We start from the raw sequence: 113,625 nt of genomic DNA, 5'->3' as shown, positions 1-113,625 counted from the left end.
GGTCCGATTGGGTGATTTCGGGTCAAAGTGAGACAATAGCGGGCTAACCCGTACAGAAATGACCCAATCTTTTTCAGAACTCTCCCTTTCTCCTTCGCTGGAGCGTGCCGTGGCCGAAATGGGCTACGAGAACATGACGCCCATCCAGGCGCAGGCCATTCCGGTGGTGCTGCAGGGCCGTGACGTGATGGGCGCCGCCCAGACCGGTACCGGCAAGACCGCCGCCTTCACGCTGCCGCTGCTGCAGCGCATGATGAAGCACGAAAACGCCTCCACCTCGCCCGCCCGACACCCGGTGCGCGCCCTGGTGCTGTTGCCCACCCGCGAACTGGCCGATCAGGTGGCTGAGCAGGTGAAGCTGTACGCCAAATACACCAACCTGCGCAGTGCGGTGGTGTTTGGCGGCATGGACATGAAGCCCCAGACCGCCGAGCTGAAAAAAGGCGTCGAAGTGCTGGTGGCCACGCCCGGGCGCTTGCTCGACCACATTGAAGCCAAAAACTGCGTGCTCAACCAGGTGGAGTATGTGGTGCTAGACGAAGCCGACCGCATGCTTGACATCGGCTTTCTGCCCGACCTGCAACGCATCTTGAGCTACCTGCCCAAACAGCGCACCACGCTGCTTTTTTCGGCCACTTTTTCGCCCGAGATCAAGCGCCTGGCCGGCAGCTATCTGCAAGACCCGGTCACCATTGAAGTGGCGCGCTCGAACGCCACGGCTTCCACGGTGGAGCAGCACTTTTACCGTGTGGACGACGACGACAAGCGCCACGTGCTTAAGAAGATTTTGAGCGAGCGCGGTCTCAAGCAGGCCTTTGTGTTTGTCAACAGCAAGCTGGGTTGTGCCCGGCTGGCGCGTTCGCTGGAACGCGAAGGCCTGAACACCACCGCCCTGCACGGCGACAAAAGCCAGGACGAACGCCTGAAAGCGCTGGAAGCTTTCAAGAGCGGCGCGGTGGACCTGCTGGTGTGCACCGATGTGGCCGCGCGCGGCCTGGACATCAAAGACGTGCCTGCGGTGTTCAACTTCGACATTCCGTTCAACGCCGAAGACTACGTGCACCGCATTGGCCGCACCGGCCGGGCCGGTGCGTCCGGTTTGGCGGTGTCGTTTGTCAGCGCACGCGACACGCGCTTGATGGGCGATCTGGAAAAACTGCTGGGCAAAAAGCTGGAACTCGAAGCGCTGGAGCTGGAGGCGGACAAGCGCCCGACCGGGCACTTCAACGATGGCCAGCGTGCCTGGAAGCAGCCTGAAAACAACGAAGACCGAGAGATTCGCGCAGCCCGTGAAAGCCGCGCTCCCCGCGAAGGCCGCGGTGAGCCCCGCCCGGGCAGCCGCGAGCCCGATACCCGCTTTGCACCCGGCAGCCGTGCCCCGCGTGCGCCCCGCCCACCGGCCGATCCGTTGTTTGACAAGCCCTACGAGCCCAGCACCAGCGCCGACACCAAGCCGTCGTGGGAAGCTTCGCAGCCTGCTGCAACGCGGGGCCTGTCGCCCAACATCAAGACCCGCAAGAAAGTGCCCGCGCTGTTCAAGAGCGCGCCGGCACCGGTGCAGGCGCCTGTCGTTGAAGCCGGTGCGTTGACCACGTCCACAGAGGGCAGCTGAGCCAATCAGGCTCGCTTGCGGTGTCGCCTCAGCCTTTGCCTGGTTTGCGTGCTTGCGCACACCGCACCGAGAGCAGCTCGAAGCTGCCCGGCGCCGTGCCCATGCGTGCCGCCGTGAGGCAGCCACCCCACACGCAGCCAGTGTCCAGTGGCAACACGCCCTCGCGCTGCACATCGCCCAGGGTAGACCAGTGGCCAAACGCCACCGGCACGCCGGCGGTGCGCCGCCCAGGCACGTCAAACCACGGCATGAAACCCGGCGGGGCGGTGTCGGCGTTGTCCTTGGCTTCAAATTCCATCACGCCCTGTGCCGAGCAGAACCGCAGCCGGGTGAGGCTGTTGACGATCACGCGCAGGCGCTCGGCGCCGCGCAGGCTGTCGCTCCAGAAGTCGGGCTGGTTGCCGTACATGTCGGTGAGAAAGTCGGTCCAGAGGGGGCTTCGCAGCACAGCTTCCAGCTCGCTCGCCAGCGCCAGCGTTTGGGTCAGGTCCCACTGTGGCAACACGCCGGCGTGCACCATGAGCCAACCGTGCGCATGCAGTGCCATGGGGCGGTGGCGCAGCCAGTCCAGCAGCTTGCTGCGGTCGGGTGCGTTCAAGATGTCGGCCACGGTGTCGCTGCGGTGCGGCTTGCGCACGCCTTGCGCCGTGGCCAGCAGGTGCAGGTCGTGGTTGCCCAGCAGGCAGTGGGCCGCGCCTTCCAGCGCCATCAGGCGGCGCAGCACCGCCAGCGACTGCGGGCCCCGGTTCACCAAGTCGCCCAGCAGGTACAGCGTGTCGCGGCTGGGTGAAAAATCGATTGTTTCGAGCAGGCGGCCCAGGGCTTCATCGCAGCCCTGCACATCGCCAATCATGTAATTTGCCATTGGTCAATTATGGACATCCTCCTCATTGTTTTTCTCACCTTGCTCAATGGCGCCTTTGCCATGTCGGAGCTGGCGCTGGCTTCCAGCCGCAAGGCGCGCCTGGCGGCCATGGCGGAGGCGGGTGACAAGGGTTCCATCACCGCCTTGAAGTTGCTGGAGAACCCGACCCAGTTTTTGTCTTCGGTGCAGGTGGGCATCACCTCCATCGGCATGCTCAACGGCATCGTGGGTGAAGCCGCTTTCAGCGGCAAGCTGGCGCTGTGGCTGCAAACCCTTGGCATGGCGGGCACCACGGCCAACGTGACGGCCACGGCGGTGGTGGTGGTGGTCATCACCTTCATCACCATTGTGTTTGGCGAGCTGGTGCCCAAACGCATTGGCCAGCTCTACCCCGAAACCGTGTCGCGCTGGGTGTCCCGCCCCATGGCGTTTGTGGCCAAAGCAGCCAAGCCGTTTGTGTGGCTGCTGACCCAGACCACGCAAGGCATGCTCAAGCTGCTGCGCGTGGACACCAACGCCGTGCAGCACGTGACCGAAGAAGAGATCAATGCCAGCCTGGAAGAGGGTGTGGACGCGGGCATTATTGAAGAGCACGAACACCAGATGGTGCGCAACGTGTTTTTGCTGGACGACCGCCAGCTCACCTCGATCATGGTGCCGCACGCCGAGATCGAGTGGCTGGACGCCCAGGACAAGATCGATGATGCGGTACAAAAGGCCTGGACCACGGGCCATTCGTGGTACCCGGTGTGCCGAGGCGGGCTGGAAGATGTGGTGGGCGTGATCCACCTGCCGCGCATGCTGGCACTGCAGTCTGAGGGCAACAACGAGCCGCTCATGCGCCATGTGCAGCCGGCCGTGTTTGTGCCCGAAACCTTGACCGGCATGGAACTGCTGGAACAGTTTCGCGCGCGCGCCACGCGCATTGTGTTTGTGGTGGACGAATACGGTGTGGTGCAGGGCCTGCTGACGCCGCTGGACATGCTGGAGGCGATCACCGGCGAGCTGTCGCCCGAGGCTGCGGTGGACGCCTGGGCCACCCAGCGCGAAGACGGCGCCTGGCTGGTGGATGGTGCCATGCCGGTGGCCGAACTCAAGGCTCGGCTGGACATTGACGAACTGCCCGACGAAGACAAGGGCCGCTACAACACCGTGGCCGGGCTCATGCAGACCGTGGCGGGCGAACTGCTGCAGCAGGGCGACGCGGTCGATACTGCGGGCTGGCGTTTCGAGGTCTTGGTGCTGGAGGGCCGGCGCATTGACCAGGTGCTGATTGCGCGCCTGCCCGAAGCCGAGGCTGGTGCCGAGTAAATGGTTCAGCCGCGTTGCTCGCGGTGCTCAAACAGCCAGGCCTTGAAGGCCAGCGCGGCGGCTGAGAGACGCTTGCCGCGCGGGTACACCACATGCCAGCGGCGAATGAGCGGGAAGCCCTGCACATCCAGCAGCACCAGCTCACCCAGCGCCAGCTCAGACACCACCGTGGTGGCCGAGAGCACCGCCAGGCCCAGGCCACCCGCCACGGTTTGCTTGATGGCCTCGTTGCTGCCCACTTCGAGCCGGTTTTTGAGCGTGACGCCCTGAGCGGCAAAAAACTTTTCGGCGGTGAGTCGGGTGCCCGATCCGGGTTCGCGCAAGATGAACGGCTCGTTCATCAGCCGCTGGGGTGACAGTTTTTTGTGGCCCACCAGCGGGTGGTTGGGCGGTGCCACCAGCACCAGCGGGTTGTCGGCAAAGTCTTCGCACACCACATCCATTTGCTCGGGCGGCTGGCCCATGATGTAGAGGTCGTCCTGGTTGGCAGCCAGGCGCTGCAACAGGTTTTCGCGGTTGCCCACCAGCATGGCCACGTCAATGCCGGGGTGGGCCGCACAAAAGCCGCCCAGCAGCTTGGGCACGGTGTATTTCACCGTGGTCAGGATGGCCAGCTTCAGGCTGCCGCGCTCGACGCCTTGCAGCGCCGCCAGGTCTTGCGACAGCCGCTCCATGCGACCCTCGATGTCTTGACACGCCTCGGCCAGGGTCTGGCCCGCAGCGGTCAGAAAGATCTTCTTTCCCAGTTGCTCAAACAGTGGCTGCCCCACCGTTTCCGACAGTTGCTTCACCTGCAGCGACAGCGTGGGCGGTGACAGGTGCAGTTCTTCGGCAGCGCGCGCAAAGCTGCAATGGCGGGCCACCGCCAAGAAGATGCGCAGCTGGTGCAGGGTCGCGTGGCGCAGTTGCATGGGCGGGCCTTCAATACATTTATAAAAATCTAACGTAATGGTCTAAACATTTTACTTTTATTTATCGTGTGACGGGCCAACAATTCTCTCCAGTTCAACGCCAAACGCCCGGTCACCAGCACCGTGCCATGGTGGTGTTGAGCACCGCAGTCCCGCATTCAGAACCACCCGAACAGGAGCAAGCATGGCCACGAAAACCTACAACGCCGGTGTCAAGGAATACCGCAGCACGTACTGGGAACCCCACTACGCCCCCAAAGACACCGACATCCTCGCGTGTTTCAAGATCACCCCGCAAGCCGGCGTGGATCGCGAAGAAGTGGCCGCCGCCGTGGCCGCCGAGTCGTCCACCGGGACCTGGACCACGGTTTGGACCGACCTGCTGACCGACCTGGACTACTACAAGGGCCGCGCCTACCGCATCGAAGACGTGCCCGGCGACGACACCTGCTTCTACGCCTTCGTGGCCTACCCGATCGACCTGTTCGAAGAAGGCTCGGTGGTCAACGTGCTGACCTCGCTGGTGGGCAACGTGTTCGGCTTCAAGGCCCTGCGTGCCCTGCGCCTGGAAGACATTCGCTTCCCGATCGCCTACGTCAAGACCTGCGGCGGCCCGCCCCACGGCATCCAGGTCGAGCGCGACATCATGAACAAGTACGGCCGCCCGCTGCTGGGCTGCACCATCAAGCCCAAGCTGGGCCTGTCGGGCAAGAACTACGGCCGCGCCGTGTACGAATGCCTGCGCGGTGGCCTGGACTTCACCAAGGACGACGAGAACGTCAACTCGCAACCCTTCATGCGCTGGCGCCAGCGTTTCGACTTCGTGCAGGAAGCCATTGAAAAAGCCGAACGCGAGACCGGTGAGCGCAAAGGCCACTACCTCAACGTGACCGCGCCCACACCCGAAGAGATGTACAAGCGCGCCGAGTACGCCAAGGAACTGGGCTCGCCGATCATCATGCACGACTACCTGACCGGCGGCCTGTGCGCCAACACCGGCCTGGCCAACTGGTGCCGCGACAACGGCATGCTGCTGCACATCCACCGTGCCATGCACGCCGTACTCGACCGCAACCCGCACCACGGCATCCACTTCCGCGTGCTGACCAAGGTGCTGCGCCTGTCCGGCGGTGACCACCTGCACTCCGGCACCGTGGTGGGCAAGCTCGAAGGCGATCGCGCCTCCACCCTGGGCTGGATCGACATCATGCGCGACAGCTTCATCCAGGAAGACCGCAGCCGCGGCATCTTCTTCGACCAGGATTTCGGCTCCATGCCCGGCGTGATGCCGGTTGCTTCGGGCGGCATCCACGTGTGGCACATGCCCGCGCTGGTCAATATTTTTGGTGACGACTCGGTGCTGCAGTTTGGTGGCGGCACCTTGGGCCACCCATGGGGCAACGCTGCTGGCGCTGCGGCCAACCGCGTGGCGCTGGAAGCCTGCGTGAAGGCGCGCAACGAAGGCGTGGCGGTGGAGAAAGAAGGCAAGACCGTGTTGATGGACGCGGCCCAGCACTCGCCCGAACTCAAGATCGCCATGGAAACGTGGAAAGAGATCAAGTTCGAGTTCGACACAGTGGACAAGCTCGACATCGCCCACAAGTAAACCGGCCGATTTCGATCCATGACTTTGTCGCAAAGCCTTGCCGTGCCTTCAGCACTGTCTGCGGCTTTGCTTCGCGTCCTGAATCGAACTTGACCGGTTTGGACGCAGTAACTTTGTTTAAAGGAACACACCATGAGCATGCAAGACTACAACTCCCGCCTCTCCGACCCCGCCAGCCGCAAGTTCGAGACCTTCTCGTACCTGCCGGCCATGACCACCGAGGAAATCCGCAAGCAGGTGCAGTACCTGGTGAAAAAGGGCCTGAACCCGGCCATCGAACACATCGAGCCGCAGTACCTGATGGACTCTTATTGGTACATGTGGAAGCTGCCCATGTTTGGTGAGACCGACGTGGACGCGGTGCTGGCCGAATGCGAAGCCTGCCGCAAGGCCAACCCGGACAACCACATTCGCCTGATTGGCTACGACAACTTCAAGCAGTCGCAGGGCGCGAGCATGGTGATCTTTAGAGGGAAGACGGTCTGATTGTTGATCCCCCCGCGCCGCCTGCGGCGTCACCCCCCAGGGGGCGATGCCCGTGGCCCGGCAAAGCCGGTTTCACGGCATCTCTGGGATGGGGCAGGCGCGCCGGAGGGGTCTTTGGTATGCACCACGAACACCAGAGAGCGTGACACGGTGCGCCTGGCGCAGTGAGGTTAAGGGGGAGACGGCCACAGGCCGTCGGAGGACACGAACGGAGTCAGGCGCGTCGTGTCACGCGGTGCAGGCCAAAGGGGAAAAGTGGCCACGCGGCACCTCCGCCACAGAACAAAAGCCCCGCATGAAGGACAAGGAGACGAACATGGACAACACCTTAGACGCCTACCGCGTCGCCCAGCAACCCTACTACCGCCCGGTGGCCGACGAGGTCGAGCTGTACGAGGCTGCGTATTCGGTGCGCATGCCCATGATGCTCAAGGGCCCCACTGGCTGCGGCAAGACCCGCTTCGTCGAGTACATGGCCTGGAAGCTGAACAAGCCGCTGATCACCGTGGCCTGCAACGAAGACATGACGGCGAGTGACCTCGTTGGCCGTTTCCTGCTCGACGCGCAAGGCACCCGCTGGCAAGACGGCCCGCTGGCCATGGCTGCGCGCCTGGGCGCCATCTGCTACCTCGACGAAGTCGTCGAAGCGCGGCAAGACACCACCGTGGTCATTCACCCGCTGACCGACAACCGCCGCGTGCTGCCGCTGGAAAAGAAGGGTGAGCTGATCAAGGCGCACCCGGACTTCCAGATCGTCATCTCCTACAACCCGGGCTACCAGAGCCTGATGAAGGACTTGAAGCAGTCCACCAAACAGCGCTTTGGCGCGCTGGACTTCAACTACCCCGAACACGCCGTCGAAGCCGAAATCGTCGCCCATGAGACCGGCGTCAGCCTGGACGTGGCGGGCAAGCTGGTCGGCATTGCCGAGCGCGCGCGCAACCTCAAGGGCCATGGTCTGGACGAAGGCATTTCCACCCGCATGCTGATTTACGCGGGCAGCCTGATCGCCAAAGGCGTGGCCGCACAAGCCGCGTGCCGCGTGGCCCTGGTGCGACCGATCACGGACGACCCGGACATGCGGGACGCACTTGACGCCGCTGTGGCCACGTTTTTCTAACAAGCCATGAGCGTTCACCTGCACGATCACGCCGAGTGGATCGATCAACTGGAACCCGCCTCGCGCGAGTTGCTGGAGCACAGCTGGCACGAGGCGACCAAGGTGTTCTCGGCGCGTGGACTGGACAACTACGTGAAAGGCGCGGCCGCGCTGCGTGGCTTGGGGCGTGGGCACGAACTGGTGAACGCCTGGATCGACGGGGCGCCGCAGGTGGCGAAAGAAGCGGGCGAAGACGTGGTGGGCGAACTTGCCACCACCGCGCTGCTGCTCGCTTCCAAGACCTCGGGCGCGGTGATCGAACTGGTGCTGGCCACCGCGCCCACGGCCGCACGCCGACTGGCCGATGGCGCGCTGTTCCTGCAGTACCTGCAGTTCCTCAATACGCTCGTCGCACAAGCCCCGCGCGGCCTGCGACCCATGCTGGGCCAGCTCGACGCGCTCTTCAGCCAGCTCACGCTGGGCGGTCTGCGGCGCTGGGCCACCTGGGGCGCGCAGGCGCACCGCACCCAGTACGAAGAGCAGATCGCCTACTTCGGCCTGCAGTCCAAAGCGTCGCTGGCCATGCTGCAGCAAGAGCGCAAGGGCACGCTGCTGGTGGACGTGCAGCGGCGCATCAACATGTATTTGCGTGCGCTGTGGGGCCGCGACTTTTTCATGCGGCCCACGGCGGGTGACTATGAAAGCCGCGAGGGCTACCGCCCCTTCATCGAGGACTATTTCATCCACCTGCCCGATGCCTACGACGCGGTGGAGGGCAGCGCCGGCACGGTGGACGCCACACAGCTGTACCGCGCTGCCGCCGCGCACGCCGCGGCCCATGTGGTGTTCACGCGCCAGCCGATCTCGGCCGAGTCGCTCAACCCGTGGCAGATGGCGTTGATCGGGCTGGTGGAAGACGCGCGTGTGGAGGCGCTGACACTGGCACGCTTTCCGGGCCTGCGCCCACTCTGGGCACAGCTGCACACCGCGCAGGCTTCACAAGGCAGCACGGCGGGTGACTGGCTGAACCGCCTGGCGCGCGCGCTGCTCGACCCCGCCTACGAAGACGCCCACCCCTGGATCGCCCAGGGCCGCAGCCTGTTGGCTGAAGCGCTGCCGCACATACAGACCGATCCGCACGACAACACCGTGTCGTGGGACATCGGCGTGCAGCTGGCGCACAGCTACCGCGAACTGACGCAGGGCCCCAGCTATCAGCCGCGCACCGACATGCAGACCGCGGCCTACCGCGACGACAACCGCTACTTCTGGGCCTTTGACGGCTTCGACTTCGAACGCAGCATCGCCGCCGGCTACGAGCCGCCGCAGCAGCTGCGCAAGCAGGTCAACCTGATGCAGTTCGTCAACGAGCTGGAGGTGGAGGGCGCGGGCGACGACGCGCAGGAAATCTGGGTGCTCGGCACCGAGCTGTTTCCCTACGAAGACCTGGGCGTGTCCTTCAATGAAAGCGAAGGGCGCGAGCCGGTGCTGCCGCCGGTGCACTACGGCGAGTGGGACCACATGATCCAGCTCGAACGCCCGGCCTGGGCCACGGTGCAGGAGCGCCGCGCCAAGGCCGGTGACGCGGCGGTGATCGACGGCATCCTCGCCGAACACCGGCGCTTGATCGGGCGCATGAAAGTCATCCTGGACGCCATGCAGCCGCAGGGCGTGCAACGCATCCGCAAGCTTGAAGACGGTGACGAGATTGATTTGAACGCCGCGCTGGCCTCGGTGATCGACATGCGCATGGGCCGCCAGCCCGACCCGCGCATCATGATGCGCAGCGTGCGCAAGACGCGCGACCTCTCGGTGCTGGTGCTGCTGGATCTTTCCCAATCAACCAATGACAAGGTGGCCGGACAGGAACACACGGTGCTCGACCTCACCCGCACGGCCTGCGCGCTGCTGGCCGACGCGATCCAGAAAGTGGGCGATCCGTTTGCCATCCACGGCTTCTGCTCCGACGGTCGGCACGACGTGAATTACTGGCGCTTCAAGGACTTTGACCAGCCCTATGACGACCTGGCCAAGGCGCGCCTGGCCGGCATGGAGGGCCAGCTTTCCACCCGCATGGGCGCGGCCATCCGGCACGCCACCACGGCGCTGAAGGCGCAGCGCAGCAGCAAGAAACTGTTGCTCGTCATCACCGACGGCGAGCCGGCGGATGTGGACGTGCGCGACCCGCAGTACCTGCGCCACGACACCAAAAAAGCCGTAGAAGAAGCCGGGCGCAGCGGCGTGACCACCTACTGCATGAGCCTGGACCCGCGCGCCGATCAGTACGTGCGCCGCATCTTTGGCGAGCGCCACTACATGGTGGTGGACAAAGTGGAACGCCTGCCCGAAAAACTGCCCCTGCTTTATGCTGGCCTCACCCGATAAATTGAAAGTACCCGTTCCCATGATTCACACCCGCACCCACAGCTACGCCGGCATGGACCAAGAAGAAAACCACGGCATGACCATGACCGGGCGCATCATCCGCGACGCCTGGGTGTTGGGCGTGCTGCCCGAGGGCGACACGTTTGCCGGCAAAAGCGCCGGCGACATGCAAAACCTGTTTGAGCAGGTGCACCAGGCCTGGGAGCCCTACGGCCAGTTGCCCAGCCGCCTGCCGCCCGAACTGGCGCAGCGCCACGCGCGCATCCACCACGAAGCGGTGCAGCGTGCCAAGGCCGCCGGCTGGAGCGCCGAACTGGGCGACGACGACTGATCGCTTGATCAGGTGTGTGCGGTCGCTGCGATCTGCGTCAGCTGATGGGTCACTGAAGCGGGCGCAGCCAACATCCCAAACAGGTTCTTCGGGTTGGCCAGCTGCGGTATCAGCGCCATGCGCTCGCCCATGCCCAGTGCAACCGCGCTGTCCATCATGAAGCGCAGGGCCGAAAAGTCTTCCAGCGCGAAGCCCACCGAGTCAAACACGGTGATCTGCTCGGCGTGGTCGCGTCCGGGCTTTTCGCCACGCAGCACCTGCCAGAGTTCGGTCACGGCAAAGTCGGCCGGCTGGTGCTGTATTTCGCCTTCCATGCGCGACTGCGGTTCGTATTCCACAAACACCTTGGCCGCATTCAAGATGTCGCCGTGCAGCTCGGTCTTGCCCGGGCAGTCGCCGCCCACCGCGTTCAGGTGCATGCCGGGTTGAATCATCTCGGGCGTGAGGATCAGCGCCATGGCCTTGTCGGCAGTCACCGTGGTCACAATGTCGGCGCCTTGCACCGCTTCGGCGGTGCTGGCGCACACGGTGATGTGCAGGCCGCTGCCTTGCAGGTTGGCCACCAGCTTGGCGCTGGCGGCGGGGTCCACGTCAAACACCCGCAGGGTGGTAATGCCCACCAGGTGCTGAAACGCCAGCACCTGAAACTCGCTCTGCGCGCCGTTGCCAATGAGCGCCATCACGCGGCTGTCCGGGCGGGCCAGCGTTTGGGCGGCCAGGGCCGACATGGCCGCCGTGCGCAGCGCGGTGGTGAGCGTGAGCTCGCTCAGAAACAGCGGGGCGCCGGTGTCCACGTCGGCCAGCACGCCAAACGCCATCACGGTGGAAAGCCCCAAACGCGTGTTGCCCGGGTGGCCATTCACATATTTGAAGCTGTAGCGGTGGTCGTCCGCCACCGGCATGAGCTCAATCACGCCGTCTTTGGAATGGGCCGCCACGCGGGCGGTTTTGTCGAAGTCGGCCCAGCGCAGAAAGTCGGCGCGGATGTGCTCGGCCATGTGCTGCAGGCAGTGCCGCAAGCCCAGGCGGCCCACCAGCTCGGCGGCTTCGGGCGCGCTCAGATACAGGGTGCCGGTGTCTTTGAATCGGGTCAGGTCGGTGTGGTTCATGCTTGTCTCTTGGGGGCTGGCGTCGGTTCGCCAAGCCGTGCACCCAGTTTCGCGGGTTGGCGCGTCAATGAAAATCGGCAATAAAGTAAAGAAATGGCAGAAAATTGCACATTTAGACAAGCTTGATTGGCGTTTTGACCATGGACCAGCTCGACCAGCAACTCATTGCCTTGCTGCGGCAAGACGCCCGCCTCTCTGTGGCCGACCTCGCGCACAAGCTCAAGGTGTCGCGCGGCACCGTCACCAACCGGCTGCGCAAACTGGAAGACACGCAGGTGATCGTGGGCTACACCGTGCGCCTGAAACCCGAGGCGCAGCCCGAACGCATCAAGGCCTGGATGAGCGTGCAGGTGGAAGGCAACCAGACCCGGCTGGTGATCGCCAGCCTGCTGGGCGAGCCCGGCGTGGCCGCCCTGCACGACACCAACGGCCGCTGGGACCTGTTGGCCGAGCTGGAAGTGGGGAGCATGAAAGAACTGTCAGACGTGCTGGAGCGCGTGCGCCTCATCAGCGGCATTCGCGGCACCGAAACCAGCATTCACCTGGCCAGCTACCGCTGAGCCGCTGGCCGCCTTGCGCGCCTGCCCGTGACACGCCCGGCGCAAGCCCAGGGGTAACATTTGCGCCCACAACGCAACAAGGAGACGCCCGTGGTCCGAACCCTCAAATGGCTGGTGGCGGCCGTGCTGGTGCTGGTTTTGCTGGCTGCGCTGGCCGCCTATGGTGTGTTGCGCGCTTCGGGCCGCGCCCAGGTGGACGGCGAGCTCAAGCTCAGCGGCCTCACCGCGCCGGTGAAGGTGCTGCGCGACGGCAACGGCGTGCCCTACCTGTTTGCTGCCAACACACCCGACCTGTTTCGTGCCCAGGGTTTCGTGACCGCGCAGCACCGGCTGATGCAAATGGAGCTGTTCCGCGCCACCTGGCGCGGCGAGCTGGCCGCCAGCTTTGGCGAAGCGGCCTTGACCGGCGACATCCGCATGCGCGTGCTCGGCATCAGCCGCAACGGCGAGCGCCATGCGCAAAACATATCCGCCGAAACCCGCGCGTTTCTACAGCCCTATGTGGACGGCGTGAACGCCTATGTGAGCGAGCACACCGCCGACCACCCCGTTGAGCTGCGCGTTGCCGGCCTGGCGCCCCGGCCCTGGAGCGTGGCCGACCTGGTGACGCTGGTGCATTTTGTGCACTACACCCACGCCACCAATTTCAAAACCGAAGTGGTGGCACAAAAGCTGATTGACCAGATAGGCCTGGAGCGCGCCCGCGAACTGTTTCCGCTGCTCAACAACCCCGACTGGCCCGACAGCAGCGTGCGCCGCCAGGCCGCACAGCCAGGCCCCACTGCGGAACACACCGCCGCGCTCGGCCTCAACTGGGACCACCTGCTGGTGCGCCCCGGCACCCTGAACCACCAAGGCCTGGGCTCCAACAACTGGGCCGTGGGCCCCTCGCGCAGCGCCTCGGGCCAGGCCATGCTGGCCAACGACCCCCACCTGGACAACCGCATCTTGCCCGGCATGTGGCACCCCGTGGGCCTGTTTGCCCCCGGCATACAGGCCGTGGGCGCGGCGCTGCCCGGCGTGCCCGGCATCTTGGTGGGCCGCACGCAGCATGTGGCTTTTGGCGTGACCAACGCCTACGGCGACGTGCAAGACCTCTACATCGAAACGCTGGACCCGGCCAACCCCCAGCACTACCTGGACGGCGGGCGCAGCGTGCCCTTTGGCACCGTGAACGAAACCATTCGCGTGAAAGACAGTGCAGCCCCCGGCGGTGTGCGTGAGCACGCACTCACCGTGCGCAGCACCCGCCGCGGCCCCGTCATCAGCGACCACCCCGGCCTCGGCCCCAAGGGCGACAAGTTGCTGGTGCTGCGCTCTACCGACGCCGAAGTGCTTGGCCCGGTCATTGGCCTGGAAGGTTTCTTGACCGCCCCCAACGCCACCGCCTTCGACGCCGAGGTGCAAAAGATCGACCTCATGATGTTCAACTTCGTGTTTGCCGACGCGCAAGGCGCCATCGGCCACCGCGCCAGCGGCGCCGTGCCTGTGCGCGCCGGGGCCGACGGCAGCGCGCCCCGCCTGCCCCCGGCCGACGGCAGCGACGACTGGACCGGCTTCATACCCAAAGATCGCATGCCCGGCCAGCTGAACCCCGCACGCGCCTGGGTGGGCACCGCCAACCACGACACGCGCCCCGACGGCTTCCCCTGGTACTACACCAACTACGTGGCGCCCGACTACCGCTACCAGCGCATGAGCCAGGTGCTGGGCAGCGCCACCCAGATGCGGGTAGACGACCACTGGGCCCTGATGCGCGACGACCGCAACCTGCAAAGCGACGTGCTGCGCCCCCTGATGGTGGCCGCCCTGCAAAACGACCCGGCCCAGGCCGACCTGGCCGCACTGCTCGCCGCCTGGGACGGCGTGGACCGCGCCGAAGCCGCTGCGCCCCTGGTGTACCAGGCGCTCTACCGCGAAGTGGCGCTGGGCACCTTTGTGGACGAGCTGGGCACGGATACCGCGGGCGACATGCTTTCAAGCTGGTACTTTTGGCAACAGCGCTTTGGCGCCCTGGTGGCCACACCCAACGCCCCGTGGTTTGACGACGTGCGCACCCCCGACCGCCAGGAAACCCTGACGGACGTGATCCGCAGCGCCGCCCCACGCGCCCGCGCCACCATCGAAGCCCAGCAAGGCAAAGACGTGTCGACATGGCAATGGGGCAAAGCCCACCGCCTCGCCTTTGTGAGCCCGCTGCGCCGCAAAGGCGCCGGGCAAGAAATGGTGGGCGGTTTTTCGCTAGACAAGTCCGGCAGCGGCGAAACCCTGAACCGCGGTGTGTACGACTTCATGGCCCCGTTCGACACCAAGTTTTTTGCCTCCATGCAGCTGGTGGTGGACTTTGGCGACCCCGACAAAATAGAAGCCGTGCTGGCCGGCGGCGTGAGCGAACGCCACTTTCAACCCCACCAAAACGACCAGGCCCGCCTGTGGGCAGCAGGCCAGCGCACGGCGTGGTGGTTCAACCCGGTGCAGGTGGAAGCGAATGCGGTGGCGCGGGCGACGTTCGTGCCGTGAGGTTTTGGGCGCTAAGGTTTGAGTGGTTTTGCTTTGGGCGGATGGGAGGGTGGCTTTCGCCTGGGAGAGCTACTTTCGGTCAGGAGCTGTCGCAGCCCTAAGGGAAAGCAGGCGCACGACGTGTGATGCGCGCGCAGCGCGGAGCGGGAAACGAACAAGGAGCGCATCGCGGCTTGCCCTTGCGGATCCGCTCGCTGGAAGGGTTCGACCTCGCAGCGCTTATTTCCTGACCGGCACGCGCGTTATGCAATCAGCCTGGACTTGATAACCGGCGGATTGGCCTTGAGGGTTGACCAGGATTAGTGCAAGGCGATCTCTAGCGATGTACCGAATCGTTGTTCTTGGTCCGTCGCTCGGGAGCTGCATTTGGGAGTTAAGAAAAAAGTTGGCCACGAAGCTTCCGTCTTCGAAGTACTCCGAAATTCGGCCCAACCCCGCTCCGTCCTTCCCGCCGTGCACTCCCATTGAGAGGACTACCAATTCACCTGTTCTCCATGCGATTGGATTAAGGATAGCTTCAAATTTTCCTTTGGTACAGACTAGCATCACCGGAATTTCAGTCGGCTGGGAAGTGGCAGCCGCATTTAGTGCAAGGGCTGAGATCGCGATTGCAATGAGGCTTGCTTTTACTTGCATGGTTTTGAATTATGACGTGTACCGTTGGGGTGGGCCGACACTGGCCGCGTTCGACCTTCTGGTTCCCGTGCTGCTCCTTGTGCATCCATTTTCGATCCATCTGAGCTACGAGGGACTACTTCTTGGCAAACGGACGGCTGGAGTGGGTCGACTTGTGCCGGGTTGGGTCTGAAAAAGCGGCCGGATGATCCGGCACTGCTGTGAGTGTCGGCTTCCTGGGACGGGCAAGGACCGGTGGTCTCGGCCAGATACGGTCGCTTGCACGGATGTCAGTAAGCAACATCATTTTGGCTCGAATTTGCCTTGGGTGATTGAACTCGAACAGGACTCACTCGATCAATAAAGATGAGATCAACACCTCATCTATGCTGACTCTTTTATTCCCAACGCTGGTCGAAACGCTGGATTCATTACATATACATCGCCATCAGGAATTCGAGCTGCTCGAATTCGAAGAAGCTTTAAATCATAATTAACGTTGAAGATATAATGAACATGGTCCTCTGCTGTTTTTACTCCGAGAATGCCATAGTAAAGGAAAAAATCAATCACCTTCTCAGTCTCACTGGAGTCTATTCCTCCGGACTCAATCAATTCGCTCAAGTGATGGCGAGACATCTGAGGCGGCGCATCGATAAATTGATATAAAAGATCCCTTCCAGCAGGGAAAACATCAGACAGCTCGTGATCTAGCTCAATTAATAGATCTTGGGAGTAGGCTTTGATACCCTTCTCTAGATCAGCATCCTCAATTTTTGAATGGGCCAAATTGGCCGCAAAGCCTCGTGAATGAGCAAATATCTTGATTACATTTCGAGGGCGCATTAGGGATCTATCAATAATATAGGAGGAGGTTTCCTCGCCCGTCAGCGAGTAATGAGACACACAAAGCTGCCGCCAAATTTGGTCAAACGACAGATCTCCAGATTCTTCCGAAAGCGTCGAAACCAATCGCAGGCGCAACAATTCTCTCAGCATATCTGGATCGGTCCAGTCCAAGGTGACTCGCATCTCTTTTCCATAGTCTGCACTCTGTCGCATCAAGTGCTCATATACATCATTTCGTATAAATACAAGGCAATGAACACTATTTCCAGCTTTGCGCATGTCACGTTCAACTTTGCGTCCGGCATCAATTAAGCACCGCAAGACCATTGCATCTACGACATCAACACCCTGAGTACTCCATCCTTTGTCAAGGTTATCAAAAAGCACCCACACATCTTGTTTATGCTCAAGATAAGCATTAACTTGAGCACGCAGCGATTTTATGTCGTGAGAATATACAAGTTGCGTAACGTCGTCAGTCGTGAGTTTAGTCCCATCCGCATTACCATAACGCTGACCGTATTCGAGCGCAATTTTTTGAGAAAGAGCCAACAGGCGCTCTGAAAAATCTCCCTCAACTGAGTAACCTTCAGTACGGTACGTTCGCTCCAGATCTAGATATAAATCACGTATTTCGTGATTAAACTTGTGGGCACTTTGATCTTTTTCTAGAAGCTTGTAAGTTATCTCAAGGAGTATCAAGTACTCCCAAAATGCAGTTACTAGATGATGACTGGCGCCTTGTGTTAGGTGCGCAAGAATATCCTCTTTTAGCTTAAGAAGTTGATAGCCTTCAGGCTTCAAATCAAGTACGACATTACTCTTATCGCGTCGAATTCTATCTCTCATTTGAATAAAAAGCGCTGTCTTGCCAGCCCCTTTTCGTCCTACGACCAAATTAACTTCACCTCTGAGCGCTTTGCTAAATTGATCAGTTGCAAGAAAGTAGCTTCCGAGAGTGGTCATCTCGTTTTCTGCAGTTGGATCACCTATCTGTAGCGATTGAAGTTTCGTCAGATTCCGCCGCGGGCTTGGATCGCCCTGCTGCAGATATTCAGTGATCTCCAAAGAGAATGCGCCAATATGCTGAACGATATCCTCTTGGCGCACGTAAGTTCTTACTGAATCCCGAACATCAAGCGGGACTTTGGAACTCGAGTGGGACAAAATTAATGTAGGCTTCCCCATTCCATGTGCGAGTCCAGCGACAAATAGAGTGCGCACATCGTGAATTAAGTTTGCCTCCGCATCACCATCAAGAAGCGATAGAAGCACCCCTGATGAACATGCGACTTGACGAATTGCATCTGGAGCCGAAAGTCTAGTGTCTTCAGCAGGATTGAAACTTCTATATTTATAGCGTGCCTTTTTTAGCCGAGACGTCATCAATGTGCCGATTCCACTCTTGGTTTGCGGCTCAACAACATATACAGGTGCAAGTCGATCTAATGCAGTGGGAATCGACAGCGGAGTAGGATCGATATAGGCACTAAGGGAATTGGCCAGTGCATCGTCATTCGCATAGGAGTCATATCCTAAGGTATCAAAGATACCAGCCTCTCGAGCAACCTTTTGATCACCCTCAGTGCCCTCATGCCTTACCAAAAAACATCTCTTGGATCGACCAATAGCGAATCCCACCTCATATACAACATTCAAGTTCAGGTAGGTGATGTCTGCTACTATATATTCTGATGCTTCAATACCCTCCAAAATGGGGGAAATGAGCGGATTTCCAGCGATGTCATTGAAGACCCACGGTTCGTACTGAATTCGTTTGCCGACTTTGCGATTCGCTTTTGAAACGCCGACGTTTATCAGTTCAGCGAGGTGAGTATCACGTGACGAGTAGGCGACGAAGGCGCGAACCAGCTCTTTTTGTGACATAGCCATACCCTAAATAAAATATTATGTAAGGTATTTATGTTACCGCTAGTTTTCGCGACAGCTTTCACCGACCACAAGTTTCTTTCGAAGTGGTTGTCGTCTGTGATTCATCCGCCTCGTCGGCAGGCAGGTGTAGATGTGCTGTGCGACCCCCCAGGAGAAGCATGCTGGCGAAAGGTAGGTTGCCTTCTTGGGAGTGCAATACAACTTGTTTATCCACTGTATCGCGGCTGAAATCAGGCCAAACTACCGAACTTGAAGCGCATTTTTGTACACCTGAAAAGGATGCGGCTTTGACTGCGCGGGGTTTCTTCGCCGTGACTGGCAGAGAATAAGTCGTGTCCAGCAGTGCGAGAGCGTGATCACTCAGTTATGAACGCATTGAGCCTCGGGTTCGATGGGTTGGGTGACAGCAACGGGTCGGCAGGGGTCAACCAGCACACGCCAAGTGTCCGTTATGCGCATGCGGTCGGGGCAACTCACCCTTGAGTGTCGGTGCACTTTGCAGCAGTTTCAGCCTTTTGAGTCTTGCGCACGCTGGCCTTTTGGCCAAAGACACAGGGCTTCAGTTTGCGGCCCTGTGACATGGGTGAACGGCTATTAACCGCGCGCGTAACTCCGACAAACCAACACCAACCTCCCAGACATGGCCGGTGCAGGGTCCACTTTTTTTCCGCTATTGTTGCTGCTCTCCGGCTGCGTTATGCCTCTAGAACCCTGCGCTATATCCACCAGGCACCGCAGGTCTTGGCGAATCCATTACCTTCGGCGTGGCGCAAACAGATCTGTCATGCGACTGCCATGGCTTCCAACCAGCGGGGCCAGTCAAACCCAACAACTCAGGAGACAAGAAAACATGTTCAACCACATCATGGTCGGTTCCAACGACATCGAGCGCTCAAAACGGTTTTATGACGCGGCACTGGGCGTGCTCGGCGTGGGCGAGCCGGTGCGCAATGTGGCCAGCAGCGGCCACACCCGGCTTTTTTACCGCCATGACGGCGGTACGTTTTGCGTGACGGAGCCCATCAACGGCGAAGCCGCCACCGGCGCCAACGGCGGCACCATTGGTTTCAAGTGCACGTCGGCCGAGCAGGTGAAAACGTTTCACGATGTGGCTGTGGCGCATGGCGGCACGTCGGTTGAGGACGCGCCTGGGTTGCGCCAGGGCGCCATGGGTGCGCTGCATTTGTCTTACGTGCGCGACCCAGACGGCAACAAGCTGTGTGCGCTGTACCGGCCCTGAGCGTTGGCGTGCCGTGCAGCCCGGTGCGGCGGCAGCAGGTTGCAGCCAGCTCGCCATTAAGGGCCCAGGCGCTGCGCCACCATGCGGACCAAGGCGCGTGCGTTGGCGCCCGCTGTGTGCACGGGCAGGGTCAAGGCCTGCACGCAGTGGCCTTCGGCAATCGGTAATTCCCAGTCGGGCAGCAGGTTCAGCAAACGCCCGGCCGCCACGTCGTCGCGCACGCAGAAGTCGGGCGCCAGCACCACACCCTGTCCTCGGCGTGCCAGTTCGACCAGCACCTCCAGGTTGTCTGCGCTGATGTGTGACGACAGCTCCACCAGGGTTCGGTGGTCGTCTTGCAGACGCCGCCATTGCAGCGGCCAGGTTTGCGCGCCGCCTTCCAGCATCAGCATGGGCCGCGCCTGCAGGCCTTGCGGGTCGGGCAACACAGGGCCAACGGCCGCGTAAGCACCGACGCGAAACCGCAGCACGGGCTGAGCCACGCAGTCTTCATGCGGTTTTCGGGTGACGCGAAAGGCCACATCCACGCCTTCCCGGATCAGGTCCACACGCCGCTCGGTGAACAGCAGTTCCATGGCCACCCCAGGGTGTTCATGCCCGAAATCGGCCAGCAAAGGGACCAGCACGCTGTGCCCGAACGCGCGCATGGTGGTGATGCGCAGCCGGCCTTGCAGGGCATCCCCTTCTTTGCGCAGCACCATGCGTGCGGCGTCGGCCGCTTCGTGCACGGCACGCGCCCGGCTTCCGTCAGGCCCAGCGATCGGGTGGTGCGCGCCAGCAAGGGTTGGTGGCCCACCAGCTGTTCCATGCTGGCCACCCGGCGGCTGATGGCCACCCGTATCAGGCCCAGCTGCCGCGCAGCGCGCGAAAAACTGCCGGCTTCCAGCACGCGGGCAAACAGTTCCAGCGCGTTGGCGTCCAGTGCCTGCGCCTGTCGTTGCTGATGCAACCGGGTGGCAGACAGTTCGGGCGTTTTTTGTCAATTTTTTCTCACCAGTCTGGCAAGCAGAGACCCACTCTTCAGGCTTATGGCGCAAATCTAACATTCCAAACACCTCAACGCACCACCCCAAAAGCACATGACCTCTGAATGGCACACGGCTGCCCCCCAAGCCTCGCCCCACCTCGCGCACCTGCATGCCCAGCTGCCGCCGAAGGACTCGGCGCACGCGCCGCCCGACCCGCCGACCCCAAGCACGGTGGCCATGCAGCCCCTGGTGTTTGGTGCGAGCGACGGGCATCCGCTGCACGGCCACTGGTTCGATCCGCAGCACCGTGCGCCGCAGGCCATTGCGGTGATTGCACCGGCGACCGGGGTGCCGCAGCGTTATTACCATGCCTTTGCGCGGTGGCAGGCCCAGCGGGGATACCGCGTGCTGTGTTTTGACTACCGGGGCATGGGCGCCCACCGCGCGGCCACAGGACGCACGGGCATGCGCGAATGGGTGCGTCACGACCTGTCGGGTGCGTTGCAGGCGGCTTGCGCTGGCTGCACCGAGCATGGGCACGCGTTGCCGGTGCTGTGGGTGGGCCATTCGCTGGGGGTAATGGCTCGCCGATGGTGCAAGGCCTGGAGCGGATCGATGCCGCGATCACGGTGGGTTCGCAATTCGGGTACTGGACGCTGTGGCCGTTCGGTTGGCACCGCACGGTGACCCGTGTTTTTTTCGGGCGTTGGGTACCTTGGTGTGTGCGTTGGACGGGCCGGCGAAGCTTTGCCGGGCGCCGCCGCGCTGGACTGGTCTCGCTGCGGCCTGTCACCGGGCTACTTCCGGGACGACCCGGCCTGCGCAGGCTGGTACCAGCCGCAGGCGTTTCGCGGTCACATGCAGATGTGGAGCATCGACGACGACAAAACGTTTGGCCCGGTCGCGGCGGTCAATGGGCTGGCCGCTTGTTTTGCGGGGTCAGCGGGTCGGGTAGAGCGCTTGCATCTTCACCCGCACGCGGTGGGGCACCGCAAGGTAGGGCATTTCGGGGTGTTCAAAAAAACAGCGGCAGAGCGCATCTGGCCCGAGCTGTTAAAACACATTGAAACCCAGGTGCCCCGACTGCGGGGTGGCTGAACGGTGGCGGTGACTGGGGGTGCAGCCGTTTGCCGGTCTTCGGCCCATGGTGAACTCTGACCGCTTCCGGCGCCTGGGCATGGTGCTTTCGAATGTCAGCCATTTCTTTGCTTAACGCTGCCGGCAGCCGGGTGGTGACTTCTTTGAGGATGCGACGCGCGCTCACATCGGGAACGCTCAGCGCCAGCCTGGCTTCAAGCACCTTCTGGGCGGTGACGTTGCTGAAGAAGTGGGCTTGGCCCAAGGGAATGGCCATGCGTTTGGGCGCACCGGCGGTGAGCGTCAACCTGGGTGGGTTGGCAATGAAAGTGCTGAGTTGGCCTTTGGGCCGTTCGTGCAAAGCACTTATCTGCGAGCTTGGACTTTTATGGGGAGGGGCCAGAGGACGCAGTTTGGGGTGCTGCCAGTTCAAGGCGGCCAGCCTTGGGTGCGGGTTGTGTCCAGCAAGGCGGCTGTGGGCCTTGGGTTCAGACCCGTCCGGCCAGGCTGAGTGCAGCCCGCAAGGTGTCGTTGATGCGTGTCTGCCACCCCTCACCACTGGCACGCAGTGCGGCCAGCACATCGGCGTCTAGCCGCAGCTTGACGGGCTCCTTGGTTGTGGCTGCTTTGGGGCGCCCCCGAGGTTTCGGTTTGCTGCCCTCGTACAGGTCGGCGGCCTTGAAAAATGCATCTGTTAACTCTGGCGCATCGTCCGGATCATTCCAGGTAACTGGCATAGAGCGTTTTTTCCCGGTCATTGGCTTTCCTCATGCTGATGATGCGGCGTGCCGCGCCGCGCGGTGTCCAGACCAAAACCACCAAACGGGCGTCCAGCCATCCTACGGTGATGAATCGATCTTCTTCGTAGCTCACTCTCGTGTCTTGCGCTGTGAAATGCAGGCCTTCAAAAACGGCTTCTGCATGTGCAAAGTCCAAACCACGCTCCAGCAGCGTTTTGCCGCGCTTGGCCTCGTCGAACTCGATTTTCATATAATTATTGTACCCCCAATAAATAGATGGGTCACGGACTCAATCACCGATTCGAGTCTGGCGGCGCGTGTCTGTGTGTCTTGGGTCATGCCTTTTGACTCGGAGACTTAGGACAGCTCTCTCGCTCAGCAGATGGGTTTTGACGCTTTGGAAAGGGCCGCACCTGTGAGCCCCTGGTCTTGAGGTGAGCGCGCCCCACCCCGAACCCAACGGCTACAAATCCAGCACCAGCCGCCCACTCTTCGCCCGCGAGCAACAGGGCAAAAACTGGTCGTTGGCGGCTTGTTCTTCGGGGGTGAGGTAGTGGTCGCGGTGTTCGGGGGTGCCGGCTTTCACGCCGGTCAGGCAGGTGCCGCACACGCCTTGTTCGCACGACATGGGAATGTCAAAACCCGCAGCCAGCAGGGCTTGCAGGGCGGTCTGGGCGGGGGCCACGGCAATCACCTGGCCGGTGCTGGCCACTTCCAGTTCAAAGCTGCCGTCGCCTGCGGTGTCTACCGGGGCGGCGCTGAAGTATTCGTGGTGCAGGCGCTGTTCGGGCCAGCCTTGGGCGCGGGCGGCGCCGAGCACGGCGTCCATAAAGCCTTGCGGGCCGCACACATACAGGTGGGTGCCGGGGCTGGTTTTTTTCAGTGTGGCGGCGATGTCCAGCTTTTGGGTGTCGTGGCCGTCGTCAAAGTGGTGGTGCACATGGCGGGCAAAGCTGGCGGTGGCCAGGCGCTGGGTGAACGGGGTGCGCTCGCGCGAGCGGGTGCTGTGGTGCAGCTCGAAGCTTTCCCCCTGGCTGGCCAGGTGCTCGGCCATGGCCAGCAGCGGTGTGATGCCGATGCCGCCGCCCAGCAGCAGGTGGTGGTCGGCGTCGGGCGCCAGGGGAAAGTGGTTTTTGGGCGGGCTTATTTGAAGCACGGTGCCTTCGCTCACGGCGTCGTGCACCGCCACCGAGCCGCCGCGCGAATGGGCGTCGCGCAGCACGCCGATGACGTAGCGGCCGGTGTCGCTGGGCGGGTTGCACAGGGAATATGGGCGCACCAGGCCGCCGGGCAGGTGCACGTCGATGTGGGCGCCGGCGGTGAAGGCGGGCAGGGTGGTGCCGTCAGCGGCCACCAGTTCCAGGCTGCAAATGTCGAGCGCTTCGGTGCGCTTGCTGGCCACGCGCACGGCCAGGGTGGGGCTGGGCTGGCTCATGGGGCGGTGCCTTGTTCGGCGGCAATCCGGCGGTCAATCACCCGGCGCGACTGCACGCCGCCGGCGTCGATGTTGAGCATCAGCAGTTTGCGGTCGGGGAAGGCGCTCAGGTTTTTTTGCTGGCGTTCCAGCATCTCCAGGTCTTCCGAAAAAATCTTGCCCTGGCCTTCGCGGATCTGGTCGGTGAGCGACGGGTCTTGTGGCTTGAACTTGCGCGCCATGCCCCAGAAGTAGTGCATGGAGGTGTCGGTTTCGGGCGTGATGAAGTCCACCACCCAGCTGGCGGCTTTCACCTCGTCCGGGGCCGCGTGGCCGCCGTGGCCGGCCAGTGCCACGCCCACTTCGATCATCACGTGGCTGGGCGGCGTGAAGTGGCAGATCTGCCAGCGGTCTACCGGCTGGTCGTCGGGCAGGTCGTTCAGGCGCAGCGCCATTTTCCAGAATGGCGGCGCCTCAATGCCTTGCATGTAGCGCTCGGTGATGACGTGGTCACCGTCCACCCGGGTCTGGCACGGCACTTCGTCAATTTCTTTCTGGCCAATGCTGTTGCTGTGCACATAGGTTTCGTGCGTCAGGTCCATCAGGTTGTCCACCATGAGCCGGTAGTCGCAGGCAATGTGGTACAGCCCGCCGCCGTAGCCAAAGGCGGGGTTGCCCTGCCATTCAAACTGGGGCAGCAGGGCGGTGTCGGCCAGCGCCGCGTCACCCGGCCAGACCCACACGAAGCCGTGCGCCTCGTGGACGGGGAAGCTGCGAATGGCCGGAAAGCCGCGTACGCGCTGGCACGGCATGGAGACGGTTTTGCCGTCGCAGCCCATGGCCAGGCCGTGGTAGCCGCAGACCAGGGTGTCGCCTTCGACCTTACCCAGCGAGAGCGGCGCGCCCCGGTGGGGGCAGAAGTCGAGCACCGAAGCCACCACGCCCGCGCTGTTGCGGAAGAACGCCATGGGCTGGTTGCAGACGCGTCGACCGAGTGGACGGTCGGCGGGGATTTCTTCGCTGCGGGCAGCGACGTACCAGGTGTTGAGGGGGAACATGGCGTCTCCGGGTGTGTGGGAATCTGCTTCATTCAGTATGCTGAATGAAGCAGATTGTAGAGGCATGAAGTGGCAAACCCAAGTGTTTCAATATGCGGGTTTTCCCTCGGTTTCGGGGTCGGTGGGCGCGTTGCTGAGTTGCACAAACTTGCGCAGCAGGCGCAAAAATTCGGCTTGCTCAGCGGGCGAAAGGGGTTGCAGCAGCTGCTGGTACATGGGGGCCACGCGCGGCAGCATGTCGCTCAGCATGGCCTCGCCCTCGGGCGTGAGGCGCAGGCTGCGCTGGCGCCGTGCCAGCAGCTCGCGCACGATCCAGCCCTTGCCTTCAAGCCGGGTGGCAATGTCGGCGGTGGTGGACGTGTCCAGCGCCACCCGCTGCGCGAGCGTCACCTGGTCCAGTCCGGGCTCTTCTTGCAGCGCGCGCAGCAGCGCGTATTGCACCGGCGTGATCTGGCGTCCGTGGGTGTCGTGAAAGGTGGCCACCGCGAGCTGGTGGGCGCGGCGGATGAGGTGCCCGGGCTCGGCGTGCAGGCCGATGGCGCTTTCCGGCGTGGGGCTCTCGTGCGGGGCTGCAGGGGCGGGGTGGGTGTCGGGCATGGGGGTGGGCGCAAGGTGGTGGCGGCAGGCCACACGGTGGGCCGCACTATATGACAGTTGGCGCGCGCCGGGGCATGGGCACGGCCCACCACGCGGGCAGCAGCCGGCGCACCTCGGGCCGCGCAAAGCGGTCGTCCAGCAGCCACACGGTGCCGTGGTCTTGTTCGGTGCGGATCACGCGGCCGGCCGCTTGCACCACTTTTTGCAAACCCGGAAACAGGTAAGCGTAGTCGTAGCCGCGGCCAAACAGGGCTTGCAGCCGTGCGCGCATTTGCTCGTTCACCGGGTTCACCTGCGGCAGGCCCAGCGTGGCAATAAAGGCGCCAATCAGGCGGCGGCCCGGCAGGTCGATGCCTTCGCCAAACGCACCGCCCAGCACGGCAAAGCCAATGCCCTGGCTGTGTTCGGTGAAGCGCGCCACGAAGGCTTCGCGGTCTGGTTCGCTCATGCCGCGCGACTGCGCCCACACGGGGATGTCGCCATGCTGCATGCGCAGCCGGTCCAGCGCTTGTTGCAGGTAGTCGAAGCTGCTGAAAAAGGCCAGGTAGTTGCCCGGCTCGGCGCGGAACTGCGCGGCCAAGGTGTCGGCCAGTGGGGTGAGCGAGGCCAGGCGGTGGCTGTAGCGGGTGGAAATGTGCGGCGTGATGTGCACCGCAAGCTGCGCCGCCTTGAAGGGCGACGGCGCATCGAGCCGAAGCGTGTCGGCGGGGAGGCCGAGCATGTGGGCCACGTAGTCCATGGGCGCGAGCGTGGCTGAAAACAGCGTGGCGCTGTGCGCGGCGGCCCAGCGCGGCGCCAGCAGCGGGCCGGGCACCACGTTGCGAATGGCCAGCGCCGGGTGCTTCGCCCGCCCGGTGCCGGTGTCACGCGTGAGGTCGCACAGCGAATGTTCGCCAAACGGCTCGACCACGCGCAGAAAGTGCAGCGCTTCAAACCACCAGCGCTGCAGCGGGCCGTCCACCGCGTCCTGCGGGTGCTGGGCGAAATGGTCGCCGATGTCGCTGCACAGCTGTTGCAGCGTGGTGATGAAGTCGCCGGGCACGTCGGGCAGCACTTCGTGGTCTTGGGTTTGCGTTTTGGCCAGCGTGCCCCAGCGGCGTTGCAGTTTGTCCAGCGGCTTTTTCAGCGCGGCGGGCGCGCTCTGGCGCAGCGCCTGGAAGGCCGCGGGTTCCATCGTCGCGCTGTGCATCAGCCTTGCGCGCTCGATCAGGTTGTGCGCTTCGTCCACCAGCAGGCTCACGCGCCAGCCGTTGACTTCGGTCAGCGCGTGCCAGGCGGCGCCGTGGTCAAAGTAGTGGTTGAAGTCGCCCACCGCCACATCGGTCCAGCGCAGCATTTCTTGCCCCAGGTAATAAGGGCACACGGTGTGTTCCAGTGCCACGCTGCGCAGCGCGGCTTTGTCGAGCCAGCGGGCCTGGGCGGCGGCCTGGCGGGCATCGGGCAGGCGGTCGTAAAAGCCTTGCGCCAGCGGGCAGCTGTCGCCGTGGCAGGCTTTGTCCGGGTGTTCGCAGGCTTTGTCGCGCGCCACCCGTTCCAGCACCCGCAGTGGCATTGCCTGCGGCGTGTCGGCCTGGCTGAGCTTGCTCAGCGCGTCCAGCGCCAGCTGGCGACCGGGGGTTTTGGCGGTCAGGTAAAACAGCTTGTCGGTGCCCTGGCCTTGGCCGTTGCCGGGCGCGGCCTTGAGCGCGGCAAACAGCGTGGCCATGGTTTTACCAATACCGGTGGGCGCCTGCGCCATCAGCACCCGGCCGTTGCTGTGGCTGCGGTACACCGCTTCGGCCAGCGCGCGCTGCCCGGTGCGAAAAGCGTCAAACGGAAAAGCCAGCTCGCGCAGCGCCGCGTCGCGGGCTAGGCGGTGCGCGCGCTCGGCCCGCGCCCAGCCCGCGTAGCGGCTGCACAGGTCTTCAAAAAACCCGCGCAGTTCGGGTGCGCTGTGCCATTGGCTGAGCGGAGTTTCTTGCCCGGTGTCGATGTTGAAGTAAACGAGCGCCAGCTCCAGCCCGTCCAGCGCCAGTTGCTCGCACAGCATGTGGCCGTACACGCGGGCTTGCGCCCAGTGCAGTGCACGCTGGTTGGCGCCCATCAAAGCCGGGTCGCCGCGGTGGGTTTTGATTTCTTCCAGCCGCAGGGCCACGGAATCAAACCCATCGGCCCGGCCTTGCACGCGCAGGCCGCCCCACACCGCGCTCAGCGGCAGTTCGCGCTGGTAGCCGGCGCCCCGCCGCGACGTGACTTCGCTGTGCCCGGCCACGCCCTCGCTGCCGCTGGGCGAAGGGGTGAAGCGCAGGTCCAGGTCGCCCGCACGGGCGGCAAAGTCGCACAGTGCGCGCACCGCCACCACGCCAAGCGGGGCGTCTTCGGCGGCTTCGGCTTCCAGGCGGGGTGTAGCGGTGTTCAAAATGGGCGAGGGTATTGGGGTGGCATCGTACTGGATATATAGTCAGTTGATGAGTTCCTTTGTGCCCAACCTGACCCGCCGCCACCACCAGCGCCTGCGCGAGATCTACCGCTCGTCCGGCTGGCCCTGCCAAGACCTGCTGGAAGTGGAACTGCTCGCTGCCGGGCAGGTGGAGCGGGTGCTGTCAACACAGGGCCACGAGACGCTGCGCGTGACCGACGCCGGCATTCAGACGCTGGCACAGGTGTTTGCCAGCAACAAGGCGGCGCGCTCACCACACGAAGCGCTGGTGGAACAGGTGGCGGTGGCCATGGGCCGCGCCGGGCGCCTGGCCTGGCGCGGGCTGGCGCTGCGGGTGCCGCTGCCGCGCACCCTGTTGCAGGGCGGGCCGTTGGACGATGGCGTGTTGCCTGCGGTGGTGGCCGAGCCGGTGGCGCAGTTGTGCGCGTTTGACGACGATGAAACCGATGCGGTGCCGGACCAGCCCGAACACGCCTGGTGCATGGCTTGCCCTGATGTGTTTTCCATACGCCGCAGCTCGGTGGAAGCCTACCTGGAGCCGGTGGTGCACGAGATCAAGGTGAACCGCGCCGACCTGCTGGGCGATTTGAAGAAGCCCGCCAAACGCGCAGCTTATCTGGGGCTGGCCAGCGCTTGCTGGTATGTGCTGGGGCACGACGCCCGGGGCCGCCCGATTGGCGAACCTGACGAGATTCCACCCGAATGCGGTGTGATGCTGGCCACGCCAGACGCGCTGACGGTGGTCCGCGAAGCGCCGCGCCGGGGCATGGAGCGCCTGCCGTTTCATGTGTGGATGGCGCTGGCCAAAGCCAGCCCGGTGCCGCGCGAAGAGCGGATGCAGACCGGGTTCTAGCCTGGCTTTTTGGCCCGCACGGCGCGCGCAGGCTTGGGCTTTGGCTTGGCCGCAGCGGGCTTGAGCCGGGCGCTGGCCTGCTCGATCCAGAGCAAGGTGTCGGCGTGCGTCAGGAAGCGCCGCAGGTAGTCGGGCGACAGCTCGCGCATGAGCGCCAGCGAGCGCAGCACCAGCAGGTGCGAGTTGAGTGGCCCGGCATTTTCGGGGCCACGTTCCACCGCCAGATCCACCTGGTCTTCCGCGCTGATGCGGGACCAGGTTTCCCGAAACCGGCGCACGCTGTTCAGCTCGGGCTGGGTGTGCTGGTGGGGCTGGGCGCCATGCTCCAGCGGGTCGTCGGCCGGCAGTTGCCGCACGCGCTCGATGTAGCGGGTCAGCTCGGCCAGGGGCGATTCGGCCGCACTGGCGTTGGGACGCTGTTGCGCACCCAGCCGCTGGCGCCGCTCGCGGTTGCTTTCGGTCGCTTGGGCCGCCGGGTGGTTTTCTGGGTTGTGGCGCGTCTGCTGCGCGTGGGCGAAGCGGTGCTGGTAGTCGGCCAGGGCTGCGCCCAGCGTGGCAGCCAGCACGGCCTGCACCGCCGGCGCGGCCGTTTGCGCGCGGCTGGCCAGCGCGTCCAGGTAGTGGAAGCGCATGGGGTCCAGCTGGTGGGCGCCTGCGCTGCGCAGGTCGGCCAGCGCGGCCAGCGGCTCGTTCATGGCTTGGCTGAGGGAGGTTGGGCGGTTTTGGGCACCGGCGCCATTTCCACCCGGCGGTTCAGGGTGCGGCCCTGTTCTTCCGCGTTGGAGGCCACGGGCTGCTCGGCGCCAAACGCTGCGGCAAACACGCGCGAGGGCGGCATGCCTTCATCCATCAGTGCGCGGGTCACGGTGAGCGCGCGCTGTGCCGACAGCTCCAGGTTGTCCGCATAACGCCGGTTGCCTTCCTGGATCGGGCGGTCGTCGGTGAAGCCGCTCACCATCAGCATCTCGTCGCGTTCGCCCAGGTACACCTGCAGCGGCGGCACCAGGCTCTTGAGCAGCTGGCGTCCGTCGGGGCGCAGTTCGTCGGAATTGAGCGGAAACAACACGCTGCCGCTGATGCCAATGCGGCCGTTGTTGAGCGTGACGCGGCCGGTTTGCAGCGGAATGGCCAGGGCTTTTTCCAGCGCCATGCGGCGCTGCTCTTCGGCCTCGCGCTTGGCAATTTCTGACGCCAGGTTGCTCATCAGGTCCATCTGAACCACCAGCACGCCCACCAAAATGAGCACAAAGGCGCCCAGCAGGCCCGACATCAGGTCGCCAAAAACGGCCCAGACCGGCGCGGTCTGCTCCAGGCCGTCGTCGCGGTCGTCCAGGTCGGTCATCCCGCGGCTCCCACCGGCTGCGCTGCAGGCTGGCTGTGCAGCCGGCGCAGGTCTTCCACAATGCCTTGCTGGGCGCTGATGCTGAGGTCGATCACCTCGCGCGCCTGCGCCACGTAGTAGCCCAGCTGGTCGTCGCTGCGTGCCATCGACTGCTGGATCGCGCTTTCAATGCGCTGCAGGCTGTCCATCAGCTGCTGGTTGCTGGCGCTGAACAGCTGCACGCCGTGGCCGAACGACTCGCCCAGGCTGCTCAGCTCAACCGCGCTGGCGTTGACGTGGGCAGCCACCGCGTCCACACGGCCGGCCTGCGCGCCCAGCGTCTGGGCAAACTGGCCGCTGGCTTGCTCCATGACCGTGGCGGCTGAGGCCACCAGCGACTCGATGGCGGCGCGCTGTTCGCCCGTGGCCTGCTGCACGGTGTGCAGCAGTGCGGCGAGCTGGGCCACCAGGCTGGTGCGTTCTTGCAGGGCCAGGTTGTCGCGTTCGGTGATGTGACCCATTTCCTGGCGCATCTGGGCAATCACCTCGGCCGCAGCGCGGGGCGCTTCTGAGGCGGTTTCCAGCAGGCGGGTCATGGGGGTTTCCAGCGCGGTGCCCAGCGTGGCCAGGTGGCTGGCCAGGGCGGCCTGCAGCTCGCCCAGCCGGCTCACAGCGGCTTCGCCCCGGGCCGCTTCTTCGGCGCGCAGGGTCGTCAGGTGGTTGCTGAGCGCGGTTTGCAGGCTTTCCAGGCGGCCCACCGCCGCGTCGCCACGGGTGGATTCGTCGCTGCGCAGCGCGGCCAGCTGGCTGGCCAGCGTGGTGTGCAGGGCTTCCAGGCGCTCGGTGGCGGCCTGGGCGCGTGTGGCTTCGTCGCTGCGCAGGGCGCCCAGTTCGGTGCACCACAGCGCGGCCAGTGCGTCCATGCGCTGACCGTGGTCTTGGGCCCAGCGGGCTTCAGACTCGGTGCGGGCGCGCACCAGTTCTTCGGACTGGGCGAGCAAGCGCGCCATGTCGTCGAGGCTGCGGCCGGCCTGCTGGCTGACGCGTTCGCTGACGGTGGTGGCGGTGTGCTCCAGCGCCTGGCACACGGCCTGTTGCTGGGCCAGCGTTTGCGCGCCGGCCTGCTGCCATTCGCCCTGCAGTGTGGTGGCCAGCGCTTGCAGCGATTGCGCCCACGCGGCCTGCTTGTGCTGCTCGGCCTGAGCCAGCTCCGCCAGCGACTGGGCCGCAGTGGCTTGCACGCTGCCCAGCAAGGCAGCGGCGCGTGCTTCAAAGGTGTGGGTGAAGGCGTTCAGTGCACGGTCGAGCCCGCTCACCTGTTGTTCGCTGGTGCGTGCGTGCTGCGCCAAGGCGCTGGTCCAGGTGTCGGCCAGGGTGTTGGCGGTGGCGCCCAGCTGGGTGGCCATGCCGTTCAGTTGGGTTTGCACCGCGTCGCTCACGCGCCCGTGCTGACGTGCCGACTCTTGGGCGATGGCCGCCATGGCGGACTCAACCACCGGCTTCAGGCTCTCGCCGGCCACGCGGGCGCTGGCGCTCAGGCTGTCTTGCAGCGACGTGGCCACCGCGCTGGCCAGCCCGGTGTAGGCCACCGACACCTCGCTGTGAAACTGCGCCTGGCGGCTCAGCAATTGCGCGTCCAGTTGTTCGCTGCGCTGTTCGATGTGCGCCATCAGGGTCTGCAACTGGTGGACCACATCGGGCAGCGCCTGGGCTTGCGACTGCAGCGCCTTCAAGCTTTCCTGGCGCTGGTGGGCGAGCGAAAACGGCCGCAAACGGGTGGCGATCTGCGCGTCCAGCTGGCGCACCACGCCCAGGCGCTCGCGCCGGCTGATGGCCGACATGAGGCCCAGCATGGCCGATGCCGCCACACCGGCCACCGAGGTGCCGAAGGCCAGGCCCAGCCCCTTGATGGGGGCGGCCAGCGCCGAGCGAATGGCCTGCAGATCGGTGGAGCCGTCCAGCGCAAACACCGCGCCCTTGAACGTGACGACCATGCCCAGAAAGGTGCCCAGCATGCCCAGCATGACGAGCAAGCCCACCAGGTAGGGCGTCAGCGCCAGACCGGGCAGGGCCACGCGCTCGCCTTCCACGCGGGCGCGCACAGCGTTTTGCACCGAAGGGTGCAGGCCGGAGAGCCAGTCGTCCAGCTGCACCAGGGGCTGCGGAATGTGGGCCAGCGCCGTTTGTATCGAGGCGGTGACGCTGCGAAAACGCCGGATCTCCATGGCGCCGAGCACGTAGACAGCGCCAATCACCACGCTCATGGTCAGCGCCAGCACGCTGGAACCCACAAAACCCACCCCCACCCAGAGGACGGCCACCAGGCCCAGGACAAAGGCTACGGTCAAAACAATTCTGCTCATGGGGTCTGCTTCACGGGTTCACGGCGTTGCTGAGTGCTTCGATCATTCCCAGGACGGGCTGCAGCCGCAGGTCGAGTTCGGCCAGCAAGGTGGCCTGGAATGTCGGTTCAAAAGTGGCCAGCCAGGCGCTGGTGGGCGCCGGTGCTTCGGCTTCGGCCGGGTGCTGTTGGCGCAGTTGGTCAAAACGGCGCTCCAGAAAAGCGGGCACATTGGCCAGCATTTTCTGCTCGCGCCCGGCCAGCATCGGGTCGAGCACCGCGTCCAGCGCGGCCAGCTGGGCCAGGGCTGGCGTGGCGTTGGCCAACGTCTGGCGCACATGGCCGCGCAGGGCTTCCAGGCTCATGTCCATGCGCCGCTGGTGTTCCTGGTAACGCTGCTGGAAGGGGGCAAAGCTGACTTCTGGTGCGGCGGGTGTGGCTTCTGCGTCCACCGGCAGCACGCTGGCTGGCAGCGCGTGGCGGTGCCGCTTGGTGGCCGTGCCGGTGTCGGGTGGGGTCTGGATGGCTTTTGCCAGCGTGGCGCGCACGCGCTGAAATTCGGCGGTCAAGGCGGTAGCGCGGTCTGTGCCGTTGGCCCGGGCGCGTGTGGGCTGGGTCGACGCCATCGCCTGGATCGACTGGTGGGCCGCATGCAACGCAATGGCGTCCGCCACGTTCAGCCACTGGCCCAGCCGCTCGGCAAAGTCCTGCCGGGGCGACTCGGGCGGCGCGGGCGTGCCGTCACCAAGCAGGCGCACCAGCCTGGAACTGCTGAAGTTGCTGCGCAAAACCATTCCTTTGCCCCGAAACGGGGCCATCAAGCGGTTGAAAAAAGGGTGGCCTGGAGGCCGTTGGGCACCGGCCCAAAACTGACTGTCCATACAGTGCCTTGGCCTGAATGTCTCGCCAGCGTTGGGGGGTGCACACGGGTCGGTTGCGGCATGGGTGCCAGCAGCCGGCGTGGCCAGCATCGAATTCGCCGAGTGGGGCGAAACCGGTGGCAGGGGGTAATTAGAAACGATTCAGAAACCCGACTTGTAACCAGACGGGCTGGGGTGTGCATTCGGTCTCTTGCACCCCGGGCCAACGTGGGTTCAGTAGTGCGGCGGCAGTTCGTCGCGCGGGTCGCGCGGCGCGGCCATGTTTTCGCTGCCGCCCTGCTGGCGCAGGCGACTCACTTCGCGCAGCAGCAGGTTCAGCTGGTCTTGCTGCGTGGCCACCAGCTGGTTCAGGGTATCCAGCAGGTCTTCGGTGTAGCTGAGCTTGATCTCAAGCTGTGTCAGGCGCTCGTCGGTGCGGTCGGTTGTGGCGGTGCTGGGGCTTGTCATGGGGTGTGGGTTGGTAACAGGCTGTTACAGCGCTGGAGGGAGTTTGAGCAAGCTGCCGTATTTTTCGGCCAGATGGCTTTCCGCACGCTCCAGCATGAAATAGCGAAACGCCTCGGCGGCGGGAGACAGCAGTTTAGACAAGGTGTGCACCACGTTCCAGGCGCGCACGATGGGCGTGCCTTCCACGTCCAGGGTGGCAATCAAACCGTGTTCCAGCTCCAGGCCAATGGTGTGCAGCGACAAAAAGCTGATGCCCATGCCCGCCATTACCGCCTGCTTGATGGTTTCGTTGCTGGTCATTTCCATCACCACGCGGGGTTCCATGCGGCTGCGTTCCAGAAACTTTTCCATCGCCGCGCGCGTGCCCGAACCGCGCTCGCGCAAGATGAAGCCGTAGGGCTTTAGCGAGTCCACCGTGGGGTGGCCCACCTTAAGCAGCGGGTGGTCGGTGGCGGCCACAAACACATGCGGGTGGGCGGCAAACGGCTCGGCGCGGGTGGCCAGCTCGGTGGGCGGGCGGCCCATGATGGCAATGTCGAGCTCGTTGCCCTGCAGCATCTTCACCAGCTGTTCACGGTTGCCCACCGCGAGCCGGATTTCAATGCCCTCGTGCTCGTGCTGAAACTCGGCCATCAGCCGGGGCAGAAAGTACTTGGCGGTGCTCACCATGCCGATGGTGAGCGTGCCCACCTCCAGCCGCTGCAGCCGGGCGGCGGCGTCTTCGGCGTCTTTCAGCGTGGCCAGCACCTTGCGGGCGTACACCAGCATGTATTCGCCCGCGGTGGTCAGCGACACCTGGCGCCCGGTGCGCTCAAACAGCGGCAGGCCCACATGGCCTTCCAGCTCTTTCACTTGCATGGTGACCGCAGGCGGCGAGAGGTGCAGCACCTCGGCGGCGCGGGCAAAACTGAGGTGTTTGGCGACCTCGGTGAAAACCCTGAGTTGGCGGAAGGTGGCGTTTTTCATTCAGTAAAAGCTTAACTTAAAAGCAAGTAATCGTGAATTTACCTTATTTAAGTGAATGCCTATAGTTCGCCAACACCCCGGTTTTTCGGGGGCCTCAGGCGGTTTCAGTCCATGCTCCAAGCCCTTATTTTTGATGTTGACGGCACCCTGGCCGATACGGAAAGCGTGCACCTCGCGGCGTTCAACCACGCCTTCGAACAAGCCGGCATGGGCTGGCACTGGGACCTGGCGCAATACACGCAGTTGCTGGATGTTTCGGGTGGCAAGGAGCGCATGCTGCACCACTGGCGCAGCCTGCAGCCCGATCTGAAAGAGCTGGCCGGCGGTGCGGTCGAGGCCACCATCAACCGGCTGCACGAGATCAAGACCGCCTATTACGAAAACGCGGTCAACAGCGGCGCGGTGACGCTGCGCCCCGGCGTGCTGGCGCTCATGAACGAGGCGCGGGCCCAGGGCTTGCAGCTGGCCATTGCCACCACCACCTCGCCGGTCAACATTGCGGCCCTGCTGCGCAGTGCCATCGGGCTCGACTGGCGCAGCCACTTTCTGGCCGTGGGCGATGCGAGCAACGCCCCGGTCAAAAAGCCGAACCCGCAGGTCTACATGAAGGTGCTGGCTGACATGCGCTTGCGCGCGGCCGACTGTGTGGCCTTTGAAGACTCGGGCAATGGCCTGCGCGCCGCCATGGCCGCCGGCCTGGCCACGGTGATCACGCCCAACGGCTTCACCGCCCACCACGATTTCACCGGCGCCCTGCGCGTGGTGCCCGACCTGAGCCAGGTCAACGTGGCGCGCCTGCGCGAATGGCACAACCGCTGAGCGACTTTCCTGTTTTTACTTTCCCCTAACCAGCCTCGCTCATGACCCCCATCCGCCTTGCTCCCTCCATCTTGTCTGCCGACTTTTCCCGCCTGGGCGACGAGGTGCGCGCCATTGAAGCAGCCGGTGCCGACCTGGTGCACTTCGACGTGATGGACAACCACTACGTGCCCAACCTGACCATTGGGCCGCTGGTGTGCGAGGCCATTCGCCCGCACGTGAAGATTGGCATCGACGTGCACCTGATGGTGGAGCCGGTGGACGCGCTGATTCCGCTGTTTGCCAAGGCAGGCGCCAACATCATCACGTTCCACCCCGAAGCCAGCCGCCATGTGGACCGCACGCTGCAGCTCATTCGCGACCACGGCTGCAAAGCCGGCCTGGTGTTCAACCCGGCCACGCCGCTGGCGCTGATGGACCATGTGATGGACCGGCTGGATGTGGTGTTGCTGATGAGCGTGAACCCCGGCTTTGGCGGGCAAAAGTTCATTTACAGCACGCTGGCCAAGCTGGTGGACGCACGCCGGCGCATCGACACCCACACCGCCCAGGGCGGCCAGCCCATCTGGCTTGAAGTGGACGGCGGCGTGAAGCTGGACAACATTGCCGAGATCGTGCGCGCCGGCGCCGACACCCTGGTGGCCGGCAGTGCCGTGTTTGGCGCGCCCGACAACGACGGCGGCTACCACACCGTGATGAAGCAGCTGCGCTCGAATGCCCGCAACGCTTGAGCGGCTGAGCCTTTTTTTCAGAATTCAGAAACCACCGAGAGACTGCCATGCCTTTGTCCAAACGCTCCACGCTGACCCAGTTCCTGATTGAGGAGCGGCGTCGCTTTCCCAGCGCCAGCGGCGACTTCAACGCCCTGATTCTTGACGTGGCGCTGGCCTGCAAGGCCATTGCCCGCGCCGTGGCCTTTGGTGAGCTGGGCGGCATGCTCGGCAACCACGACGCCGCAGCGGGTGGTGCCAGCGTCAATGTGCAGGGTGAAACACAGAAGAAGCTGGACGTGATCAGCAACGACATGTTCATCAGCGCCAACAACTGGGGCGGCCACCTGGCCGGCATGGGTTCGGAAGAAATGGACGAGCCTTACCAAATACCCGGTCAGTACCCGCGCGGCAAATACCTGCTGGTGTTTGATCCGCTGGACGGCTCCAGCAACATCGATGTGAACGTGTCGGTGGGCAGCATTTTTTCGATCCTGCGCGCGCCGCAAGCGGTGATCGACAGTGGGCGCGACATCACCGCCGAAGACTTTTTTCAGCCCGGCGCCCAGCAGCTCGCGGCCGGCTACGCGCTCTACGGCCCCACCACCATGCTGGTGCTCACCGTGGGCAATGGTGTCAATGGCTTCACGCTTGACCCCAATCTGGGCGAATTCAAGCTGACGCACCACAACATCCAGATTCCCGCCGACACGCAGGAGTTCGCCATCAACGCGTCCAACAGCCGTTTTTGGGAAGCGCCAGTGAAGCGCTACGTGGACGAGTGCCTGGCCGGCAAAACCGGGCCACGCGGCAAAGACTTCAACATGCGCTGGATCGCCAGCATGGTGGCCGAGGCGCACCGCATCTTGATGCGCGGCGGCGTGTTCATGTACCCGCGCGACACCAAAGACACCAGCAAGCCCGGGCGCCTGCGCCTGCTGTACGAGGCCAACCCCATCGGCATGCTCATGGAGCAGGCCGGTGGCCGCGCCAGCACCGGCAGCGTGCCCATGCTGAGCGTGGTGCCCACCGCGCTGCACCAGCGCATTGGCCTGGTGTTTGGCAGCAAGAACGAGGTCGACCGCATTGAGCGCTACCACCGTGAGCCGGTGGCCATGAAGGACCACACGCCGCTGTTCGCGGAGCGAAGTCTGTTTAGGGATTAAGCACGCAAGCCCACTCCTCGACCACCCCTTTTCGTCCCTTCATCCACCACCACAGACCCCCGTAGCGCCCGAAGTGCCTGAGCCAGAACACCGCCGGGCCGGCTTTGCCGGACGGCTGGTGTTGCCCCCTTGGGGGGTGACGCCGCAGGCGGCGCGGGGGGATAGGAGTTTTCATGTCTGAACGCCACCCCATCATTGCTATCACCGGCTCGTCCGGCGCGGGTACCTCGACGGTGACCCGCACTTTCCAGAACATCTTTCGCCGCGAAAACGTGACCGCCGGCATCATTGAAGGCGACAGCTTTCACCGCTACGACCGCAAGGAAATGAAGCTAAAGGCGGCCGAAGCCGAGGCCGCGGGCAACCACAATTTCAGCCATTTCGGCGCCAATGCCAACCTGTTTGGCGAGATTGAAAACCTGTTTCGCACCTACAGCGCCACCGGCCAGGGCAAGAGCCGCAAGTACCTGCACAACGCCGAAGAAGCTGCGCCCTACCAGCAGGACCCGGGCACCTTCACCCCTTGGGAAGACCTGCCGGCCGACACCGACATGCTGTTTTACGAAGGCCTGCACGGTGCCGTGGTCACGCCCGAGCACAACGTGGCGCAGTACCCGGATCTGCTGGTCGGCGTGGTGCCGGTGATCAACCTGGAGTGGATCCAGAAGCTCTACCGCGACAAGAACATGCGCGGCTACAGCGCCGACGCGGTGACCGACACCATCTTGCGCCGCATGCCCGACTATGTGAACTACATCACCCCGCAGTTTCAGCACACGCATGTGAACTTTCAGCGCGTGCCCATTGTGGACACCAGCAACCCGTTTGTGGCGCGCGACGTGCCCACCGCCGACGAGAGCATGGTGGTGATCCGATTCGCCAAGCCCAAAGGCATCGATTTCCAGTACCTGCTGAGCATGATCAACGGTTCCATGATGAGCCGCGCCAACACCATCGTGGTGCCGGGCGGGAAGATGGAGCTGGCGATGCAGCTGATCTTCACGCCCTTCATCTGGCGCATGGTGGAGAGAAAAAAGAACGCCCCCCGCGCCGGCTGACGCCGTCACCCCCCGCTGGGGGGCAACGCCTGCGGCCCGGCGAAGCCGGTTCCGCGGCGTTCTGGATGAACTGCCCTTCGCTCGCTTTTGCTTTCTCTTTCAAGGACTCTGTATGCAGAACCCTTCGCCCGAACTAGCCCGTCAGATGGCGAATGCCATACGCATGCTCGCTGTCGATGCTGTGGAAAAAGCCAAGTCTGGCCACCCCGGCGCGCCCATGGGCATGGCCGACATTGCCGAGGTGCTGTGGAACCGGCACCTGAAGCACAACCCGGCCAACCCGCACTGGCCCGACCGCGACCGCTTCGTGCTGTCCAACGGCCATGGCTCGATGCTGATTTATGCGCTGCTGCACCTGACGGGTTACGACCTGCCGATGAGCGAGTTGAAGGCCTTTCGCCAACTGCACAGCAAGACCGCAGGCCACCCCGAGGTGGGCATCACCCCCGGTGTGGAAACCACCACCGGCCCGCTGGGCCAGGGCATCAGCAACGCGGTGGGCATGGCGCTGGCCGAGAAGCTGCTGGCCGCAGAGTTCAACCGCGAAGACGAAGATGGCACGCACCACATCGTGGACCACCACACCTTCGCGTTTTTGGGTGACGGCTGCATGATGGAAGGCATCAGCCACGAGGCCTGCGCGCTGGCCGGCACGCTGCGCCTCTCGAAGCTGGTGGCGTTTTACGACGACAACGGCATTTCCATCGACGGCCACGTTGAAGGCTGGTTCACCGACGACACCCCCAAGCGCTTTGACGCCTACGGCTGGCACGTGATTCCCAACGTGGACGGGCACAACCCGGCCGCCATCGAAGCCGCGCTGATCGAAGCCAAGCAGCAGGGCGCCTTGCCCCACGGCAAGCCGACGCTGATTTGTTGCAAGACCGTGATTGGCATGGGTTCACCCAACAAGGCCGGCACGCACGACGTGCACGGTGCCGCGCTGGGCGCGGCCGAGGTGCAGGCCACGCGCGACGCGCTGAGCTGGACGGCGCCGCCGTTTGAAATTCCTGCTGAGCTGGCCCTGACCTGGAATGCGGTGGACCGCGGCGCCGCGGCCGAGCAAGCCTGGCAGCAGCGCTTTGACGCCTACCGCGTGCAGTACCCGCTGGAAGCGGCCGAGTTTGAGCGCCGCATGGCTGGCGATCTGCTGCCCGACTTCGCCAAGAACCTGCCCGAGGTGCTGGAAGCCATCGCCGCCAAGGCCGATGCCTTCGCCACCCGCAAGTCGAGCCAGAACGCGCTGGACCTGTTGGCGCCGCTGGTGCCCGAGTTCTTTGGCGGCAGCGCCGACCTGACCGGCTCCAACCTCACCAACTTCAAAGGTTGCGTGAAGGCGGGGCGCGACGCCTGGGGCAACCACCTGAGCTACGGCGTGCGCGAATTCGGCATGGCCGCCATCATGAACGGCATCGCCCTGCACGGTGGCTACATCCCCTACGGCGGCACCTTCCTCACGTTCTCCGACTACAGCCGCAACGCCATCCGCATGGCCGCGCTGATGAAGCTGCGCGTGATCCATGTGTTCACGCACGACAGCATTGGTCTGGGCGAAGACGGCCCCACGCACCAGAGCGTGGAGCACGTACCCAGCCTGCGCATCATTCCCGGGCTGGACGTGTGGCGCCCGGCCGATGGCCTGGAAACCGCCGTGGCCTGGGCCAGCGCCATCGAGCGGTGCGACGGACCGAGCGCGCTGTGCCTTTCGCGCCAGAACCTGCCGCGCCTCAGCGACGCCAGCATGGTCGGGAAGATCCGCAAAGGCGGCTATGTGCTGGCCGAAGGTGCGAACCCCAAGGCCGTGATCTTGGCCACCGGTTCCGAGACCTCGCTGGCCATGGAAGCCCACGCCGCGCTGGCAGCGGAGGGCATCAGCACGCGCGTGGTGTCCATGCCCAGCAGCAACGTGTTCGACCGCCAGCCCGAGGCGTATCAAGACAAGGTGCTGCCGCTTTCACTGCCCACGGTGGCGGTGGAAGCCGCACACCCCGATTTCTGGCGCAAGTACGTAGGCCGCACCGGCGTGGTGGTGGGCATCGCCACCTTCGGCGAATCGGCCCCGGCCAAAGACCTGTACCAGCACTTCGGCATCACCGCTGCCCGCGTGTGTGACGCCGTGCGCACCCTGGTGCACCGGGCCGAGCACCGGCGCGAAGAGGTTCTGCCCGAGCACATCATCACAGGGGCCCACTGAATGACCGCCTACCCCTACGACTTGATCCTGTTCGATCTCGACGGCACGCTGATCGAGACGGCGCCCGAGATCGCCGACGCGGTCAACGACACCTTGACCCGGTTTGAACTGCCCCCAGTGACCCAGCAGCAGGTGAACGACTGGATCGGCCATGGCACGCGCACCTTGCTGATCCAGGCGCTGGCAGAAGTCGGCAAGACGACGCTGGAAGCCGTGCAGGCGGCCGACAACTTCAAGCAGATTGAGGCGGCCTTTGGCACCCACTACGAACAACGTTGCGGCACGCGCAGCCACCTTTACCCGTGCGTGCGAGAAACCCTGCAGGCCCTGCGTGCCCAGGGCGTGAAGCTGGTGGTGATGACCAACAAGGAAGGGCGCTACACCCAGGTGGTGCTCGATGCGCACGAACTGGCGCCGCTGTTTGACCACGTGATCAGCGGCGATACCTTGCCGGTGAAGAAGCCCAACCCAGCCGGGATTGACGATTGCCTGCAGCGTTTTGGTGTGGCGCGTGAGCGCGCCCTGTTTGTGGGGGACTCCAGCATCGACGTGGCCACAGCGCGCAACGGCGGCATAACGGTGTGGGCGCTGCCCTACGGCTACAACATGGGCGAACCCATTGAATCGTGCAACCCCGATCGCGTGATTCCCGATTTTTCGGCGTTGACCACCTTGCTGCCTACGCCAGCCTGAACGCCCATTTTTCTCTTTTCCCGGAGCACTTTTTCATGACCATCAAGATCGGCATCAACGGTTTCGGCCGCATCGGGCGCAACGTGCTGCGCAGCGCCATTCAGAACTTCGCGGACATCGAAGTCGTTGCCATCAACGACCTGCTGGAGCCCGACTACCTCGCCTACATGCTGCAATACGACAGCGTGCACGGCCGCTTCAAGGGCACCGTCAAGGTCGAAGGCGGCAACATCGTCGTAAATGGCAAAACCATTCGCCTCACGCAAGAGCGCGACCCCGCCAACCTGAAGTGGAACGAAGTCGGTGCCGACATCGTCATCGAGTCCACCGGCCTGTTCCTGGACAAGGTCACCGCCCAGAAGCACCTGGACGCCGGCGCCAAGAAGGTCATCCTGTCCGCGCCGTCCAAAGACGACACCCCCATGTTCGTTTACGGTGTGAACGACAAGACCTACGCCGGCCAGGCCATCATCTCCAACGCTTCGTGCACCACCAACTGCCTGGCCCCCGTGGCCAAGGTCCTGAACGACAAGTGGGGCATCAAGCGCGGCCTGATGACCACGGTGCACGCCGCCACCGCCACGCAGAAAACCGTGGACGGCCCGAGCAACAAAGACTGGCGCGGCGGCCGCGGCATTCTGGAAAACATCATCCCCAGCAGCACGGGCGCTGCCAAGGCCGTGGGCGTGGTCATTCCCGAGCTGAACAAAAAGCTCACCGGCATGAGCTTTCGCGTGCCCACGTCCGACGTGTCCGTGATCGATCTGACCGTGGAGCTGAACAGCGAAGCGACCTACGCCGAAATTTGCGCCGAGATGAAGGCCCAGAGCGAAGGCGCCCTGAAGGGTGTGCTGGCCTACACCACCGACAAAGTGGTGGCCACCGACTTCCGTGGCGAGACCTGCACCAGCGTGTTCGACGCCGACGCCGGCATTGCGCTGGACAGCACCTTTGTGAAGGTGGTGGCCTGGTACGACAACGAGTGGGGCTATTCGAACAAGTGCCTGGAGATGGTGCGCGTGGTTGGCGCCTGAGGAGCAGGACATGAAATTTTTGAGATTCCGCGACGTGTGTGCCAGTGGTTTTGCGCGCGACAAACGCGTGTTCATCCGCGCCGACCTCAACGTGCCGCAAGACGACGCAGGCCGCATCACCGAAGACACGCGCATCCGCGCCAGCATCCCCGCCATTCAGATGGCGCTGGACGCGGGAGCCGCCGTCATGGTCACCAGCCACCTGGGCCGCCCCACCGAGGGTGCGTTCAAACCCGAAGACTCCCTGACTCCAGTGGCCGGGCGCCTGGGCGAGCTCATGGGCCGCTCCGTGCGTGTGGTGGCCAACTGGGTGGACGGTGATTTTTCGGTGGCCCCCGGTGAAGTGGTGATGCTGGAAAACTGCCGCCTGAACAAAGGCGAGAAGAAGAACAGCCCCGAGCTGGCCAAAAAGCTCGGCAGCCTGTGCGACATCTTCGTGCACGACGCCTTTGGCACCGCGCACCGCGCCGAAGGCACCACCTACGGCATTGCCGAAACCGCCCCCATCGCTTGCGCTGGCCCGCTGCTCGCGGCTGAAATGGACGCCATCGGCAAAGCCCTGGCCGCTCCCAAACGCCCGCTCATCGCCATCGTCGCCGGCAGCAAGGTCAGCACCAAGCTCACTATTCTGCAAGCGCTGGCCAAGAATGTGGACGGCCTCATCGTCGGCGGCGGCATCGCCAACACCTTCATGCTCGCCGCCGGCTTGAAGATCGGCAAAAGCCTGGCCGAGCCCGACCTGGTGGGTGAAGCCAAAGCCGTGATCGACGCCATGCAAGCGCGTGGCGCGGCGGTACCGATTCCTACCGACGTGGTGACCGCCAAGACCTTCAGCCCCGACGCCGTGGCGACGGTGAAAGCCGCCACCGACGTGGCCGACGACGACCTGATTCTGGACATTGGCCCACAGACCGCAGCGCTGCTGGCCGAGCAGCTGAAGAAAGCCGGCACCATTGTGTGGAACGGCCCGGTGGGCGTGTTCGAGTTCGCGGCGTTCGAGAACGGCACCAAAGTCATCGCACAAGCCATTGCTGAGAGCAGCGCCTTCAGCATCGCTGGCGGTGGCGACACGCTGGCGGCGATCGCCAAGTACGGCATCGAGAAAGACTTGGGCTACATCTCCACCGGTGGTGGCGCTTTCCTCGAAGTGCTGGAGGGCAAGACGCTGCCGGCGTTCGAGATCCTGGCCAAGCGCGCCTCCTGATCCCTTTCATTGACCATTTGTAGGAGCCCACCATGGCACTCATTTCCCTTCGTCAGCTGCTCGACCACGCCGCCGAGCACCAGTACGGCCTGCCGGCCTTCAACGTCAACAACATGGAGCAGGTGCAGGCCATCATGCAGGCGGCTGATGCGGTGAACAGCCCGGTCATCCTGCAAGGTTCGGCCGGTGCGCGCTCCTACGCGGGCGAGCCGTTTCTGCGCCACCTGATTTCGGCCGCGATCGAGATGTACCCGCACATTCCCGTGTGCATGCACCAGGACCACGGCGCTGCGCCCGCCATCTGCGCTCGCTCCATCCAGTCGGGCTTCAGCTCGGTGATGATGGATGGCAGCCTGCTGGCCGACGGCAAGACGCCGTCGAGCTACGAGTACAACGTCAACACCACCAAACAGGTGGTGGACCTGGCCCACGCCTGCGGTGTGTCGGTCGAAGGTGAACTTGGTTGCCTGGGTTCGCTGGAAACTGGAAAGGCCGGCGAAGAAGACGGCCACGGCGCTGAAGGCGTACTCAATCATTCCGCGCTGCTTACCGACCCCGATGAAGCCGCCGATTTCGTGACCAAGACCCAGGTGGACGCCCTGGCCATCGCCATCGGCACCAGCCACGGCGCCTACAAGTTCAGCAGCAAGCCCAGCGGCAAGGTGCTGCGCATCGACCGTGTGAAAGAGATTCACCAGCGCATCCCCAATGTGCACCTGGTGATGCACGGCAGCAGCAGCGTGCCGGAAGACTGGCTCGCCATCATCAACCAGTACGGCGGCGACATGGGCGTGACCTATGGCGTGCCGGTGGAAGAGATCGTCGAAGGCATCAAAAACGGCGTGCGCAAGGTCAACATCGACACCGACCTGCGCATGGTCAGCACCGGCGCCATCCGCAAGCACCTGGCCGAAGACCGCAAAAACTTTGACCCGCGCAAGTTTTACAAAGAAGCCACCAAGGCCATGCAGGCCATTTGCGCCGCGCGCTACGAGGCCTTTGGCGCCGCCGGTATGGCCAGCAAGATCACCCAGGTGTACAGCCTGGAGACCATGCAAAAGCGCTACGACAAGGGCGAGCTGGTGGCCAGGGTGGCTTGAGCGGCTGCCCGGGGGTGCGGGGAGGACGCGCTCGCCAGCGCTCGCCTGTGTCGCAGCGGCATCATCTGCGCGCAAGTCGGAAGAAGCTGACCATGCGAACCAATTCGTCTGCCTGCTCCTTAAGACTGTCGGCCGCTGCCGCAGACTCTTCTACCAAAGCGGAGTTCTGGTGCGTGGCCGAATCGAGCTCACTGACCGCCGCGCTCACAACGCCGATGCCCAGCGTCTGTTTGCCCGTGGTGTTGGAGATTTCACCAATGAGGTCGGTGACCCGCTGAACCTGGTCCACGATGTCTTTCATCGTGGCCCCAGCGTCGGAAACCAACTGGGTGCCGGCCATGACGCCTGTCACGCTTTGGGTGATGAGGGTGTTGATTTCCTTGGCAGCGCCAGCCGAGCGTTGTGCCAGGTTGCGCACCTCTGCTGCCACCACAGCGAAGCCGCGCCCCTGTTCGCCAGCGCGTGCGGCTTCAACAGCGGCATTCAGCGCCAAGATATTGGTCTGAAATGCAATCCCGTCGATCACCGACGTGATTTCACCAATGCGCTTTGAGCTCAGCGATATCTCTTTCATCGTCGACACCACCTGCCCCACCACTTCTGCACCTCGCAGCGCCACCGCGCTGGCCGATGCGGCCACCTGCGTGGCGGCGCGCGCGTTTTGAGCACTGGTCAGCAAGGTGTCTGAAAACTGGCCCATCGCAGAAGCCGCTTGTTGCAGGCTGGTGGCTTGTTGTTCGGTTCGAACACTCAAATCGTGGCCCCCGCTGGAAATCTGATGTGAGCCTGTTGCAATGCTGTCGCTGCTGGCACTCACCTGGGACACCAGGTCGCGCAACTGCGTGCACATGCGGTTCATGGCGGCCATCACGCTGGTTGTGTCTCCGTGCGCAACGTTCACTTGTATCGTCAAGTCTCCTTCGGCTACCGCGTTGGCAATGCGAGCCACCTCAGCAGGCTCGCCACCCGTGGTTCGCAATACCGATCGCAGCACCCATGAACCCATCGCCACCAAACCCAATACGGCTGCGCCAAAAATCGAGCCGATCAGCCAAAGCATTTGTTCCGTGGTGTGGTGGTATGAATCGATGGCATCGGTGGCAAATGCACTGGCCACGGAAACGGTGGCGTCCACACCTGCGCGGTGTTCTAGGTAAATCTGGTGCGCCGCATTGAGCGCTGCAATACTGGCCTCCTTGTCGCTTCGGGCAACGGCATTAAAAACAGCGTCAGAAGCCGCAATCAGCCTCTTGCCTGCCTCATGTTGAGCGCCCAACAGTTGCGATTCCAATCCGTAGGGGGGGTGTTCTGTCCAGTAATTGACGCGCCCGTTGTATTCACTGGCCAACCGCTGGGACACTTTCTGTGCCTCGGCAACGGGCAGCGTGCCGTCCACCGCCATCCCGAGCACCAGGCGCAACTCAATCAGGTACATGGGCGGCGGAAGAATATCGGCCACAACGTCCTTCGCATCAAAGCCCCGGGTCACCGCGTCGGCCGCGCGGTAGCTCCCCACGAAGGCAGAGGCCGCCAACACGCACAACGCTGCGATACCTGCCGCAGCCAGTAGCAACAAACTGAAGCGCAAAGAAATTTTCATGATCTTCCCAGGTGCAAAATTTTTGATGGCGAAATAGCCAAATCCCCCTGTGCATGCGTCGGGCAAAACGGCAGTGGTCCAAGGATGCGTTTTACTTCGACACATGCAGATGATTCCTTGAATCATTTGGTGGTATTTATTCAATTTGCACTGCAAATAGATGCCATTTAAAGGATTCAGTGGCAGCGGCCTGTGCGGCAGAATTGCCTCGCCTGCAACAGATGGAGAAAAATCAGGTTTCGCCCTTGTTTTCCGCTGGCGGCAGCGGCCACAGGCCTCAAAAGTAGGGCCCAAGTGGGCCCATTCCCCACCTTTTTCGCTTCGACGCCCTCTGCCACGCCAGCTCTCCGTGGGGCCCAAGGTCATTCCTTTAGGCGGCGAGGCGTTGTCGCAAGTTGCCAAGGCCTGTTTGGGTGCACGGCCTGCAAGCTGTCCAAAAATGTTTTGAAAAGAGGGCGTCCACCGCGAAGGCGGTCGGGTCTGTGTGGTGCGGGGAGATCGACGTCTTCAGCTTGAGTCGACACCAGCCCTAGGAGCCTGGGCGGCGCAAGCGCATTGGCTGCAACGGATGGAGAAAAGGCTCACTTCGCCCCGGCTTTTCCGGGCCGCTGGAAAGTGCCGCGCTGCAAGCGCGGCGAGGGGGGTTACTTGCTGCTAACGTATTCCGCCACAGCCGCCATTTCCAGCTCGGTCATCTTTTCTGCCACCACATGCATCACCACGTTGTCGTTGGTGCGGTCGCGTTTGTTGAACGACTTGAGCTGCGTGTGGATGTAGCCCGAGAACTGGGTGGCCAGGCGGGGCAGGTTGGCTGCACCTTCTGCGTTGGTGCCGTGGCAGCTGACGCAGGCCGGCACACCGCTGAACTTGTTACCGTTGTGGTAAACGTAGCGACCCATGGCAGCCAGCTGGGGGTCTTTGGCCTCTTCTCGCGGCAGGCTCATTTTTTCGTAATATTTGCCCAGCGCCAGCATTTCGTCTGGCGTGAGTTTGGCCACCATCTCGTTCATGGCCGAACTTTTGCGCTGGCCGCTCTTGAACGCTTCAAGCTGCTTGGCCACGTACTGCGCGTGCTGACCCGCCAGGCGCGGAAAGGCTTCGCTGGTGGACTCGCCCTGTGCCCCGTGGCACAGGAAGCAGGAGCCACCGGCAATGCGCTTGGCGCGGGCTTCGTCGGCTTGCGCCCAAGCGCCGGTGTGTGCCAGCAGCGCTGTGACAGCGGCGAGGCCAGAGAGGATGAGGGGACGACAGGCTTTCATTGCATAACCTCAGACTGATATTTGAAAGCGAAAAAAAGCGCCCCGCGGTGACAACGGGGCGCTTTTGCAGTTCATCAGGCCAGTGTGTCGGCCCAGATGTTGCGCGCCCAGGCGTGGGCATAGCGGCCTTCCAGCTCGCTGGCCGCGCTCGACACGCCACCCGAACCCGGCACGGTCAGCATGGTTTTCTTTTCCGCGTCGTAGCGGTGCACGCTGGCCACGTGGACCACGTCTTCGTCGGTCACGAAGCTGTAGCAGGTGTTGGCATAGATCGGCATGCTCGGTGCTTCCTTGCCGGCCAGCAACGAGACCACTGCCGCAGCGCAGGTCTTGCCGTGCTGGTTGGCCATGTGGCCCGACTTTGGCATGCCCGGCGCGATCTGGATCGAGTCGCCAAGGACGTGGATGTTCTTGTGGGCCTTGGACTCAAACGTCAGAAAGTCCACTTCGCACCAGCGGTTGTTGGCTGTGGCCAGACCGGTTTTCACCGCAATGTCACCGGCGCGCATGTTGGGCACCACGTTGGCCACGGCGGCTTTGAAGTCGTCGTTGAACTCGAACTTCAAGGTGTTGGTGGCGGCGTCCACATCGGTTACCCGGTGCTTGGGGCGGTACTCGATCATGCCGTCGTAGTGGTCTTTCCAGGCCTTCATGAACAGACCTTTCTTTGACTGGATGTCGTCGTTGGCGTCGAAGATCACGACCTTGCTCTTGGGCTTGGCCTTCTTGAAGTAGTTGGCCACCAGGCTGGCGCGCTCGTAGGGGCCGGGCGGGCAGCGGTAAGGCGCCAGCGGGATGGAGAGCGCATAGACGCCGCCGTCGGGCATGGCTTCGAGCTGTTTGCGCAGGGCCACGGTTTGTGCGCCGGCTTTCCAGGCGTGCAGCACCTTGTCCTTGGCGCCGTCTTTGGCCATGCCGGGCAGGCTGTCCCACATGAAGTCGATGCCGGGCGACAGAATGAGCCGGTCGTAGGGCAGTTCGCCGCCGCTGGCCAGTTTGACCATGCGCTTTTCAGCGTCGATGCTGGCGACCATGTCGCGCACCACCTTCACGCCGTGGCGCTTGGTCAGGTTGTCGTAGGGCGTGGTGATCTCGGCAATGGTCTTGCTGCCTTGGATCACCAGGTTGGAGATGGGGCACGAAATGAAGGCTTCGTTGGGCTCAATCAGCGTGACCTGGATGCCGTAGTCGGAAAACATGCGCACGTATTTGGCTGCGGTGGCACCGCCATAGCCGCCACCCACCACCACCACTTTGGCGCTGCTGCCACCTATGCCGGCACAACCACCCAGCAAACCCAGACCAGCCACAGCCGAGCCAGCGCCCAGCGTTTGTACAAATTGACGACGTTTCATGGTGGAGCTCCTTATTTCTTCTGGGCAGCAAAGTAGGCTGCGATCTGGCCAAGCTGTTCGTCGGAGTAGCCCTTGGAGAGCTGGTGCATGATGGTCGCGGGCTTGCGGCCGGTCTTGAAGTCCAGCATCTTCTGCAGGAGTTCGTCTTTGTCCTTGCCAGCCAGCGATTCCATGCCCTGAAGTGCCCGACCCTCGGTGCCGTGGCAGTTGGCGCATGCCGCTGCCCAGACGCGCACCTGATTGACCTGGGCATGAGCCCCCACAGCAGCGAGGCACAAGGCACCCGCAGCCAGCCACTTCATTGATTTGACCATTGCCATCTCCAGAGGTTGGTTTGAATTGAACACGGCTTAAAACTGTAGCAGACCCCTGCCGCCGCTATAAGCATCAGTAATTCCGCATATTTAGATGTTTGATGCTAGCATCGGCGCCCCGCAGTTTCAGCCGGTGAAAACCCTAGCGAATTTGGGGTGTGCTGGGGTCAAAGCGTCAGTGTGCGGTCAGCTAAAAAAGATGAAGGTTTCGCCGGAGGTTTTACAGGCCTGGGCGTGCTGCTTGTGCGGGCCATGAGGGCCGAGGCGGTGGGCTGGTGGCCGCCGTTTGTCAGATTCCTGCGGGAATCCGGGTTTACACTAATCGTTATATCAGCATTCAATCATATAGTTTGATCGATCGATATCAAGCCTGAACGGAGAACCATTGGTGGATGAACTGCATGAGGTGTTTGAGTCCGTGGCGCGTTACTTCAGCGTGCTGGGCGAGCCGACGCGCTTGCGCATTTTGCATGCGCTGTGCCAGGAGGAGCGTTGTGTGAACGACATCCTCAAGGCCACCGGTCTGGCGCAGGCCAACGCCTCGCGCCACCTGGGTCTGATGTACCAGGCGGGCATGTTGTCGCGCCGCCGCGATGGCAACCAGATTTTTTACAAAGTGGCCGATCCTGTGTACGTCGAGCTGTGCCGCTCGGTATCGGCGCAGGTGGCTGGGCGCATCGAAAGTGCCGCCAGCGCCCGCGAGAGCTTCACCCATTTCGTTGATGACATGACACCCCGCCCAAGCCAGTCGGCGAGGGCTTCTCACACAAACCCCCTCAACCAGAAGGAAAAAGCAAGTGTCTAAAGACCTGAGCGAAGTCATTGGGCGCGTCCTCCCCGCGCCCGAAAATCACCTGAGTGCCGAAAAAATGGAAGAGGCACGCAAGGCGCGTCGCAGCTTCATGGGCAAGGCCTTGGCCATGGGCGCCGGTGTGGCGACCACCGGCGCAGCCGCCACCCGCGCCATGGCGGCTGAGGGTGAAGACGCCATTTTGAAGCTGCCCGAGCACACCGTGGGCCTGGGCCAGCCAGTGGCCATGGACGGCTACGGCAAGCCCAGCAAGTGGGAAGCCAACCTGCAGCGCCGCGAAAGCCCAGGCCTGACCCGTGTGTCGCAGGCTTCGGTCAGCTTCACGCCGCTGCAAGGCCTGTTCGGCATCATCACCCCGAGCGGGTTGCACTTTGAGCGCCACCACCAGGGTTGGTGGGACATCGACCCGTCCAAGCACCGCTTGATGGTCAACGGCCTGGTGAAGCGCGAGCGCGTGTTCACCATGGACGATCTGATGCGCCTGCCCAGCGTGTCGCGTATCCACTTCATTGAATGCGGCGCCAACTCGGCACCCGAGTGGGGCAACGTGGCGCTGCCTTCGGTGCAGTACACCCACGGCATGGTCAGCTGCTCGGAATTCACCGGTGTGCTGCTGTCCACGCTGCTGGAGATGTGTGGTTACGACAAAAAGAACGGCAAATATGTGCTGGCCGAAGGCGCCGATGGCTCGTCCATGACGCGCACGATCGCCATTGATCAGGCGATGGACGACTGCATCGTGGCCTGGGCCATGAACGGTGAAATGCTGCGCCCAGAAAACGGCTATCCGCTGCGTCTGGTGGTGCCGGGTGTCCAGGGTGTGAGCTGGGTCAAGTACCTGCGCCGCATTGAGGTGGGTGACCAAAAATACGCCACCAAAGACGAAGCCGTGCACTACATCGACCACATGCCCGATGGCACGCACCGCCAGTACACCGGCATTCAGGAATGCAAGTCGGTCATCACCACGCCGTCGGGCAGCCAGACGCTGCTGGACAAAGGTTTCTACAACATCACGGGCCTGGCTTGGTCGGGTCGCGGCGCCATCAAGCGCGTGGACGTGAGCGTGGACGGTGGGCGCAACTGGCGCACCGCCCGCATTGAGGGTCCGACATTGCCCAAGGCGCTGACCCGTTTCAACATCGACTGGGTGTGGGACGGCAAGCCCGCCATCTTGCAGAGCCGTGCCATCGACAGCACCGGCTATGTGCAGCCCAAGATCAACCAGCTGCGTGCCGTGCGTGGCACCAAGTCCGTGTACCACCAAAACGCCATTCAGTCCTGGAAAGTGTCTGAGAACGGCGAAGTCTCTAACGTGCAGGTGTTCTGATGAAATTCCCATTCAAAATCTCCACCCCCGCAGCCGTCGTGACCCTGGCGCTGGCCCTGTTGGGCTCCAGCGCCGCAGTGGCCCAGACCCAGCCTTGGCACCACATTGGCCGCGACGCTACGCCCGCCGAAGTGAAGGCCTGGGACATCGATGTGCGTCCCGACTTCAAGGGGCTGCCCGCAGGTGCAGGCAGTGTTGCCAAAGGTGAAGAAGTGTGGGAGGCCAAATGCGCCTCTTGCCATGGTAGCTTTGGCGAGTCCAACGAGGTGTTCACCCCCATCGTGGGCGGGACCACCAAGGCAGACATTGAGCGCGGCCGCGTGAAAAACCTGGAGGAGGGCGGCAGCTTTCCCCAAAAAACCACGCTCATGAAGGTGGCCACACTGTCCACCATCTGGGACTACATCAACCGCGCCATGCCCTGGAACGCGCCCAAAACGCTGACTACCGACGAGGTGTATGGCGTGACCGCTTACATCTTGAGCCTGGCTGAAATCGTGCCCGCCGACTTCACCCTGACCGACAAGAACATCGCTGAAGTGCAAAAACGCATGCCCAACCGCAACGGCATGGTGTTCTATGAACCCCTTTGGAAAGTCAGTGGCAAGGGCGATGTGAAAAACGTGGCTTGCATGAAAGACTGCCCGGTGGAAGTCGCGATCCGCTCGTTCCTGCCCGACTTTGCCCGCGACGCGCACGGCAACATAGCAGAGCAAAACCGCATCATTGGCCCCGTGCGCGGTGCGGACACAACCAAGCCCGCACCCAAAGGCCCAGTCGGCTCTTCCGCCCTGCCTGCGCCGGTGGTGGTGGCTGCCGCATCGGGCGCTGGCGGCAACGACCCCAAGGCCTTGCTCAACGCCAACAGCTGCACGGCTTGCCACGGCATGAAGAACAAAGTGGTCGGCCCAGGCTTCAATGAAATTGCCGCCAAGCACAAAGGCCGTGCCGACGTTGAGGCTTATTTGATCGACAAGATCAAAAACGGTGGCTCGGGCGTGTATGGTGCTGTCCCGATGCCGGCTCAACCCCAGTTGAAAGATGCCGAAGCCAAGGCCATCGCTCAGTGGATTGCGGCTGGCGCGAAATAATTTGGGGACAAGCCCAGCCGATCTGGAACCCGTGATCTGCTGGTGCTTCTAAATATCAGCATGTAATCGTTAACCCCAACCCTCTTCAACTCAAGGAGACTTTAAGCTATGAAATTGATGATGAAACAACTGGCTCTCGCTACTGCCACGCTGCTGGTTGCCTCTGGCGCTTACGCCATGGACGCTGCTGCAGCCAAGGCGCTGGCATCGAAAAACGCTTGTCTGGCCTGCCACGCAGTCGACAAGAAGCTGGTCGGTCCGTCTTACAAAGACGTGGCTGCCAAGCACAAGGGCCAGGCCGACGCCGAAGCCAAAGTGGCCGCGCGCATCAAGTCGGGCGGTTCCGGCATGTATGGCCCCATCCCCATGCCAGCACAGCCGAATCTGAAAGACGACGAGTTGAAATTGCTCGCCGCCTGGATTCTTGCCGGTGCCCCGGACAAGTAATTTTTCGACCTTTTTTTCTTTTACCAGGAGCTCAACATGAACAACTCACGCCGTGTCGCCCTCAAGACCACCGGGGCGTTCGCCACGCTGGTGTCGCTGGGCATCATCACCCAGAGCCAGGCCCAGGCCGCTGTGGATCGCGCCAGCTTCCAAGTCAAGACGCTGGAAGACGCACTCAAAGCCATCGGTGGCACCGCCGCCACCAGCGACCAGGTTACCGTGGTGTCCCCCGACATCGCTGAAAACGGCGCCGTGGTGCCCGTGGGCGCCACCAGCAAGCTGCCCAACACCACCGAGATGTACCTGATCGTCGAGAAGAACCCAACGCCCCTGTCCGCTGGTTTCATGATTCCCGCCGGTACCGTGGCCGACGTGCAAACCCGTCTGAAGATGGGCCAGAGCACCAACGTGATTGCTGTGGTCAAGGCCGACGGCAAGCTGTTCTCGGCCACCAAAGAGACCAAAGTGACCCTGGGTGGTTGCGGCGGCTGATCGCCCCCGTCAACTGGCTCAACGTACAACCCATTCATTGAAAATTTAGGAGTCCATCATGGCTGATCCGATGCGCATCCGTGCCGCCCTCGCTGGCGACGAAACCACCGTTCGCGTGCTCATGTCCCACCCCATGGAAGCCGGTACCCGCAAAGACGCGGCTGGCGCCACCATTCCCGCTCACTACATCCAGGATGTGGAAGCCACCAGCAACGGCAAGACCGTGCTCAAGGCCATGTTCAGCGGCGCCGTGTCGCAAAACCCCTTCTTGTCCTTCAAGTTCAAGGGTGCGGCCAAGGGCGACAAAGTCGTGGTGAAGTGGGTCGACAACAAGGGTGAGACCCGTACCGACGAAGTCGCCATCGCCTAACTGGTGCATGGTGCAAACGGCCAGCCTGCAAAGCCTGGCCGTTTTTGATTTTTCACTGCAAAAAGAAGGAGACTCCAGATGAAGAAATCCGTGGCCAAACGCCTGCTTTTGTGGTCTGCCGTCATGTCCGCAGGACTGACCGCTGCACACGCTCAAGGCACTGCCGCCGAAGGCATCGCCAAATACCGTGAAATGTTGGCCGACGGCAACCCCGCCGAGCTGTTTGAGATGAAGGGCGAAGAGCTTTGGAAGCAAAAACGCGGCCCGAAGAATGCTTCGCTGGAGCAATGTGATCTGGGCAAAGGCCCCGGCGTGATCGCCGGTGCTTTCACAGAATTACCGCGTTACTTTGCCGACACCGGTAAAGTCATGGATCTGGAGACGCGCCTCATTCATTGCATGGTGACGCTCCAGGGTTTGAATGAGGCCGACCTGTACAAGGCAGCGCCTACGATCGGCCGTGGAGACGGGGCCAATCTGGTCGCGATTACCACGTACGTTGCCACTGCCTCCAAGGGCATGCGTTTCAACCTGCCGCAGTCGCACCCGCAGGAGAAAGCCATGTATGAAGTTGGCAAACGGGTGTTCTTTCAACGCGCTGGTACACACGACTTCTCCTGTGCCTCTTGCCATGGCACGGAGGACGGTCGCATCCGCCTGCAAGACCTGCCCAACTTGACCAAAAATCCGGGTGACGGCGTGGGCTTTGCCGCTTGGCCCGCCTACCGCGTTTCCAATGCTCAGATGTGGACCATGCAAAAGCGCCTCAACGACTGTTATCGCCAACAGCGTTTTCCGGAGCCTAAATTCGGCAGTGACGCCACCATCGCTCTCGGCGTTTACATGGGCGTCAATGCCAAGACCGCCGAATCCATCGTGCCGGCTATCAAGCGCTGAGCAGGAGACACCGACATGAAAACCACCATGAAATTCGCACTTCTCCCCCTGGCTGCTCTGGTGCTGGCGGGTTGTACTTCTTCTCCATCGAGCGCCGACTACGACAAGATGACCGCTGATGTGGTGAAAGCGTCGTTCCAGGACCGGGGCATAGCCAAGGTGGACCGCCTGCAGCAAGACGATGCCAACCGTGAGTGCAGCGCGGCCGATGTGGCTGGCAAGCCGCTGGACGAAAAAATCGCCAAAGCCATCGAAGAAGCCAACCTCAAGACCGTGAAGTGGCCCAGCGACGGCAAGTTTCTGGGTGACTGGAAAGAGGGCGAGAAAATTGCCCAAAGTGGTCGCGGTCTGACCTGGAGTGACAAGGCAGATGCGGCCAACGGCGGCAACTGCTACAACTGCCACATGATCAGCAAGGAGGAGATCTCCTTCGGTAACCTCGGCCCCAGCCTGTACAACTACGGCAAGCTGCGTGGTGTGACCGACCCGAATGCCGCAGCCTCCAAAGCCATCGTCGAATACACCTGGGGCAAGCTGTGGAACGCACGCGCTTACAACGCTTGTTCGCAAATGCCGCGTGCAGGCCATATGGGTATCTTGAACGAGAAGCAGATTCAGCATGTGATGGCGCTTCTTCTGGACCCCGCTTCGCCGGTCAACAAGTGATGTGAGCGCGCAGGACGCCTGACCTGCGCGCGCGCCCCGACCAGCCTTGGCTGGTCGGGCATTTCGGCAAAAAAATTTGGCGCAAATATCAGTAATCAATTGTTAAGGAATGTTTATGAGCTTCAGTCGTCGTGAATTCATGCAGGTGCTCGCCGTAGCCAGCGCGACCGGCCTGGCCATCAGCCACAAAGATGTGCTGGCTGCCGCACCCGGCGCAGGTGAGCGCCTGTACGACGTGCCCAAGTTCGGCAACGTGAGCTTTCTGCACTTCACCGACTGCCACGCTCAATTGCAACCCATCTATTTCCGTGAACCCAACGTGAATCTGGGTGTGGCCGAGGCGCTGGGCCGCCCGCCACATATCGTGGGCGAGGGCTTGCTCAAGCATTACGGTTTCAAGCCCAATTCGGCGTCTGCGCATGCGTTTACGTACCTGAACTTTTCGCAAGCCGCCAAGACCTACGGCAAGGTCGGTGGTTTCGCGCACCTGGCCACGCTGGTCAAGCAGTTCAAGGCCAGCCGCCCACACGCGCTGCTGCTCGACGGTGGCGACACTTGGCAGGGCAGTGCCACGTCGCTGTGGACCAATGGCCAGGACATGGTCGACGCCTGCAAGCTGCTGGGCGTGAACATGATGACGCCCCACTGGGAATTCACCTTTGGTGCCAAGCGGGTGCAAGAGATTGTTGAGAAAGACTTCAAAGGCCACATCGATTTCCTGGCGCAGAACGTCCAGACGTCCGATTTTGGCGACCAGGTATTTGCGCCGTATTCCATGCGCGAAATGAACGGTGTGAAGCTGGCCGTCATTGGCCAGGCTTTCCCGTACACCCCGATTGCCAACCCGCGTCACATGGTGCCCGACTGGTCGTTCGGCATCCAGGACGAGCACATGCAGAAGATGGTGGACGAAGCCCGCAGCAAGGGCGCGCAGGTGGTGGTGGTGCTCTCGCACAACGGCATGGACGTGGATATCAAGATGGCCTCGCGCGTGCGCGGCATCGACGCCGTGCTGGGTGGCCACACCCACGACGGCATGCCGGCGCCGGTGATCGTGAAAAACAGCGGTGGCCAGACCCTGGTGACCAACGCCGGCTCCAACAGCAAGTTCCTGGGCGTGCTGGACTTTGACGTGCGCGGCGGCAAGGTGCAAGACTTTCGCTACAAGCTGCTGCCCGTGTTCTCGAACCTGCTCCCGGCAGACAAAGCCATGCAGGCCCATATTGACAAAGTGCGCGCGCCTTACAAGGACAAGCTGGAAGAAAAGCTTGCCGTCACGGAAGACCTGCTGTACCGCCGTGGCAACTTCAACGGTTCGTGGGACCAGGTGATTTGCGATGCACTGATGGACGTCAAGGGCGCCGACATGTCGTTCTCGCCCGGCGTGCGCTGGGGCACCTCGTTGCTGCCCGGCGACGTGATCACTTACGAGCGCATGATGGACCAGATGGCGTTGACCTACCCGGCCACCACGATCAACGAATTCACCGGGACGCAGATCAAGGAAATTCTGGAAGACGTGGCCGACAACCTGTTCAACCCCGACCCTTATTACCAGCAGGGCGGCGACATGGTGCGCATTGGTGGCATGCAGTACAGCTGCACACCCGGTGCAGCAGCGGGCAAGCGCATCAACAACATGACGCTCAAAGGCAAGCCCATTGACGCCGACAAAAAATACAAAGTGGCCGGCTGGGCCTCGGTCCAAGAGGGCGTGCAGGGCGAGCCCATCTGGGACCTCGTTTCGGGCTATCTGCGCGACAAGAAGGTGATCAAAGGCGTCAAGATCAACACACCCACCATCATTGGCATGGAAGGCAACCCGGGCATTGCTGCCTGAGCGTTCAGCCCAATATAGCCGCTCAGACGAAGCCCCCAGCCTCACAGGCCTGGGGGCTTTTTTTCGGCTGGTGCGGCAGGGCATCCAGTCACCGAGGCGGCCACTGCACCCGCGCTGCAGACCTTATGCTTGGAACCATGCTCAAACCCTTGCCCATTTTTGATCCCCGCCAGGTGCCCGTGGTGCAAGGTGCTGTGGCCGATGGTCTGCGTTCACCTTCGGCCGACCGCCTGACGCCGCAGGGCTTGCGCCAGCTGTTTGCCAGCCCGCCCGTGTGGACGCCTGAGCTGGTGCAGGAAAAAAAGTTTGCCGACCGTGCGCCGGCCCAGGCCGCGGTGCTGCTGCCTTTGGTGGTGCGCGAGCAGCTGATGCTGATCTTGACGCAGCGAACGCTTCACCTGTCTACCCACTCGGGTCAAATTGCGTTGCCGGGGGGCAAGATGGATGCCACCGATACCAGTGCCACGGCCGCAGCGCTGCGCGAAACACACGAAGAAATTGGCCTGCCACCCGAACGCGTGGAAGTGCTCGGCACCTTGCCGGTGTATGTCACGGGCACCGCCTTCACCGTGACGCCTGTGGTGGGACTGGTGCAACCCGGATTCGCCTTGCAGCCCAACCCGCACGAGGTGGACGATGTGTTCGAGGTGCCACTGGCTTACCTCATGAACCCGCAGCACCACCGCCGCCATGCCTGGACATTTGAGGGCGTGGTGCGCGAGTGGTATTCCATGCCATATCAGGACGGCGCCCAGGAGCGTTACATCTGGGGCGCCACCGCAGGCATGTTGCGCAACTTTTACCGCATGCTCAGCGCGTGAACGGCCACCGTGCAGCTGAGATGGGGTGGGCAGACGAGGCTGCTGGACAGGCACCTGGCACCTGCGCCGCTATGATGATGTCATGAGTTTTTTCGCCATCTTGATCGCGCTGTTGCTGGAGCAAGCCCGTCCGCTGGCGCACGACAACCCGGTACATGCGGGCTTGCGTGGCTGGGCCCGCATGGTGCGCCGCAACCTCGACGCTGGACAATCGGCCCACGGCTGGACGGCCTGGGTGCTGGCGGCGGGCGTGCCGGCGCTGGTGGCGGGGCTGGTTTACTGGGGGCTCTGGCAGTTCAGCACCGTGCTGGCGTTTGCCTGGATGGTCGGGGTGCTGTATGTGACCCTGGGGTTTCGGCAGTTCAGCCACCATTTCAGCGAAATTCGGCAAGCGCTGGATGTGGGGGACGACATGGCCGCACGCGAAAAGCTGGCCTTGTGGCTGCAAGTGGACGCCAGCAGCCTGCCGCGCACGGAGCTGTTGCGCCAGGTGATCGAGCATTCGGTGCTGTCTGCCCACCGCCATGTGTTTGGTGTGCTGGTAGCGTTTGTCGTGTTTTGGGTGCTGGGCCTGGGTCCTGCGGGGGCCGTGCTCTACCGAATGGCCGAGTACCTGTCGCGCAACTGGCGTGTTCGTCCTGATGGCACACCCAGCGAAGCCTTGCGCCGTGCGGCAGCGCTGGCGTGGCAATGGGTAGACCACCTGCCGGCCCGCGTGACGGCGCTGGGCTTTGCCATTGTGGGCAACTTTGAAGAAGCGGTGGCCAGCTGGCGGGGCGACGCCGAACGCTTTGCACCCGGCAGCGACGGTGTGGTGCTGGCTGCCACCTCGGGGGCGCTCAACGTGCGGCTGGCTTCGCAGCCTGAGGGCAGCGCACCCGCCGACGATGCTGACAGCAGCCAACGGCCCGAACCCCAGCTGGCCCACCTGGGCAGCGTGGTGGGCCTGGTGTGGCGCAGCGTGGTGCTGTGGATGCTGTTGCTGGCCCTGCTGACGTTGGCCCGGCTGGTGGGCTGAAAGTCAGCAGGCGAAGCGCTCAGTAGCGCCGCTTGTTCGACAGTTCGTCAAACAGTTCCCGGTAGATTTGGTAGCGGTAGGGGCTGATAGCCAACGCATCGCTGGTCGCAGGCTCATGACCGGTCTGCACATGCGACACCACAGCGCAGCCGGGTTCGCGCAAGTGTGTGCAGTTGTAAAAACGGCAGGTACCCAGGTTGGCGCGCAGGTCGGGCATCAGGTGTGCCAGCTGCATGGGTTCAATGTGGTTGAGCCCGAATTCCTGAAAACCCGGCGAGTCGATCAGCGCGGACTGGCGCTGTTCGTCCACCCAATACCAAGTGGTGCTCGTGGTGGTGTGTTTGCCCGAATTGAGCGCGCGGGAGATTTCGCCAGTGAGCGCGCGCGCATGGGGTACCAGGCGGTTCACCAGCGTGCTTTTGCCCACACCCGAGGGCCCGAGCACCAACGTGCGTTTGCCAGCCAGGCGGGCTTGCAGCTCGTCCAGACCGGCTTCGCTGGTGGCGGCGGTTTCGCCTTGGAGCCGCAGCGGCAGCACCGCGCAACCCATGCGTCGGTAGGGGGCGAGCCGCGCCCAGGCGCGGTCAAAGCCCGGTTGCACATCGCTCTTGTTGAGCACAATCAGCACATCAATGTGCTCGGCCTCTGCCGCAATGAGGGCGCGAGCGAGCTGACTTTCTGAAAACTCCGGGTCGGCTGCCACCAGCACCAGGATCTGGTCCAGATTGGCCGCAAACGACTTGGTGCGCATCTCGTCCTGCCGGTAAAACAGGTTGCGCCGTGTCTGCACGCGCTCAATGCTGCCTTCGTCGCCCGTGGCCTGCCACAGCACCTGATCACCCACGACGACCTGGCTCTTTTTGCCGCGTGGGTGGCAGATACGGCGTTCGCCGTCGGTACTTTCTACCAGGCAATGCCGCCCGTGGGCGGCCACCACCAGTCCTTCGGTGAGGGGTGATGCTGCAGCGTTTGCCCCAGAGGGCTGCGGGGTGTGGCTGCGCTTCAAACGGTGGGCCTGTTCAGGGTAGGGCGGTGCATTCAGGCTTTCAGCAGCGCGTCAACCGCAGCTGCGCAGAAGAAGTCGCTCGCCGAGATGCCGCCCACATCGTGCGTGTTGAAGCGCACGTTGCAGCGGCTGTAGCCCAGCGCCAGGTCGGGGTGGTGGTCTTCTCGGTGCGCCACCCAGGCCAAGGCGTTCACGAAGGCCATGGTTTCGTGGAAATTGGCAAAGTTGTAGGTCTTCTCCAGCGAGCCGTCAATCAGCTTCCAGCCCTGGGCGGCGTCGCCGTTGAGCTGGGTGAGCTGCGTCACGATTTCGGTGGCAGACAGCGCGCGGCGGTTGTGGTGAATCGGGTTCATGGTGGGGGTGTCGGTGCGCCTTCAGGCGGGGCGGGCGGTCGGGGCTGGGCCTGCCGCCTTCAGGCGTGCCAGGCGCTCGCTGGCGGGCGGGTGCGAGTAGTAGAACTGTGCATACACCGGATCGGGTGTGAGCGTGCTGGCATTGTCCTTGAAGAGTTTGAGCAGGGCACTGGCCAGATCGGCTCCATTGGTCTGGGCCATGGCGTAAGCATCGGCTTCAAATTCGTGGCTGCGCGACATGCGCGCCATCAGGGGCGAGAGGAAAAAGGTCAGAAGGGGCACCGCCATCATGAACAGCAGCAGCGCCAGTGCGTTGTTGGGCGCGTCCAGTGCCGGCATGACGCCCAGCCCGGTGTAAAAGCAGGCTTGGCCCGACAGCCAGCCCAGCAGCGCAAAGCCCAGCAGGCTCAAGCCAAACATGAGCGCAATGCGCTTGATGATGTGGCGGCGCTTGTAGTGGCCCAGCTCGTGCGCCAGCACCGCGTCAATTTCCGCCGGGTTGAGTTGTTGTAGCAGGGTGTCAAAAAACACCACGCGTTTGGCGGCTCCAAACCCGGTGAAGTAGGCGTTGGCGTGGGCGCTGCGCTTGCTGCCATCCATCACAAACAGGCCTTTGGCGGCAAAGCCGCAACGCTGCATCAGTGCGTTCACGCGGGTCTTCAGCGTTTCGTCTTGCAGGGGTTCAAATTTGTTGAATAAAGGGGCAATCACCGTGGGATAGAGCACCAGCGCCAGCAGGTTGAAGGCCATCCACACGCTCCAGGCCCAGAGCCACCAGGTGGCCCCTGCCGCACCCATGAGCCACAACACCAGTGCCGCAATAGGCAGGCCCACCAGGGCACCTACGAGCGTGCCTTTGAACAAGTCACCCAGCCAGAGAGAGAAGGTCATTTTGTTGAAGCCAAAGCGCTCTTCAATGCGGAACGTGGCCCACCAGCCCAGCGGCAAGGTGATGAGGCCGCCGATGAGTGCGAAGGCTGCCAGCAAAGCCAGTTGTTGCACCATGCCGCCGCCCAGAATGGCCAGCAGCGTCTGGTTCAGCCAGTCCAGGCCTCCCAGCAGCGTCCAGCCGAGCAACAGCGCGGCGTCAATGGCCAGCTCCAACAGGCCAAAGCGCGATTTGCTGATGGTGTAGTCGGCCGCTTTTTGGTGGGCGGGCAGTGAAATCGTGTCGCTGAACGCCGCAGGCACCGTGCCGCGGTGTCTGGCCACGTGGCGTATCTGGCGGCTGGCCAGCACGGTGCGCGTGATCAGGCTAAGCACCAGTAAGGCGCAGAAGACGGCGGTGAAGGTCAGTGATGCAGTGTCCATGGCAGCGAGTCTATCGAAGACGGTGCCGACCGAGGCGCAAGGGCCACCGGTTTCCCCTCGCGTTGGCGGGCGACTGTGCCGAATCGGCGAAAATCTCGACATGACATCGCCCAACCCCATCGAAATTCCCGCTGCCACGCCCTCTGCAACACCGCCCACATTGGCCAAAAGTGACCAGAATTTGGTCTGGATCGACTGCGAAATGAGCGGGCTCGACCCGGAAAAAGAACGGCTGCTGGAGATCGCGGTGGTGATCACGGGCCCGCAACTGACGCCGCGGGTGGAAGGCCCGGTGCTGGTGATTCACCAGAGCGATGCCGTGCTGGGCGCCATGGACAACTGGAACAAAGGCACCCATGGGCGCAGCGGCCTGATTGACAAGGTGCGCGCTAGCACCGTGACCGAAGAGCAGGCTCAAGTAGAACTGCTGGCCTTTATTGCCAAATACGTGCCCAAGAACAGCTCGCCCATGTGTGGCAACACCATCAGCCAAGACCGCCGCTTTCTGGTGAAGTTCATGCCCAAACTGGAGGCGTATTTTCACTACCGCTGTCTCGACGTGAGCACCCTCAAAGAGCTGGCCAAACGCTGGCGTCCGGCCGTTTACGATGCTTTTAAAAAGCACCAGAAACACACCGCCTTGGCCGATGTGCACGAGTCGATCGACGAGCTGGAGCACTACCGGACGCACTTTTTGCGCTGAAGAGAGCCCAGTCGGCCGGCGTTTCGCGGTGTTGGCGCGTGCGCCGTCGTCGCGGTTCGGGCGCCTTGCTGCATGTCAAAATCGCGACAATTTTGCGAAATTCATATGACAAAAAAATCCAAATCCCGTTTCGTCTCCAAGTACCAGGACGTGCTCCAACTTGGTGCTGCCGTGCTCTTCCTGATCATGGTCGGCGTGTACGCCTCGCTCACCGGTGCTTCTGCGGTGGGGCTCTCGTCTTCGGCCGTGTGGCTGTTGATCGTGGCGGCGGCGGTCGGCGCATACATGGCCATGAACATTGGCGCCAACGATGTGGCGAACAATCTGGGCCCCGCTGTAGGCTCAGGCGCCATCACCATGGGCTGGGCAATCCTGATAGCCGCCGTATTTGAAGCCTTGGGTGCCATCGTGGCGGGTGGCGAGGTGGTGGGCACCATCAAGGGCGGCATCATCGATGCCAAGCAAATCTCTGACCCCAATCTGTTTGCCTGGGTCATGTTTTCCGCGTTACTGGCCGGCGCACTCTGGCTGAACCTGGCCACTGCGGTGGGTGCGCCGGTATCCACCACGCACTCCATCATTGGCGCCGTGATGGGTGCCGGCATTGCGGCGGGCGGCTGGAGTCTGGTCAACTGGGGCACCATCGGCGCCATCGTGGCGAGCTGGGTGATCTCCCCCCTCATGGGCGGCGCCATTGCGGCGGGTTTTCTCTACCTCATCAAACGCAGCATCACCTACCGGGCTGAAAAGACCGAGGCAGCCACCCGCATGGTGCCCTGGCTCATCGCCGTCATGGTGTGGGCCTTCGGCACCTACATGATGCTCAAAGGCCTGGGACAGCTGGTCAAAGTGGGTTTCTTGACAGCGCTGCTGGTGGGTGGTTTGTTGGCGATTTTGGCTTGGGCGATGCTCCGAGCGCCTGTTGCGCGCATGGCATCGCGCCAAGACAACAGCAAAGACGGCGTAAACCGCTTGTTTACCTGGCCTCTGGTGTGCTCGGCGGCCTTGTTGAGCTTTGCCCATGGTGCCAACGACGTGGCCAACGCGATTGGACCACTCGCCGCCATCTATGAGGCCGTGAAATCAGGCGCGGTGGCCACCAAAGCCTCAACACCCCTGTGGATCATGGTGCTGGGTGCGCTCGGTCTGGCCATCGGCTTGGCCTTGTACGGTGCCAAGCTGATTCGCACCGTGGGCAAGGAAATCACCGAGCTCGACAACATGCGGGCCTACTCCATTGCCATGGCCGCCACGCTGACCGTGATCGTGGCGTCGCAGCTGGGTATGCCGGTGTCCACGACGCATGTGACCATTGGCGCGGTGTTTGGGGTGGGTTTCCTGCGCGAGTTGCTGAAGGTTAACTACGCCAAGATGGAGGCCGTGGTGTTTGCAGGGCACCAGGGGCAGGACCGGGCCGAGGTCGAGGCGTACCTGCAGCGCTTTGAGGCGGCTGAGGTGCTTGAGAAAAAACGCATGCTGGCCGACATGAAGCGCCGCACCAAGGCCCGCGAGGAGGCCGAAGGCGCTCTGTTTGCCAAGAGCGAGCGCAAGGCGCTTAAGAAAGCCTACAAGCAGGAAATCGTCAAACGATCGGCGGTCATGCGCATCGTGGCGGCCTGGATCGTCACGGTTCCCGCCACGGCGGTGCTGGCGGCCATCCTCTTCCACATCGTGGCAGCGGTACTCGGTTGATGCGCTTGCAAAAATAATTCTAGGGTTTTCCCTAAAATATGCGATAATCTACGGCTGCGCAGGAAACTGCGCTTAATTGTGCATCTGCCTCACACTCAGAGTCCTGATACCGTCGGGAAGCCAAAAGCAAAACCGCTCAAGCTTCCTCAATGACGGCCACGACCGTGACAGCCACCTACCTCCGGCGGGTCTTCACGGTTGATGTTTATCTCCAGGGCCCATGCGCCATCCTCTGCCAGATTTCTGATCTGACGAGCGGCGCTCTTCGTTTGATGGTTGATGTTTTTGCCAACCACGAATGAAGCAGCCTGACCCTGCGGCACTGGCTTTGCCCGTCTGCCTGGAACAGTTCCCGCTTTGCTCGATCACGTGCGCGCCATTTTTTTTGCGCACAGGATGATGGAACATGAACGACTCATTGGATTTCTCCGACAACACCCGCGACGAATTTTCGCCTGCGCAAGACGCTTTTATTGCTGAAGTGGCCGACGTGGCTGTGGAAGCCGCTGCTGAAGCCGCTGCTGAAACCGACGCTGTGGCCGACGCCGCGGCGGTGGTGACCGAGCCCAACGGTTTTGAACTGCTGGGCCTGGCGCCCGAGCTGGTTCAAGCCTGTATGGATCTGGGCTACACCAAGCCCACCCAGGTACAAAACAACGTGGTGCCCAAGGCCATGCTGGCCGAAGGCGAAGCGCGCTTTGCCGACCTGATGGTTTCCAGCCAGACCGGTAGTGGCAAGACCGCTGCTTTCTTGTTGCCCGTGCTGCACACCCTGCTGCAGCAGCAAGCCCAGGCAGAAGCCCAAGAGCGCGCTGACTTCGACCGCTCGGTTGCTGAGGCCCTGGCCCGTGGTGAAGCCGCCCCCAAGCGTCCCAAGCGCAAAGATCCCACCAGCGCACGCAATTTCAAGGCTGCCACCCCGGGCGCCCTGATTTTGTGCCCCACCCGCGAACTGGCCCAGCAGGTGGCGCAAGACGCCATCGACCTGGTGCGCCATTGCCGTGGCCTGCGCATCGCCAACGTGGTGGGCGGCATGCCTTACCAGGTTCAAATTGCCCGCCTGCAAAACGCCGATCTGGTGGTGGCCACGCCTGGCCGTCTGCTGGACCTGCAGCGCTCGCAGCAGATCAAGCTCGACAAAGTGCAATTCCTGGTGGTTGATGAAGCCGACCGCATGCTCGACCTCGGCTTCTCCGACGACCTGGCCGATGTCAACGACATGACCAGCCAACGCCGCCAGACCATGATGTTCTCGGCCACGTTTGCCCCTCGCATTCAGCAGCTCGCCATGCGCGTGATGCACGACAGCGGCAAGCATGTCCAGAAGATCCAGATCGACAGCCCGCAAGAGCAGCACGTCAACATCCAGCAAAAGCTGTTCTGGGCCGACAACGCCCAGCACAAGCGCACGTTGCTCGACCACTGGCTGCGCGACACCACCATCAACCAGGCCATCGTGTTTTGCAGCACGCAAATTGAATGCGACGGCCTCGCCACCGACCTGCAGCAGTCCGGCTTTGCTGCCGTGGCACTGCATGGCGCGCTGAGCCAGGGCATTCGCAACCGCCGCCTGATGGCGCTGCGCGACGGCCAGGTGCAGATTCTGGTGGCCACTGATGTGGCGGCCCGTGGTATTGACGTGCCCACCATCACCCACGTGTTCAACTTCGGCCTGCCGATGAAAGCCGAGGACTACACGCACCGCATTGGCCGCACCGGCCGTGCTGGCCGCGATGGCCAGGCCATCACGTTTGCTGAAATGCGTGACCGCCGCAAGATCTTTGACATCGAAGCGTTCACCCGCCAGCGCATTGCCGTGGAAACCATTCCGGGTATGGAGCCGCGCCAGCGAGCTCCCTCTGCCGAGCCGTTTGGCCGCGGTGGTGCCCCGGCTGGCCGCCCAGGTGGCCGTGGCAACAGCAACGACCGCTTTGCCGACCGCCGAGGTGCGCCAGCACCGCGTGGCCCGCGTTTCGAAGGCCGTGGTGATGCACCGCGCTTTGAAGGTCGCGGCGACGCGCCTCGCTTCGAAGGCCGTGGCGATGCGCCCCGCTTCGAAGGCAACCGTTTCGAGCGCGAAGCCCCACGCACCGAAAACCGCTTTGACAACCGTGGCGACAGCCGCCCCGCAAGCCGTGGTTTTGGCGACAAGCCGCCAGCCCGCGCTGGTTTTGGTGCCAAGCCAGCTGGCTTCTCCAGCTTTGGCCGCCCCGACACCCGAGGTGGTGACCGCTTCAGCGACCGTGGCAATTCCGAGCGCGCAGCCATGCGTGGCGGTGAATTTGCCCCCCGCCGTCCCGAAGGTGGTGCACCAGCCCGCCCTGTGGCACGCCGCAGCCCGCGCTAAGCACGTGAAGGGGCCTTCGGGCTCCCAAAAAAAGCCGGACCTTGTGTCCGGCTTTTTTTTGGCCTGCGCGGGCTTGGATCGGCGGTCGAACCGCGAGCGGTGGGTGCCGCTTGCCCTGCCGGCTGCTTGTCTGCGCCGGTGTCAGATCTGGGCGGCCTTGAGTTGTCTGCTCGCCACCAAGGCGGACAAGAAACCGTGCAACCAGCGCAAGTCCAGCGGCTTCTTCACCAATACCGTGTCCGCAGGCAAACCGCCACGCACCTTGACTTCGCTCTTGCTGAGACCGGTGATGGCGACCAGCAACATGGAGGCAAACGCCGGGTTGCTGCGCAGCGAATGCAGCAGTTCAAAACCGTCCACCCCGGGCATGCTCAGATCGGTCAGCAAAACATGCGGCCGCAGGGTACCGATTTGGAGCAAGGCATCCACTGCAGAGGGCATCAGGGTGCAGGCCAAGGGCAACTTCCATTGCTCGGTTGCGGCACGCACCACCTCCAGCGTCACCAAGTCGTCGTCCACCACCAACACCCGCAGCATCGGATCACTTTCGGCGCCGCTGATGGCCTGTTGCCCATGTCGGGCCTGGTAATCACGCAGTGACTGGGTCGCAATGCGGCGGTGGCCACCCTGGGTTTTCCAGGCTTCAAGCTCACCCCGCTCCACGAGCGACTGCACCGTGCCCACCGACAGGCCGAGCAAGCGAGCTGCTTCAAAAGTACCGCAATATTCAGTAGACATGCTTGCAGTGTAACTTTCAAAGTCTGGTGTTTTTGCCAGTTTCGTCGGCTTGGCGATTTTCGTCCCGGCATTCGGCGCTGTTCAACGTGTTGCCGGGGACGGCCTGGCTGATTGGGCGGGGTCTTCTTCCAGCACCAGGTCGACGCGCCGGTTGCCCGCGCGCTGCTGGGCGGAGCCGTTGGGCGCCAGTGGCCGGGTGTCGGCAAAGCCGGTGGCCCGCACGCGCGCCGGGTCAATGCCCTGGCTGATCAGATGCCGGGCCACGCTGGCAGCACGGCCGGTGGACAGTTCCCAGTTGGATGGGAAGCGCTCGGTCTGTATGGGCACGTCGTCGGTGTGTCCTTGCACCACCAATTGCATCGTGGGTTTGGCGTTCAGCACCGGGATCAGCGAAGTCAACACCGCAGCACCCGGGCTGGCCAATACGGCGGCGCCCGATTCAAACAGCAGCTCGCTGTTGATGCGAAAGCTCACACCCGCCACGCCGGCAATGACCTGAACGTCTTTGCCCAGTTGCTCCAGCGGCAGTCCGGCGAGCAGGTCTTGTGTGGCTGTCACGGCCACGGGCAGTGGCACGGGGGGAACGATGTCGGGCGTTACTTGGGTGGGCGCCGGTGCTGCGGTCACGGGGTCTGGTGTGTTTTCCGCGCTTGCACTGGCTTGGCCGTTGGGCGGGCCGGCCAGTGACAGCATGACGACCATCATCACCAGCAACAGGGTGATGACGTCCAGGTAGGTCATCAGCCAGCTTTCTTCCTGCGCTTCGAGGACGGGCTCAATGTGCCAGCGGTTGACCGCGTGGCGGTGCCGGGTGCTGGGTGGGTGGGGTTGTTTGGGCTCGGACTGGGGTGCGAGCTCGCTCGCCGTTGGAGCCGCGTTGGCCGGTGTGTCGAGTGCGGTGCCGGGCAGGTTGTCTTGCCTGGGCGAATCAGGGGTGTTCATGGGCCGCAGCGCCTGCTCAGGTGGGCCGGCGGCTGGCACCGTGTCCTGCGGCGCCGCGCTGACCGTCGAAAATTTCGTCGTCGAAGCGGGCCGCGAAGGTTTTGAGCGTCTCGCGCATCACGGCTGGGCTGCGGCGGTTGCACATCATTGAAATGCCTTCCATCACCATGTTCATCAAGATCAGGCGCTGCTCGGTGCGGCGCTCCAGCTTCACCGCCACTGGCTTGAACACCAGGTTGGCCAGCAGCACGCCGTAAAAAGTGGTCATGAGTGCAATGCCCAGCTGCTTGCCGATGGCGTTCATGTCGCCCGCGCCCAGCAGGTCCATGAGGTTGATGAGACCCAGCAGCGTGCCCAGCATGCCGAAAGCCGGCGCGTAGTTGGCCATCACGCGAAACAGCTGCGCCTCGGCGGTTTCCTTGGCCCGCATGCGGGTGATGCGCCATTGCAGCAGATCCAGAATGTCGGCCTCTGGCGTGCGGTCGATGATGAGCTGCACGCCGGTGCGCAGGAACGGGTTGGTCACCTGGGAAAGCGCCTGTTCAACGGCGCGCAGGTCGCCCTGGATCCACAGGCGCGACATGCGCACCAGTTCGTCGATGTCTTGTGTGGTGTTGAGCCGCTCGTGTCGAAACACCGTGCCTACCAGGTGAACAATGCGCAGCACCTCGCGCAGCGGGTAGCTCAGAAACGTGGCGGCCAGCGTGCCGCCCAGCACGATGGCCAGACCCGGCACGTCGACGAACAGCATCGGGTCGTCCACAGCGAACAGCAGCACCACCGCCAGAAATGCGGTACTGACCACGATGCCGATCAGGGTAGAGGGGTTCAAACGGGAGGCTCCGGGGACAATGACTTTGCCATTTTCCTCGGGCGCACTGTTGGCCAAAGGCCAGAACTGGCCGGTTTTTTCGGCGCTTTTCAGCGCATGCCGTTGCGCTGGGCCAGCTCGACAAACAGGGCCGAGTGGTCCAGGTCGCCGAGATCGTGTTCGGTGGCTTGCGCAAAGAGCTGTTCAAACAGGCCGGTAATGGGCGCTTCAAAGCCAATTTCACCGGCCGTGGCCAGCGCATTGCGCATGTCTTTGAGCTGTACCGTGATGGCGGCGCGTTTGGTGAAGTCGCGTTCCACCATGCGTTGTCCATGCACTTGCAAAATGCGGCTGTCGGCAAAGCCGCCGCTGATAGCTTGCTTCACCTTGGCCATGTCGGCGCCGCCTTTTTCGCACAGCAACAGCGCTTCGGCCACCGCGCCAATGGTGATGCCCACAATCATCTGGTTGGCCAGTTTGGCCAGCTGGCCGGCGCCGTGTGGGCCCACATGCGTGGGGCGTCCCAGCAGCTCCAGCAGCGGCTGTGCTCGCTCAAAGTCAGCGGCATCACCGCCCGCCATGATGGCCAGCGTGCCCTGCTCAGCGCCCACCGTGCCGCCCGACACCGGCGCGTCCAGGTGTTGCACGCCCTGGGCTTGCAGTCGGGTCGCGTGCTCGCGCGCCTGGCGCGGCTGTATGGACGACATGTCCACCACCAGCGTGCCGGGGCGCAGAGCTTGCGCAGCACCTTGGGCAAACAGCACGTCTTCCACCACCGCGCCGTTTTCCAGCAGGGTGATGACGATGTTGGCTTGTGCCACAGCTTCCGCAGGTGTTGCCGCCACCCGGGCGCCAAACGGCACCAGGCGCTCAGCTTTGGTTGTGGAGCGGTTCCACACGCTCACCGCGCAACCGGCTTCACACAGGCGACGCGCCATAGGAAAGCCCATCATGCCAATGCCGAGCACGGCCACCTGGGCCGGTTGTTGAGAGAGGTTCCGAGGTGCGGTAGAGGTGTTCACGGGGTTTGCGGTTGAAGGGTGTTTGAGGCTGAAAGGGTGTGCGAAAAATTGTAGGCGGTGCTGGCCGCTGGGCACCTTCGGCGGTGTGCGTGACACAATGCCACCGCATGAAAGCCCCCAAACGCCCCGACCCGGCCTGGCTGGACAGCCAGTACAACAACCGTGCCTTGGTGCCTGAGCACGCCGTCCATTTTGAACGCTGGGCGCGCGACTCGGCGGTGGCCCGCCAAGCCAGCGGGGCCTTGCTGGACGTGGCCTACGGACACGGCGGCGGCGAAACGCTGGACATTTTTCCTGCGGCGCGCAAGCCGGGCACAGCGCCTGCGCCGGTGCTGGTGTTCATTCATGGCGGCTACTGGCGCAGCCTGGACAAAGCCGACCACTCGTTTCTGGCGCCGGCTTTTGTGCATCACGGCGCCTGCGTGGTGGTGCCCAACTACGCGCTGTGTCCGGCGGTCACCATTCCTGACATCACGATGCAGATGGTGAAAGCGCTGGCCTGGGTGTACCGCCACATCGCCAAACACGGCGGTGACCCCAACCGCATCACGGTGGTGGGGCATTCAGCCGGCGGCCACCTGGCCGCCATGCTGCTGGCCTGCCAATGGCCCGTCTACCAGCCAGACTTGCCTGCGGCGCTGGTAAAAAATGCGCTATCCATTTCGGGCCTGTACGACCTGGAGCTGCTGCGCCACACGCCGTTTCTGGCCGATTCACTGCGGCTCACGCCCGCGCATGCGAAGCAAGCCAGTCCGGCGCTGCTGCCCGCGCCGGCGCTGCAAGCCGGGCGCGGTGTGCTCTACACCGTGGCCGGGGGCAGCGAGAGCAGCGAGTTTTTGCGCCACAACCAGCTGATTCAGCAGGCCTGGGGGCAGGACGTGGTGCCTGTGTGCGAAGCCCTGCCGGGCCTGAACCACTTCAGCGTGCTGGAAGCGCTGGTGCAGCCGCGGCACCGGCTGAACCAACTGGCCAAGCAACTGTTGAAGATGTAGGCTCAACCCTCTACGGCGCGCGTGCTCAAGCCCAGGATGCGGTGGAACCCTCTTTGCCGGGCCACTCGCATCGCCCCCTGGGGGTGACGCCGCAGGCGGCGCTGGGGGATCTCATTCACATGAACAGGTGTTCGCCCGCGTTTTCGCCGCCCAGCACCACGTAGTTCACCTTCTTCAGATCGGCCAGTTTGGTGCCGCCCGAATAGCTGATGGAGCTTTGCACGTCTTGCTCCATTTCAATCAGCGTGTTGGCCAGCTTGCCCTTGATGGGCTCCAGAATGCGCTTGCCTTCCACGTGTTTGTACTCGCCTTTGTTGAAGTCGCTGGCCGAGCCGTAGTATTCCTTGAACAAGGCGCCGTCCACCTCCACGGTTTTGCCGGGCGACTCTTCGTGGCCGGCGAACAGCGAACCGATCATGACCATGGAGGCGCCAAAACGGATGCTCTTGGCAATGTCGCCATGGCTGCGGATGCCGCCGTCGGCAATGATCGGTTTGGTGGCCACGCGGGCGCACCACTTCAGCGCGCTCAGCTGCCAGCCACCGGTGCCAAAACCCGTCTTGAGCTTGGTGATGCACACCTTGCCCGGACCCACGCCCACCTTGGTGGCGTCGGCGCCCCAGTTCTCCAGGTCAATCACCGCTTCGGGCGTGGCCACATTGCCCGCGATCACGAAGCTGCTGGGCAGCTTGCCTTTGATGTAGCCGATCATGTCGCGCACGCTGTCGGCATGGCCGTGGGCAATGTCGATGGTGATGTATTCGGGCACCAGGCCCTCGGCCGCCAGCGTGTCCACGGTGGCGCGGTCGGGCGCTTTCACACCCAGCGAAATGGAGGCGTACACGCCCTGGGCGTGCATGTCGCGCACAAACTGCACGTTGTCCAGATCGAACCGGTGCATCACATAAAAGTAGCCGTTCTGGGCCAGCCACAGGCTGATGGATTCGTCCACCACCGTCTTCATGTTGGCCGGCACCACCGGCAGGCGAAACTTGCGTCCGCCCAACTCTACGCCAGCGTCGCATTCGGAACGGCTCTCCACGCGGCATTTGCGTGGCAGCAGCAAGATGTTGTCGTAGTCAAAAATTTCCATAAAACCAGGCTCCAGAAAACTGTTGTGAGTGAACAGGGAGAGCGCTTGGCCTGCAGTCCGGTCTGCCATTTGGCCGGAACCTATCCGGCCAAAAAGAAACCGGGCGCAAGAATCTTGGGCCCGGTAGCTGATTCTAGGCGCATACAAAGGGCAGCAACAGCGCGTGCGACCCCCTTGGCTTGTATGGGATTTATATTGATCTGCGTATACCCAGCGCGGGAAGGCGGGCCTTCCTACAATCAAGCGCATGCTGTTTGAAGAATCCGTCTCTCCGTCCCCGCTGCTTGCGGGCCTGAACACCGAGCAGGGTGCCGCCGTGACGCTGCCCGCCGAGCACGCGCTCATTTTGGCGGGCGCTGGCTCCGGCAAAACCCGGGTGCTTACCACGCGCATTGCTTGGCTGCTGCAGACCGGGCAGGTCACGCCCGGCGGCATATTGGCGGTGACTTTCACCAACAAAGCCGCCAAGGAAATGATGACCCGCCTGGGCAGCATGCTGCCCATCAATGTGCGCGGCATGTGGATCGGCACCTTTCACGGCCTGTGCAACCGCTTCTTGCGCGCGCACTACAAACTGGCCAACCTGCCGCAGACGTTTCAGATTCTGGACACGCAAGACCAGCTCTCGGCCGTGAAGCGGCTGTGCAAGCAGTTCAACGTGGACGATGAACGCTTTCCGCCCAAGCAGATCCAGTATTTCATCAGCGGCTGCAAAGAAGATGGCCAGCGCCCCGCCGACGTGGTGGCGCGTGACGAAGAAACCCGCAAGAAAGTGGAGCTGTATGCGCTGTACGAAGAGCAGTGCCAGCGCGAAGGCGTGGTGGACTTTGGCGAGCTGATGCTGCGCAGCTACGAGGTGCTGCGCGACAACGACCCGGTGCGCGAGCATTACCAGCGCCGCTTTCGCCACATCCTGGTGGACGAGTTCCAGGACACCAACCGCCTGCAGTACGCCTGGCTCAAGATGTTCAGCGCGCCACCGGTGGAAGGCCTGAGCGGCCCCGGCAACGCCGTGTTTGCCGTGGGCGACGACGACCAGAGCATTTACGCCTTTCGCGGCGCGCGTGTGGGCAACATGACGGACTTCGTGCGCGAGTTCCGGGTGCGCCACCAGATCAAGCTGGAGCAAAACTACCGCAGCGCCAGCAACATTCTGGACTCGGCCAATGAGCTCATCAGCCACAACAGCCACCGCCTGGGCAAAAACCTGCGCACCGACGCCGGTGCGGGCGAGCCGGTGCGCGTGTTTGAAGCCACCAGCGACTTTGCCGAAGCGCAGTGGATGGTGGACGAGATGAAGCAGCTCGCACGCGAAGACATGCCCAAAACCGAAATGGCCGTGCTCTACCGCAGCAACGCGCAAAGCCGCGTGGTGGAAACCGCGCTGTTCAACGCCGGCATGCCGTACCGCGTGTACGGCGGCCTGCGCTTTTTTGAACGCGCCGAGATCAAGCACGCGCTGGCCTATTTGCGCCTGCTGGAAAACGCCAACGACGACACCAGCTTCATGCGCGTCGTCAACTTTCCGCCGCGTGGCATCGGGGCCCGCAGCATCGAGCAGCTGCAAGACGTGGCCCGCACCTCGGGCTGCTCCCTGCACGATGCCGTGAGCGCGGTTACCGGCCGGGCCGGCGTGGCCATTGGCGGCTTTGTGGCCAAGCTTGATGTGTTGCGCGAACAAAGCGTGGGCATGACGCTGAGCGAAATCATTGAACTGGTGCTGCAACACAGTGGCCTGGTGGAGCACTACCGTGCCGAGCGCGAAGGGCAGGACCGGGTGGAAAACCTGGAAGAACTGGTGAGCGCAGCGAAGAGTTTTGTGGGCATTGAAGGCTTTGGCCGCGACGCGGTGGCGCGCACGGTGGATGGCCAAGGCCAGCCGCTCACGCAAAGCCCCGCCAGCCAAGGGCTGGACGCTGCGCTTCCGATGCTGGACGAGCCCCTGGCGCCCGACGCCGACACCGGCGAAACCATGAGCCCGCTGGCCGCTTTTCTCACCCACGCCGCGCTGGAGTCGGGCGACAACCAGGCCCAGGCCGGGCAAGACGCGGTGCAGCTCATGACGGTGCACGCCGCCAAAGGGTTGGAATTTGACTGCGTGTTCATCACCGGCATGGAAGAGGGCCTGTTCCCGCACGAAAACGCCATGAACGACCGCGACGGCCTGGAAGAAGAGCGCCGCCTCATGTATGTGGCCATCACCCGTGCGCGCAAGCGCCTGTACCTCAGCCATTCGCAAACGCGCATGCTGCACGGCCAGACCCGGTACAACCTGAAAAGCCGCTTTTTTGACGAGCTGCCGGCCGCGTGCCTGAAGTGGCTCACGCCACAGCAACCGGCCTGGAGCGCGGGTGGCGGCGGCGGTGCAGCGGGCGGCACGGGCAGCTGGCAAAACGGTCGGCGAAACGTTGGCGCGGCACCCGTGTTGCAGCCGTCATGGTCGCCCGGGTTTGCCGAGCGCGGCGACCCCAAAGGCCTGGGCCAAAACGCCCCCGAGCCCGACCGTGGCACCCACCTGAAAGCAGGCAAAAAAGTGTTCCACAACAAGTTTGGCGAGGGCAAGGTGGTGGCCATTGAAGGCGCTGGCGCCGACGCCCGCGCACAGGTGAATTTTTCGCGCCATGGGGTGAAGTGGCTGGCGTTGAGCGTGGCCAAACTAACGCCGGTGGACGACTGAGGTTTTTGCCTTGCGCCGCCGCTGCGAACGCAAAAAAGCCGTGACCGGCGAGCCGGTCACGGCATAAAAAAGTCACGCGGTCCTTGATCGGCTTAAAACCTCCGCGCAACCTTGGAGAGCAGTGGGGCGCGCCGAGCACACCCTGTCAAGAAATCAGAAGTCGTGGCGCACGCCGGCGGCGTAAACGGTTTCGTCTTTCGTCTTCGTCCCCGTAGCGTTCTTCACATCAACCGAACGGTAGCCCGCGTAGACCTTGGTGCGTTTTGACAGGGTGTACGTGGCGCCCAGACCAAAGCCGGAAGCCTTGCCCGTGGTGCTGCTGCCCACCTCGGTCTTGCTGCTGGCGAAGCCGGCAGACAATGCGACGGCGCCAAACGGCACATTCACGCCTACGGTGTACTCGGTGTCTTCGGCGGTGTTCGTTTTGCTGTCGCGCATGTTGAAACCGGCAGAGACACTCGCCACGCCAAAGTTGTAGGAGCCGGACAAGGCGGTGTAGTCAGCAATCGTCTTCTCGTCCTGGTAGCCCAGAGCGATGTGCATCGGGCCTGCGCGATAACCTGCTTTCAACGCCATCTTGTCAGCCTTATTCGCCGCGTCTTCGTCCAGGGCGTAGTCGATACCGGCATAGAAACCACCCATGGTTGGGCTCAGGTAGGTGATCTTGTTGTCGAATCTGCTGTTGTAGTCACCGCCGGACGAAAACACACCGTTAGATGCCGGGGTGAAGCCAGAGTCGAACACGTTCGAGCTGTAGGACACCACGCGGACATCGTCGTACACGGTGGTGCTGCGACCGAGGCGAACTTCACCGAAGCCACCCGAGAGGCTGACAAAGGAGGCACCTTTGAACTGCACTCCATCAATAGCGCCCGTGTCGGGGAAGAAGCGGCTTTCCAGCAAGAAGCCTGCTTTGAGGCCGCCACCGAGGTCTTCGGAGCCGCGGAAACCCCAGCGGGAGGCCGTCAGGTTGGCCTTGCCGTCGGCAAACATGCTGGTCGTCGCCTTGTTTTTGGGTGCTGCAGCGGCGCTGTCTTTGAGGCTGCCCACGGATGTGTCAATGCGACCGTACAGCGTGACGGACGACTGTGCCAGTGCAGCACCGGAAGCTGCCAGAACGGACAAAGCGATGAGGGATTTTTTCATGAGGTTTTCCAAAAAATAGGTTTGTCGAAAGAGGGTTTTCTTGCGCCCGCTGCCCCGTGCAAGCAGGTGGTTGTATTTCATCGAATCTGCGTAAAACCTCTGTGACACAAGATGTATTTGCTATCAATGTTGCAGAGCAGCAACAAGGTTTTACCGATCCTGTGGGCGTACCTATGCCTTATCCATCACGCGATTGGGTTTCTGCCGGCGGGGCGTCCGTTGGGCTCATCTGGCGCTGTAACCAGGTGATCGCGGTGCAGGTACGAGAGCGCCCGATGTCACGCTGAGCAGGCCTGTGATGCGCCCTTTATGCATGGCTTCAACCCAGAAAAAAAGCGGCCCCAAGGCCGCTTGAAGCCAGCCGTTGAAGGCTGGTATTTCCGAGTTTTTGCTTCGGGTTGTGAGGTCAGGTGCCGATCACGCCACCATCGGTGCGGCGAACCACCACGGTGGCAGAGCGCGGACGCTGGCCACTGGTGGGCCACTGGGAGAAGCTTGTGGGGTTTCTTGCAAGCCAGTTGTCATCAATGTAGGCCGCAGGTTTGTTGGGGTGGCTGCCCACTTCGCCTGGATGCTGCACGTTGATGAACATGGTTTTACGGTCGGGCGTCCAAGTGATGCCGGTGATTTCGCAGCCTGACGGGCCCACCAAGAACCGGCGAATTTCTTTGGTTTCTGGATCGGCCACCAGCATCTGGTTGTTGCCGTTCCCCGCAAAATCGCCCGCATTGCTGAAGTTTCCGTCGGTCTGAATCCACATGCGACCAAAGCTGTCGAAGGCCAGTCCGTCGGGGCTGTTGAACAAGTTGTCCAGCGTGGCGTTGGCAGATGGCTTGCGTGCGTCGGTGATTGAAGGCTGTCCCGCCAACACAAAGATATCCCAATTGAAGCTCAGTGCGGTGCCGTCGCCGCCGGCTTCGTTCCAGCGCACGATGTGCCCCCACACGTTGTTGGCCCGTGGGTTGGCTTCGTCCACCGGTGGGCGTGCCGAGCCGGCCGTGGTGCTGCCGTCGGCGTTGTTCGAGGTCGTTCCACCCCGGCGGCTGTTGTTCGTCAGCGTGATGAACACCTCGCCCGCCTTCTTCGGATTGGCTGCAACCCATTCCGGGCGGTCCATCATGGTGGCGCCCACTCGGTCGGCCGCTTGGCGAGCACGGATCATCACGTCACCCTGGCTGGAGAAGCCGTTGGCGTCGGTCAGACCGTTTTGACCATAGACGAGTGGAATCCACACGCCGCTGCCCATGTTGTCGCCTGCGGTAGCACCTGCGTCAAAGCGCGCCACGTACAGCGTGCCGTCGGCCAGCAGATTGCGATTGGCTGCGCTGGTGGGGTTGGTTGCGTCAAAGGTGCCTGTGGAGACGAACTTGTAGATGTATTCGTTGCGCTCGTCGCAGCCCATGTACACCACAGCCTTGCCGTTCGGGGCAATCACCAGTTCTGCGTTTTCGTGTTTGAAGCGGCCCAAAGCGGTGCGTTTGACAGCTTGGCTGGCAGGGGCGAACGGATCGATTTCAACAATCCAGCCGTGGCGGTTGGGTTCGTTGGGTGTGACATTGACGTCAAAACGGGGGTCCACGGTGTGCCAGCGGTAGCCAAAACCCGACGCCGAGATGCCATAACGGTTTTCCAGGGCGTTCGGTGTGCGTTCTCCATTCCAGCCAAAGTAGCCGTTGAAGTTTTCTTCGCAAGTCAGGTAAGTGCCCCATGGCGTCCGGCCGTTGCCGCAGTTGTTCAGTGTTCCCAGCGCTACAGTGCCGCTGGGGTCAGCGGCCGTTTGCATGAGAGCGTGGCCGGCTGCCGGGCCTTGGATGGAAATGGGCGTATTGCCGTGAATACGGCGGTTGAACAGCGACGACTTGACGTGTTCCCAGCTGCCATCTGCGGCGCGCTTGGTGTGCACGATGGTGATGCCATGCCCAGCCAGGGCCTTGCGCGCTTTTTCGTAGGTGAAGGGCGCCAACCAGTCGGCGGTGTCGCTGTCAGGGGCGTAAAAGTACTCAGGGTTGATGTACTCGTGGTTGATCACCAGCAGCCCTTCGTCGCTGCGCTCGCCAAAGCCGTTGGCGCCCGAGTTGAAGCCAAAGAAGGCCATACCGTCGTGGTTGTCGCCCACTTGTTGTTCTTGATCGGCTGCACCGCCCGTGGCATCGACTTTCCAGTTCGGCGCTGCGTTGTTGATGGGGGTGCCCCATGGCACAAATGCCGTTGCTACGTAGCCTGCTGGAACGACGATGGCATCGCCCGATGATGTATCCACGCCTGCAAAGGACAGCATTTGTTCTGGGGGAACCACGGGGGCGACTGGGGCCGGCGTGACCACCTCATCTCCGCCACCGCACGCCGCCAGTCCGCCGAGGAACGGAATAGCGGCGAGGCCCAGACCAGACTTCAGCAGCAGGCGCCGCTTGGGGTTCTGCGCGATGGCCTGCTCGACCAGATCGGTCAGGCTGGGGTTGTGGGATGTATTGGATGCACCGTCGTCGTCTCGAATGCCTTGCGCCATGAAGCTCTCCTGCTTGGGTTGTGAACAAAACCCACAGTCTGGACAGCACGTGTGACGCGCGGATGAAGCTCCTGTGAAGAATGGATGACCGCGCGTCCTGGCGCGCTCAGCGCACCGGCAAAACCATCGCCGGGTGCATCTGCCCGGGCTTGTCGTCCATGTAGCCCTTGCCGTCTTTCACGCCGAGTTTGCCGGCAATTTGCCAGGCGGTGCGCTGACCGATCAGGCGGGCAAGAAATTCGAGTTCCTCGTCGGTGTGGTTGATGGCGCCAGCAGGCGTCAGAAAGCGGCCGTCTTTGGGTTCTACCTCGCCCCAGAACGACTGGTGGTAGCTGGAAACCGACAGCGCTCGGTCGGCTTGGGCTGCCATGTCCACGGTGCCGTAGCAGTTGCAGAAGTAACTGCGCTGGTTGGGCATAACTTCGGTGTACACCCCTGTGCCGCGTATGCCCGCAGTGAGCGTGGGCGTGACGATGGCGCGGTTGGCGCCGCGCCCGAACACGCTGACCACCGCACCCGTGAGCAGGCGCAGCAGGCTCACCGCGTTGAGCGTGGTGCCGCGCTCGACCGAGAGGCGCGAGTTTTGCCGCACATGAAAGGCCGCGTTGCCGATCACAAACACCAGGCGCGAGGCGGGCCCGGTCAAAATTTCGTCGCCGGTCTGTATGGTTTGCTGTGGCCGCAGGCGTTGGCCGTTCAGCAGCACGTCGCCCACCAACTCCACCACGTTGCTGCGCTGCTGTGCCATTGCCACGGGCATGCCTCCCATGGCCACCCAGGCTGCAGCGGCCTTGAGGGTGTCGCGGCGCTGAAACCACGTGACTTCTGCTTCGCTGCGGCCTTGAAGGGTGTGTGGTGTCATGCGCGGTCTCCTGGGAATGAAATCAAGCAGGTGCGGCGGATAGGCCTTCAGGCCATGGGTTCGACCGGCTCGGATGGCTCGCCGGTGTCGAAGCTGTCGCGAAAGGTGAAGTAGATGGAGGTGTGGAACATGGACGCCATGAACAAGACCATGGGGTACATGATGAGATTCAGCGCGCTCGCCCCACCCAGCATGGCGCCCAGCAGGCTCACGGCCAGCCCCATCAAGATGAAAACGCCCACCCAGCCAAAGGTGTAGACCAGCATGGCGCCTTTGTTGCGCCAGCAGGCCATGACGCTGAAAAACAGGCTTTTACCGGGGCTCACGCCGTGCCAGTGCACCAGCGCGGGCGCATGCCAGAAGGCCATGAGCACCGGCACATAGGCCAGCATGGCCACCCACATGCCCTGGCTTACAAAGGCGGTGCGCATGGCTTCGGGGGTCACCTCACCATCGGTTACCGGCACCGGTGTGCCGCCGGCGGGGCCCAGCAATGCCGCAATACCCAGCACCAGCAGCAGCGCACCGGCGTACAGGCCGCCCAGGATGAGCATGGGGCGGGCGCGGTCCATGCCCGAGCGAAAGGCGGTGAGCAGCAGCACCGGCATGGGGAAACGCCCCGCCACGGCTTCGCGGCTGGCGGCCATCAGGCCCACCGTGGCAGCGGGCACCAGCGCGAGTGAAATTGCCGTGCCAATGAACGGCACCACCGACAGCACCGACACCACCGCCATGAACATGAAGAACAGGCCAGACATGGCCAGCGGCTGGCGAAAAAAGGTTTTCACCCCCAGCTTGACCCAGGACAGGCCGGTGCTTGCGGGGACGACTTGAAGTTTCATGAGGGGAGACGCAGGTTGTAGCTGGTTCAATGCGCCAGGCAGGGCGCATCCAGCAGGTCAGAGGAGAGGGACTGGGCGTGGCGCACGCGGTGGCGCAGCACGCGTTCAAAATGCGCCGGATCGTGCGCTTGCAGCATGGCGGCTTCGCGGGGCAGGTGCAGGTCCCACAGGCGCGAGACCCAGAAGCGCAGCGCGCCGGCGCGCAGCATGGCGCCCAGCAGGCTGCGCTCGGCAGCGCTGAGCGGGCGCACCGCCTGGTAGGCGGCCAGGAAAGCCTGGGCACGCTCGGTGTCTTGGGCGCCGTCGTTGTCGTCGGTGCTGTGTGTCACGCACCAGTCGTTCAGGCACACGGCAATGTCGAACAAATAGCTGTCGCAGCCGGCAAAGTAAAAGTCAAAAAAGCCGGTGAGTTCGTCGCCGTCAAACATCACGTTGTCGCGAAACAGGTCGGCGTGAATGGGGCCGCGCGGCAGGGCAGCATAGGCCGGGCTGGCCGCCACATGGTTTTGAAAAGCCAGCTCCGAGCGGATCAGCTCGGCTTGGGCCGGGCTTAGAAAAGGCATCACCACCGGCACGGTTTCGTTCCACCAGGGCAAGCCGCGCAGATTGGGCTGGCTCATGGCGAAATCGCGCCCGGCCAGGTGCATGCGGGCCAGCATGGCGCCCACGGCGTGGCAATGGCTCGCGGCGGGCCGCAACTCGCTTTTGCCGCGCAGCTTGTTCACCACCGCGGCGGGCTTGCCCTGCACGCGGTGCAATATTTCGCCCTTCGCCGTGGCCGCCGGGTCGGGCACGGCAATGCCTTGGCCTGCTAGGTGTTTCATGAGGTGCAGGTAAAACGGCAGCTGCTCAAAGCCCAGGCGCTCAAACAGGGTGAGCACGTGTTCCAGCACCACGCCGTCGCGTTCGCTGGTGACGAAATAGTTGGTGTTTTCAATACCGCCCTTGATGCCCTGCAGCTGGGTGAGTTCGCCCAGGTTCAGGGTGCGCAGCAGGGCGGCGGCTTCGTCAAACGGGACTTCGGTGTAAACGGCCATGTGAAAGCAAAAAAGTTCAGAAACTCAGGATGCGCCAGCTGCTGCGCCCGGCGCTACCGGTGGGTTGTGTGGCGCTGTCCAGGCCGGCGGGCTGCCCCTGGCCGGGTTGTATCTGGTAGGCGGGTGCGCCGTTTTTGGGTTGCACGTCGATGCGCTGGGTTTGCCCGCCCACCCGCAGCTCGTCGATGCGCGACAGCGCGTCTTCGTGGGTGATGCGCTCCACGCGCGGCGTCAGGGGCAGCGGCGCAGGCGCATCGGGCGCTGGGGCAGGTGTCTGGGCCGCGGCGCTAACGGCCAGACATAGGGTGGGCAAGGTCAACAGACGCAAAGTGGAGTGCATGTCCGATTGTAGGCAACCAGGGTGAACGCGGGCGCGGCAGGGGCTGCCCCAAACTCCTCCACAATGGCGCCATGTCAGAAGCACCCACGACCCCAACCCCGCCCAACGCAGCGCCCGCCGCCGCACGCCCCCCCACTTTGCTGCTGGTGGACGGCTCCAGTTACCTCTACCGCGCGTTTTTTGCCGGCGGTGAGTCCATGAGCACCACCTTGCCTGACGGCACGGTCTACAAGACCGGCGCCATCCGCATCATGATCAACATGATGCAGAAGCTGCTGAAGGACTTTCCCTCGGCCTACGGTGCCTGCGTGTTTGATGCGAAAGGCCCCACTTTTCGCGACGCCATTTACCCCGAGTACAAGGCCCAGCGCAGCCCGATGCCGGACGACTTGCGCTCGCAAATCGCGCCCATTCACGAGGTGGTGCGGCTGATGGGCTGGCCGGTGCTGGACGTGCCGGGCGTGGAGGCCGACGACGTGATCGGCACGCTGGCCGTGGCCGCAGCGAGCCAGGGCATGGAGGTCATCATTTCCAGCGGCGACAAAGACCTTGCGCAGCTGGTGAACGAGCACATTTCCATCATCGACACCATGAGCGGCAAGAAACGCGATCTGGCCGGCGTGGAGGCCGAATTCGGCGTGCCCGCCAGGCTGATGCTGGACTACCAGATGCTCGTGGGCGACCAGGTGGACAACGTGCCCGGCGTGCACAAGGTCGGGCCCAAGACCGCCGTGAAACTGCTGCAGGAATACGGTTCGGTGGATGCCCTGATGGCCCAAGCCGACCAGATTAAGGGGGCAGTGGGCGAAAACCTGCGCAAGGCGCTGGACTGGCTGCCCACTGGGCGCCAGCTGCTCACCATCAAGACCGACTGCGACCTGAACGGCTGGGTGCCCGACCTGCCGTCGCTCGATGCCATCCGCATGGGCGAGCCGCAGACCACGCCCCTCAAGACCTTTTACGAAACCTATGGTTTCAAAGGGTTGGCGCAGGCCATTGGCGGTGCGGCGTCTTTCCCCTCGGGTTCCTCTGGGCGGCGGGCGGGTGCGGCGGCTGTGCCCAGCAACGATCTGTTCTCAGAGCCTGCCAACCCAGGCCATGAGGCGGTCATTGAACCGACCGCAAACCACCTCGCCTACGACACGATCCTTACCTGGGATGCGTTCAACACCTGGCTGGCCCGTGTAGAAGCTGCCGAGCTGGTGGCGGTGGACACCGAAACCACGTCCCTCGACGAAATGCGCGCCGAGATCGTCGGCATCAGCTTCAGCGTGAAGCCCGGCGAAGCCGCCTACATTCCGCTGCGCCACGCCGGGCCCGACGCGCCCGAACAATTGCCGTTCGACGAAGTGCTCACCAAACTGAAGCCTTGGCTTGAAAACCCCGCCAAACCCAAGCTCGGGCAGCACATCAAATACGACCGCCATGTGTTTGCCAACCACGGCATTGACGTGCAAGGCTATGCGCACGACACCATGCTGCAAAGCTACGTGCTCGAAGTGCACAAGCCCCACGGCCTGGCCAGTCTGGCCGAGCGGCACCTCGGCCGCAGCGGTATCAACTATGAGGACCTGTGCGGCAAGGGCGCGCACCAGATACCGTTTGCTCAGGTCGACGTGCCCAAGGCCGCCGAGTATTCGTGCGAAGACAGCGACCAGACCCTGGACGTGCACCGCGTGCTGTGGCCGCAGCTGCAGGCCGATGACAAGCTGCGCTTCATCTACGAACTGGAAATGGCCAGCAGCGAAGCGCTGTACCGGATCGAACGCAACGGTGTGCTGATCGACGCGCCCACGCTGGCCAAGCAGAGTCACGAGCTCGGCTCGCGCATCTACGCGCTGGAGCAAGAAGCCTTTGAGATCGCCGGCCAGCCATTCAACCTGGCCAGCCCCAAACAGCTGGGCGAAATTTTCTTTGACAAGCTCGGTCTGCCCGTTGTCAAGAAAACCGCCACTGGCGCGCGCAGCACCGACGAAGAGGTGCTGGAAAAACTGGCCGAAGACTACCCGCTGCCCGCCAAGATCCTGGAGCACCGAAGCCTTTCCAAGCTCAAGGGCACCTACACCGACAAGCTCGCCCAGCTGGCCCACCCGCGCACCGGGCGCGTGCACACCCATTACGCGCAGGCCGTGGCGGTCACCGGGCGCTTGTCCAGCAACGAACCCAACCTGCAAAACATTCCCATCCGCACGCCCGAAGGCCGCAAAGTGCGCGAAGCCTTTGTGGCACCTGCCGGCAGCCTGATTGCCAGCGCCGATTACTCACAGATCGAGCTGCGCATCATGGCCCATATCAGCGGCGACGCGGCCTTGCTCAAAGCCTTTCACGAAGGCATTGACGTGCACCGCGCCACCGCAGCCGAGGTGTTTGGCGTGGATGCCGCCCAGGTCAGCACCGAGCAGCGCCGCTACGCCAAGACCATCAACTTCGGTCTCATCTACGGTATGGGCACCTTTGGCCTGGCCAAGTCGCTGGGTATTGAAAACGCAGCCGCCAAAACCTACATCGACCGCTACTTCGCCCGCTTTGCCGGTGTGAAGCAATACATGGACGACACCCGCGCCCAAGCCAAAGCGCAGGGCTACGTGGAAACCGTGTTTGGCCGCCGGCTGGTGCTGCCCGGCATCCAGAACGAAAAGGGCGCCCGGCTCGCCGGGCTGGAACGCCAGGCCATCAACGCACCCATGCAGGGCACCGCGGCTGATCTCATCAAGCTCGCCATGGTGGCGGTGCAAAAGGCGCTGGACGCGCAGGGCCGCGGTACCAAAATGATCATGCAGGTGCACGACGAACTGGTGTTCGAGGTGCCCGAGGCCGAGGTGGACTGGCTCAAGACCGAAATCCCCCGCCTCATGGCCGGGGTGGCCCAGCTCAAGGTGCCCTTGCTGGCCGAGGTGGGCGTGGGGGCCAACTGGGACCAGGCACATTGAAGGTGACCCACGCCTGCGCCGCCTGCGGCTTTACCCCCATCCAGAGGGCCACACCAGCGGCACGGCAGAGCCGGTTGCGCGGTTTTTGGGGCTTGGAAACCTGCGCTTGGCAAGGGGCTTGGTGCACCGTTTTGCGAACTTTCCCAATCATGCGGAATCATTTGCACTGCCCTCACTTTCATGCATGCAGGTGCTTGGCCCCCGCAGCATGAAAGTTATTTCACGTCAACCACCAGGAGACCACCCATGCTCAATCCATCCCAGACCCAAGACCTTGGCGCGCTGCTGCCCGGTCGATCGACCGAAGCGGGCACCACCCGCCGCACCGCCCTGAAAGCTGCGCTGGGTGTGGGTTACGCCGCAGCGGCTCTGCCCATCATGGCGCAGACGGCCATCAACACGCCAGCCACGGGTCTCACGGCGGGCGAGGTGATGATCGACGTGAACGGCTACGCCATGCCGGCCTACCGGGCCGCGCCCGCAGGCAAAACCGGCCTGCCGGTGGTGTTGGTGTTGTCCGAAATTTTTGGTGTGCACGAATACATTGCCGACACCGCGCGGCGCTTTGCGCAGGCCGGCTACCTGGCTATTGCGCCCGAGCTGTTTGTGCGCCAGGGCGACGCGCAAAGCTATGGCGAAATGGCCAAGCTGATTGCCGAGGTGATTGCCAAGGTGCCCGACGCACAGGTGATGGCCGACCTGGACGCGACCGTCAAGTGGGCTGCGGCCAACGGCGGCGATGCCAGCAAAATCGGCGTGACGGGTTTTTGCTGGGGCGGGCGCCAGACCTGGCTGTACGCCGCGCACAACCCGGCGGTGAAAGCCGGTGTGGCATGGTACGGCCGGCTGGTGGGAGAGACGAGTGCGCTCAACCCCAAGCACCCGGTGAACGTGGCGGCTGGCCTGCATGGGCCGGTGCTGGGTTTGTACGGCGGTGCCGACACGGGCATTCCGCTCGACACAGTTGATAAGATGAAAAGCGCATTGTCGGCGGGCAACGCTGCGGCCAAGGCCTCCACGTTTGTGGTGTACCCCGAGGCGCCGCACGCCTTTCACGCCGACTACCGGCCGAGTTTCCGCAAGGAAGCGGCCGAAGACGGCTGGAAGCGCGCCATGGCGTGGTTCAAGCAGCACGGCGTGGCATAGTATTCTTGCTGTACTTGCAACAAGGGCCGCTGTTCAGCGGCCTTTTTTGTGGCGGCAGTTGCCCCGGGCGGGGCGATTTTCTGGTGAATTGAGCAGAACAACATGACTTTGTTAGCGATTCTGGTGGGCACCATCCTGGCGGGTGTGGGCAGTGTGTGGCTGGCCGCGTTGCTGGGCTTTGCCATGCTGGCACGCTACACGCAGCACATGCTGAGCCTGGCGGCGGGCGCGCTCATGGCCACCGCTTTCATGCACCTGTTGCCAGAAGCGTTTGAGAGCCAGGCCAGCGCGCACGAGCTGTTTTCCATGCTGCTGGCGGGCCTGGTGTTTTTCTTTTTGCTCGACAAAGCCGAGCTGTGGCACCACGGGCACGAGCACCACCACGAAGCGGTACCCGAGCCACAGCTTGCCCATGACCACGCGCACGGGAAGGGCCATGCCCACCACAGCCACACCAGCGCTGCAGCCCACGCAGGGGGTCACCACCACCATCACCACGGTCCGCGCTCGGGCGGCTGGGCGGTGCTGGCGGGCGACAGCGTGCATGCTTTCGGCGACGGCATCTTGATTGCCTCAGCCTTCATGGCCGACATGAAGCTGGGCGTGGTGGCCTCGCTGGCGGTGCTGGCGCACGAGGTGCCTCACCACATGGGGGACCTGGTGGTGCTGCGGCACACCTCTGGCACATCGCGTGCGGCACTGGTCAAGGTTTCGCTGGCCGGCACCGTCACCGCCATTGGTGGGTTGGTGGGCTATTTCCTGCTGTCGAGGCTGGATGCCTTCCTGCCCTTTTTCCTGGTGGCGGCGTCCAGCAGTTTTGTCTATGTGGCGCTGGCCGACCTGATTCCGCAACTGCAAAAGCGGCTGGGGCTGCGCGAGACAGCGGCCCAGGTGGCCTGGCTGCTGGCGGGCATTGGGCTGGTCACGGTGGTCAGCCGCTTCGCACACGCCCACTGAACGCGCCGCGCTGGCTTGCTGCGTTCAACCTGAACACGGCAGTTGACCGCGCGTTTTCCGCTGGAGATGCCTGTGGGTACGGAGCGAAGTTGCCCAAGAGCAAGTCCAACGGATGGGTGAGGGTGCTGCAGGTCTGAGTGCCGTTTCTCGGTTCAAGCCGTTTCCGGGCCAAAACTGAAGCAAAACATGGCACCCAAACCGGTGGCGCCTTTGCCCTGTATTTGTCCGCCGTGGCGTTCGATGATGCGCCGCACCGTCGCCAGCCCGATGCCTGTGCCCTCAAACTCGCTGGTGAGGTGCAGGCGCTGAAAGGGTTTGAAGAGTTTGTCGGCGTAGGCCATGTCAAAACCCACACCGTTGTCGCGAACGAACAGCTGTGCCGGCTTGCTGGGCATGGCGTCTGTCTGCCCCATCTCAATCACCGCCAAGGGCTGGTTGCGGCTGTATTTCAGCGCGTTGCCCAGCAAATTTTCCAGTGCAATACGGGCTAGCCGATCGTCGCAGTGGGCGCTGAGACCGGGGTTTATGCGGCGCTCCACCTGGCGTTCTGGCTGCTTCTCAAGCGCCTGGTCCAGTATCTCGTGGGCCATGGTGCTCAAGTCCACGTGCTGCAGCGCCAGTGCGCCCTGGCTGACGCGGGCCAGCGCCAGCAGGTCGGCGATCAGCACCGACATGCGGTGGGTGGAAGCCAGCACGCGGTGCATCATGCCCCGTTCTTCGATGCTCAGGCGCTCGCCCAGCTGCTCGTCCAGCAGGCGGGTAAAGCCGTCGATGGTGCGCAGGGGCGACTTCAGGTCGTGTGACACCGAATAGGCGAATGAATCGAGTTCGGCATTGAGCTTTTGCAGGTCGGCGGTGCGCTCGCGCACCCTTTGCTCCAGCGTTTCGTTCAGTCGCTGAATTTCGCGGTCGCGTTGCAGGCGCAGCAGTTCGGCGTTGGCCCGGCTGGCAAAGATGGACATCAGGGCGCGCAGCTCGGGTGTAAGCGCAATGGGGCGCTTCCAGAGGGCGTTTAAAACCCCTATGGGTTCACCTTTGTCGTCGCGCAGCGACTGCCCCACGTACGCCGTGAAGCCGCCTTGGGCCAGTGCTGGGCTTTGCGGGTACTGCTGGGCCACGTTGTCGGTGTGGACGCACAGCCCGGTTTGTTCCAGGGTTTTGCCGCAGGGTGCGCCGGCCAGCGAAAAGGTGAAATTGCGGCCATGGCTGCCACCAGACCAGACCGACAGGGTGCGCACCCGATCGTTGGGGATCTGCTCGCCCATGACCACCATGTCAGCGCCGAGCGACTGCGCCATGTGCTGGGTCAAGGCTGCAAAAAATGCCTCCCCAGTCTGGCCGGTCATGCCTTTGGCCATGTCCAGCAGCAGCGCCTCGCGCCGTTTCTCCTCGCGTATGTCAACGGTGCACGACAGGATGCAGGGCTCACCGTCGATCTCAATGAGTTCGGCCCACAGCCGGGCGTCGATCAGCGAGCCGTCTTTGTGGCGCATGCGGGTTTCCAGACCCAGAATGCGCTCGTCGCGCTGCAGTTGGGCCACGAAATGGGCGCGGTCTTGTGGCGTGAGCCACGAGCCGACTTCTGTGGAGGTTTTCCCTTTGAGCTCTTCGGGCTCCAGCCCCTGCACGCGGTCGCGTGCATGGTTCACTTCGATAAAGGCGCCGTCTTCCAGCCGGGTGATCGTCATGTTCAGCGGACTGAAATTGAAGGCTTTGGCAAAACGCGCTTCCGAGCGCTGCAGCTTCAACAGCGCGTCGTTTTCGACGCTGACATCGGTCACGGTGGTGATGATCAGTTTGTCTTCGCGGTCCTCGCTCAGTTCGCTGGAGATCACCGTTTGAAAGGTGCTGCCGTCGGCGCGTTGCGCGAGCGCCGGGTACTGGCTGACCCGGCGCTGCTCAAACAGGCGCCCTGCATAGGCTTCGCGCTCGGCCGGCACGGCCCACAGAAAGCTCTCCACGCGCCCCAGCAGCTGCTCTTTGGTGTAGCCGTAGCAGCGCTCAAACGCGGGGTTGACGTCGAGCACCACACCGCTGTGGGCCGACTGGGCCAGCATGGGGCTGGGTGAATTGTGGAAGATGCGGGCGAAACGCTCCAGGTTGCGGTCCCGCTCTTGCTCGGTGCGCTTGCGCCGCTTGTACTCCTCCAGCTGCTGGGTGGCGGCTTGCTGTGCCCGCATGCGGCTGTAATAGACCAGGATGGCCACCACGGTGAGCGTGGCAGAGTGGGTGAACCACACCTTGAAGCCGACGTCAAAGTTGGGCGTGTGCAGCCAGCCGCTGTGCTCTGCATAGGTCAATGCCGCCAGCGACGCCACGCTGAAAGCGACCGATGCTATGAAGGCGTTGCGGCCCAACAAGATGCCAGCGCCTGCCACCGCCGCTACAAACAAGAAGCCGCCCGCCGTGCGCACCGAGCCGTGCGCCAGCACGGCCAGAATGGACGCCGTGAGCACGCCGAATACCAGCAAGTGGGGAATGAAGCGAATGCGGCCCGAGCGCACCAGTGCGAACGAAAACCACCCCAGCAAAGCCACCAGGGCCGTTGCCCATGTTTCCAGCGGGTTGGTGGTGCTCCAATGCACCAGGGGCGTCAACAGGCTGGACGCGACACCGATCAGCAGCGAGACCGACTGCAACGTCGTCTTGAGCGAACTGGACCCGTGGTCAGCAGAAGATGTTGGCGGTGTAGGGGTCACGTGGGGAACGCATCGGAGGTGTGCAGAACCATGGCGCTCTAGGGGCGGACTGCGAAAAAAGCGCGTTGCTATGCGTGCATATCGGCGTGTGCTGTTTTGAACTTAAACCCGAGCACACGGTGCACCTTTGGTGTTGCACCATTCGCTCCAGCTGCCAGGGTACAGCGCGGTGCGCCCCAGGCCGGCCACTTCCATGGCCAGCAGGTTGGGGATGGCGCTCACGCCGCTGCCGCAGTGGTGCACCACGCTGGCGGGGTCGTGGCCCGCCAGCAGCTGTTCAAACTCGGTCCGCAGCGCAGCGGCGGGTTTGAAGCGGCCGTCTGGTCCGATGTTGTCGGTGAAGGGCCGGTTCAGCGCGCCCGGAATGTGGCCCGCTACCGGGTCCAGCGGCTCCACTTCGCCCCGAAACCGGGCTGCCGCCCGCGCATCGATCAAGGTCAGGCCAGGGCTTCCAAGCCGCTGGACGATGCCGTGGGTGCTGGCTGTGGATGCCCGTGCAGGGCTCAGTGGGTACGCAGGAGCGCCGTTCGTTGGCGCCGGGCCTGGGCCGCTTTCGGCTGGGCCGCCCGCCGCCAACCAGGCGGCCCAGCCGCCATCGAGGACGGCCACGGCCTCGTGGCCACACCACTTAAGCATCCACCACAGGCGGCCGCAGTAGTTGGCATTTTGCCGGTCGTACACCACCACTTGTGTGCTGGGTGAGAGCAGGCCGGTGCTGCCCAGCCAAGTCGCGAAGCGTTCGCGCGAGGGCAGGGGGTGGCGCCCGCCGCTGGCGCGGTCGGGGCTGGTTTTGTCGCTCAGGTGCTCGTCCAGACCGGTGAAAAGGGCGTCGGGTATGTGTTCGGCTTGGTATTGCGCCCGGCCTGCGGCGGGATTCATCAGGTCGGCGCTGCAGTCGTACACCTGCACGGGCAAGGCGCTGTCCAGCATCTGTTTCAGTTCGGGGGCGGAGATCAGGGTGGTGTGCATCCGCACATTGTGCGGCAGCCGCCTGCCCTTGGCGAGACTCCGAAAGCACCGCGTTCAGCGGGTGGGCGTGCGACGATTCAGGTGCATGCAGCTCGTTTCAGTGGTCTTCGGCAGGCGCATGTGGCACCGCTCTGGCACGCAGCGCGGTGGCAGCGACACCGCTCACAATGATCAGGCCCATACCGAGCCAGCCGATCAGGGGCAACTGGTCGCCAAAAAGGGTCAGGCTGTAAATGCCTGCAAACACAATGCCCGAATACTGCAGATTGGCCACCACCAGCGTGGCACCGCTGGCATAGGCGCGGGTCATGCACAGCTGGCCAAACACTGCCAGCAAACCAATGGGCAGCAGCCACAGCGCGCTGGGCCATCGCCATTCGCTCGCACCCACAAACACCATGCCCATCGCCCCGGCCAGCACCGCACCGATGGAGAAATAAAACACGGTGCGGCTTTCGGGCTCGCCCGCGCGCGACAGTGCCGCTACCTGCAGATAGGCAAAGGCCGAAAAAATGCCCGAGAGCAAGCCCACAAACGCGCCCACAAACTGGTCTTCGTTAAGCGTGGGCCTCAGCATCATGGCCACCCCGCCAAAACCGGCCAGCACCGCCAGGAACAAGGGGCCTTGCTGTTTGATGGGTGCGTTGCGGCCCTGCACCAGCAGCGCGCCGCCCAGCAAGAAGGCGGCAATCCAGACGCTGCTCATGTAGTTCAGCGTGACGGCCGTTGCCAGCGGCAGGGCTGCAATGGCGTAGAACCAGGACGTGAGTGCGGTCACGCCCACCACACTGCGCCAGAAATGCATCATGGGAACGGTGGTGCGCAACGAAACGCCCCGGATGCGGGTCATCCCGAGCAGAAAGACCACGCCCACCATACCCCGGTAGCAAACTATTTCGAAGCTGTTGAAATGCTCGGACGCGAATTTGATGCACACGCCCATGGTGGCGAAAAACAGCGATGCGAGCAGCATCCAAAGCGCTTGCATGGTTCAGGCGCCTGTGCGGTTGAGCGTCCTTTTGGGGATACCCGGGCCTCGCTCAGTCCAGAGCCGTACCGCTCATCTGGCGGCGGTACCACTCATGAAAGTGCTGCATGCCGTCTTCCATCGGGCTCTGGTAGGGTCCCACTTCATTGTCGCCACGGGCTTGCAGTGCCTTTCGGCCAGCGTCCATGCGTTCGGCAATTTCGTCGTCTTCTGTGCAGGTTTCCATGTAGGCCGCGCGCTGGGCTTCCACAAACTCTCGCTCGAAGCAGGCAATTTCTTCGGGGTAGTAGAACTCCACCATGTTCAACGTTTTGTCCACGCTGATGGGAAAGAGGGTCGACACCGTCAGCACATGCGGGTACCACTCCACCATGATGTGCGGGTAGTAGGTGAGCCAGATGGCACCGTGTGCGGGCATCTCTCCCTGGCGGTATTGCATCAGCTGCTGCTGCCAGCGCTGGTAAACCGAGCTTCCCGCCTTGCCCAGCAGGTTGGCTGCGCCCACGGTTTGTACCGAGTACTCGGGCTTGAATTCCCAACGCAGGTCTTCGCAGGTGACGAAGTTGCCCAAGCCCGGGTGGAACGGCCCCACGTGGTAGTCCTCCAGATAAACCTCAATGAAGGTTTTCCAGTTGTAGTGGCAGGTGTGCAGTTCCACATGGTCGAGCACCATACCTTCAAAGTTCAGGGCTGAGCGCGGGCCCATGTGGGCCAGGTCGGCGGCAATGTCACGGCCGTTGTCTTCGAACAGCAAGCCGTTCCATTCGCGCAATGGGTAGTTGTTCAGGTTTAGGCAGGGGTCTTCCGCAAAGTGCGGAGCGCCCAGCAGGCTACCGGCGGGCCCGTTGCCCTGGCCGCCGCTGTAGGTCCAGCGGTGCAAGGGGCACACGATGTTGCCACCTGCGCTGCCTGGCTGGGTGGTGTTCAGGTTGCCCCGGCCTTTGAGCATCACCGCCTGGCGGTGGCGGCACACGTTGGACACCAGTTCCACGCCCTTTTCGGTGCGCACCAGGGCGCGCCCTCCTGCTTCCTGTGGCAGTGCGTGGTAGTCGCCCACGTTGGGTACAGCGAGTTGGTGCCCTACATACCGGGGCCCGCGCTGGAAGAGGGTTTCCAGTTCGCGCTCAAAGAGCGTCTGGTTGAAATAGCTGGAAACCGGAAGTTGGCTTCTGGCCTGCTGTAATTGAAGACTTAAATCAGACATCGTGGTCTTGACCTAGAGACTCCCCCTATGAAGGGGCAGGGTAAGCGCTGGTCGAAAATCGAATTCGCGCGGGATGGGTGGAGTGGTGCGTCCCTCCGGACACGGCGTGTCCGTCAGTGATGAAAAAAAGAGCGCGGATTGTACCCCGGGGCGTCCGCTGGCCTGGTGCTTGGCCCCGCTGTGTTCGCAGCCGGTTTTCCCTGCGCGCGGCTGCACCGACGCGCAGGGCTAAAATCTTCGGTTCACGGTCGGGCTGGCCGGGCGCTGGCTGCGGCCCGTCCCGGCCACGAGACGGTTCGTTTTCTTGCTGCCCCATGACCACACCCACCCCATCCAAACCCACCAAAACGCCAGCCCGTGCCAGCGCAGCCAGCGTGGTCGCCACCAGCTACGAGGCCGCTCTGGAAGAGCTGGAGCAACTCGTGGCCCAGCTGGACGCAGGACAGTTGCCGCTGGACCAGTTGCTCTCCCGCTACCAGCGTGGCGCCGAGTTGCTGGCGTATTGCCGTGCACGGCTTGAGGCGGTGGAAAACCAGATCAAAGTGCTCGAAAGCGGCGAGCTCAAGCCCTGGGATGCGGCATGAGCAACGCACGAGCCAAGAACCCGACTTTTCTGGCCTGGCGCGATTCGCAGCAGGCCGACGTCGAGCGCGCCCTGTCTTTGTGGGTGCCGGCCGACGCGCCCGCTGGTCTGGGTGAGGCCATGCGCTACGCAGTGCTGGACGGGGGCAAGCGTCTGCGCCCTTTGTTGGCGCTGGCCAGCAGTGCCGCCGTGGGTGGCTCACGTGACGCTGCCATGCGCGCTGCCTGTGCGGTGGAGTTGATCCATGCCTACTCACTGGTTCACGACGACATGCCATGCATGGACAACGACGTCTTGCGTCGAGGAAAACCGACGGTACACGTTCGCTTTGGAGAAGCACAAGCCCTGCTCGCGGGCGACGCGCTGCAGGCGCTGGCGTTTGAACTGCTGACACCCGAAGACGGCAGCATGGCGCCTGACATGGCAGCCACGCTGTGCCGCTTGCTGGCGCGCTCTGCCGGTGCGACGGGCATGGCCGGCGGGCAGGCAGTGGACTTGGCCAGCGTGGGGCAAGCGCTGGACCAGGCAGCGCTGGAAGCCATGCACCGCCAAAAAACGGGGGCGTTGCTGCAGGCCAGCGTGCTCATGGGCGCTGCCACGGGCCGCGTCGGTGCTGCCGTGTTGGCGCAACTCACCCAATACGGGTCAAGTTTGGGGCTTGCGTTCCAGGTCGTTGACGACATTCTGGATGTGACCGCCGATTCCGCTACCCTGGGCAAGACCGCAGGCAAAGACGCCGCTTGCGACAAACCCACTTTTGTTTCCCTGCTGGGCCTTGAAGAGGCCAAGGCGTATGCCGACCGCTTGCTTGACCAGGCACACGGCGCTTTGCACCAGTCCGGACTGACCCAGCTGGACAACCTGCACGCTTTGACCGACTGGGTGGGGCGGCGTGCCCACTGAGCCCATCCCTCGCCCCTTGAGTCCTTTTTGAGCGAACGACGCGATCCATCTCATGAGTTCATTGCTGTCCCACATCCAGTCGCCTGCCGACCTGCGGCGTCTGTCGCGTACCCAACTGCATCCTCTGGCCGATGAATTGCGGGCCTTTTTGCTTGACAGCGTGGCCCGCACCGGAGGGCACCTGAGTTCCAACCTCGGTACCGTCGAGCTCACTGTGGCGCTGCACTATGTGTTCAACACGCCCGAAGACCGCCTGGTCTGGGACGTGGGCCACCAGACCTACCCGCACAAGATACTGACCGGTCGGCGCGACAGCATGCACAGCCTGCGCCAGCAAGGTGGCATCAGCGGCTTCCCGCGCCGCGAGGAAAGCGAATACGACACCTTCGGCACGGCGCACTCGTCCACCAGCATTTCCGCCGCGCTGGGCATGGCGCTGGCGGCCAAGATCAAGGGCGAAAACCGCAACGCCGTGGCCATCATCGGCGACGGTGCCATGACCGCCGGTATGGCTTTTGAAGCCCTGAACAACGCCGGCGTGGCTGAAGGCCGCCTGTTGGTGGTGCTCAACGACAACGATATGTCGATCTCGCCGCCGGTGGGCGCGCTCAACCGCTACCTGGCCCAGCTCATGAGCGGCCAGTTTTACGCCGCTGCCAAAAATGTGGGTAAGCAGGTGCTGAAAAACGCGCCGCCGCTGTTTGAATTGGCCAAGCGCCTGGAAGAGCACGCCAAGGGCATGGTGGTGCCGGCCACGCTGTTCGAGAAGTTTGGTTTTAACTACATCGGCCCCATCGACGGGCACGACCTCGACTCGCTCATTCCCACGCTGGAAAACATCCGCCAGCTGCTCGACACCGACAGCGGTCCGCAGTTTTTGCATGTGGTCACCAAAAAAGGCCAGGGTTACAAGCTGGCCGAAGCCGACCCGGTGGCCTACCACGGCCCGGGCAAGTTCGACCCGGCGGTCGGTCTCACCAAGCCCGCCACGCCGCCGAAAACCACCTTTACCCAGGTGTTTGGCCAGTGGTTGTGCGACATGGCCGCTGCCGACCCCCGGCTGGTCGGCATCACGCCGGCCATGCGCGAAGGCTCCGGCATGGTCGAATTCGAGCGCCGCTTCCCGGCGCGTTACTTCGACGTCGGCATTGCAGAGCAGCACGCCGTGACCTTTGCCGCCGGTCTGGCCTGCGAAGGCTTGAAGCCGGTGGTGGCCATCTACTCCACCTTCTTGCAGCGCGGCTACGACCAGCTGATTCACGACGTGGCACTGCAAAACCTGCCCGTGGTGTTTGCACTGGATCGCGCGGGGCTGGTGGGCGCCGACGGTGCCACCCATGCCGGTGCCTACGACATCGCCTATTTGCGCTGCATTCCCAACCTGGCGGTGGCTTGCCCCGCTGACGAGGCCGAATGTCGGCAGTTGCTCAGCACCGCGTTTGAACAAAACCACCCCGTGGCCGTTCGGTACCCGCGCGGTGCCGGTGCAGGCGCGGCGCAGCCTGCTGGCCTCGAAGGCCTGCCTTACGGCCGTGGCGAGTGGACGCGCAAGGGCCACGGCGTGGCCATCTTGGCGTTTGGCACGCTGTTGCACCCCGCGCTGGCCGCTGCCGACAAGCTCGGCGCCAGCGTGGCCAATATGCGCTGGGCCAAGCCGATTGACGTGGACCTGCTGCGCGAACTGGCCCAAAGCCACCAGGCCTTGGTGACCGTGGAAGAGGGGTGCATTCAGGGGGGAGCCGGCAGCGCCGTGCTGGAAGCCTTGCAGGCTGAATGCCTGAACCTGCCGGTGCTGCAGCTGGGTTTGCCGGATGAATTCATTGAGCATGGCGACCCAGCCAAGCTGCTGGCCATGGTTGGCCTGGACGCCGCCGGCATAGAGCGCTCGGTGCGTCAGCGTTTTGGTGATCTGCTGCACGCAGATGGTGGCTTGAAAGTGGTGGCGTGATGGAGTCACTCAACGTTGCTGCGGCTGTGGCCATGCCCGACGTGCAAGGTCGGCACGACCCGCGCGCCGTGCCGATCGCGCAGGTGGGCGTGAAAAACCTGCGCTACCCCATCGCCCTGCAGGTGGCTGATCGCGTGCAGCACAGCGTGGGCACCTGGCATGTGCATGTGGGCTTGCGCGCCGAGCAAAAGGGCGCACACATGTCGCGCCTGCTGGCCTGGCTGGACGGATTCACCCAACCAGTGGATGGCGATGTGTCGCCCGTCACCTTCGAGCGCCTGCACACGGCCATGCCCGAGCTGCTGGCATTGCTGGAAACCACCACCGGTGGTATTGACGTGAGCTTTCCCTTTTTCATTCGCAAATCTGCCCCGGTGTCTGGCTTGCAAAGCCTGATGGAATACGACGGCGGCTGGTCGGTGGCCCACAACGGTGGGGTGTCCTGCGACGTGCGCATGATCGCAACCGTACCGGTCAAGTCCCTGTGTCCCTGCTCTAAAGAGGTCAGCGACGATGGCGCCCACAACCAGCGCTCGCACATCCGGCTGGAGGTGCTGCTCAATGCGCCCATGGCGTGGACCGAGCTGGTGCGTTTTGCAGAGGACAACGCTTCCTGCGAGCTTTGGGGCTTGCTCAAACGCACCGACGAGAAGTGGGTGACCGAGCGCGCCTATGCCCAGCCCAAGTTTGTCGAAGACCTGGTGCGCGATGTGGCGCTGGCGTTGGAGCGAGATGCCCGGATTGACGCCTATGCGGTGGATGTGACCAACTTCGAATCCATCCACGCGCACGACGTGCATGCCCGCGTTTCAAGGGACAAGCGCCCACTTTGAGCGTGCGCCTGTAGTTCGTGAATTGAAGTTATTTCACGTGTTGTGTGAGCCAAATTTCATATCGCTGGCGTGCATGAAATACGCTGCGAAAAAACCACTGATTTCGGGCATCCGCAAAGGGAAAACCCCCGACAATGCGAGCAGCGCCGCTCTTAAAATGTGTTCGGCTTTAACGTCAATGGCCTGTGCATCCGTGCAAGCCAGTTAGCAACCAACAACCTCGGAGTTACCACTATGGATCGTCGTTCCATCATCAAGCACGCAGGCATTGCCGGCGTGCTTGCCGCAGGCGCAGCACCCGCCGTGCACGCGCAAGCCGCCATTCGCTGGCGCCTGACCTCCAGCTTCCCGAAAGCACTGGACACCATCCACGGCGCGGCCGACGTGTTTGCCAAGAAGGTGAACGAAATGTCGGGCGGCAAGTTTTCCATTACGGTGCATGCGCCCGGCGAACTGGTGCCTGCTTTCGGTGTGGTGGACGCAGTTCAGGCCGGTACTGTGGAGGCCGGCCACACCGCGCCTTACTACTATTTCGGCAAAGACGACACGTTTGCACTCGGCACGGCCATTCCGTTTGGTCTGAACAGCCGCCAGCTGACCGCTTGGTACTACGACGGCAACGGACTGAAGCTGTTCCGTGAGTTCTACAACCAATACAACATCGTGAACTTCCCAGGTGGCAACACCGGCGCCCAGATGGGTGGCTGGTTCCGCAAAGAAGTGAAAACGCTGGCCGATATCAAGGGCCTGAAAATGCGCGTGGGTGGTTTTGCCGGTAAGGTCATGACCCGCATGGGCGCTGTGCCTCAAAACATTCCCGGCGGCGAAATTTACCAGGCCCTGGAAAAAGGCACCATCGATGCGACCGAGTGGATCGGACCGTACGACGATGAAAAACTTGGCTTCCAAAAAGTGGCCAAGAACTACTACTACCCTGGCTGGTGGGAAGGCGGCGCACAGCTCGATTTCTACATCAACAAGGCCGCGTTCAACGCCTTGTCCACCGAGAACAAGGCCATCGTCGAGTGCGCAGCATCGCACGCACACACGACCATGCAAGCCATGTACGACGCCCGCAACCCAGCCGCTCTGAAGCGTTTGGTAGCGGGTGGTGCCAAGCTGCTGCCGTTCCCCAAAGTGGTGATGGACGCCGCCTACAAGGAGTCGATGGCTCTGTATGCCGAGTTGAGCGCGAGCAACCCCAACTGGAAAAAAATCTACACCGACTACTCGGCGTTCCGCAAAGAGCAAAACCTCTGGTTCCGCTTCACCGAAGCCCAGTTTGACCGCTACATGCAGTCGGCCAAGCTGTAATCGGTTCCAAAGTCCGACAAAAACCCCGCCTATGCGGGGTTTTTTGATCGGACACCAAGCCATCCTGCCCAGGGTGGCTTGGTGTCCGGCCACATTCGCCAAGAAAGCCGCCGTGACGGCCCGCCTGTTTCGATAGACTTGCGCGCTGTCTGCCCACCCTAACCGGTATCCCTTTGGGGAAATTTCATGCCTCTTCTGCTCAAACTCTCACGCCTGGTCGATGGCCTCAGCGACCTTATTGGCAAGCTGGCCATGTGGCTGATCCTCGCCGCCACCCTGATCAGCGCGGGCAATGCAATCATTCGCAAAACCGTCGGCACCAGCTCCAACGCCTGGCTGGAAATTCAGTGGTACCTGTTTGCTGCGGTGTTCATGCTGGGCGGTGGTTACGCATTTTTGCGCAACGCCCATGTGCGCATCGACTTCATTTCCACCAAGTTCAGCGCCCGCACGCGCAACTGGATCGACGTCGGCGGCATCGTCATTTTTTTGTTCCCTTTGTGCTACCTCATGATCATTGAAGGTTGGCCGCTGTTTGTGAATGCCTGGACCTCGGGTGAGATGTCGTCCAACTCTGGTGGACTGATTCGCTGGCCGGTATACCTCTTCATCCCCCTGGGTTTCGCCTTGCTGCTGCTGCAAGGCTTGAGTGAGTTGGTCAAACGCCTTGCCTTCTTGACGGGGCATGGCCCCGACCCGCTGAGCCACACGGGGCCCAGCGAGACCGAACTGCTGGCCAAGGAAATTGCCGACGCAGAAAAACACAAGCTCGAAGCGTCTCTCGCTTCGGCCAACAAGCACTGATCGGACATCACCATGGTTGAATTTTTGTCCGCCAACTTTGTCCCGGTGATGTTCGTCGGGTTGCTGGCGTTTTTGCTGATCGGTTTCCCGGTCGCTTTCTCACTGGCCGCCACTGGGCTGTTCTTTGGCCTGATCGGTATGGAGCTGGGCCTGTTTCCGTCCAACCTGTTCCAGGCGCTCCCGCTGCGGGTGTTCGGCATCATGCAGAACGACACGCTGCTGGCCATTCCCTTCTTCACGCTCATGGGCATCGTGCTGGAGCGCAGCCGCATGGCCGAAGACCTGCTGGAAACCGTCGGGCAGGTGTTTGGCCCGCTGCGCGGCGGCGTCGGTATTGCGGTGGTGCTGGTCGGCGCGCTGCTGGCGGCCACCACCGGTGTGGTTGCGGCGTCTGTAATTTCCATGGGCCTGATTGCCATGCCCATCATGCTGCGCTACGGCTACAACCGCACCATTGCCACCGGCACCATCACCGCGTCGGGCACGCTGGCTCAGGCACTACCGCCATCTCTGGTGTTGATCGTGCTGGCCGACCAACTCGGCCGCTCGGTGGGCGACATGTACGCAGGTGCCCTGGTTCCTGGCCTGATGCTGGTGGGCCTGTACCTGCTGTTCATTGTGGTGGTGGCCTTGGTCAAGCCCAGCTGGGTGCCTGCTCTGCCACCTGAGGCGCGCATATACAACGAGCCCAACGGGTCTAGCGGTCACCTGTCTCTGTTGGCTCTTCTGGTGGTCTGTGCCATCGCCAGCGTGCTGTGGTCACAGGCGCACGAGTCCATCATGAACCCCTGGCTGGGACGCGAAAACGCCGCGCCTGGTGACGAAGTATTCATTCTGTCCACCGCCATCGGTGCGTTTCTGGCCCTGGGGCTGGCGCTGCTCAACCGTTTGTTCGGGCTCGGTTTGTTGTCTCGCCTGACCGAGCGTGTCACCTTTGTGCTGATACCGCCGCTGGTGTTGATTTTCCTGGTGCTCGGTACCATTTTTCTGGGCGTGGCAACACCCACCGAAGGGGGTGCGATGGGCGCCATTGGCGCGCTGATCATGGCTGGCGCGCGGCGCACGCTGTCGTTCAAACTGCTTCAGCAGGCGCTGGAAAACAGCACCAAGTTGGCCATCTTCGTGATGTTCATCCTGATCGGCTCCACCGTTTTCAGCTTCACGTTCAACGCGGCCGACGGCCATATCTGGGTCGAGCACCTGTTTGACAAACTGCCTGGTGGCCAGCTCGGTTTCCTGATCGTCGTGAACTTCATGGTGTTCATCCTGGGTATGTTCATCGACTTCTTCGAGATTGCGTTCATCGTGGTGCCGTTGCTGGCGCCCGTGGCTGACAAACTTGGTATCGATCTGATCTGGTTCGGCATCATCTTGGCCATGAATTTGCAGACGTCGTTCCTCACGCCGCCGTTTGGCTTTGCGCTGTTCTACCTGCGCAGCGTCGCGGCGCGCAACGACTACGACGACGTGGTCACCGGCAAGCGCATCAAGGCGGTGACCACCGCCCAGATCTACAAAGGTTCTATCGCCTTCATCGTGTTGCAGGTCATCATGGTGGCGGTGATCCTGTTCAACCCGGGCATCGTGACCGGCAACCTGGACAAGGCTGTCGTGGTGGACGACGCTGCTGTGAGAGACATGTTGAACAACATGCAAGACCTGCAGGCCGACGATGAGGATGAGCCCGACATGAGCGGTGGTGGCGAACTTGGCGACGAGGCGTCTGAGCCTGTCGCGGAGGAGGAGCGCGAAGTTGACCCTGCCAAGGCGCTCGAAGATGCGATGAAAAAAGCCGAATGAGTGGCGGAAGCTTCCAGATGCAGATCGACGTGAAAGTGCTGGACCCGCGCATGGCGGACCAGCTCCCGGCCTACGCCACCACCGGCAGTGCCGGCTTGGACTTGCGGGCCTGCCTGGACGCACCTTTGACGCTGGCGCCCAACGCCTGGCAACTGGTGCCCACAGGGCTGGCCATTCACCTGGCCGACCCGGGTTTTGCCGCCATGATCCTGCCGCGCTCCGGGCTCGGTCACAAGCATGGCATTGTGCTGGGCAATCTGGTGGGCCTGATCGACAGCGACTACCAGGGGCAGCTGATGGTGAGCGCCTGGAACCGCAGCGACGTGGCCTTCACCATCGAGCCCATGGAGCGCATCGCGCAAATGGTCATCGTCCCGGTGGTCCAGGCCCGTTTCAACGTGGTGTCCGAATTCACCGCCGCCAGCGAACGCGGGGCAGGGGGCTACGGCTCAACCGGTCGCTCTTGAGCGTGCCGGCTGCAACGACAAGGGGCTCCGTTTGGAGCCCCTTGTCGTTGTGTCGCTGCCTTGAACCGACGTGGCTTTAGTGCAGCGTGGGTGTGTCGTCGTCGGGTGCGTTCACCATGGGTGTCGGGGTCACCTGCATGCTGAAGAAGCCGGTGCCGAGTGAGCCTGCGCCGACTTCGTTTTCCTCGGCTTCACGCACCGCGTGCACCTTCATCGAGATGCGCAGAGCAATGCCCGCCAGCGGGTGGTTGGCGTCGAGCACCACATGTTCGGGGTAAATGTCGCTCACGAAGTACAGGCGGTCTTGTGGTGCGTTGGGGTTGCAGCCGGTGGGCAGGCCTTCAAAGCCCATGCCTTCTTCGAGTTCGGTGGGAAACAGGTGACGCGGCTCCAGAAACAGCAGCTTGTCGTCGTACTCGCCAAAGGCGTCTTGCGGTTCCAGGTGCAGGTCCACCGTGTCGCCGGCCTCGTGGCCTTGCAGGGCTTCCTCAATCTTGGCCAGCAGGTCGTTGCCGCCGACAAAGAACTCGATTGGCTCGTCGAGCACATCCAGTTCTTCGCCAAGCGTGTCTTTAAGCGTCCAGGTCAGGGACACAACGCATTGTTCGGTGATGGTCATAGGGCTTTTCATTGGACAATTGTCCCATGTTCAAAGCCAACCCCTCCAGCCTGGCCAGCGCCCCTGTGGCGCCCGCTCACCCCCAACCCGACGCACCCAGCGAGCTGCTGGGCGGCCTGTCTCCCGCGCAGTTCATGCGCCGCCATTGGCAAAAAAAACCACTGCTGATTCGCAATGCCTTGCCAGGCTTCAAGCCTTTTCTCAGTCGCCAGCAGCTGTTTGCCATGGCAGCTGACGAGGCGGTCGAATCGCGGCTGATCGTGCACCAATCCAAAGGCTGGACCCTCAAGCAAGGCCCCTTGGCACGGACCGCCTTGCCACCCATCAAGCAACCCCGCTGGACGCTACTGGTGCAGGGCGTTGATCTGCATGTGAACGCTGCGCACGAACTGCTGCAACGCTTTCGCTTTGTGCCCGACGCTCGGCTGGACGACCTCATGATCTCCTGGGCCAGCGATGGCGGCGGGGTCGGGCCGCATTTCGACAGCTACGATGTATTCTTGCTCCAGGCCAGTGGCCAGCGCCACTGGCGCATTGGCCGTCAAAAAGATTTGACGCTGGAAGAGGGCATGCCGCTCAAAATTTTGAGCAACTTTGAGCCCGAAGAGGAGCACTTGCTCAACCCCGGTGACATGCTGTACCTGCCGCCGCGTTGGGCCCACGACGGCGTGGCCGTGGGTGATGACTGCATGACCTATTCGGTGGGCTTTCGTGTGCCGCAGCGCGGTGGACTGGCGGGTGAACTGTTGCAGCGCATGGCCGACGATTTTGAAGATGCCACGCTCTACCGCGACCCCAGCCAGCCCGCCACGGCCACGCCGGCGGCCATGCCACCCGCGCTGGAAGCGTTTGCGGTGGATGCGCTGCAGCGCCTGCTGGCCGAGCGCCAGTCGCTGGCTTGCGCGCTGGGCGAGGTGATGACCGAGCCCAAGCCGCGGGTGTGGTTTGAAGAGCCCGAAACCAACTGGGCGCCCGGTGCAATGCAGCTGGACCGGCGCACCCGCATGATGTATGACCAGCGCCACGTGTTCATCAACGGCGAAAGCCTGCGTGCTGGCGGGGCCGATGCCCGGCTGATGCGTGCGCTGGCCGACGAGCGCTGCCTCAGCGCTGCACAGGTGCAGCGCGCCAGCACAGACGCGCGTGCCTTGCTGCAAGACTGGTTTGAAGCCGGCTGGCTGCACGCTGGCCCGAAAGCCTGAAGGGTATTGGCGTCAGCACACCAGGAGATCGCCATGAGCACAGACGCTTTTAGCCCGTCCGATGCGTCCCCCGCCCTGCAGCCCTTGCCCGAGGGGCGGCTGCAAGGACGGCAACTGTTTGGCGACCTGGTGCGCCTGGCCCTGGCCACGGCGGCCGCCGAGGGATGGCCGCGTCTGGTGCTGTGCGACCCCGACTTTTCTGACTGGCCTTTGGGCGAACGGGCTGCTGTGGCCTCACTGCAAGCCTGGGCCAGGCGGGGGCGGGTGCTGCACGTGATGGGCCAAGACTTCGGACCATTGCGCTTGCAACACCCACGCTTTGTGCAGTGGCGGGTGACGTGGGCTCACTTGATCGAGGTGCGGGCCTGTACCAGCGCAGTGGCAGGGGATCTGCCCAGTGCCATCTGGTCACCTGGCTGGACGCTGGAACGTATCGATGCCAGCCGTGGTGTCATGGTGGCGAGACGCGATGCACGACGCCATGTGGCGCTGGCGGAACGGCTGGATCATTGGTGGCAAAAAGGCAGCCCTTCACTGCCGCCAAGCACCTTGGGTTTGTAGTCAATTGCCCGTTTGTTGTATATTAACAACGTCAATCCGTGACCAAAAGAAAAACTTGATCAGGGTTAATACGGTTGATTTTTCGAGCGTATCATTCGCTCCCAGCCGGGACACACATTCACAAATGGGCGTCAGGCTGAATCGATCTAACTCGAATAAGCGTTCGGGTTTTTTTTTGGTCGATTCAAGTGTTTTGCTTCGTTTTGTACACATCCATTGGAATTTCTCATGAAAAAGACCCTCCTGATCGCTAGCCTGTTGGCTGCCGTTGCCCTGACCGCCTGCGGCAAAAAAGAAGAAGCACCTGTTGAGGCACCAGCACCTGCTGCTGCACCAGCACCTGTGGAAGCCGCTCCTGCTGCTGCTCCTGCCGATGCAGCTCCTGCTGCAACCGACGCTGCTGCTACCCCCACCGTTGCTGGTGCTGTGGAAGCTGCTGCTGGTGCCGCTGCTGACGCTGCCGATGCTGCCAAAGCCGCTGTTGACGCTGCTGCCGAAGCCGCCAAAGCCGCTGCCAAGCCTGCACAGTAATCGCTGCATCCGGGCCTCGTGCCCGGTCGCAAAAAAGCCGCCCTTGGGCGGCTTTTTTGCGTCTGGCGCACAGCCCTCTGCAAAGGCTGCGTGCGCTCAGGGGCGGCATTCGGCAGCCCCGTCTGTGTCTTATTTCAAGTCGCTGGCCAGCAGTTGCAGGATGTTTTGTGCATTGGCCGAGCCGTCGGGCTGGCCCTGTGCGTCGAGTACCGAGACGGCGGTGCTTTGGCCGCTGCTGCGCACCGCCACACGGTATTTTGCCGGCGTGGCCTCTGCCGCTGAGCCGCCAAACAGGCGGCCAAAGAAACCGGGCTTGGGCGCATCGGTGGCGAGCGTTGGCACGTAGCGCACAAAGTACATGCCTTGCGTGCGGTCGCGGTCTTCCACGGTGAAGCCCGTGCGGTCCAGCGACAGACCCACCCGGCGCCAGGCCCGATCAAAACCATCGTCCAGCTGTACCACGGGCACATTGTTGACCGTGGTCACCCGCGCCACTGCCTGGGCTGGTGCGGTTTCTGCGGCTGCTTTGGCCTGGGCTTCACTCACGCCGAGCTTGACCATCAGGCGACGCAAAAACTCGGTTTCGAGTTCGCTGTCAGCCGGGCGGGGTTGCCACACCGTCTGGTCTTTTTGCGTGCTGGAATACACCTCAATCATGCCGCGGTGGCTGATGTAGATCTCGGTGGCGCCTGCGGTGTTGCGTTCCAGGCGCGTGCGGAACTTGTCGCGCTCGCCGGTGGAATACAGGTTTTCAAATACGCGGCCAATGGTGCGGCGAATGATGTCTTGCGGCAGCTTGGCGCGGTTTTCGGCCCAGTCGGTTTCCATGATGCCGAGGTTTTCCTGGTCGAGTTCGAGTAGAAAGCCGTTTTCTTGCCAGAAGTCTTTCACCGGGCTCCAGAGCTTGTCGGCAGGGCGGTCAATCACCAGCCAGCGCTGGTTGCCGGCGCGTTCAATGCGCACGTCGCCCACGGTGTTGACGGCTGTGGTGCTGCTGGAAGCCTGGGCGGGCTGTGCGGTCTGGTAGCCGCTGGCGGTAACCACGGAGCCCGGCACGTTGTAGCGCGAATCGCGGCTGAGCTGGGTCAGGTCGGGTGGCACGTCCAGCTTGGAGCCTCGCTCGGCGCTTTTGTAGTCGATCTTGTCTTCTTGCAAGATGGAGCAGCCCGTGGCCAGCATGGCCGCTGCGGCCAGCAGGCTCAGGCGGGCCAGACGCGCGCCGGTGTGAACCGGGGTGGCCAGGCGGGATGCTGTGTCAAACGGTGCGGGAGTGGGCATGTTGGGGCGCTCGGTGAGAGAAGAGGGTGTGGAGGCAGGTTGGCGGCCGCAGCAGGCGGCGGATTCAGGCGATCAGCCCGCTGTCTTGCAGGGCGTTTTCGACCACAGGCACCAGCGCGCGCGACATGGGGGTGAGCGGCAGACGCATGGTCTCGTTGCACAGGCCCATGCGGGCCATGGCCCACTTGAGCGGAATCGGGTTGGCTTCCACGAACAGGTTTTTGTGCACCGGCATCAGGCGGAACTGGATGTCCATGGCGCGTTTAACGTCGCCTGCGATGGCGGCCACACACAGTTCGTGCATCAGGCGAGGTGCAATGTTGGCAGTCACGCTCACATTGCCCTGGCCGCCGCACAGCATTAGGGCCACGGCGGTGGGGTCGTCGCCCGAATAAATGGCAAAGCCTTCAGGTGCTTCCCGGATGAGCCATTGCGCTCGTTCAATATTGCCGGTGGCTTCCTTGATGCCGACCACGCCGGGCACCTGCGCCAACCGCAAAGCGGTTTCAACCGACATGTCGGCCACGCTGCGACCAGGCACGTTGTACAGCACGATGGGCAGGTCGCCGGTGGCTTCGGCGATGGCTTTGAAGTGCTGGTACTGGCCCTCTTGCGTGGGCTTGTTGTAGTAGGGCACGACCTGCAGTTGGCAGTCGGCGCCCACTTTTTGGGCAAACCGGGCCAGTTCAATGGCTTCAGCGGTGGAGTTGGCGCCGCAGCCGGCCATGATGGGCACGCGTTTGGCGGCCTGTTCCACCGATACGCGGATGATCTCGCAGTGTTCTTCCACCGTCACGGTGGGCGACTCGCCGGTGGTGCCAACCACGCCGATGCAGTCGGTGCCCTCGGCAATGTGCCAGTCGATCAGTTTGCGCAGGGTGGGGTAGTCCACGCTGCCGTCTTCTAACAGGGGCGTGACCAGGGCCACGATGCTGCCGGTGATGGTTTTCATAAGCTTCAGGCTCGAAAAAATGCACCCTGACCCAGCGTCAGGACGGGCCGGCCCGCGATGGGCACGGAATCTTGCATTCTACTCAGGGATGTCGAGCAGATGACGCGCTGGCTGGCCCCCGGCGCCCCTGGGTTCGCGCACCGCCGCGATGCGCTGGACGAAGCGTTCGGGTGTGCTGCAAAAGCCATCCTCATAGGCCACCACCCGCAGCCCGCTGCAGGTCTGCAGCAGTTCGCCTGGCTGCAGCAGAAAGTCGGGCCGAGCCGGCCGGCCCACGGTCTCATGGCCACTGGCAAAGGTCTCGTACAGCAGTACGCCGCCCGGCGCCACGCTGGCCACAATTTGCGCCAGCAGCGGACGCCACAGGTAGTTTGTCACCACCACGGCATCAAAGGTTTCACCATCCAACGGCCAGGGGCCGTTTTCAATGTCGGCCAGCACGGCACGCCCCAGCGGCGCCACGGCGGCGATGGCCTCGGCTGAGCGGTCCACGCCCGTCACGGTGTGGCCCCGCTCGGCCAACCAGCGCAGGTGGCGGCCATGGCCGCAGGCCACGTCCAGCACGCTGCCACCGGAGGGAATCAGGTGGGTCCAGCGGCGCACCCAGGTAGACGGGGGTTCATTGCCATGCAGCACGGGGGTGCCCGCCAAAGGGGTAGGTGTGGTGGGCATCAGAAGCAGCTCCAGAGCTGGTCGGCAAGGTTCAACAAAAAGCCGGGCTGGTTGTAGAGCGCCAGGGTGCCCAGCAGCGCCACACCGATGCCTGCCCAGAGGGTGGCTTTGGCCCAAAGGCTGTTCCAGCCTTTGGTTTTCACGCCGCCGCTCCCACCCGCTGTGGCCCGCGCACGATAGGAGACTCCCGCACCGGCAGGTTGATCAGCGCAGCAAACACGCCCAGCGCAATCGAGATGTACCAGACGATGTTGTAGCTGCCGGTGCGGTCGTACAGCACACCACCCAGCCACACGCCCATGAAGCTGCCAATTTGGTGGCTGAAAAACACAAATCCGCCCAGCATGGACAAATGCGCCACGCCAAAAATTTGGGCCACTACCGCGTTGGTGGGTGGCACGGTGGACAGCCACAGCACGCCCATGACGGCTGAGAACACATACACGCTGGCGGGCGACAGCGGCACGATCAGGAAGATGCTGATGGCTACCGCACGTGCCAGGTAAATGAACGCCAGGATGTAACGCTTGGGCATGCGCTGTCCCAGCGCGCCGGCGGCGTAGGTGCCAATCACGTTGAACAGGCCAATGAGCGCCAGCGCGTAGCTCGCCACCTGGGGCGAAAGCCCGTTGTCCTTCAGGTAGCTGGGCATGTGCACGCCAATGAACACCACCTGGAAGCCGCAAACGAAATAGCCCGCCATGAGCAGCTGGAAGCTGCGGTATTTGAAAGCCTCGCGCAGCGCCTGCAAGATGGACTGCTCCCGCTTGGGCATGGTGCCGCCCGCAAAACCCGGCTCTCGCAAGCCCCAGGCCAGCGGCATGATCAGCAATACTGCCGCACCCAGCACCAGCAAGGCCTCTTGCCAGCCAAAGGAGCTGATGAGCCAGCCTTCCACCGGCACCATGAGAAACTGCCCGAAAGAGCCCGCTGCGGCAGCCACACCCATGGCCCAGGAGCGTTTTTCGGCCGGTATCTGCCGCCCGATCACGCCGTAAATGACCGCGTAGGTGGTGCCAGCTTGCGCCGCGCCAATCAAAATGCCGGCCGTGAGCGCAAAGCCCACCGAACTGGTGGACATGGCCATGCCCAAGAGGCCCAGCGCATACAGCGCAGCGCCCACCACGAGCACCTTGAAGGCGCCGAAGCGGTCGGCGGCCATGCCGGCAAAAATGCCGAACACGCCCCACGACAGGTTTTGCACCGCCAGTGCAAAGGCGAAGGTTTCGCGCGTCCAGCCCTGAGACTGGGTCACGGGTTGCAGCCACAGGCCAAAACCGTGGCGAATGCCCATGGACAGCGTGACGATGAGGGCGCCGCAGGCCAGCACTTGCAGGGTGGACAGGCCAGCGGGGCCCGGGGTGGGCTGGGAGCCAGAAGGGTTGGATGGGGCAATGGACATGCGGAGAATGTAGCGAATTTGCCCCAGCCGCGCTGGCACCTGTGCGAAGCCGGTCACGCGCAGGCCATCCAGTCGGTGTGTTAGCTGTGGTTGTATACAGTGAAATGACGGCGCGCGCACTACAATGCCGCGCATGACAGAGAAACCCGCCGCCCCCAAGTCCGTCGCTGCCAGTGACGCTTATTCCGAAGGTTCGATCCGTGTCCTCAAGGGACTGGAGCCGGTCAAGCAGCGCCCGGGCATGTACACCCGCACCGACAACCCGCTGCACATCATTCAAGAAGTGCTGGACAACGCGGCCGACGAAGCGCTGGCCGGCCATGGCAAAAAGATCAAGGTCACGCTGCACGCCGACGGCTCGGTGAGCGTGGAAGACGACGGCCGTGGCATCCCGTTTGGCCTGCACCCGGACGAAAAAGCGCCGGTGGTGGAGCTGGTGTTCACCCGGCTGCACGCGGGCGGCAAGTTCGACAAAGGCAGCGGCGGTGCTTACAGCTTCTCTGGCGGCTTGCACGGCGTGGGCGTGAGTGTGACCAACGCGCTGTCGACCCGGCTGGAAGTGACGAGTTACCGCGAAGGCCAGGTGGCGCGGTTGGCTTTTTCGGCGGGAGACGTGATCGAGCAACTCGTGATCGCGCCCAGGGGCGAGGGCGACCGCAAGCTGGGCACCACGGTGCGCGCCTGGCCCGACTCGAAATACTTCGAGTCGGCTGCGCTGCCCATGAACGAGCTCACACATCTGTTGCGTAGCAAAGCGGTGCTGATGCCTGGCGTGACGGTGACGCTGGTGAACGAGAAAACCAAAGACACGCAGGTGTGGCTCTACAAGGGCGGCCTGCGCGACTATTTGCAGCAAACCCTGCACGGAGAACCTGTCATTCCGCTGTTTGAGGGCGAAGGTTTTGCCGACAGTGCCCACGACAGCTTTGCCGAAGGCGAGGGCGCCAACTGGTGCGTGGCCTTCACCGAAGACGGCCAGCCGGTGCGCGAAAGCTACGTGAACCTGATCCCCACCAGCGCTGGTGGTACGCACGAAAGTGGCCTGCGCGACGGCCTTTTCCAGGCGGTGAAGGCTTTCATCGAGATGCACGCCCTGCTGCCCAAAGGTGTGAAGCTCCTGCCCGAAGACGTGTTTGCCCGTGCCAGCTATGTGCTGAGCGCCAAGGTGCTCGACCCGCAGTTCCAGGGCCAGATCAAGGAGCGCCTGAACTCCCGCGACGCGGTGCGCCTGGTGGGCAGTTTTGTGCGCCCGGCGTTGGAGCTGTGGCTCAACCAGCACGTGGACTACGGCAAGAAGCTGGCCGAACTCGCCATCAAGGCCGCACAGTTTCGCCAGAAGGCCGGCCAGAAAGTGGAAAAACGCAAGGGTTCCGGCGTGGCGGTGTTGCCCGGCAAGTTGACCGACTGCGAAAGCAAAGACCTGGCGCAGAACGAAGTGTTTCTGGTGGAGGGCGATTCGGCTGGCGGTAGCGCCAAAATGGGCCGCAACAAAGAAAGCCAAGCTATTCTGCCGCTGCGCGGCAAGGTGCTGAACACCTGGGAGGTGGAGCGCGACCGCCTGTTTGCCAATAACGAAATTCACGATATTTCGGTGGCCATCGGCGTCGACCCCCACGGTCCGCTGGACACGCCCGACATGAGCGGCCTGCGCTACGGCAAGGTCTGCATCTTGAGCGACGCCGACGTGGACGGCTCGCACATCCAGGTGCTGTTGCTGACATTGTTCTTCCGCCATTTCCCCAAGCTCATCGAAGCCGGCCATGTGTACGTGGCGCGCCCGCCGCTGTTCCGGGTGGACGTGCCAGCACGCGGCAAGAAGCCAGCGCTCAAGCAATATGCGTTGGACGACGGCGAGCTGCACGCCATCCTGGACAAAGCCGAAAAAGACGGCGTGAACCGCGACAAGTGCCAGATCAGCCGCTTCAAAGGCCTGGGCGAAATGAACGCCGAGCAGCTCTGGGACACCACGCTCAATCCCGACACCCGTCGCCTGATGCAGGTCAACCTCGGGGCCATGGACTTCGCCGCCACCGAAGCGCTCATCACCAAGCTCATGGGCAAGGGCGAAGCCGCTTCGCGCCGTGAACTCATGGAACTGCACGGCGACTCGGTGGAAATCGATATTTAGGGTTGGACCACCCCCGCGCCGCTTCGCTTCACACCCTCAAGGGGGCAACCTCTGCGTCCCGGCAAAGCCGGTTCCGCGATGTTCCCGAAAAGCCCTTCTGGTGCGCCAATTGTTTGCACGAATGCCTGAACCCACATGAACGACATCACCCAACTTGATCTCGCACCGGCGGATCTGCCCGGCGAAGACAACCTGGCCACTTACGCCCAGCGCGCTTACCTGGAGTACGCGCTGTCCGTCGTCAAGGGCCGCGCGCTGCCCGACGTGTGCGACGGCCAGAAGCCGGTGCAGCGCCGCATTCTGTACGCCATGGACCGTATGGGTCTGGGGTTCAGCGGCCCCAACAACAACACGGCGGCCAAGCCGGTCAAGAGCGCCCGCGTGGTGGGCGACGTGCTGGGCAAATACCACCCGCACGGCGACAGCGCGGCCTATGACGCGCTGGTGCGCATGGCGCAAGACTTCAGCCAGCGCTACCCGCTGATCGACGGCCAGGGCAACTTCGGTAGCCGCGACGGCGACGGCGCGGCCGCCATGCGCTACACCGAGGCGCGGCTGGCCAAGATCACCGGCCTGCTGCTCGACGAGATCGACGAAGGCACGGTGGACTTTGTCCCCACCTACGATGGCTCGTTTCAAGAACCAAAGCAGCTCCCGGCGCGCCTGCCGTTCAACCTGCTCAACGGCGCCAGCGGCATTGCGGTGGGCCTGGCCACCGAAATCCCCAGCCACAACCTGCGCGAAGTGGCCGACGCCTGCGTGGCGCTGATCAAAAACCCGAAGCTCACCGAAGACGAATTGCTGGCTATTGTTCCCGGGCCCGACTACCCCGGTGGCGGCCAGATCATCAGCCCCGCTGGCGACATTGCCGACGCTTACCGCACTGGCCGTGGCAGTCTCAAGGTGCGCGCGCGCTGGAAGATTGAAGACCTGGCCCGCGGCCAGTGGCAGCTGGTGGTGAACGAGCTGCCACCTGGTGTGAGCACCCAGCGCGTGTTGGAAGAGATCGAAGAAATCACCAACCCCAAGGTGAAGGCCGGCAAAAAAGCACTGAGCCAGGACCAGACACAGCTCAAAGCCAGCCTGCTCATGGTGCTGGACGGGGTGCGCGACGAATCGAGCAAAGACGCGCCGGTGCGCCTGGTGTTTGAGCCCAAGAGCAGCCGCATCGAGCAGCAAGAGCTCATTACCGCGCTGCTGGCGCACACCAGCCTGGAAAGCTCGTCGCCCATCAACCTGACCATGATCGGGCTGGACGGCCGCCCCACGCAAAAGAGCCTGCGGCTCATGTTGAGCGAATGGATTGAATTCCGCCAGACCACCATTACGCGCCGCACGCAGCACCGGCTCAACAAGGTGCTCGACCGCATCCACATTTTGGAGGGCCGGCAGTTGGTGTTGCTCAACATCGATGAGGTGATTGCCATCATCCGCCAGAGCGACGAACCCAAGGCCGCGCTGATCGAACGCTTCAAACTGAGCGACCGCCAGGCCGAAGACATTCTGGAAATTCGCCTGCGCCAGCTCGCGCGGCTCGAAGCCATCAAGATTGAGCAAGAACTGAGCACGCTGCGCGAAGAGCAAGGCAAGCTGGAAGACATTTTGGGCAACCCCGGCAGCTTGAAGCGCCTGATGGTGAAAGAGATCGAGGCCGACGCCAAAACCTTTGCCGACCCGCGCCGCACGCTGATTCAGGCCGAGAAAAAGGCCGTGGCCGAGATCAAGGTGGTGGACGAGCCGGTCACGGTGGTCATTTCCAGCAAAGGCTGGGTGCGCGCACGCACCGGCCACGGGCACGAGGCCGGCAGCTTCGCCTTCAAGGCCGGCGACGGCCTGTACGGCACCTTCGAGTGCCGCACAGTGGACGCGCTGATCGTGTTTGGCAGCAACGGCCGCGTGTACAGCGTGCCCGTGGCCAGCTTGCCCGGCGCCCGGGGCGACGGCCAGCCCATCACTACGCTCATTGAGCTGGAAAGCGGCACCCAGCCACTGCACTACTTTGCCGGCCCGGCCAACGCCACGCTGCTGCTGGCCAGCACCGGTGGTTACGGGTTTTTGGCCACGGTGGACAACCTGGTGTCGCGCCAGAAAGCCGGCAAGGCCTTCATCAGCGTGGGCGAGGGTGAAACCATTTGCGCGCCATCGCACGCCGCCCACACCTCGGGCGGTCAGCCGCTGTTGCCCGCCACACACGTGGCCTGCGCCTCCACCGGCGGGCGCATCCTCACCTTTGAAATGGCCGAACTCAAGGCGATGGAAAAAGGTGGACGCGGTCTGATGCTGATCGACCTGGACGCCAAAGACACCTTGGCCGGAGCGGCGGCTTATACCCGCAGCGTCAAGATCGAAGGCATCGGCCGCGGCGGCAAGGAGCGCGACGAAACGCTGGAAATTCGCAGCCTCAACAACGCCCGCGCCGCCCGTGGCCGCAAAGGCAAGGCGGCCGACCTGGGCTTCAAGCCCAACCGCATCACGCGGGTGGAGTAAGGGCATGGATACGACCGCCCTGTTCATCATCGTGGCCAGTGGTGTGCTGGCTTTTATCGTGGCCCGAGCCCTCGGTACACGCTTTCGCGCCCGGCGTGCTGCCTGGCAGGCTCAGCAGCAGCTGGCCGGGCAAAGCCGCCAGGTGCGGCGGGCGCAGGCGCGCAAGAAACGCAACTGAAGCGCCATGCCCGCCGCGCTCACCTTCGGTCCCCATCTCAAGGGCTTCCCTGCGGGCCAGGCGCCACTATGGCGTGAACAGATCACCCAGCAAGGTTGGCAGTTGTTGCGCGGCGACCTGGCTTTGCCGCTGGCCGTGCTCAAGCAGAGCGCGTTGCAGCACAACCTGCACTGGATGCGCAATTTCTGTGTGCAGCGCGGCCTGTCCATCGCGCCGCACGGCAAAGCCAGCATGTCGCCCGAGCTGTGGCAGATGCAGCTGGACGCGGGCGCCTGGGGCATCAGCTTCGCCACCGTTTTCCAGGCGGCAGTGGGCGCGCGCCACGGTGTACCAGTGGTACTGATCGCCAACCAGGTGATCCAGCCTGCCGAGCTGGACGCGCTGGCACTGCTGCATGCCGAGCGGCCCGCGCTACGCTCGCTGTTTCTGGTGGACTCGCTCGGGCAGGTGGATGCCATTGAAGCCTGGGCTGCGGCCCGTGGTTTCAACGAGCGGTTGGAGGTGCTGCTGGAATTGGGCATGACCGGCCAGCGCACCGGCTGCCGAACCGCAGAAGAGGCGCGCCAAATCGCACGGCGCATCCATGCCAGCCCGGCGCTGCAGCTGGCCGGCATTGAATGCTACGAAGGCACCACCGCCGCCTGCGACCACGCCAAAGACCGCGCCACCGTGCAGCACCTCATGGACCGGGTGGACGCGATTGTGCGAGAAGCCATTGCGCAGGGGTGGTTCGCTCACGAAGAAATCATTCTCAGTGCCGGGGGCTCTGCCATTTTTGACCTGGTGGCCGAACGGCTCACGCCCCAGCTGGGCCGCCCGGTGCGCGGCGTGCTGCGCTCAGGCTGTTACCTCACGCACGACCACCAGCGCTACACGCGCTACCTGTG

The 113,625-nt window shown here is 63.1% G+C and carries 101 protein-coding genes and 1 pseudogene (1 of these 102 cut by a window edge); 55 read left to right on the top strand and 47 right to left on the bottom strand.

Features of this window, described 5'->3' with window-relative positions; translation table 11 throughout:
* Positions 1–58 precede the first annotated feature (58 nt).
* Entirely contained in the window at positions 59–1,612 is a 1,554-nt protein-coding gene (locus ACTG4K_RS15305; RefSeq protein ID WP_439115072.1) for a DEAD/DEAH box helicase, read from the top strand.
* A 28-nt stretch (positions 1,613–1,640) separates the two neighbouring features.
* Here the strand turns inward: ACTG4K_RS15305 and ACTG4K_RS15300 are convergent, their stop codons facing one another.
* Positions 1,641–2,477, bottom strand: a complete 837-nt coding sequence (locus tag ACTG4K_RS15300; protein ID WP_439115071.1) for a symmetrical bis(5'-nucleosyl)-tetraphosphatase — start codon at positions 2,475–2,477, stop codon at positions 1,641–1,643.
* A gap of 9 nt (positions 2,478–2,486) precedes the next feature.
* On the opposite strand from ACTG4K_RS15300, the gene ACTG4K_RS15295 reads away from it, so the two are divergent.
* Complete coding sequence (locus tag ACTG4K_RS15295; protein ID WP_439115070.1) at positions 2,487–3,788, top strand: hemolysin family protein; 1,302 nt, start codon at positions 2,487–2,489, stop codon at positions 3,786–3,788.
* A gap of 5 nt (positions 3,789–3,793) precedes the next feature.
* Here the strand turns inward: ACTG4K_RS15295 and ACTG4K_RS15290 are convergent, their stop codons facing one another.
* Entirely contained in the window at positions 3,794–4,699 is a 906-nt protein-coding gene (locus tag ACTG4K_RS15290) for a LysR family transcriptional regulator (protein ID WP_439115069.1), read from the bottom strand.
* Between the two features lie 184 nt (positions 4,700–4,883).
* Here ACTG4K_RS15290 and ACTG4K_RS15285 point away from each other — a divergent pair, with 184 nt between their 5' ends.
* From ACTG4K_RS15285 to ACTG4K_RS15265, 5 genes are all read left to right on the top strand, one after another.
* Positions 4,884–6,305 carry a form I ribulose bisphosphate carboxylase large subunit gene (locus ACTG4K_RS15285; RefSeq protein WP_439115068.1) on the top strand — a complete coding sequence of 474 codons (1,422 nt, stop codon included), beginning with the start codon at positions 4,884–4,886 and terminating at the stop codon, positions 6,303–6,305.
* Positions 6,306–6,437: 132 nt separating this feature from the next.
* Positions 6,438–6,791: a ribulose bisphosphate carboxylase small subunit gene (locus ACTG4K_RS15280; protein ID WP_439115067.1), complete on the top strand. Its 354-nt coding sequence runs from the start codon at positions 6,438–6,440 to the stop codon at positions 6,789–6,791.
* A gap of 316 nt (positions 6,792–7,107) precedes the next feature.
* Positions 7,108–7,911 (top strand): CbbQ/NirQ/NorQ/GpvN family protein, encoded by an 804-nt coding sequence (locus ACTG4K_RS15275; RefSeq protein ID WP_439115066.1) that lies wholly within the window; start codon positions 7,108–7,110, stop codon positions 7,909–7,911.
* 6 nt (positions 7,912–7,917) lie between these two features.
* Positions 7,918–10,275, top strand: coding sequence for a nitric oxide reductase activation protein NorD (locus ACTG4K_RS15270; protein ID WP_439115065.1), 2,358 nt, complete (start codon positions 7,918–7,920; stop codon positions 10,273–10,275).
* A 19-nt stretch (positions 10,276–10,294) separates the two neighbouring features.
* Positions 10,295–10,606, top strand: coding sequence for a hypothetical protein (locus ACTG4K_RS15265; protein WP_439115064.1), 312 nt, complete (start codon positions 10,295–10,297; stop codon positions 10,604–10,606).
* 8 nt (positions 10,607–10,614) lie between these two features.
* Here ACTG4K_RS15265 and ACTG4K_RS15260 read toward each other — a convergent pair whose 3' ends face one another.
* Positions 10,615–11,715, bottom strand: a complete 1,101-nt coding sequence (locus tag ACTG4K_RS15260; protein ID WP_439115063.1) for an ornithine cyclodeaminase — start codon at positions 11,713–11,715, stop codon at positions 10,615–10,617.
* Between the two features lie 140 nt (positions 11,716–11,855).
* On the opposite strand from ACTG4K_RS15260, the gene ACTG4K_RS15255 reads away from it, so the two are divergent.
* Both ACTG4K_RS15255 and ACTG4K_RS15250 read left to right on the top strand, forming a co-directional pair.
* On the top strand, positions 11,856–12,275 hold the full coding sequence (locus ACTG4K_RS15255; RefSeq protein ID WP_291102053.1) for an Lrp/AsnC family transcriptional regulator: 420 nt from the start codon (positions 11,856–11,858) through the stop codon (positions 12,273–12,275).
* 90 nt (positions 12,276–12,365) lie between these two features.
* On the top strand, positions 12,366–14,795 hold the full coding sequence (locus tag ACTG4K_RS15250; protein ID WP_439115062.1) for a penicillin acylase family protein: 2,430 nt from the start codon (positions 12,366–12,368) through the stop codon (positions 14,793–14,795).
* A 999-nt stretch (positions 14,796–15,794) separates the two neighbouring features.
* On the opposite strand, the gene ACTG4K_RS15245 is transcribed toward ACTG4K_RS15250, so the two are convergent.
* Positions 15,795–18,146, bottom strand: coding sequence for a P-loop ATPase, Sll1717 family (locus tag ACTG4K_RS15245; protein WP_439115061.1), 2,352 nt, complete (start codon positions 18,144–18,146; stop codon positions 15,795–15,797).
* 856 nt (positions 18,147–19,002) lie between these two features.
* Here ACTG4K_RS15245 and ACTG4K_RS15240 point away from each other — a divergent pair.
* Entirely contained in the window at positions 19,003–19,392 is a 390-nt protein-coding gene (locus ACTG4K_RS15240) for a VOC family protein (RefSeq protein ID WP_439115060.1), read from the top strand.
* Positions 19,393–19,448: 56 nt separating this feature from the next.
* Here ACTG4K_RS15240 and ACTG4K_RS15235 read toward each other — a convergent pair whose 3' ends face one another.
* The gene (locus ACTG4K_RS15235; protein WP_439115059.1) at positions 19,449–20,120 is read right to left on the bottom strand and encodes a substrate binding domain-containing protein; all 672 of its coding nucleotides are present in this window, start codon (positions 20,118–20,120) and stop codon (positions 19,449–19,451) included.
* Between the two features lie 17 nt (positions 20,121–20,137).
* Positions 20,138–20,341, bottom strand: a pseudogene (locus ACTG4K_RS15230) (helix-turn-helix domain-containing protein); the annotation flags it as partial.
* Positions 20,342–20,471: 130 nt separating this feature from the next.
* Here ACTG4K_RS15230 and ACTG4K_RS15225 point away from each other — a divergent pair.
* The gene (locus tag ACTG4K_RS15225) at positions 20,472–21,047 is read left to right on the top strand and encodes a serine aminopeptidase domain-containing protein (RefSeq protein ID WP_439115058.1); all 576 of its coding nucleotides are present in this window, start codon (positions 20,472–20,474) and stop codon (positions 21,045–21,047) included.
* 328 nt (positions 21,048–21,375) lie between these two features.
* Here ACTG4K_RS15225 and ACTG4K_RS15220 read toward each other — a convergent pair whose 3' ends face one another.
* From ACTG4K_RS15220 to ACTG4K_RS15190, 7 genes are all read right to left on the bottom strand, one after another.
* A complete protein-coding gene (locus tag ACTG4K_RS15220) occupies positions 21,376–21,714 on the bottom strand; it encodes a hypothetical protein (RefSeq protein WP_439115057.1) in 339 nt (112 codons plus the stop codon).
* 211 nt (positions 21,715–21,925) lie between these two features.
* Entirely contained in the window at positions 21,926–22,174 is a 249-nt protein-coding gene (locus ACTG4K_RS15215) for a BrnA antitoxin family protein (protein WP_439115056.1), read from the bottom strand.
* Positions 22,155–22,427: a BrnT family toxin gene (locus tag ACTG4K_RS15210; protein WP_439115055.1), complete on the bottom strand. Its 273-nt coding sequence runs from the start codon at positions 22,425–22,427 to the stop codon at positions 22,155–22,157. The genes ACTG4K_RS15215 and ACTG4K_RS15210 overlap by 20 nt, the downstream gene beginning before the upstream one ends.
* Positions 22,428–22,640: 213 nt before the next feature.
* Positions 22,641–23,612: a PDR/VanB family oxidoreductase gene (locus ACTG4K_RS15205; protein WP_439115054.1), complete on the bottom strand. Its 972-nt coding sequence runs from the start codon at positions 23,610–23,612 to the stop codon at positions 22,641–22,643.
* A complete protein-coding gene (locus ACTG4K_RS15200) occupies positions 23,609–24,649 on the bottom strand; it encodes an aromatic ring-hydroxylating dioxygenase subunit alpha (protein ID WP_439115053.1) in 1,041 nt (346 codons plus the stop codon). Before ACTG4K_RS15200 ends, ACTG4K_RS15205 begins: the two co-directional genes overlap by 4 nt.
* Before the next feature lie 87 nt (positions 24,650–24,736).
* Entirely contained in the window at positions 24,737–25,246 is a 510-nt protein-coding gene (locus ACTG4K_RS15195) for a MarR family winged helix-turn-helix transcriptional regulator (RefSeq protein ID WP_439115052.1), read from the bottom strand.
* 46 nt (positions 25,247–25,292) lie between these two features.
* Positions 25,293–27,644, bottom strand: a complete 2,352-nt coding sequence (locus ACTG4K_RS15190; protein WP_439115051.1) for a helicase C-terminal domain-containing protein — start codon at positions 27,642–27,644, stop codon at positions 25,293–25,295.
* 49 nt (positions 27,645–27,693) lie between these two features.
* On the opposite strand from ACTG4K_RS15190, the gene ACTG4K_RS15185 reads away from it, so the two are divergent.
* On the top strand, positions 27,694–28,518 hold the full coding sequence (locus ACTG4K_RS15185; RefSeq protein WP_439115050.1) for a hypothetical protein: 825 nt from the start codon (positions 27,694–27,696) through the stop codon (positions 28,516–28,518).
* Here ACTG4K_RS15185 and ACTG4K_RS15180 read toward each other — a convergent pair.
* From ACTG4K_RS15180 to ACTG4K_RS15155, 6 genes are all read right to left on the bottom strand, one after another.
* Positions 28,515–29,213: a DUF2894 domain-containing protein gene (locus ACTG4K_RS15180; protein ID WP_439115049.1), complete on the bottom strand. Its 699-nt coding sequence runs from the start codon at positions 29,211–29,213 to the stop codon at positions 28,515–28,517. The genes ACTG4K_RS15185 and ACTG4K_RS15180 overlap by 4 nt on opposite strands.
* Positions 29,210–29,860 carry an OmpA family protein gene (locus ACTG4K_RS15175; protein ID WP_439115048.1) on the bottom strand — a complete coding sequence of 217 codons (651 nt, stop codon included), beginning with the start codon at positions 29,858–29,860 and terminating at the stop codon, positions 29,210–29,212. Before ACTG4K_RS15175 ends, ACTG4K_RS15180 begins: the two co-directional genes overlap by 4 nt.
* Entirely contained in the window at positions 29,857–32,202 is a 2,346-nt protein-coding gene (locus ACTG4K_RS15170) for a DUF802 domain-containing protein (RefSeq protein ID WP_439115047.1), read from the bottom strand. Before ACTG4K_RS15170 ends, ACTG4K_RS15175 begins: the two co-directional genes overlap by 4 nt.
* 10 nt (positions 32,203–32,212) lie before the next feature.
* Entirely contained in the window at positions 32,213–32,968 is a 756-nt protein-coding gene (locus ACTG4K_RS15165) for a DUF3348 family protein (RefSeq protein ID WP_439115046.1), read from the bottom strand.
* Between the two features lie 306 nt (positions 32,969–33,274).
* Entirely contained in the window at positions 33,275–33,508 is a 234-nt protein-coding gene (locus ACTG4K_RS15160) for a SlyX family protein (protein WP_439115045.1), read from the bottom strand.
* A 24-nt stretch (positions 33,509–33,532) separates the two neighbouring features.
* Positions 33,533–34,474: a LysR substrate-binding domain-containing protein gene (locus ACTG4K_RS15155; RefSeq protein WP_439115044.1), complete on the bottom strand. Its 942-nt coding sequence runs from the start codon at positions 34,472–34,474 to the stop codon at positions 33,533–33,535.
* 111 nt (positions 34,475–34,585) lie between these two features.
* Here ACTG4K_RS15155 and ACTG4K_RS15150 point away from each other — a divergent pair, with 111 nt between their 5' ends.
* From ACTG4K_RS15150 to fba, 9 genes are all read left to right on the top strand, one after another.
* Positions 34,586–35,293, top strand: coding sequence for an HAD-IA family hydrolase (locus tag ACTG4K_RS15150; RefSeq protein ID WP_439115043.1), 708 nt, complete (start codon positions 34,586–34,588; stop codon positions 35,291–35,293).
* Positions 35,294–35,334: 41 nt separating this feature from the next.
* The gene (gene rpe / locus ACTG4K_RS15145; RefSeq protein ID WP_439115042.1) at positions 35,335–36,024 is read left to right on the top strand and encodes a ribulose-phosphate 3-epimerase; all 690 of its coding nucleotides are present in this window, start codon (positions 35,335–35,337) and stop codon (positions 36,022–36,024) included.
* Between the two features lie 47 nt (positions 36,025–36,071).
* A complete protein-coding gene (locus ACTG4K_RS15140; RefSeq protein ID WP_439115041.1) occupies positions 36,072–37,169 on the top strand; it encodes a class 1 fructose-bisphosphatase in 1,098 nt (365 codons plus the stop codon).
* Between the two features lie 173 nt (positions 37,170–37,342).
* Positions 37,343–38,227 carry a phosphoribulokinase gene (locus tag ACTG4K_RS15135; RefSeq protein ID WP_439115040.1) on the top strand — a complete coding sequence of 295 codons (885 nt, stop codon included), beginning with the start codon at positions 37,343–37,345 and terminating at the stop codon, positions 38,225–38,227.
* A 112-nt stretch (positions 38,228–38,339) separates the two neighbouring features.
* Entirely contained in the window at positions 38,340–40,421 is a 2,082-nt protein-coding gene (gene tkt, locus ACTG4K_RS15130) for a transketolase (RefSeq protein ID WP_439115039.1), read from the top strand.
* Positions 40,422–41,114 (top strand): HAD family hydrolase, encoded by a 693-nt coding sequence (locus ACTG4K_RS15125; RefSeq protein ID WP_439115038.1) that lies wholly within the window; start codon positions 40,422–40,424, stop codon positions 41,112–41,114.
* 35 nt (positions 41,115–41,149) lie between these two features.
* Entirely contained in the window at positions 41,150–42,148 is a 999-nt protein-coding gene (gene gap, locus ACTG4K_RS15120) for a type I glyceraldehyde-3-phosphate dehydrogenase (RefSeq protein ID WP_439115037.1), read from the top strand.
* Between the two features lie 10 nt (positions 42,149–42,158).
* Positions 42,159–43,352 carry a phosphoglycerate kinase gene (locus tag ACTG4K_RS15115; RefSeq protein ID WP_439115036.1) on the top strand — a complete coding sequence of 398 codons (1,194 nt, stop codon included), beginning with the start codon at positions 42,159–42,161 and terminating at the stop codon, positions 43,350–43,352.
* Positions 43,353–43,384: 32 nt separating this feature from the next.
* Positions 43,385–44,452, top strand: a complete 1,068-nt coding sequence (gene fba, locus ACTG4K_RS15110; RefSeq protein WP_439115035.1) for a class II fructose-bisphosphate aldolase — start codon at positions 43,385–43,387, stop codon at positions 44,450–44,452.
* 61 nt (positions 44,453–44,513) lie between these two features.
* Here the strand turns inward: fba and ACTG4K_RS15105 are convergent, their stop codons facing one another.
* The 4 genes from ACTG4K_RS15105 to ACTG4K_RS15090 all read right to left on the bottom strand — a co-directional run bounded on the left by ACTG4K_RS15105 (position 44,514) and on the right by ACTG4K_RS15090 (position 48,980).
* The gene (locus ACTG4K_RS15105; RefSeq protein ID WP_439115034.1) at positions 44,514–46,346 is read right to left on the bottom strand and encodes a methyl-accepting chemotaxis protein; all 1,833 of its coding nucleotides are present in this window, start codon (positions 46,344–46,346) and stop codon (positions 44,514–44,516) included.
* Between the two features lie 350 nt (positions 46,347–46,696).
* On the bottom strand, positions 46,697–47,311 hold the full coding sequence (locus ACTG4K_RS15100; RefSeq protein ID WP_439115033.1) for a c-type cytochrome: 615 nt from the start codon (positions 47,309–47,311) through the stop codon (positions 46,697–46,699).
* Positions 47,312–47,385: 74 nt separating this feature from the next.
* On the bottom strand, positions 47,386–48,666 hold the full coding sequence (locus ACTG4K_RS15095; protein ID WP_439115032.1) for an FCSD flavin-binding domain-containing protein: 1,281 nt from the start codon (positions 48,664–48,666) through the stop codon (positions 47,386–47,388).
* A gap of 11 nt (positions 48,667–48,677) precedes the next feature.
* A complete protein-coding gene (locus ACTG4K_RS15090; protein WP_439115031.1) occupies positions 48,678–48,980 on the bottom strand; it encodes a c-type cytochrome in 303 nt (100 codons plus the stop codon).
* A gap of 388 nt (positions 48,981–49,368) precedes the next feature.
* Between ACTG4K_RS15090 and ACTG4K_RS15085 the strand changes: the two genes are divergently transcribed.
* The 11 genes from ACTG4K_RS15085 to ACTG4K_RS15035 all read left to right on the top strand — a co-directional run bounded on the left by ACTG4K_RS15085 (position 49,369) and on the right by ACTG4K_RS15035 (position 58,763).
* Positions 49,369–49,785: an ArsR/SmtB family transcription factor gene (locus ACTG4K_RS15085; RefSeq protein ID WP_439115030.1), complete on the top strand. Its 417-nt coding sequence runs from the start codon at positions 49,369–49,371 to the stop codon at positions 49,783–49,785.
* 64 nt (positions 49,786–49,849) lie between these two features.
* Positions 49,850–51,121 carry a sulfite dehydrogenase gene (gene soxC, locus ACTG4K_RS15080; protein ID WP_439115119.1) on the top strand — a complete coding sequence of 424 codons (1,272 nt, stop codon included), beginning with the start codon at positions 49,850–49,852 and terminating at the stop codon, positions 51,119–51,121.
* Positions 51,121–52,212 carry a c-type cytochrome gene (locus ACTG4K_RS15075; RefSeq protein WP_439115029.1) on the top strand — a complete coding sequence of 364 codons (1,092 nt, stop codon included), beginning with the start codon at positions 51,121–51,123 and terminating at the stop codon, positions 52,210–52,212. The genes soxC and ACTG4K_RS15075 overlap by 1 nt, the downstream gene beginning before the upstream one ends.
* Before the next feature lie 120 nt (positions 52,213–52,332).
* Positions 52,333–52,659, top strand: a complete 327-nt coding sequence (locus ACTG4K_RS15070) for a c-type cytochrome (protein WP_439115118.1) — start codon at positions 52,333–52,335, stop codon at positions 52,657–52,659.
* A gap of 36 nt (positions 52,660–52,695) precedes the next feature.
* Positions 52,696–53,151, top strand: a complete 456-nt coding sequence (gene soxY, locus ACTG4K_RS15065; RefSeq protein WP_439115028.1) for a thiosulfate oxidation carrier protein SoxY — start codon at positions 52,696–52,698, stop codon at positions 53,149–53,151.
* Between the two features lie 58 nt (positions 53,152–53,209).
* A complete protein-coding gene (gene soxZ / locus ACTG4K_RS15060) occupies positions 53,210–53,521 on the top strand; it encodes a thiosulfate oxidation carrier complex protein SoxZ (protein WP_439115027.1) in 312 nt (103 codons plus the stop codon).
* 123 nt (positions 53,522–53,644) lie between these two features.
* Complete coding sequence (gene soxA / locus ACTG4K_RS15055) at positions 53,645–54,418, top strand: sulfur oxidation c-type cytochrome SoxA (protein WP_439115117.1); 774 nt, start codon at positions 53,645–53,647, stop codon at positions 54,416–54,418.
* Positions 54,419–54,445: 27 nt separating this feature from the next.
* Entirely contained in the window at positions 54,446–55,084 is a 639-nt protein-coding gene (gene soxX / locus ACTG4K_RS15050; protein ID WP_439115026.1) for a sulfur oxidation c-type cytochrome SoxX, read from the top strand.
* A gap of 115 nt (positions 55,085–55,199) precedes the next feature.
* Positions 55,200–56,924: a thiosulfohydrolase SoxB gene (gene soxB, locus ACTG4K_RS15045; RefSeq protein ID WP_439115025.1), complete on the top strand. Its 1,725-nt coding sequence runs from the start codon at positions 55,200–55,202 to the stop codon at positions 56,922–56,924.
* 137 nt (positions 56,925–57,061) lie between these two features.
* Positions 57,062–57,745 (top strand): CoA pyrophosphatase, encoded by a 684-nt coding sequence (locus ACTG4K_RS15040; protein ID WP_439115024.1) that lies wholly within the window; start codon positions 57,062–57,064, stop codon positions 57,743–57,745.
* An 82-nt stretch (positions 57,746–57,827) separates the two neighbouring features.
* Entirely contained in the window at positions 57,828–58,763 is a 936-nt protein-coding gene (locus ACTG4K_RS15035) for a CobD/CbiB family protein (protein ID WP_439115023.1), read from the top strand.
* Positions 58,764–58,782: 19 nt separating this feature from the next.
* On the opposite strand, the gene rsgA is transcribed toward ACTG4K_RS15035, so the two are convergent.
* The 3 genes from rsgA to ACTG4K_RS15020 are packed head-to-tail and all read right to left on the bottom strand — an operon-like array spanning position 58,783 to position 61,433.
* On the bottom strand, positions 58,783–59,769 hold the full coding sequence (gene rsgA, locus ACTG4K_RS15030) for a ribosome small subunit-dependent GTPase A (RefSeq protein WP_439115022.1): 987 nt from the start codon (positions 59,767–59,769) through the stop codon (positions 58,783–58,785).
* A 32-nt stretch (positions 59,770–59,801) separates the two neighbouring features.
* Positions 59,802–60,122, bottom strand: a complete 321-nt coding sequence (locus ACTG4K_RS15025) for a 4a-hydroxytetrahydrobiopterin dehydratase (RefSeq protein WP_439115021.1) — start codon at positions 60,120–60,122, stop codon at positions 59,802–59,804.
* 21 nt (positions 60,123–60,143) lie between these two features.
* A complete protein-coding gene (locus tag ACTG4K_RS15020) occupies positions 60,144–61,433 on the bottom strand; it encodes a M48 family metallopeptidase (RefSeq protein ID WP_439115020.1) in 1,290 nt (429 codons plus the stop codon).
* 100 nt (positions 61,434–61,533) lie between these two features.
* Between ACTG4K_RS15020 and orn the strand changes: the two genes are divergently transcribed.
* The 3 genes from orn to ACTG4K_RS15005 all read left to right on the top strand — a co-directional run bounded on the left by orn (position 61,534) and on the right by ACTG4K_RS15005 (position 66,175).
* Positions 61,534–62,136 (top strand): oligoribonuclease, encoded by a 603-nt coding sequence (gene orn, locus ACTG4K_RS15015; RefSeq protein WP_439115019.1) that lies wholly within the window; start codon positions 61,534–61,536, stop codon positions 62,134–62,136.
* 105 nt (positions 62,137–62,241) lie between these two features.
* Positions 62,242–63,828 carry an inorganic phosphate transporter gene (locus ACTG4K_RS15010; RefSeq protein ID WP_439115018.1) on the top strand — a complete coding sequence of 529 codons (1,587 nt, stop codon included), beginning with the start codon at positions 62,242–62,244 and terminating at the stop codon, positions 63,826–63,828.
* Between the two features lie 406 nt (positions 63,829–64,234).
* Positions 64,235–66,175 carry a DEAD/DEAH box helicase gene (locus tag ACTG4K_RS15005; RefSeq protein ID WP_439115017.1) on the top strand — a complete coding sequence of 647 codons (1,941 nt, stop codon included), beginning with the start codon at positions 64,235–64,237 and terminating at the stop codon, positions 66,173–66,175.
* A gap of 141 nt (positions 66,176–66,316) precedes the next feature.
* Here the strand turns inward: ACTG4K_RS15005 and ACTG4K_RS15000 are convergent, their stop codons facing one another.
* The 4 genes from ACTG4K_RS15000 to ACTG4K_RS14985 form a co-directional block, all read right to left on the bottom strand.
* Positions 66,317–66,913: a response regulator gene (locus ACTG4K_RS15000; RefSeq protein ID WP_439115016.1), complete on the bottom strand. Its 597-nt coding sequence runs from the start codon at positions 66,911–66,913 to the stop codon at positions 66,317–66,319.
* Positions 66,914–66,994: 81 nt separating this feature from the next.
* On the bottom strand, positions 66,995–67,855 hold the full coding sequence (locus ACTG4K_RS14995; protein WP_439115015.1) for an OmpA/MotB family protein: 861 nt from the start codon (positions 67,853–67,855) through the stop codon (positions 66,995–66,997).
* Positions 67,856–67,871: 16 nt separating this feature from the next.
* Positions 67,872–68,687 carry a motility protein A gene (locus ACTG4K_RS14990; RefSeq protein WP_439115014.1) on the bottom strand — a complete coding sequence of 272 codons (816 nt, stop codon included), beginning with the start codon at positions 68,685–68,687 and terminating at the stop codon, positions 67,872–67,874.
* 89 nt (positions 68,688–68,776) lie between these two features.
* Positions 68,777–69,688: an NAD(P)-dependent oxidoreductase gene (locus tag ACTG4K_RS14985; RefSeq protein ID WP_439115013.1), complete on the bottom strand. Its 912-nt coding sequence runs from the start codon at positions 69,686–69,688 to the stop codon at positions 68,777–68,779.
* 107 nt (positions 69,689–69,795) lie between these two features.
* On the opposite strand from ACTG4K_RS14985, the gene ACTG4K_RS14980 reads away from it, so the two are divergent.
* Entirely contained in the window at positions 69,796–70,680 is an 885-nt protein-coding gene (locus ACTG4K_RS14980) for an alpha/beta hydrolase (protein WP_439115012.1), read from the top strand.
* 115 nt (positions 70,681–70,795) lie between these two features.
* On the opposite strand, the gene ACTG4K_RS14975 is transcribed toward ACTG4K_RS14980, so the two are convergent.
* A complete protein-coding gene (locus tag ACTG4K_RS14975) occupies positions 70,796–71,773 on the bottom strand; it encodes a GMP reductase (RefSeq protein WP_439115011.1) in 978 nt (325 codons plus the stop codon).
* A gap of 247 nt (positions 71,774–72,020) precedes the next feature.
* Here ACTG4K_RS14975 and ACTG4K_RS14970 point away from each other — a divergent pair, with 247 nt between their 5' ends.
* Complete coding sequence (locus tag ACTG4K_RS14970; protein WP_439115010.1) at positions 72,021–74,450, top strand: UvrD-helicase domain-containing protein; 2,430 nt, start codon at positions 72,021–72,023, stop codon at positions 74,448–74,450.
* A gap of 153 nt (positions 74,451–74,603) precedes the next feature.
* Here ACTG4K_RS14970 and ACTG4K_RS14965 read toward each other — a convergent pair whose 3' ends face one another.
* The 6 genes from ACTG4K_RS14965 to ACTG4K_RS14940 all read right to left on the bottom strand — a co-directional run bounded on the left by ACTG4K_RS14965 (position 74,604) and on the right by ACTG4K_RS14940 (position 81,183).
* The gene (locus ACTG4K_RS14965; protein WP_439115009.1) at positions 74,604–75,596 is read right to left on the bottom strand and encodes a porin; all 993 of its coding nucleotides are present in this window, start codon (positions 75,594–75,596) and stop codon (positions 74,604–74,606) included.
* 406 nt (positions 75,597–76,002) lie between these two features.
* Positions 76,003–78,102 (bottom strand): PhoX family protein, encoded by a 2,100-nt coding sequence (locus ACTG4K_RS14960; protein ID WP_439115008.1) that lies wholly within the window; start codon positions 78,100–78,102, stop codon positions 76,003–76,005.
* A gap of 106 nt (positions 78,103–78,208) precedes the next feature.
* Positions 78,209–78,964: an iron dicitrate transport regulator FecR gene (locus ACTG4K_RS14955; protein WP_439115007.1), complete on the bottom strand. Its 756-nt coding sequence runs from the start codon at positions 78,962–78,964 to the stop codon at positions 78,209–78,211.
* A gap of 47 nt (positions 78,965–79,011) precedes the next feature.
* Positions 79,012–79,806: a BPSS1780 family membrane protein gene (locus ACTG4K_RS14950; RefSeq protein ID WP_439115006.1), complete on the bottom strand. Its 795-nt coding sequence runs from the start codon at positions 79,804–79,806 to the stop codon at positions 79,012–79,014.
* Positions 79,807–79,832: 26 nt separating this feature from the next.
* Positions 79,833–80,843: a homoserine kinase gene (locus ACTG4K_RS14945; protein WP_439115005.1), complete on the bottom strand. Its 1,011-nt coding sequence runs from the start codon at positions 80,841–80,843 to the stop codon at positions 79,833–79,835.
* 16 nt (positions 80,844–80,859) lie between these two features.
* Complete coding sequence (locus ACTG4K_RS14940) at positions 80,860–81,183, bottom strand: hypothetical protein (protein ID WP_439115004.1); 324 nt, start codon at positions 81,181–81,183, stop codon at positions 80,860–80,862.
* A gap of 71 nt (positions 81,184–81,254) precedes the next feature.
* Between ACTG4K_RS14940 and polA the strand changes: the two genes are divergently transcribed.
* From polA to ACTG4K_RS14925, 3 genes are all read left to right on the top strand, one after another.
* Entirely contained in the window at positions 81,255–84,113 is a 2,859-nt protein-coding gene (polA, locus tag ACTG4K_RS14935) for a DNA polymerase I (protein ID WP_439115003.1), read from the top strand.
* Between the two features lie 246 nt (positions 84,114–84,359).
* Positions 84,360–85,259, top strand: coding sequence for a dienelactone hydrolase family protein (locus ACTG4K_RS14930; RefSeq protein ID WP_439115002.1), 900 nt, complete (start codon positions 84,360–84,362; stop codon positions 85,257–85,259).
* Between the two features lie 102 nt (positions 85,260–85,361).
* Positions 85,362–86,216 carry a ZIP family metal transporter gene (locus ACTG4K_RS14925; protein ID WP_439115001.1) on the top strand — a complete coding sequence of 285 codons (855 nt, stop codon included), beginning with the start codon at positions 85,362–85,364 and terminating at the stop codon, positions 86,214–86,216.
* A 152-nt stretch (positions 86,217–86,368) separates the two neighbouring features.
* Here the strand turns inward: ACTG4K_RS14925 and ACTG4K_RS14920 are convergent, their stop codons facing one another.
* From ACTG4K_RS14920 to ACTG4K_RS14905, 4 genes are all read right to left on the bottom strand, one after another.
* Positions 86,369–88,915 (bottom strand): PAS domain-containing sensor histidine kinase, encoded by a 2,547-nt coding sequence (locus ACTG4K_RS14920; RefSeq protein ID WP_439115000.1) that lies wholly within the window; start codon positions 88,913–88,915, stop codon positions 86,369–86,371.
* Between the two features lie 102 nt (positions 88,916–89,017).
* A complete protein-coding gene (locus tag ACTG4K_RS14915) occupies positions 89,018–89,884 on the bottom strand; it encodes a sulfurtransferase (RefSeq protein WP_439114999.1) in 867 nt (288 codons plus the stop codon).
* Between the two features lie 97 nt (positions 89,885–89,981).
* Positions 89,982–90,872: a DMT family transporter gene (locus ACTG4K_RS14910; protein WP_439114998.1), complete on the bottom strand. Its 891-nt coding sequence runs from the start codon at positions 90,870–90,872 to the stop codon at positions 89,982–89,984.
* 52 nt (positions 90,873–90,924) lie between these two features.
* Complete coding sequence (locus tag ACTG4K_RS14905) at positions 90,925–92,076, bottom strand: aromatic ring-hydroxylating oxygenase subunit alpha (protein ID WP_439114997.1); 1,152 nt, start codon at positions 92,074–92,076, stop codon at positions 90,925–90,927.
* A 314-nt stretch (positions 92,077–92,390) separates the two neighbouring features.
* Between ACTG4K_RS14905 and xseB the strand changes: the two genes are divergently transcribed.
* From xseB to dut, 8 genes are all read left to right on the top strand, one after another.
* A complete protein-coding gene (gene xseB / locus ACTG4K_RS14900; RefSeq protein WP_439114996.1) occupies positions 92,391–92,660 on the top strand; it encodes an exodeoxyribonuclease VII small subunit in 270 nt (89 codons plus the stop codon).
* Positions 92,657–93,562, top strand: a complete 906-nt coding sequence (locus ACTG4K_RS14895) for a polyprenyl synthetase family protein (protein ID WP_439114995.1) — start codon at positions 92,657–92,659, stop codon at positions 93,560–93,562. Before xseB ends, ACTG4K_RS14895 begins: the two co-directional genes overlap by 4 nt.
* Positions 93,563–93,614: 52 nt before the next feature.
* The gene (dxs, locus tag ACTG4K_RS14890) at positions 93,615–95,510 is read left to right on the top strand and encodes a 1-deoxy-D-xylulose-5-phosphate synthase (protein WP_439114994.1); all 1,896 of its coding nucleotides are present in this window, start codon (positions 93,615–93,617) and stop codon (positions 95,508–95,510) included.
* Positions 95,510–96,343: a GTP cyclohydrolase FolE2 gene (gene folE2, locus ACTG4K_RS14885; RefSeq protein ID WP_439114993.1), complete on the top strand. Its 834-nt coding sequence runs from the start codon at positions 95,510–95,512 to the stop codon at positions 96,341–96,343. Before dxs ends, folE2 begins: the two co-directional genes overlap by 1 nt.
* A 234-nt stretch (positions 96,344–96,577) precedes the next feature.
* Positions 96,578–97,657: a TRAP transporter substrate-binding protein gene (locus ACTG4K_RS14880; protein ID WP_439114992.1), complete on the top strand. Its 1,080-nt coding sequence runs from the start codon at positions 96,578–96,580 to the stop codon at positions 97,655–97,657.
* A 186-nt stretch (positions 97,658–97,843) separates the two neighbouring features.
* Positions 97,844–98,461, top strand: a complete 618-nt coding sequence (locus ACTG4K_RS14875; RefSeq protein ID WP_439114991.1) for a TRAP transporter small permease subunit — start codon at positions 97,844–97,846, stop codon at positions 98,459–98,461.
* 12 nt (positions 98,462–98,473) lie between these two features.
* Positions 98,474–100,261 carry a TRAP transporter large permease gene (locus ACTG4K_RS14870; RefSeq protein WP_439114990.1) on the top strand — a complete coding sequence of 596 codons (1,788 nt, stop codon included), beginning with the start codon at positions 98,474–98,476 and terminating at the stop codon, positions 100,259–100,261.
* Between the two features lie 17 nt (positions 100,262–100,278).
* Entirely contained in the window at positions 100,279–100,728 is a 450-nt protein-coding gene (gene dut / locus ACTG4K_RS14865) for a dUTP diphosphatase (RefSeq protein WP_439115116.1), read from the top strand.
* Between the two features lie 76 nt (positions 100,729–100,804).
* On the opposite strand, the gene ACTG4K_RS14860 is transcribed toward dut, so the two are convergent.
* A complete protein-coding gene (locus ACTG4K_RS14860; RefSeq protein ID WP_439114989.1) occupies positions 100,805–101,347 on the bottom strand; it encodes an FKBP-type peptidyl-prolyl cis-trans isomerase in 543 nt (180 codons plus the stop codon).
* 134 nt (positions 101,348–101,481) lie between these two features.
* On the opposite strand from ACTG4K_RS14860, the gene ACTG4K_RS14855 reads away from it, so the two are divergent.
* The 3 genes from ACTG4K_RS14855 to ACTG4K_RS14845 all read left to right on the top strand — a co-directional run bounded on the left by ACTG4K_RS14855 (position 101,482) and on the right by ACTG4K_RS14845 (position 103,641).
* The gene (locus tag ACTG4K_RS14855; RefSeq protein WP_439115115.1) at positions 101,482–102,549 is read left to right on the top strand and encodes a JmjC domain-containing protein; all 1,068 of its coding nucleotides are present in this window, start codon (positions 101,482–101,484) and stop codon (positions 102,547–102,549) included.
* A 33-nt stretch (positions 102,550–102,582) separates the two neighbouring features.
* Positions 102,583–103,110 carry a hypothetical protein gene (locus ACTG4K_RS14850; RefSeq protein WP_439114988.1) on the top strand — a complete coding sequence of 176 codons (528 nt, stop codon included), beginning with the start codon at positions 102,583–102,585 and terminating at the stop codon, positions 103,108–103,110.
* Positions 103,111–103,338: 228 nt separating this feature from the next.
* Positions 103,339–103,641, top strand: coding sequence for a hypothetical protein (locus tag ACTG4K_RS14845; protein ID WP_439114987.1), 303 nt, complete (start codon positions 103,339–103,341; stop codon positions 103,639–103,641).
* A 129-nt stretch (positions 103,642–103,770) separates the two neighbouring features.
* On the opposite strand, the gene bamC is transcribed toward ACTG4K_RS14845, so the two are convergent.
* The 5 genes from bamC to ACTG4K_RS14820 all read right to left on the bottom strand — a co-directional run bounded on the left by bamC (position 103,771) and on the right by ACTG4K_RS14820 (position 107,945).
* Positions 103,771–104,820 (bottom strand): outer membrane protein assembly factor BamC, encoded by a 1,050-nt coding sequence (gene bamC, locus ACTG4K_RS14840; RefSeq protein WP_439115114.1) that lies wholly within the window; start codon positions 104,818–104,820, stop codon positions 103,771–103,773.
* Between the two features lie 163 nt (positions 104,821–104,983).
* Entirely contained in the window at positions 104,984–105,871 is an 888-nt protein-coding gene (gene dapA / locus ACTG4K_RS14835; RefSeq protein ID WP_439114986.1) for a 4-hydroxy-tetrahydrodipicolinate synthase, read from the bottom strand.
* Between the two features lie 78 nt (positions 105,872–105,949).
* Positions 105,950–106,543, bottom strand: coding sequence for a class I SAM-dependent methyltransferase (locus ACTG4K_RS14830; protein ID WP_439114985.1), 594 nt, complete (start codon positions 106,541–106,543; stop codon positions 105,950–105,952).
* Positions 106,543–106,686, bottom strand: coding sequence for a hypothetical protein (locus ACTG4K_RS14825; RefSeq protein WP_439114984.1), 144 nt, complete (start codon positions 106,684–106,686; stop codon positions 106,543–106,545). The genes ACTG4K_RS14830 and ACTG4K_RS14825 overlap by 1 nt, the downstream gene beginning before the upstream one ends.
* Positions 106,683–107,945: an MFS transporter gene (locus tag ACTG4K_RS14820; RefSeq protein ID WP_439114983.1), complete on the bottom strand. Its 1,263-nt coding sequence runs from the start codon at positions 107,943–107,945 to the stop codon at positions 106,683–106,685. Before ACTG4K_RS14820 ends, ACTG4K_RS14825 begins: the two co-directional genes overlap by 4 nt.
* A 133-nt stretch (positions 107,946–108,078) precedes the next feature.
* Here ACTG4K_RS14820 and ACTG4K_RS14815 point away from each other — a divergent pair, with 133 nt between their 5' ends.
* The 4 genes from ACTG4K_RS14815 to ACTG4K_RS14800 all read left to right on the top strand — a co-directional run.
* On the top strand, positions 108,079–110,073 hold the full coding sequence (locus tag ACTG4K_RS14815; protein WP_439114982.1) for a DNA topoisomerase IV subunit B: 1,995 nt from the start codon (positions 108,079–108,081) through the stop codon (positions 110,071–110,073).
* 135 nt (positions 110,074–110,208) lie between these two features.
* A complete protein-coding gene (gene parC / locus ACTG4K_RS14810) occupies positions 110,209–112,560 on the top strand; it encodes a DNA topoisomerase IV subunit A (RefSeq protein WP_439114981.1) in 2,352 nt (783 codons plus the stop codon).
* A 4-nt stretch (positions 112,561–112,564) separates the two neighbouring features.
* Complete coding sequence (locus ACTG4K_RS14805) at positions 112,565–112,738, top strand: hypothetical protein (protein WP_439114980.1); 174 nt, start codon at positions 112,565–112,567, stop codon at positions 112,736–112,738.
* A gap of 6 nt (positions 112,739–112,744) precedes the next feature.
* Positions 112,745–113,625, top strand: partial view of an amino acid deaminase gene (locus ACTG4K_RS14800; protein WP_439114979.1) — the 5' portion only. Its footprint extends 397 nt past the window's final position; 881 of the gene's 1,278 nt are visible here — the first part of the coding sequence; its start codon is at positions 112,745–112,747; the stop codon falls past the right edge of the window.

Source organism: Hydrogenophaga sp. (assembly GCF_965657535.1).
Classification (GTDB): Bacteria; Pseudomonadota; Gammaproteobacteria; order Burkholderiales; family Burkholderiaceae_C; genus Hydrogenophaga.
Note: the sequence above shows the minus strand (reverse complement) of the source record. Positions and strands in the feature narration are given on the sequence as shown.

Bases quoted from the DNA above. Each gene is read 5' to 3' on its own strand.
- polA (WP_439115003.1), top strand. From the start codon at position 81,255: ATGTCAGAAGCACCCACGACCCCAACCCCGCCCAACGCAGCGCCCGCC.
- ACTG4K_RS15290 (WP_439115069.1), bottom strand. From the start codon at position 4,699: ATGCAACTGCGCCACGCGACCCTGCACCAGCTGCGCATCTTCTTGGCG.
- ACTG4K_RS14870 (WP_439114990.1), top strand. From the start codon at position 98,474: ATGGTTGAATTTTTGTCCGCCAACTTTGTCCCGGTGATGTTCGTCGGG.
- ACTG4K_RS15035 (WP_439115023.1), top strand. From the start codon at position 57,828: ATGAGTTTTTTCGCCATCTTGATCGCGCTGTTGCTGGAGCAAGCCCGT.
- ACTG4K_RS15305 (WP_439115072.1), top strand. From the start codon at position 59: ATGACCCAATCTTTTTCAGAACTCTCCCTTTCTCCTTCGCTGGAGCGT.
- ACTG4K_RS14905 (WP_439114997.1), bottom strand. From the start codon at position 92,076: ATGTCTGATTTAAGTCTTCAATTACAGCAGGCCAGAAGCCAACTTCCG.
- ACTG4K_RS14950 (WP_439115006.1), bottom strand. From the start codon at position 79,806: ATGAAACTTCAAGTCGTCCCCGCAAGCACCGGCCTGTCCTGGGTCAAG.
- ACTG4K_RS15215 (WP_439115056.1), bottom strand. From the start codon at position 22,174: ATGCCAGTTACCTGGAATGATCCGGACGATGCGCCAGAGTTAACAGAT.
- ACTG4K_RS14895 (WP_439114995.1), top strand. From the start codon at position 92,657: ATGAGCAACGCACGAGCCAAGAACCCGACTTTTCTGGCCTGGCGCGAT.
- ACTG4K_RS15285 (WP_439115068.1), top strand. From the start codon at position 4,884: ATGGCCACGAAAACCTACAACGCCGGTGTCAAGGAATACCGCAGCACG.
- ACTG4K_RS14830 (WP_439114985.1), bottom strand. From the start codon at position 106,543: ATGCCCACCACACCTACCCCTTTGGCGGGCACCCCCGTGCTGCATGGC.
- ACTG4K_RS14915 (WP_439114999.1), bottom strand. From the start codon at position 89,884: ATGCACACCACCCTGATCTCCGCCCCCGAACTGAAACAGATGCTGGAC.
- ACTG4K_RS14875 (WP_439114991.1), top strand. From the start codon at position 97,844: ATGCCTCTTCTGCTCAAACTCTCACGCCTGGTCGATGGCCTCAGCGAC.
- ACTG4K_RS14855 (WP_439115115.1), top strand. From the start codon at position 101,482: ATGCGCCGCCATTGGCAAAAAAAACCACTGCTGATTCGCAATGCCTTG.
- ACTG4K_RS15280 (WP_439115067.1), top strand. From the start codon at position 6,438: ATGAGCATGCAAGACTACAACTCCCGCCTCTCCGACCCCGCCAGCCGC.
- ACTG4K_RS14850 (WP_439114988.1), top strand. From the start codon at position 102,583: ATGAGCACAGACGCTTTTAGCCCGTCCGATGCGTCCCCCGCCCTGCAG.
- fba (WP_439115035.1), top strand. From the start codon at position 43,385: ATGGCACTCATTTCCCTTCGTCAGCTGCTCGACCACGCCGCCGAGCAC.
- ACTG4K_RS15265 (WP_439115064.1), top strand. From the start codon at position 10,295: ATGATTCACACCCGCACCCACAGCTACGCCGGCATGGACCAAGAAGAA.
- ACTG4K_RS14975 (WP_439115011.1), bottom strand. From the start codon at position 71,773: ATGGAAATTTTTGACTACGACAACATCTTGCTGCTGCCACGCAAATGC.
- ACTG4K_RS15025 (WP_439115021.1), bottom strand. From the start codon at position 60,122: ATGAACCCGATTCACCACAACCGCCGCGCGCTGTCTGCCACCGAAATC.
- ACTG4K_RS15200 (WP_439115053.1), bottom strand. From the start codon at position 24,649: ATGTTCCCCCTCAACACCTGGTACGTCGCTGCCCGCAGCGAAGAAATC.
- ACTG4K_RS14815 (WP_439114982.1), top strand. From the start codon at position 108,079: ATGACAGAGAAACCCGCCGCCCCCAAGTCCGTCGCTGCCAGTGACGCT.
- ACTG4K_RS15010 (WP_439115018.1), top strand. From the start codon at position 62,242: ATGACAAAAAAATCCAAATCCCGTTTCGTCTCCAAGTACCAGGACGTG.
- ACTG4K_RS14995 (WP_439115015.1), bottom strand. From the start codon at position 67,855: ATGAACACCCCTGATTCGCCCAGGCAAGACAACCTGCCCGGCACCGCA.
- ACTG4K_RS15005 (WP_439115017.1), top strand. From the start codon at position 64,235: ATGAACGACTCATTGGATTTCTCCGACAACACCCGCGACGAATTTTCG.
- ACTG4K_RS14845 (WP_439114987.1), top strand. From the start codon at position 103,339: ATGAAAAAGACCCTCCTGATCGCTAGCCTGTTGGCTGCCGTTGCCCTG.
- ACTG4K_RS15000 (WP_439115016.1), bottom strand. From the start codon at position 66,913: ATGTCTACTGAATATTGCGGTACTTTTGAAGCAGCTCGCTTGCTCGGC.
- ACTG4K_RS14880 (WP_439114992.1), top strand. From the start codon at position 96,578: ATGGATCGTCGTTCCATCATCAAGCACGCAGGCATTGCCGGCGTGCTT.
- ACTG4K_RS14860 (WP_439114989.1), bottom strand. From the start codon at position 101,347: ATGACCATCACCGAACAATGCGTTGTGTCCCTGACCTGGACGCTTAAA.
- ACTG4K_RS15020 (WP_439115020.1), bottom strand. From the start codon at position 61,433: ATGGACACTGCATCACTGACCTTCACCGCCGTCTTCTGCGCCTTACTG.
- ACTG4K_RS15135 (WP_439115040.1), top strand. From the start codon at position 37,343: ATGTCTGAACGCCACCCCATCATTGCTATCACCGGCTCGTCCGGCGCG.
- ACTG4K_RS15100 (WP_439115033.1), bottom strand. From the start codon at position 47,311: ATGAAAGCCTGTCGTCCCCTCATCCTCTCTGGCCTCGCCGCTGTCACA.
- ACTG4K_RS15170 (WP_439115047.1), bottom strand. From the start codon at position 32,202: ATGAGCAGAATTGTTTTGACCGTAGCCTTTGTCCTGGGCCTGGTGGCC.
- ACTG4K_RS15180 (WP_439115049.1), bottom strand. From the start codon at position 29,213: ATGAACGAGCCGCTGGCCGCGCTGGCCGACCTGCGCAGCGCAGGCGCC.
- soxC (WP_439115119.1), top strand. From the start codon at position 49,850: ATGGAAGAGGCACGCAAGGCGCGTCGCAGCTTCATGGGCAAGGCCTTG.
- gap (WP_439115037.1), top strand. From the start codon at position 41,150: ATGACCATCAAGATCGGCATCAACGGTTTCGGCCGCATCGGGCGCAAC.
- ACTG4K_RS15270 (WP_439115065.1), top strand. From the start codon at position 7,918: ATGAGCGTTCACCTGCACGATCACGCCGAGTGGATCGATCAACTGGAA.
- xseB (WP_439114996.1), top strand. From the start codon at position 92,391: ATGACCACACCCACCCCATCCAAACCCACCAAAACGCCAGCCCGTGCC.
- ACTG4K_RS15240 (WP_439115060.1), top strand. From the start codon at position 19,003: ATGTTCAACCACATCATGGTCGGTTCCAACGACATCGAGCGCTCAAAA.
- dxs (WP_439114994.1), top strand. From the start codon at position 93,615: ATGAGTTCATTGCTGTCCCACATCCAGTCGCCTGCCGACCTGCGGCGT.
- ACTG4K_RS15090 (WP_439115031.1), bottom strand. From the start codon at position 48,980: ATGGTCAAATCAATGAAGTGGCTGGCTGCGGGTGCCTTGTGCCTCGCT.
- ACTG4K_RS15210 (WP_439115055.1), bottom strand. From the start codon at position 22,427: ATGAAAATCGAGTTCGACGAGGCCAAGCGCGGCAAAACGCTGCTGGAG.
- ACTG4K_RS14970 (WP_439115010.1), top strand. From the start codon at position 72,021: ATGCTGTTTGAAGAATCCGTCTCTCCGTCCCCGCTGCTTGCGGGCCTG.
- ACTG4K_RS14925 (WP_439115001.1), top strand. From the start codon at position 85,362: ATGACTTTGTTAGCGATTCTGGTGGGCACCATCCTGGCGGGTGTGGGC.
- ACTG4K_RS15115 (WP_439115036.1), top strand. From the start codon at position 42,159: ATGAAATTTTTGAGATTCCGCGACGTGTGTGCCAGTGGTTTTGCGCGC.
- ACTG4K_RS15295 (WP_439115070.1), top strand. From the start codon at position 2,487: ATGGACATCCTCCTCATTGTTTTTCTCACCTTGCTCAATGGCGCCTTT.
- ACTG4K_RS15245 (WP_439115061.1), bottom strand. From the start codon at position 18,146: ATGTCACAAAAAGAGCTGGTTCGCGCCTTCGTCGCCTACTCGTCACGT.
- orn (WP_439115019.1), top strand. From the start codon at position 61,534: ATGACATCGCCCAACCCCATCGAAATTCCCGCTGCCACGCCCTCTGCA.
- soxY (WP_439115028.1), top strand. From the start codon at position 52,696: ATGAACAACTCACGCCGTGTCGCCCTCAAGACCACCGGGGCGTTCGCC.
- ACTG4K_RS14820 (WP_439114983.1), bottom strand. From the start codon at position 107,945: ATGTCCATTGCCCCATCCAACCCTTCTGGCTCCCAGCCCACCCCGGGC.
- ACTG4K_RS14960 (WP_439115008.1), bottom strand. From the start codon at position 78,102: ATGGCGCAAGGCATTCGAGACGACGACGGTGCATCCAATACATCCCAC.
- ACTG4K_RS14945 (WP_439115005.1), bottom strand. From the start codon at position 80,843: ATGGCCGTTTACACCGAAGTCCCGTTTGACGAAGCCGCCGCCCTGCTG.
- ACTG4K_RS15255 (WP_291102053.1), top strand. From the start codon at position 11,856: ATGGACCAGCTCGACCAGCAACTCATTGCCTTGCTGCGGCAAGACGCC.
- ACTG4K_RS15220 (WP_439115057.1), bottom strand. From the start codon at position 21,714: ATGGCCATTCCCTTGGGCCAAGCCCACTTCTTCAGCAACGTCACCGCC.
- dapA (WP_439114986.1), bottom strand. From the start codon at position 105,871: ATGAAAACCATCACCGGCAGCATCGTGGCCCTGGTCACGCCCCTGTTA.
- ACTG4K_RS15040 (WP_439115024.1), top strand. From the start codon at position 57,062: ATGCTCAAACCCTTGCCCATTTTTGATCCCCGCCAGGTGCCCGTGGTG.
- ACTG4K_RS14930 (WP_439115002.1), top strand. From the start codon at position 84,360: ATGCTCAATCCATCCCAGACCCAAGACCTTGGCGCGCTGCTGCCCGGT.
- ACTG4K_RS15140 (WP_439115041.1), top strand. From the start codon at position 36,072: ATGCCTTTGTCCAAACGCTCCACGCTGACCCAGTTCCTGATTGAGGAG.
- dut (WP_439115116.1), top strand. From the start codon at position 100,279: ATGCAGATCGACGTGAAAGTGCTGGACCCGCGCATGGCGGACCAGCTC.
- ACTG4K_RS15185 (WP_439115050.1), top strand. From the start codon at position 27,694: ATGAGTTCCTTTGTGCCCAACCTGACCCGCCGCCACCACCAGCGCCTG.
- rpe (WP_439115042.1), top strand. From the start codon at position 35,335: ATGACCCCCATCCGCCTTGCTCCCTCCATCTTGTCTGCCGACTTTTCC.
- tkt (WP_439115039.1), top strand. From the start codon at position 38,340: ATGCAGAACCCTTCGCCCGAACTAGCCCGTCAGATGGCGAATGCCATA.
- folE2 (WP_439114993.1), top strand. From the start codon at position 95,510: ATGGAGTCACTCAACGTTGCTGCGGCTGTGGCCATGCCCGACGTGCAA.
- ACTG4K_RS15225 (WP_439115058.1), top strand. From the start codon at position 20,472: ATGACCTCTGAATGGCACACGGCTGCCCCCCAAGCCTCGCCCCACCTC.
- soxZ (WP_439115027.1), top strand. From the start codon at position 53,210: ATGGCTGATCCGATGCGCATCCGTGCCGCCCTCGCTGGCGACGAAACC.
- ACTG4K_RS15155 (WP_439115044.1), bottom strand. From the start codon at position 34,474: ATGAAAAACGCCACCTTCCGCCAACTCAGGGTTTTCACCGAGGTCGCC.
- ACTG4K_RS14940 (WP_439115004.1), bottom strand. From the start codon at position 81,183: ATGCACTCCACTTTGCGTCTGTTGACCTTGCCCACCCTATGTCTGGCC.
- ACTG4K_RS15260 (WP_439115063.1), bottom strand. From the start codon at position 11,715: ATGAACCACACCGACCTGACCCGATTCAAAGACACCGGCACCCTGTAT.
- ACTG4K_RS15125 (WP_439115038.1), top strand. From the start codon at position 40,422: ATGACCGCCTACCCCTACGACTTGATCCTGTTCGATCTCGACGGCACG.
- ACTG4K_RS15150 (WP_439115043.1), top strand. From the start codon at position 34,586: ATGCTCCAAGCCCTTATTTTTGATGTTGACGGCACCCTGGCCGATACG.
- ACTG4K_RS15160 (WP_439115045.1), bottom strand. From the start codon at position 33,508: ATGACAAGCCCCAGCACCGCCACAACCGACCGCACCGACGAGCGCCTG.
- ACTG4K_RS14980 (WP_439115012.1), top strand. From the start codon at position 69,796: ATGAAAGCCCCCAAACGCCCCGACCCGGCCTGGCTGGACAGCCAGTAC.
- soxA (WP_439115117.1), top strand. From the start codon at position 53,645: ATGTCCGCAGGACTGACCGCTGCACACGCTCAAGGCACTGCCGCCGAA.
- soxX (WP_439115026.1), top strand. From the start codon at position 54,446: ATGAAATTCGCACTTCTCCCCCTGGCTGCTCTGGTGCTGGCGGGTTGT.
- parC (WP_439114981.1), top strand. From the start codon at position 110,209: ATGAACGACATCACCCAACTTGATCTCGCACCGGCGGATCTGCCCGGC.
- ACTG4K_RS14955 (WP_439115007.1), bottom strand. From the start codon at position 78,964: ATGACACCACACACCCTTCAAGGCCGCAGCGAAGCAGAAGTCACGTGG.
- ACTG4K_RS15095 (WP_439115032.1), bottom strand. From the start codon at position 48,666: ATGAAACGTCGTCAATTTGTACAAACGCTGGGCGCTGGCTCGGCTGTG.
- bamC (WP_439115114.1), bottom strand. From the start codon at position 104,820: ATGCTGGCCACGGGCTGCTCCATCTTGCAAGAAGACAAGATCGACTAC.
- ACTG4K_RS14910 (WP_439114998.1), bottom strand. From the start codon at position 90,872: ATGCAAGCGCTTTGGATGCTGCTCGCATCGCTGTTTTTCGCCACCATG.
- ACTG4K_RS15205 (WP_439115054.1), bottom strand. From the start codon at position 23,612: ATGAGCCAGCCCAGCCCCACCCTGGCCGTGCGCGTGGCCAGCAAGCGC.
- ACTG4K_RS15175 (WP_439115048.1), bottom strand. From the start codon at position 29,860: ATGACCGACCTGGACGACCGCGACGACGGCCTGGAGCAGACCGCGCCG.
- ACTG4K_RS15275 (WP_439115066.1), top strand. From the start codon at position 7,108: ATGGACAACACCTTAGACGCCTACCGCGTCGCCCAGCAACCCTACTAC.
- ACTG4K_RS15070 (WP_439115118.1), top strand. From the start codon at position 52,333: ATGAAACAACTGGCTCTCGCTACTGCCACGCTGCTGGTTGCCTCTGGC.
- ACTG4K_RS14805 (WP_439114980.1), top strand. From the start codon at position 112,565: ATGGATACGACCGCCCTGTTCATCATCGTGGCCAGTGGTGTGCTGGCT.
- ACTG4K_RS15195 (WP_439115052.1), bottom strand. From the start codon at position 25,246: ATGCCCGACACCCACCCCGCCCCTGCAGCCCCGCACGAGAGCCCCACG.
- ACTG4K_RS15075 (WP_439115029.1), top strand. From the start codon at position 51,121: ATGAAATTCCCATTCAAAATCTCCACCCCCGCAGCCGTCGTGACCCTG.
- ACTG4K_RS15300 (WP_439115071.1), bottom strand. From the start codon at position 2,477: ATGGCAAATTACATGATTGGCGATGTGCAGGGCTGCGATGAAGCCCTG.
- soxB (WP_439115025.1), top strand. From the start codon at position 55,200: ATGAGCTTCAGTCGTCGTGAATTCATGCAGGTGCTCGCCGTAGCCAGC.
- ACTG4K_RS14965 (WP_439115009.1), bottom strand. From the start codon at position 75,596: ATGAAAAAATCCCTCATCGCTTTGTCCGTTCTGGCAGCTTCCGGTGCT.